The organism is Labrenzia sp. THAF187b (assembly GCF_009363375.1).
GTDB classification, from domain to species: Bacteria; Pseudomonadota; Alphaproteobacteria; order Rhizobiales; family Stappiaceae; genus Roseibium; species Roseibium algicola.
Map to the genome: position 1 here is coordinate 2,370,687 of NZ_CP045344.1, position 115,343 is coordinate 2,486,029.

The window sequence follows — 115,343 nt, forward strand, 5'->3', positions numbered from 1 at the left end:
CCGACGTTGCCTTCGGAAACGACTTCTCCGATCGGCAGGCCGTACCCGCGGTAACCCATGGCAATCTTGGCGACGAGGCGTAGATGGGAATTGACTAGGCGTTCTGCAGCTTCAGGGTCTTCATGCTCTTTGTAGCGCTTGGCGAGCATGTACTCTTCCTGCGGCTGAAGCATCGGAAACTTGCGGATCTCGTCCAGATACCGGCTGAGACCGCCTTCCCCTGCTGTAAGCGTCGGAACGTTCTGGGCCATATCATGCACCCCCTTTCGTCAAGTTTGCGACCCCTTCCTCCCGCTGCCCCGCAGTGATACGCAAGCAAGCCATTTTTGAGGGAAGGCGGACGCACAATAGTGTCCGTACAGGCACACAAGAGCTTCTAATATAGGTCCAAATTGGCCGATTGCATGGTCAGAAAACGAAAACGCATCCTAAAATTTTTGTAATCCGGACAAAAGATTTGCGAAATCATCCGGGTAAGGGCTCTCAAAGCGCAAGGTTTTACCATTTGCCGGGTGTTCGAAAGCCAGCAGGCCGGCATGCAGGGCTTGCCTGTGAAAACCGTTCACGAGGCTTTTGAGCGGCTCATCCAGACGGTTTGCCTTGGTCTTGAAACCCGACCCGTAATCATCGTCTCCGATCAGCGGATGACCAATGTGGGCCATGTGCACGCGGATCTGGTGGGTGCGTCCGGTTTCAAGACGGCATTCCAGCAGCGAGGCGAGCGCAGGCTGTTCGGCATTGCCGAAGCGCTCCTTCACCTGCCAGTGGGTAATGGCGTGACGGCCGGAAGTCTTGACGACGGCAATCTTCTGACGGTTTGCCTGTGAGCGGGCCAGATTGGCGTTGATCGTGCCTTTCAGGCCGGAGGGTGCTCCCCAGACCAGAGCCGAGTAGGCGCGTTCCAGCGGTCCGGTGCGGCCGTGGTCGGCAAACTGGGCTGCAAGGCCCTTGTGGGCCTGGTCGGTCTTGGCAACGACAAGCAGTCCGGAGGTATCCTTGTCGATCCGGTGAACGATGCCGGGGCGCTTCACGCCGCCGATGCCGGAAAGGCTGTCACCGCAATGATGGATGAGTGCATTGACGAGGGTGCCGGTCCAGTTGCCGGCGCCAGGATGGACGACAAGCCCGGCCGGTTTGTCGACCACGATAAGGTGTTCGTCCTCAAAGACGACCGAGACGGGGATGTCCTCGCCCTTGGGCTCCGGGTCTTCTGCCTGCGGCAAAGTGAGGATCAGGGCATCGCCTTCATTGACCCGGTATTTCGGCTCCACTATTTTCGCGCCGCCGACGGTGACGTCCCCGGACTTGATCAGGGACTGGATCCTGTTGCGGCTAAGGGCTTCCAGATGAGCCGCCAGCACCGCATCCAGCCGTTTCCCGGCATCGGCTGCATCAACTGTTAAACTGAAATCCTGGTCCAGACCGGCCGGATACTCGAGGGAATTGTCTGTCATGTCACAACCTGATTATCGGGATGAGGGGCCGGGTGAAAAGCCGCTTGATCCTGCGGCCGAACGCATCCAGGCCAAACTGAAGCGTTTGTTGCTCGGCTCGTCCCTCGTCATGATCGCCGGCTTTATCGCTGTCTTTGCAGCAATTCTCTACAAGATCAACTCCAATAAGTCCGATGTTTCCGCCGATCAATATGCCGCAACAGTGGCAGTTGGCGCCGACGCGGAAATTTTGCAAGCGAACCTTTCGAACGGTCTCTTGCTGGTTCTGGTGCGTGAAGGCAGCAAGACGGCTCTGCTGCGCTTCGATCCCGTCACGGGCAAGCAACTGGGCCGCACGGATTTTGTGGCGCGCTGACGTAGCGTCGCGCGTACGGCGCGCGGTTATGAACAGGCATGTGACAGAAAAATGAAAATTAGGGCTTGCGTCTTTTGTCATGCAGCCGTATACGCACGGTCCTCGGCTTGAGGCACTGAGCTTCTCAAGCCCCGCGCGCCCATCGTCTAGCGGTCTAGGACGCCGCCCTTTCACGGCGGAAACACGGGTTCGAGTCCCGTTGGGCGTGCCATTTTTCCCCAAGGCACAAACAGCATATCCACATCCTGCGCACAGGGTTCTCCACCCGTTTGTGCACCGGTTGCACGTCGTGGTGTGTTCGATCAGCCGGCAGTGCTGTCTTCCTGCTGGCCGGTTTCGATCAGCTCGACTTCCGCGTCTTGCGCAATCTGCGCGAAGTCTGGCGAGGGGCAATAATCCGTCACGAAAGTTGTGACCTGTCGCAGGTGTCCGACACGGACCGGTGCAGTGCGCTCGAACTTGGTGCTGTCGGCGGCCAGAATGACGTGCCTGGCGTTGTCCATGATGGTCTTGGTGACTTTCACTTCCCGGTAGTCGTAATCGAGCAGGGAGCCATCCGGATCGATCGCTGAAGCGCCGATGACCGCGAAATCCACCTTGAACTGGCGCATGAAGTCCACCGCGGCCTCGCCGACAATGCCGCCGTCGGAATGGCGCAACACGCCACCGGCAATCACCACCTCGATCTGGGAATAGCCGCGCATCAGGCTGGCGACGTTGATGTTGTTGGTGATCACCATCAGGCCGCGATGCTGGAGCAGCGCCTGTGCGACGGCTTCCGTGGTGGTGCCGATGTTGATGAAGATGGACGCGTTGTCGGGAATGAGCGAGGCAACCTTCTCGCCGATGTCCGCCTTTTCCCTGCTGGAGATGATCCTGCGGGCCTCGTAGCCGACATTTTCGATGCCGGACGACAGCAGGGCCCCGCCATGGGTCCGCGCCAGCAGGCGCCGGTCGCAAAGCTCGTTGAGGTCCTTGCGGATCGTCTGCGGGCTGACATCAAATCGCCGGGCGAGATCGTCGACGCTGACGCGGCCCATCTGCCGTGCGAGTTCGAGAATGGCGTTGTGGCGTTCGATCAACATGTACGGCAGACTCATCCTGTGCATGACGGGCTGGCTGCGTTCCTGCATCTGCAAACGGAAATGCGGGCGAGGAGCAACAGTGCGTCAGGTTCGTTCAATTTTCGGACGAATGTCCATCGGACTAGATGACCGGAGCGACCTGCTCAGATCAAGCCACATCTTTCTTTTTTTGTTTCGTGGCTTTCGTTTTCCGGTCGCTGTCTTGCGCGGCGCCGGTGCTTGCCGGCTTTGTTTCTGCCTCCGCCTCCGGCTTGGCCTTGTTCCGGCTGGAGGCAACGATCCTGCTTACCAGCGCTTCAGCCGCGTTGGCGATATCGCCGGATCTTGATTGTGCTTGTGCCGTGCCCTGGTCCGCGTCTGCCTGCAGGTTTTCCTTGGAGGATGCCTCAGGCCGGTTGCGGTCTTCCGGAGGGCTGTCCTTGGTCTGAAGAGAAACCGGGACGAAAGGCGGTGCCGGCTTTGCGGGAGCGCCTGCGGTAGAAGAATTGACGGCTGCAGGCGCCTGTCCGGTCAGTTTTTCGGCAAGGGCGCGGAAATCGCGGCGCAGATCCACGAGAGCTGGAACCGAGGACAGGTCCTTCTGCAGCTTTGCCATCTGGGCGGTGATCCGCTGAAGCGCACGGTCTTTTTCAGCAGCGTCGGCCTGGTAGCGGGCGGCTTCGCCGGAAAGCTTTTCCAGCTCGGCATCAAGATGTTTCTGGCGCTCGTTTTCCGGGAGCCTGGCTGCGTCCAGCATCAGCGACAGACGGGTGACTTCAGCCTGTGCGGATACATAGTTGGATTCCGTGTCTACCAATTGGGCTTCCAGTTCGGCGAGCCTTGTCTTGGCGGTTTCGCTGCGCGCAGCATCCATCTGGCCTGCAACTGTCGGCTCATACCGGGCCAGCTTGGCTTTCAAAGTGGCAACTTCCGCTTCAAGTCCGGTGATTGTGGCAAGTGCCATGGTGCCGGACGCCGGCAACCAGCCGCTGTCGTCTTCTGCCGGTTCTTCCGGCTTCGCCTCGGCAGGCGTGTCTTCGGGGCCTTTTGTCCAGCTTTCCGCAAGAGCCCGTTCGGCTTCCGACAGCTTCTTTTTCAGGGAGGTCACTTCGGACGACAGCATGTCGACTGCGTGCTGATCACTCGCCTGGGCGGCGACCTTGGCTTCCAGGCCGGAAATCGTTTCCTTGTGAGATTTCGTCAGCGCTTCAACTTCCGCCCGCATCCGCGTGGTTTCGAGCTGAAACTTCGCAGCCTTCTCACGCTCGTTGTCGAGACGCTTCTCGACACGGCGCAATTCTACCGCATGGCGCGCACGTTCCTGGTCCTGTGCAGCGCGGACTTCGGCGTAACTGGTCGGATTGACGGCGCGCAGGGCTTCTTCGGTCAGGCGGGCGGCCCGGCGATAAAATGCGGGCAGGATTGCCAGTCCGATCAGGCCGGCGGTGCAAAACCCCAGCGCCACATACATCGCTGCTTCAATCAAGTCCGGCTCCCGGTTACGTTCTAAAAAACGCCCACAACTCCATCATTAGACGACAGTAGGCCTGCCGCCAAGTGTCCTGCGTGGAACGAATGCAACCCGTCTTCGTCGCCAGGTTGCAACAGCCGCCTTCCCGGTCCGGTCAGAACGGGTTCCAGGTCGGCTTGTCGGTGAACTTCAGGTATCCCATGTTCAGCCCGAGACGGGCGCCGACACCGGCGCGCACAGGCACGAGCACGATCTCGTTGTTCAAGAGCACGGTCATGCCGACCCCGCCGACCAGGTAAGCCGATCCGTTGACACCGGCAAAGCGGGTGTAGAGGGAGTTCACGGTGGGCAGGTTATAGACCAGCATCATCACCCGGGCACCATCCGCGCCAAAGTCCCAGCCAACGGACGGGCCTTGCCAGAACAGCTTGTGAGTGCCGGCGTTGCGTGTGTAGAGGTTGCCTTCGCCATAGCGGGCACCGGCGATGAGCGCGCCGGAGCCTTCTTCACCGAGCACGTAACCGTTCGGTTCGCCGTAGCTGGAGAAGGCCTTCTCGACGACTGATGCAAGCCCACCCGAAACAGAGCCGAAGAACTGATGGCCTGCCTGCAGGATTTCGTCCTGGTCGTAGGTCTGTCCAGACGGAATGGGCTCGTTGCCGGAATTCTGGGAAAACGCCGGGCTGGAAAACGCAAATGCACACAAGGCCAGGAACGCAGCCGATATCAGGGATACAACTCGCCGGGAACTTTGTGCCATTCGATATTCTCCCAAAATCTGTTGGCCGCGCCGATTGTTGCCGCTCGGTCAGACCGCAATGTTAAACTGATGCAATATCATGCTGATTCGCATGAGATGGTGCACCTTACATAAGCCGAATCAATGGAAAGCTGGCCTCAAAAAAAGACAAGGTTATGTCTTTGTGCTGTATTGATCCTGCTCTCCTGTCTTTTTGCGGGGAAAGTCTTCGCGCGTCCCCAGGTTTTCGTTCCCGATCCGATTACGGGATACGCGCTCGGCGGACATGATCCGGTGAGCTATTTCGTCGATGGTTACCCGCGCAAGGGAAAGCGGAACCATGTGCACAAATGGGGTGGCACGGAATGGATCTTCGTCAATGAAGGCAATCTTGCCGCCTTCAAGCGGGATCCCGAAGCCTATGCACCGCTGTTTGCCGGCTGCGGCGGGTATGCGTTGTCCGAAGGCTTTGGCACGGCGGGCAGTCCGTTCATCTATGCCATTGTCGACAGACGGCTGGTCTTTTTCCATTCGGTGGTCAACCGGTTCCTGTTCGTCGTCAACGGCAGCCAGCTGATGACGGCGGCTCACGACAATGCCGAACGGGTTGGCTGCGTGCCGATGCGGTAGGCGGTTACCCGGTTAAACTGCTCCCGGACGCCGGAAAAGGCGGATTTCGGGGCAAACTTTCATCTGGATGACACAGTTTGCTGCCCGCCGCTGCCTTGGCAGCCGCTGTGCGGATGTGTAACTCTTGCAACCACTATGTCGAATCAGTTTCCGCCGCCTCCTCAAGAAGAGCCTCAAAACGCCATGTCTGCACTAAAAGAGCTTTCCTCTCTTGATCTTGCCGCCCTGGTGGCCAGCCGCGTCTGCCACGACATCATTTCTCCCGTCGGCGCGATAACCAACGGGTTGGAAGTGCTGGACGAGGAGGGGTCGGAGGACATGCGCGAATTCGCCATGGACCTCATCCGCAAGAGCGCGCGGCAGGCATCTGCAAAACTGCAGTTTGCCCGTCTTGCATTTGGCGCTGCAGGCTCGGCAGGTGCGGAGATCGACCTGGGCGATGCTCAGGTCGTTGCCACCGGGTTCATGGAAAACGAAAAATCCGATCTAAATTGGCAATTGACCCGGCACCTGATGCCGAAGAACTACGTAAAACTACTTCTCAACTTGATCCTTATCGCCAACCAGTGCGTTCCGCGCGGTGGAGAAATCAAGGTTGAAATGGAAGGCGACCCACAATCTCCGTCCTTCACGCTTCAGGCCAGCGGTCTCAATCCGCGCATTCCGCTCGGAATGAAGGAAACTCTGAGCGGAGAAGAGCCTGAACGGGTCGATGCGCACTCGGTTCAGCCGATCTACACGTTGCTGCTCGCCCGTGAATGCGGCATGGTATTAACCATAGATAAACAAGAAGAGTTGGTAAAAATAACGGCCCTCTTGGCAGAATAACCAAGGCCTTCAAAAGTCTCCATCCGCTTCAGCGTATCTTAACTGTTTGCCGTCAACCTAGCTCTCATGGACTTCTCGGTCCAGACGTCCCTTTTGGGATGCGGAACCAGTAACAAGTCGGGTGAGAGCAGGCCATGGACGACCTCCTCAGGGAATTCATTACCGAGACCAACGAAAGTCTCGATGTTGTTGACGTTGAGCTCGTAAAATTCGAGCAGGAACCGAACAACGCGACTATCCTAGATAATATTTTCCGCCTGGTGCACACGATCAAGGGCACCTGTGGCTTCCTGGGTCTTCCCCGTCTTGAAGGTATCGCGCATGCGGCTGAAACCCTCATGGGCAAGTTCCGCGATGGCGCTCCAGTCACGCAAGAGGCCGTTTCCCTCATTCTGACCTCGATCGACCAGATCAAGGACATTCTGGGTGAACTGGAAGCTGCCGAAGGCGAAGAGCCGCAAGGCGACGACAGTGAGCTGATCGGCCAGCTGGAAGAGATGTCCGCGAAAGCTGACGCTGCCATGAAGGGTGGCGCAGCCGTCAAGGAAGATCCTGTGGCTGAAGCCGTAGCGGCAGAGCCGGAAGCGCCTGCCGAAGAAGCTGCTGCCGAGCAAGCTCTTGAGCGTCCGCTCCGTCCCGGCGAAGTGTCGCTGGACGAACTGGAGCGCGCGTTCCGCGAAACCGAAGTTGAAGTCGAAGTCGCCGAGCCGGAAGTTCCGGAACTCGAAGAGATCGTCGACGAAGCCGATGAGCCAGAGCCTGCTCCCGTTGCGATCAAGGCCGAAGCCAAGGCGGCTGCGAAAGCTCCGGCGAAAAAGGCTGGCGGCGAAGGCGGCGAGAAGAAATCCTCCGGTGGCGGTGTTTCCAACCAGAGCATCCGCGTTGCGGTCGACACGCTCGAGCACCTGATGACCATGGTGTCCGAACTGGTGCTGACCCGGAACCAGCTTCTGGAAATCGTGCGCCGCCATGAAGACAGCGAATTCAAGGTGCCGCTGCAGCGCCTGTCGAATGTAACTGCCGAACTGCAGGAAGGCGTCATGGCGACGCGCATGCAGCCGATCGGCAATGCCTGGCAGAAACTGCCGCGCATCGTTCGCGATCTCAGCCAGGAACTTGAAAAGCCGATCGAACTGGAAATGATCGGTGCGGATACCGAACTGGACCGCCAGGTTCTCGAGATGATCAAGGACCCGCTCACGCACATGGTCCGCAACTCGGCCGACCATGGTCTTGAGCGCCCGGAAGAGCGCCGCTCCGCAGGCAAGCCTGAAAAGGGTACCATTACCCTGGCGGCCTATCATGAAGGCGGCCACATCATCATCGAAGTTCGCGATGACGGTAAGGGCATCGACGTCGACAAGGTGAAGGCGAAGGTCGTGGAACGCGGCCTGGCGTCGGAAGCCGAAGTCGACAAGATGACGGACGCCCAGATCCACAAGTTCATCTTCGCAGCCGGGTTCTCCACGGCCGCAAAGGTCACGAGCGTGTCCGGCCGCGGCGTCGGCATGGATGTCGTTCGCAACAACATCGAACTGATCGGCGGTACAGTCGACCTGCGCTCTACCCAGGGCAAGGGTTCGAGCTTCATCATCAAGATCCCGCTGACGCTTGCCATTGTTTCGACGCTGATCGTCGAAGCCGGCGGCGACCGGTTCGCCATCCCGCAGCTTTCCGTTGTCGAACTGGTCCGCGTGCAGACCAATTCGGAACACCGTATAGAGCGGATCAAGGACACCCCGGTCCTGCGCTTGCGCAACAAGCTGCTGCCGCTGGTGCACCTGTCCCAGCTCCTCGGTATCTATGAGGGCGAAAACGCGGACGAGGCGATTGATGCGGACAACGGCTTCATCGTTGTCATGCAGGTCGGTAGCCAGACATTCGGCGTGGTTGTCGACGGTGTCTTCCATACGGAGGAAATCGTGGTCAAGCCGATGTCGACGATGCTGCGCAACCTCGGCATGTTCTCCGGCAACACCATCCTGGGCGACGGTTCCGTGATCATGATCATCGACCCGAACGGCATCGCCGGTGCCATGGCAAGCCATGCATCCAGCGCGGTCACCGAGAACCAGGAAGACGAACGGGAAGACCTGCAGAGCCGTGCGGTTTCCGGCCAGAGCTCGATCTCGCTTCTGCTGTTCCGTGCCGGTGCGCCGGAACCGAAAGCCGTGCCGCTGTCGCTGGTCACGCGCCTGGAGGAATTCGAGGTCTCCAAGATCGAACGGTCAAACGGCCGCGATCTGGTCCAGTACCGCGGTGCGCTCATGCCGCTCGTCTATCTGAACGAAGGCGACAGCCACAAGTCGGAAGGCACGCAGCCGATGCTGGTGTTCTCCGATGCGGGTCGCTCCATGGGCCTCGTGGTCGACGAGATCGTCGACATCGTCGAGGACCGCATGAACATCGAAGTCGGTTCGGAACGTCCGGGCATTCTCGGCTCTGCCGTGGTGAAGGAACGTGCGACCGAGATCATCGACCTCGGCTACTACCTGCCGCAGGCCTTTGAAGACTGGTTCATGCGCAAGGAAATGGACATCGAGGCGCTGACGAAGAAGGTTCTCTTCGTGGATGACTCGTCCTTCTTCCGCAACATGCTGACACCGGTTCTGAAGGCGGCCGGCTACGATGTGACCACCTGTACCGGTCCGCATCAGGCGTTCGAACTTCTGGAAAACGGCGACAAGTTCCATGCGATCGTCAGTGATATCGAAATGCCGGAAATCAACGGCTTCGAGTTCTGTGAATCGCTGCGCCGCGATCCCCGGTTCCGCAACATCCCGATCCTGGCCCTGTCGTCCATGGTGACGCCGGCCTCGATCGAACGCGGCCGCCAGGCGGGCTTTGACGACTATGTCGCCAAATTCGACCGTCCAGGTCTGATCGCCGCCCTGAAAGACGTCTTCTCCGGTGAAATGGGAGCTGCAGCATGAGTGTGCTGGAACACAAACTGACCGCGGAGCAAAAAGCCGCAAGTGACATGATCCAGTATGTGACCGTGGTCATCGGCGGCCAGCTGTTCGGCCTGCCCATTTCCCAGGTTCACGACGTGTTCGTGCCGGAAAGCGTAACTCGCGTGCCGATGTCCGCACCCGAGGTTCAGGGCGTCCTGAACCTGCGTGGACGCATCGTCACCGCAATCAACATGCGCCGCCGCCTTCACTTGCCTCCGCTGAAGGAAGGGCAGATGATGGCTGTGGGCATCGAGTACAAGCAGGAAAGCTACGGCCTCGTCATCGACACGGTTGGTGAGGTGCTGACGCTGCCGTCCGCCTCTGCAGAGCCCAACCCGTCTAACCTGGATCGCCGTTGGGCCGAGATCTCCGGAGGCGTCCATCGCCTGGACGGCCGCCTGATGGTCATTCTGGATGTCGACCGTCTGCTTGGTGCGATGTTCACCGAACCCATGGCTGCAGCATAACTGGGCCGCAATGGCCATTGAGTGGAGTTACGCCTGATGAAACAGTGCCTCGTAGTAGATGACTCAAGCGTCATCCGGAAGGTGGCTCGCCGCATTCTCGAGGATATGAATTTCGAGATTACGGAAGCGGAAGACGGCCAGAAGGCGCTTGACGAATGCCGCAAGACCATGCCGGACGCGATCCTGCTGGACTGGAACATGCCCGTCATGGACGGACTTGAGTTCCTGACCAGCCTGCGTGCGGAAGAAGGCGGAGAAAACCCGATCGTCGTATTCTGCACGACCGAAAACGATGTTGCTCACATCGCCCGCGCCATCCGCGCCGGTGCAAACGAGTACATCATGAAACCGTTCGACCGCGAAATCGTGGAAGCCAAGTTTCAGGAAGTCGGTCTTATCTAGTTTCGAGTTGGGCAGTCTAAATGGCGTTTGCGCAAAGAAGCATAACTGCGGGCACGAGTCCGGGCAGCGACCCCATCAAAGTCATGGTCGTAGATGACGCTGTCGTCATCCGCGGACTCCTGACACGCTGGCTCGGTGAAGACAAAAGTCTGAAAGTCGTCAGCTCGCATCGCAACGGCAAGCTTGCTGTAGAAGATATCGAAAAAAGCAATCCGGACGTCGTCGTTCTCGACATCGAGATGCCGGAAATGGACGGCATGACGGCCTTGCCGCTCATGCTGGCGAAGAAGCGCGATCTCGTCGTGATCATGGCTTCGACGCTGACCCGCCGCAACGCGGAAATCAGCTTGAAGGCCCTGTCGCTCGGCGCGGCCGACTATGTGCCGAAGCCGGAATCGACTTCCGAGGTCACGACGTCCATCGATTTTCGCCGCGAGCTGATCGAGAAGGTCAAGGCTCTGGGGGCACGTGCATTGCGCATGCGCGGTCCTGCGCGCACCATGCGTGCAGAAACCAGCGCCGGCCGCACCGCGCAGCCGGTCAGACCGATTTCCGCGCGTCCGGCAACGGATACGCGGGCGACCTTTCGCGGAGCTGCTCAACCGGCGGGAGCTGCTGCCGGTGCAGTGAAGTACCAGACACGTCCGTACTCTTCCGCGCGTCCGCGCATCCTTGCGATCGGTTCCTCGACGGGCGGTCCGCAGGCATTGCAGGAAGTCATGCGCGAAGTCGGTACGGCCATGAACGATGTGCCGGTGGTCATCACCCAGCATATGCCGCCAACCTTCACTGCCATTCTGGCCGAGCACATGGGCAAGGCTGCCCTGCGCCCGTCCAAGGAAGGTGAAGATGGCGAAGTGCTGAAACCCGGCAATATCTATGTCGCGCCTGGTGGCAAGCACATGATCGTGGAAAAGGACGGCGGCGTTGCCAAGATCCGGCTGACCGACGGTCCTCCCGTGAATTTCTGCAAGCCTGCCGTCGATCCCCTGTTCGACAGCGTTGCGAAAGTATTCGGTTCGGCAAGCCTGGGTGTCATCCTGACCGGTATGGGTCATGACGGCGCAGAAGGCGTCAAGACCATTGCAGCAGGCGGCGGCAGCGTGATTACGCAGGACGAAGCCACAAGCGTGGTCTGGGGCATGCCGGGCGCAGCTGCACAAACGGGCGTCTGCAGCGAAATTCTACCCTTGAAGGAGATCGGCCCGAAGATCTCGCGCGTTCTGAAGGGGAACACGAGATGACCCCGAGCGAGTTCGAGTTTCTGAAAAACTTCCTGAAGACCCGCTCCGGCCTGGTTCTGTCCAACGACAAGCAATACCTGGTCGAAAGCCGTCTTCTGCCGATCGCACGCAGCTCCAAGCTGGAAACACTCAGTGCGGTGATCCAGCAGCTTCAGCGCGGTACCAACAGAGCGCTGGAAACGGACGTCGTCGAGGCGATGACGACCAACGAGTCGTTCTTCTTTCGCGACAAGACACCGTTCGAGCACTTCAAGGACACGATGCTGCCGGCGCTGCTGGAAAGCCGCGCGACACGCAAGCAGATCAAGATCTGGTGTGCGGCTGCCTCGACCGGGCAGGAGCCTTATTCCCTGGGCATCTGCCTGAAGGAAGACGCGGCCAAGATGGCTGGCTGGCGAACCCGGATCCTGGGTACGGACCTCTCCAACGAAGTGCTGGAAAAGGCCAAGACGGGCCTCTACAGCCAGTTCGAGGTTCAGCGCGGTCTGCCGATCCAGATGCTGCTGAAATACTTCGAGCAGAAGGGTGACATGTGGCAGATCAATGCCGGCATGCGTGCCATGATCGAATGGAAGAAGCTGAACCTGCTGGAAAGCTTCACCCATCTGGGCGAGTTCGACATCATTTTCTGCCGCAACGTGCTGATCTACTTCGATCAGGCAACCAAGACGGAAATCCTCGGCCGGTTGGCGAAATCCCTGCCGGATGACGGTTATCTCGTTCTCGGTGCCGCGGAAACCGTGGTCGGTCTGACGGATGCCTTCAAGCCGGTACCCGGCAAGCGAGGCCTCTTCCAGAAGAAACAGGCTGCACAGGCCGCGACCGGCACGGCAGCAACGCCGCGCCTGGCCGTGGGCGCTGGAGCAGGTCTGGGTCTGCAGCGTTAAACCTGCGTCCCTTCTTCAGCACGGTTTGGACATTTCGGTTCAAGTTCAAAGGCGGCCTCTGGCCGCCTTTTTCATTCGCTGCACCGTGAAGGAAACCTGTCAGGGCAGCTGTCTGTTGCGAGTGAGCAAGTTTTTGAAATTCATTTCGTTCGGTCGCTCTCGTGAAGTTTATCCGGCTGGCGGCGAACAGCACTTGTCTGCATCTCCATCCATTCCATTTTCTCGATCGTAAGCTTTGCGTCCTGCCGGGCACTCGGGGTGTTCGACTGCGGGACTGTTTTCATGAATCGGAATTGCAGGGAGTGGGAATATGACCGAGATAAAAGTTGAACTCACACGTCGCGCGGCGCTTCTGGGAGCAGGTGGTGCGCTTGCCGGGGCAAGTCTTGCCGGAACCAACGTTGTCCATGCGGCTGCAGAAAAGCAGGCCTCTGTGCCGGCGCCGGTTGCCCGCTATTCCGTAGGCGGGTTCGAGGTGACCACTCTGCACGACGGTGCAGTCTCCCTGACCGAACCGCAGAAGACCTTCGCCATGAATGTGGACGCGGATACATTTTCTGCGACCAATGCCGATAACTTCCTGCCCAACGACAGTTTCCAGATCAGTTTTACGCCAACGCTCGTGAACACGGGCAGCGAACTGATCCTGTTCGACACCGGCAATGGCGAAGGTGCCCGGCCAGGCCGCGGCAAGATGCGCGCCGCGCTGGAAAATGCCGGATACACGCCGGAGCAGGTTGACGTGGTGGTGCTGACGCACATGCATCCCGACCACGTCAGCGGTCTGATGGAAGGCGGCGCGCCGACCTTTGCCAATGCCCGCTATGTGACCGGGCAGAGGGAATATGACTTCTGGGCGGCAATGGATGCCGAAGCCAATGGGGTGACCAAGCTGATGGCGAGCCACGTCAAACCGTTGGCGGAGAAAATGACTTTCCTCGATGACGGCGGCAGCGTAGTGACAGGTGTCACCGCGATGGCTGCTGCAGGTCATACCCCCGGTCACATGATCTACATGCTTGAAAGCGACGGCAAACAGCTTGCCATAACGGCGGATACCGCCAACCACTACGTCTGGTCCCTGGCGCATCCCGAATGGGAAGTGCGCTTCGACATGGACAAGGAAGGTGCCGCGGCCACGCGCAAGACCGTCTTCGGCATGCTGGCCGCCGACAAGATCCCGTTCGTGGGCTATCACATGCCGTTCCCGGCGGTCGGCTACGTGGAGACCAACGACAGCGGCTTCCGTTATGTCCCTGCGTCTTATCAGCTGCAGCTCTGATCCTGCCATCGCAAGTGCGGAAAGGCCGGCGGCAACGCCGGCTTTTTTGTATTCGCCGGACAGTTACGAGTTTTCGTCTGGTAGTGAAAATGTCATAAACGTGTGAAAGCCTACTTCTTGTTACTTCAGGTTGAGGTGCGCATGTCAGACCATATCTACCAGGCCATTTGGAACGAAGATGCCGACCGATTCAGCGTCAGCACGCGCAACGTGGATGGCGACTGGACGGACATGACAGCCGACATTCTGCTGGACGAGCAGGTGAAGGCCAAAGGGTCTCGCCAGATCGACCTGGCGGCGAACCCGCTCTTTGCCCGGGTCGATTTCGACAAGATGGCGGCGAGCGATCTGTACCAGACTTTCATCCGGCTTCTGGACAACTACGCGGTCCACTTTCGCGATCCGGAAACCATTTCGCCTGCCGAGCGAGACGAGATCGAAGGGTTTCTCGATCTGGTGATTGCAAGTCGGCCGATGCAGATCGCCTTCGAGCATATTTCTGCAGAGCTTGTCAGGGACATGACCACTGAAACCTTCCGGCAGGATCTGTTCCGAATGTGGTTCGAGGTCTACACCAACTTCTTCCGGGGCAAGTCGACCCACTTCTGCACCGGCTTCGAGCATGTTTTTGTCGGCGAGGGCAAATACAAGAAAGGGGCGAATTCCGCCTCGGAGAAGGGCGAAATCTCCGGTTATCACTCCTGGGTGAAATTCGCGCTCGATGAGCTCAACAACCGGGTCGACTACCTTGGCTACAAATACGATCTCGGAGGTCCTGGACCGGAAAATCCCCATGTCGTGACGCTTCAGATGGTCTGGAACCACCAGGACATGACCGGCAACCTTGTCGCTGAGCTCTTCAAGAGCAAGGGTGGATTTTTTGTCGGCAGCAGTCCTGCGTGCGAATTCGCGCTCGGCACGCTTGCCTATTACGAAGGCCTGCACGGCTTGCTCACCAACCAGAAGAAGCGCGTTCAGCTCGGTGAGGGCAAGTTCGATCTGGTGATGTATCACGAGACCACGGCTGATGGCTCGCTGGGACAGCACATCCGCTCATTCTACCCTGTGTTCCTTGGCGACGGCAGCACCCGCACAGACGATTCTGGGAATGTGGTCGTGCGTCCAAGAACCGTTGAAATGCAGAATGACGGTCCGCTTCGCATTCTTTCGGCCCTGCCGAACCCGCCGGGGGATGACCAGGGCACGGAATGGGTGGAGATCTGGAATGCCGGTGCAGCGGACATCGACCTCACGGGCTACGAACTGCGGGACAAGATGGGCCGGCCGCAGCCGGTGGAGGCGGTGGTTCTGATTGCAGGAGCCGTTTTGAAGGTGTCGGTGACGCGGGCGACGGTCCATCACATGCAGATGTCGAACCGGAAGGGGTTGATTACCCTGCATGACAGTTCCGGCGAGATGCTGGCGTCAGTCAATTACGGGCAGGCGGCAGAGGGGGCTGTGCTGACCTTTGCCGAGCGTGCGGTTGGCTAGATCAGCTTTGGCACATCCAACCATCAGCAACAAAAAGCCCCGGCAGTGCCGGGGCTTTTAAAACGTCAACGTCTGATGCTGGATCAGGCGGCTGCTTCGACGTCCGGCTCGCGCAGAACGTAACCTCGGCCCCACACCGTTTCGATGTAGTTCTTGCCGGAGGTTGCAGCTGCCAGCTTCTTGCGAAGCTTACAGATAAACACGTCGATGATCTTCAGTTCCGGCTCGTCCATGCCGCCATAGAGATGGTTCAAGAACATCTCCTTGGTGAGCGTCGTTCCCTTGCGCAGGGAGAGAAGCTCCAGCATCTGGTATTCCTTGCCGGTCAGATGGACGCGCTGGCCGCCGACTTCGACGGTTTTGGTGTCCAGGTTGACCTTCAGGTCGCCAGTGACGATGACCGATTGTGCGTGCCCCTTGGAGCGGCGGACGATTGCGTGGATACGCGCGACCAGCTCGTCCTTGTGGAACGGCTTGGTCATGTAATCGTCGGCGCCGAAGCCGAGGCCGCGAACCTTGTCTTCGATACCCGCGTTACCGGAAAGGATCAGGATCGGTGTCTTGACCTTGGAAACGCGTAGTGTCCGGAGAACCTCGTAACCGGACATGTCCGGCAGGTTCAAATCCAACATAATGATGTCGTAATCGTACAGTTTGCCGAGGTCGATGCCTTCCTCGCCAAGATCTGTCGTGTAGACGTTGAAGTTCTCGGACTTCAGCATCAGCTCGATGCTCTGCGCCGTGGCGCTGTCATCCTCAATCAACAATACACGCATGCCAATCCCCTTGTTCTGCCTTTCCTGGGCAAGTCGCAACGGCTCTGTCGGTGCCTGCTACGAAGGACTGATGTTAACCCCGACTCAAAGCTATCGGTTAATGGTTAACAAAATATGATTCGTAACGGCAAGCTCTGGAGAGAGGAAACTGTGAACAACACTCAACTTATTGAATCCCCAGAAAAAATTCGGATTCACAAATCTTAATGTTGAACTTTAAGAACCGGCGCTAACCGATTCCGTTCAGATTCCTTTCAACAAAGCCGTTTTGACTTCGAAATGGCTCTCGCTTGTCAGCCTTCCAAAGGTTAAGATTAACCAGAGTCGTAAACGATCGGTTACCAAAACCGTTAACGAGGGAAGGAATCTTACGTGAAGGCGCTTTTCGCCGAGATTGATTCGCTCATGCCGACCGAAATTTATGGCCGGGTGACTGCGGTTCAGGGACTTCTCGTCGAGATTGCGGGCCCTATTCACGAAATGAGTGTCGGCTCGAGATTGTTGATCGACAACGGTGAGGATAACCCGAAAGTGCCCGCAGAGGTTGTGGGATTTCGTGAAGGACACGCACTTTGCATGCCTTTTTCCGGGCTCGAAGGCGTGCGAATGGGTTGCAAAGCCGTGATTCAATCGCGTGACAGCGTGGTTCATCCGGCAAACGCCTGGCTTGGCCGAGTGATTAACGCACTTGGTGAACCGATTGATGGTAAAGGAAATCTTGTTCATGGCGGAGTGCCTCGCAAATTGCGAAGTTCGCCTCCGCCGGCCTCCGAACGTAAACGAGTTGGACCGCCCCTGGATCTCGGCGTTCGCGCACTTAATACATTCGTAACCTGTTGCGAGGGGCAGCGAATGGGCATTTTTGCCGGCTCCGGCGTCGGCAAGTCCGTGCTGATGTCCATGCTGGCGCGCAATACAAAGTGTGATGTCGCGGTCATCGGCCTTATCGGCGAACGCGGTCGAGAGGTTCAGGAGTTCATCGAGGACGATCTGGGCGATTCGGGACTGGAGCGCTCCGTGGTCGTGGTCGCGACCTCAGATGAAAGCGTTCTGATGCGGCGGCAGGCCGCCTATCTGACCATGACTGTTGCCGAACATTTCCGCGATGAAGGCAAGAACGTGCTGTGCATGATGGACTCGGTAACGCGATTCGCCATGGCACAGCGCGAAATCGGCTTGTCGATCGGCGAGCCGCCGACCTCCAAGGGCTATACGCCGACTGTCTTCACCGAATTACCGCGACTTCTGGAGCGGGCCGGCCCCGGCAAGGAGAACAGCGGATCGATCACCGGCCTTTTCACTGTTCTTGTGGAAGGTGACAATCACAACGAGCCTGTGGCCGACGCGGTGCGCGGTATTCTCGATGGCCACGTGGTGATGGAACGCGGCATTGCCGAGCGTGGCCGTTATCCGGCAATCAATGTGCTGAAATCCGTGTCACGAACCATGCCGCGCTGCGTGCCGCCGGAACAGCTCCCGGTTCTGCGCAGGGCCCGACAGCTTCTGTCGACCTATACGGACATGGAAGAATTGATCCGGCTGGGCGCATACCGGAAGGGGTCCGACCCGACGGTGGACGAAGCCATCTACAGGTTCGACATGATCGACGAATTCCTGAATCAGGGAAAAGACGAAGCGACATCACTTTCTGACGGGTATGAGCAACTTGCCAACCTTTTGGAAATGACTCAGGGGTAGACTGCCCGTGTTAGGGGAGTATTGAGTAATGAAAACCCGAGACAGTTTGATCCGTTTGAAGCGGTTTCAGGTTGACGAGAAACGACGACAGCTTGCTCAGATCGAGAGCATGATCGCCGAGTTCAACCGTATGGCCGATGAACTCGATGACCAGATCCGGTCGGAGCAGGAGCGGGTCGGTATTACGGATGTCACGCATTTTGCCTATCCGACGTTTGCCAAGGCCGCAGCGGACCGTCGCGACAACCTGCGCAATTCCGCGCATGAACTGGACGACCAGCTGCAACGTGCCCAGGACGAGCTCAGCGAGGCGATCGAGGAGCTGAAGAAGTTCGAGCAGCTGGAAGAGCGCGACCAGCAGCGCGAGCGCACAGCCCAGGAACTGGCGGAGCAGGATCAGCTCGACGAAGTTGCTGCGCGGGCTCGAGGCCGATAACGGCTTACTGAACTCCCCTGGAAGCAGCCGGTCTCCGAATGGGGGCTGGCAGGGCTTGATATACGTTCTTATATTCCTGATCGTTGCTCGCGGCGGTCAGGTTTTGTGCTTTCCGATCCGGGTGATATAGGAATTGGTGCTCCTCCCGGTGTTGCCGGGCGCAGGTGCCGCTACAAGTTTACGCGATAGCCAGGGTACGGCAGTTTCAATGCGATTTTTTCTGGCTTTGCTGCTTCCCGTTTCCACTTTCTCGTTCGCTCTTGGACTGACGCAGCCGCTCATGCGGTTCGAGCGCCTCTATTTTCTGGAAGACCGACCGACGCTGATCGAAATGGTGACCAGCCTCTATCACGAGGGCGATGCGGTTCTTGCCGCGATCGTGGCGCTGTTTTCGATCGGGTTCCCTGCGCTGAAGATCCTTCTGATCCATGTGGCCGTGCTCAGTGGCGCCAAGACGCGTTCGCTTGCGCTCCTGTCGATGGTCAGCAAGTGGTCGATGCTGGATGTCATGCTGGTGGCGCTGGTGCTTTTTGCCGCCAAGACAAGCGGACTGGCGGCAGCCGCCATTTTGCCGGGCCTCTGGTTCTACGCGGCCGCGACCCTGTCGACGGCAATCGCCGCGACGCTTTGTTCCAAAAGCTGAATTCTCGGAAAACGCGGACTGGAAAAAGCGCTGACAAGGTTGCGCTTCGAAAAGTCGGTTGGCGCGAAGCAACGCTGCGCGTTGTCGCTACATTGCCGCGACACGTCCGGGACGATCACCCGTGGGTCTTGGTTTCTTTTCCCGCCGGTTCGCCTGGAAATCACCGCATCGGGATTGTTTGGTCTGTGCCGTGCTGTCGAGAAACTTCTTGTAGGTGGCCGTCCATTCGGAGCCCTGCGTTGCCGGGATCTTCAAGTGGTCGCAGCGAACCTTGGCGAAAAGGGCGAAGGTTGGCGTGTCGAGGCCGGCTTTCTCCGCGGTTCTGAGAACCAGATCCTTCTTGCCGTTGAAGACCGCATCCTTGAGTGCCGTCTGGGCCGTGCGGCCGCGCGCGCTGAGCAGCTCGATCGCATGATTGAAGCGGCCATCCTGCAGCAACAGAATCATAAGCTCGTTGACGGTGATTTCCGCACGCTCCGCTTCCCGCCATAGAAGGGTCATGTCCGGATTGTTGAGGGCATCGCCGAACTCCCGGCGCAGCACCTTCAGTCTTGCGATCTGGTCCAGTTGATCCTGCGACAGGGAACCTTCGATGATACTGCGCAGTCGCTTCTTGGTTTCATCGTCCACAAGCGGCAGCAAGGCCCGGCACACTGCAGGGGAAAGATCGGAGCGCAGGCACAGGTCCTCGCGCAGGACCACGTCTTCCGTGGCGTATTTGACGAAACTCAGCATGGTTTCGCGGGACAGTTTGATCTCGCGGTTGCCGGCCAGAATGCGGTGCACCGGGCGGTCGCCTTTTTCGGCAATGGCATCTGAGACTTCGGGCGAGAGGTCGGTGCGGCGGGCAATCACCTGTAGGTGACTGTTGCTCAACCGTTCGACAAAGTCGATCAGGTCTTCCTGGGTTAGCGCGGGGCTTTGCGCAAGCAGGGGCATGGCCACATTGACGTCGTCTTCGGCGATCTTGCGGGCAAGCTCCGGCGGGGTGTTGACTTGCGAAGCGAGCTTGTGGGCCAGCCTGGCACGATCCCTGGGCGAGCCGACACTGTACAGTTTGATGATTACTTCGGAGAAGATTGCCAGTTCCCGGTCGGTCCGCTCATCGAGGTTCGCGATCACAAGTTCGCTCACCTGCGCGAACAGCCGTCGTCGCGCCTCGTCTGTGCCTTCCTGTGCAAGCTTGATCAAGGACCTGGGCATCCTTCCTCCTCGTCGGGCCAGATTGGCGCCCATATTGTTATTATTACGTTACCCGATAAATGGAGGCTGGCATATTACCTTGCGTAAAGGTGAAATCTTTTTGCGATTTCCAGTGAATCCTTGTTTCTGCTGGTTTTGATGCGGTCGTTACTGCACGGGAAACTTGCGTTTTATAATAGTACCTAAAAAATGTCCGAAGACAGCAGTCTGAACCCTTTTCATCCGCGAGCGTTCCTCCATATTGTCCCTGCCATGGCCGGACCCCCGCCGGTCTTCCTGGAATTGACAAGAGTTTGAAATGAAGATTTTGCGCTGCTGCCTCTTTGCCCTGATGACAATGATGCTTGCCGGGTTGGCTCCGGTTCTGGCTCAGGAAAGCGGGGGGCAGGCCCCGGCGCAAGAGCAAGCGCCGCCGGCCGATGTCGAACAGGCGAGCCAGGCCCTGATAAAGGTCCTGAACGACCCTGAAAGCCGGGCAGCGTTGATCGATCTCTTGCAGAAAAGCACAGGGGACGGTCAGCCTGCTGATGGTGACAGGCAGGTTCCCGGGAATGAAGCTGCAATTCCGGTTCAGGGTATCTCTCAACCCCTGCAGCAGGAAAACTTCGCCCTTCGGATCGGTGAATACACACGGGTTCTGGTCGATGACGCGGGCTATCTCTTGGAGCAGGCAATGCGCTCGTTGAACGGCCTGGTTCTGGTTGCGCGCGGCGATATCCCGGTGAAATGGGACCGGGTCGAGGATATCGCGATCCAGGTCGGCATCGTGCTTCTTGCAGCTTATCTCGGCTTTTTTGCCAGCCAGTTGATCGCGAAGGCACTCTATCCACGCATGTCGCTCTATGCGCGTTACGGCGGTGGGCTGACGCGCAGCTTCATTCTTGTTCTGACATCGGTCGTCGATGCAGTGACTGTAGGCGTCGGTTGGGCCGTCGGCAACGCGGCGGCCCTGGCAAGCTTCGGTGGAATAAATGCAGGCGTAACGCTTCAGGAAAGCCTGGCGCTGAACGCGTTTTTCATCCTCGGCATGGCCAACGTCTCGCTGCGCTTCATATTCGCGCCGGGGCGGCCGGAACTGCGGCTGCTGCCGTTCACCGATGAGAGTTCGCTCTACTGGTACGGCCGTTTGCGGTTGTTCATGTACTGGATGGTCTTCGGCCTGTTCCTGGCCGTGCCGATCGCCAATGTTGCGGTTTCCTTCGTGCTCGGCAACGCCTTGCGGTTCCTCGTCGTGCTTCTCGGGATGATCTATCTTCTGGTGCTGGTGCACCAGAACAGGCACCGGGTGAACGTGGGTGCGCGGGATTACGCCGAGCATCTGCAGAGCGCTCTTGCCAAGCGCGCGCTCGTGCTCGTCGGCCAACTCTGGCACCTGGCTGCCTACGGCTATATCGCGGCGGTTTTCATCATCTGGGTGACCCGGCCGTTTGATGCGACAACCATTATTCTGCGGGCAACGGGTCTGTCGATCCTCACCATCATGGCGGGCATGGCCATTTCTCTGGTCGTCACCAAGGCCATCAAGGGCGGGATACGCCTGCCGGACGACCTGAACCGGACCCTTCCGGCGCTTCAAAGCCGGCTGAACGCCTTTGTGCCGCGCCTTCTGAAGTTCATCCGGTTCGCCGTCTTCCTGGTGACGGTGTTGCTGCTTCTGGAGATCTGGGGTCTGTTGACGGTTGCCGAATGGCTGGTCAGCGAAGCCGGGGTGCAGCTTCTGAGCAGCTACGGTTCTGCCTTCCTGGTCCTGCTCGTCGCTTTCATGATCTGGCTTGCCGTCATGTCGTGGGTGGACCTCAGGCTGCAGTCACGTTCCGGATACATCGTTACAGCGCGCGAACGCACGCTGTTCCAGTTGTTCCGCAATGCATCGACGGTCGTCATCGTGGTGATGGCACTGCTCTTGTCGCTGTCGGAAGTCGGTGTCGATATCGGTCCGCTGATCGCCGGTGCCGGTGTCGTCGGTCTGGCGATTTCCTTCGGTGCGCAGACCCTGGTCAAGGACATCATCACCGGTGCCTTCATCCAGGTCGAGAATGCCATCAACGAAGGCGACGTCGTCACCGTTGCCGGGATAACGGGAACGGTCGAGGGGATCACCGTCCGGTCGGTGCGCATGCGCGATATCGATGGAACAACCCACATCATTCCGTTCTCGTCGGTCGACATGGTGTCCAACTTCATGCGCGGCTTCTCCTATCATGTCGCGCTGATCGGTGTTGCCTACGACACGAATATCACCCACGCCAAGGACGCCATGCTGGAAGCCTTCCGCAGACTGAAGGAAACGGATTTCGGACCCAAGATCATCGGTGATTTCGAAATGCACGGCGTTACCAATTTCGGTGCCAGCTCCATTGATATCCGCGGTCGCATCAAGACCGTCCCGGGGGATCAGTGGGGCGTCGGGCGTGCGTATAACGAATTCGTCAAACAGGTCTTTGACGAACGGAATATCGAAATCCCGTTCCCGCAAGTGACCTATCACGCCGCTACGCCTCCTTTCGTGGAAGACGGGAACAAACCGAAACAGCGCAAGAAGGTTGACGTTTCTTCGACCCAGTTGGAGGACGATGCTCCGGCAGAGGACGGAGAAAACTAGACAGATCAATACCTTGTAGTTTCTGAGTGGTCTATTCAACCCCGGCGGAGGCGCAAGCTTCTTGCCGGGGTGTTTCGTCTTGGTGTGCGAAATTGTTGATTGAATTTCGAGAAGTTTCGTTTTATTTTCATTTTCAATCCTGAGACGCAAAAACACAGGCCGGGGACAGTTATGGCTGCGGATTACGATCTTTTGATCATTGGTGGGGGCATCAACGGAACGGGCATCGCTCGCGACGCGGTCGGCCGGGGGGCTTCGGTTCTTCTGGTCGAAATGGGTGACCTTGCCGGCGCCACATCGTCGGCCTCGACCAAGCTCATCCACGGCGGGCTGCGCTATCTGGAATATTACGAGTTCGGTCTGGTGCGCAAAGCGCTGAAAGAGCGTGAAGTGCTGTGGCGCGCAGCGCCGCACATTGCCTGGCCGCTCCGGTTCATCCTGCCGCACCACAAGGACCTGCGTCCGGCATGGCTCCTGCGGCTCGGTCTCTTCATGTATGACCATCTCGGCGGGCGGGAACTGCTGCCGGCCACAAAGACCGTGCGTCTGGATCAGGCTCCGTTCTCGCAAGGGCTCAAGAAGCTCTTCAAGAAGGGTTTCGAATATTCGGACTGCTGGGTGGACGATGCCCGGCTGGTGGTTCTGAATGCGCGCGATGCGGCTGATCGCGGTGCCGAAATCCAGACCCGAACCAAATGCATCAGCGCACGGCGGGACGGCGACGTCTGGCAGGTCGTTCTGAAAGAACTGGCAAGCGGCGAGGAAAAGACCGTCACTGCCAATGTGCTGGTCAATGCCGCCGGGCCGTGGGTTGCGGACATGCTGAGCGGCGTTACCGGGGCGAACAACAGTTCCAGCGTCCGGCTGGTCAAGGGCAGCCACATCATCGTCAAGCGCCAGTTCGAACACGACCGTTGCTTCATCTTCCAGAACGGCGATGGCCGGATCGTGTTCGCCATTCCTTATGAAAACGACTTCACGCTGATTGGCACGACCGATGTCGATTTCCAGGATGACCTGAGCAAGGTCGAGATCTCGAAGGACGAGATCGCGTATCTGTGCAAGGCGGCGAGCGAGTATCTGGCAAATGCGATCACGCCTGAAGACGTGGTCCATACCTATTCCGGCGTCCGCCCGCTCTACGATGACGGCGCAAAGGATGCCAAGGCAGCGACGCGCGACTATGTGCTTGAGCTGGATGCGGGCGATGCAAAGCCGGCGATCCTGTCCGTCTTTGGCGGCAAGATCACGACCTATCGCAAGCTTGCCGAGCATGTCCTGGAAAAGTTGGAGCCGTATCTGCCTTTCAAGCGCGGGGTTTGGACGGCATATGCGCCGCTGCCGGGCGGTGATTTCAAGGTGAGCGAGTTCGACGCGGAAGTGTCACGCCTCGAGGCCGATTATCCGTTCCTGGACAAGGTCTTCGCCACTCGTCTGACCCGTCTTTACGGCACGGATGCGCGCTTCATACTCGGGGAAGCAAAGACGCTCGAAGATCTCGGCCGCTGTTTTGGCTACAATCTTCATGAAGCGGAAGTGAAATGGCTGGTCCGCCGCGAATGGGCCCGCAGTGCGCAGGACATCCTGTGGCGACGGACGAAACTGGGGTTGCGACTCAGCGGGGAGGAAGCCGCCGAGCTGGACACCTATCTGTCGGCTTATCTTGCGGAGCAGGCCGGCGCTGCGGCATAGTTTTATCAAACGGAACCAGATGACCTGCCGGCCTTGCCGGCAGTTTTCATGACAAGAAGAAAACGGGAGGTGCGCCATGGCCGGATGTGTTTTGGCAATAGACCAGGGCACGACGTCGAGCCGGGCAATTGTCTTCGGCGACGATTTCCATCCAATCAGTGTGGGGCAGCAGGAGTTTCCGCAACACTTCCCGAAGTCGGGTTGGGTGGAGCATTCGCCGGCCGATATCTGGACGAGCACGCTGCGCGTGTGCCGGGAGGCGCTGGAAAAGGCACCGTCCGGTGGCGCGGATGTTGCCGCGATCGGGATCACTAACCAGCGGGAAACCACCCTTGTCTGGGACCGCTCAACGGGCGAACCGGTCTACAACGCCATTGTCTGGCAGGACCGGCGTACGGCCGATTTCTGCGCGAAATTGCGCTCGGAAGGCCGCGAAGGAGTTTTTTCCGCCAAGACAGGCCTGTTGCTGGATCCCTATTTTTCCGGAACCAAGATCGCCTGGATCCTCGACAATGTGGACGGTGTGCGCGAGCGTGCGGAACGCGGTGAGCTTGCCTTCGGCACCGTCGACACATGGCTGATCTGGCAACTCACGGGCGGCAAGGTGCACGCAACCGATGCCACCAACGCTTCCCGGACGCTGATCTACAACATTCACGAAAACAAGTGGGATGAAGAGCTTTGCAAGCTCCTCAACATCCCGCAGAACCTGCTGCCCGAGGTCAAGGACAGTGCGGATGATTTCGGCGTCACCGATACGGAATTGTTCGGCCGGGCAATACCGATCCTCGGTGTTGCCGGCGACCAGCAGGCCGCGACGGTCGGGCAGGCATGCTTCAAGCCGGGAATGGTCAAGTCCACCTACGGCACGGGTTGCTTTGCACTGATGAACACCGGGTCCAAACCGGTCCGGTCCAACAACCGCATGCTGACGACCATCGCCTACAGGCTGAACGGCGAAACCACATATGCGCTCGAAGGGTCGATCTTCGTTGCCGGTGCTGCCGTCCAGTGGCTGCGCGACGGTCTGGGTCTCATCGAAAGTGCCGGCGACACGCAGTCGCTTGCCGAACAGGCGGATCCGAACCAGGACGTCTACCTAGTTCCTGCCTTCGTTGGTCTTGGCGCTCCCTATTGGGACGCGGACGCCCGGGGCGCGCTGTTCGGTCTGACGCGAAATACGGGTCCGAAGGAAATTGCCCGGGCGGTCCTGCAAAGCGTTGGTTACCAGACCAGCGACCTGGTTGAAGCCATGCGGGCAGACTGGCCGGAGGCTGAACAACCGGTGCTCCGTGTCGATGGCGGCATGACGGCATCCGACTGGACGATGCAGTTCCTGGCCGACATTCTGGGCGCGCCGGTCGACCGGCCGACTGTCCCGGAAACGACGGCGCTCGGGGCAGCGTGGCTCGCCGGATCGAAGGCAGGTGTCTGGCCTGGCGCCGAGGCATTTTCGGCAGAATGGAAGCTGGAAAAGCGTTTCGAGCCGCGTTTACAGGAAAGTGAGCGGGCCAGATTGCTTGCCGGATGGCAGGACGCTGTCAAACGAACGCGTTCTACGCAGGGTTGAGAAATTCAGAGGCTCCCGTTATTGCGGGAGCCTTTTGTTTTCAGGCGGTTAGATGAAGCTTGAAAAACGCTGCCGTTGCGGTATTTGTTTCTCGTGAGTTAACGTTGCCGCATTAAAAATTTACGGCAGCAACTCTTACCTAGCAAAAAAATTTCAAAAACATCCTCAAATTAGAAATATGTTGGCAGTTGATTTTCTGCCAAAAAAACGCCTTAGTTTGCGCTGGCTTGGGCTTAACTCCTTTGCGCGATTCAACGATGCAAGGCCCTTGCTCTTCATCAAGGGGAGAACAGTTTGATGAATTTCCAAAAAACCTTGAAGGCATCCCTTCTTGGCGTAAGCCTTGCTGTGATTGCAGCAACCGGCGCTTCTGCAAAAAACCTGGTTTATTGCTCTGAAGGTTCGCCTGAAGGCTTTGATGCTGCACTTTACACCGCAGGCACGACGTTCGACGCTTCCTCCAAGCCGATCTACAACCGGCTTGTCGAGTTCAAGCGCGGCACGACCGAAGTGCTGCCGGGCCTGGCTGAAAGCTGGGAAGTTTCCGAAGACGGTCTGGAATACACCTTCAAGCTGCGTCAGGGTGTGAAGTTCCACACCACCAGCTTCTTCACGCCGACCCGTGAATTCAATGCAGACGACGTGATCTTCACCTTCGAGCGTCAGCTGAAGAAGGATCATCCGTGGCACGAATACACCGCCGGTACCGCGTGGGAATATTTCGACGGCATGTCCATGCCGGACCTGATCAAGGAAATCGTCAGGGTTGACGACTACACGGTCAAGTTCGTCCTGAACCGTCCGGAAGCACCGATGATCGCCAACCTGGCGATGGACTTCGCTTCCGTCGTGTCCGCCGAATACGCAGCGCAGCTTGAAGCAGCAGGTTCCAAGGAACAGCTGAACCAGCAGCCGGTCGGCACCGGTCCGTTCTCCTTCGTGGGTTACCAGAAGGACGCCGTGATCCGTTATGCGGCAAACCCGGACTACTGGGGTGGCAAGCAGCCGGTCGACAACCTGATCTTCGCGATCACTCCGGATGCAGCCGTGCGTCTTCAGAAGCTGAAGGCCGGTGAATGTCACGTCATGCCGTACCCGGCACCGGCCGACATCGCCGACATCAAGGCTGACGGCAACCTGACCCTGATGGAACAGCAGGGCCTGAATGTCGGTTACCTCGCTTACAACACCAAGCAGGCACCGTTCGACAAGCCGGAAGTCCGCAAGGCGCTGAACCACGCGATCAACAAGCAGGCGATCCTCGACGCAGTTTTCCAGGGCTCCGGCCAGGCTGCGAAGAACCCGATCCCGCCGACCATGTGGTCCTACAACGACGCCGTTGAAGACGACGACTACAATCCGGAACTGGCCAAGGAAATGCTGGCAGCAGCTGGTGTATCTGATCTTTCCATGAAGATCTGGGCAATGCCGGTACAGCGTCCGTACAACCCGAACGCTCGTCGTATGGCTGAAGTCATGCAGGCCGATTTCGCGAACGTCGGCGTGAACGTCGAGATCGTTTCCTACGAATGGGGTGAATACCTGTCCCGTTCCAAGGACGAGAACCGTGACGGTGCCGTGCTTCTCGGCTGGACCGGTGACAACGGCGACCCGGACAACTTCCTGGCCGTTCTGCTCGGCTGTGACGGTGTCGGCGGCTCCAACCGCGCCCAGTGGTGCAACGAAGAGTTCGACGCGCTGATCAAGAAGGCAAAGACCGTGACCAGCAAGGAAGAGCGCACAAAGCTCTACGAAGAGGCACAGGTCGTGTTCAAGGAGCAGGCTCCGTGGGCAACCATCGCGCACTCCGTGGTCTTCATGCCGATGTCCTCCAAGGTCTCTGGCTACGTCATGGACCCGCTCGGCGGCCACTGGTTTGACGGCGTGGACATTGCGGAGTAAATCCGCCTAACTCGAAGAGGGCGCTGGCAGCAATGCTGGCGCCTTCGGACATTCTGGCCGGCGGATGCTTTCCTGACATCAGGTCGTTTCCGCTGGCTCTTCGTATCTGGAACCTGACATGCTTCGCTTTCTTCTAGGTCGTCTCGGCCTGTTGATACCGACATTCTTCGGCGTCACCCTCGTCGCCTTCTCGTTTATCCGCATGCTGCCCGGCGATCCTGCCGAACTGCTCGCCGGCGAGCGCGGTATATCTGATGAGCGGAGGGCTCAGGTCCTTGGCCAGCTTGGCTTCGACAAACCGCTCTGGCAACAGTACCTCGACTACATCGCAGGTATCTTCCAGGGGGATCTGGGCACGTCCTTCGTGTCGAAGAAGCCGGTGCTGGATGAATTTCTGACACTGTTTCCGGCGACTGCCGAACTCGCGCTCTGCGCCATCATCATTGCCGTCTGCCTTGGCATTCCCGCCGGCATCTTCGCGGCCGTGAAGCGCGGATCGGTTGCCGATCAGGCAATCATGGGCACGGCGCTGGTCGGCTACTCGATGCCGATCTTCTGGTGGGGCCTGCTGCTGATCATCCTGTTTTCGGGAACCCTCGGCTGGACACCGGTCTCCGGGCGCATCTCGCTGATGTTCTTCTTCCCGCAGGTCACCGGCTTCATGCTGATAGACAGTCTGCTGTCCGGCGAGAAGGGCGCTTTCCTCTCCGCCGTCCGGCACCTGATCCTGCCGTCCATCGTTCTGGCGACCATTCCGATGGCAGTGATTGCACGCCAGACACGATCCGCCATGCTGGAAGTTCTGGGCGAGGACTACGTGCGCACGGCCCGTGCGAAAGGTCTGCCGCCCCGCGCGGTGATCGGTCTGCATGCGCTGCGCAATGCCCTTATCCCGGTGGTGACCACCATCGGCCTGCAGGTCGGCGTGCTTCTTGCCGGCGCGATCCTGACAGAGACTATCTTCTCCTGGCCGGGCATCGGCAAATGGCTCGTCGACAGCATCTCGCGCCGCGACTACTTCGTGGTCCAGGGTGGTCTGCTGCTGATTGCCGGGATCATCATGATGGTCAACCTGATCGTGGACGTGCTCTACGGCCTGATCAATCCGCGTATTCGCCACAACTGAGCCGGGGACAAGGAAAATGACAAATACCTCGCCGGCTGCGAAAGCCGATCAGACCAAGCTCCAGGCAGAAAGCCGCAACGCCACCAAGGCGCAGCTTGTCGAGTTCTGGTACTACTTCTCACAGAACAAGGGTGCCGTTGTCGGCCTCGTGGTGTTCGCGTTGCTGGTCCTCATGGCCATCTTCGCGCCGCTGGTCGCACCGCATAGTCCCGACTTCCAGTATCGCGACAGTTTCCTCGTGCCTCCGGTCTGGGAGGAGGGCGGCAAGGCCGCGTTCCTGCTGGGAACGGATGCCGTTGGCCGTGATATTCTTTCGCGCCTCATCTTCGGCGCGCGCTTCTCGCTGTTCATCGGTGTTGTCGTCGTCACCATCGCCCTTGTCGGCGGTGTCGTGATCGGCCTTGTCGCCGGTTACATGCGCGGCATGACCGACACGCTGATCATGCGTGTGATGGACATCATCCTGGCATTCCCTTCGCTTCTGCTGGCCCTCGTGCTGGTGGCTATCCTGGGGCCCGGGCTGATCAACGCCATGATCGCAATTGCCATCGTGCTGCAGCCGCATTTCGTGCGTCTGACCCGCGCGGCCGTCCTGTCCGAACGCACACGGGACTATGTCGTCGCGGCGAAGGTGGCAGGTGCCGGGCATATGCGGCTGATGTTCAAGACGATCCTGCCGAACTGTCTGGCGCCGCTGATCGTTCAGGCGACGCTGTCGTTCTCCAACGCGATCCTGGATGCGGCTGCCCTTGGCTTTCTGGGTATGGGGGCACAGCCGCCAACACCGGAATGGGGCACCATGCTTGCCGAAGCGCGCGAATTCATCCTGCGCGCCTGGTGGGTGGTAACCTTCCCGGGTCTGGCGATCCTGATCACCGTTCTTGCCATCAACCTGGTCGGTGACGGCCTGCGCGATGCGCTCGACCCGAAACTGAAGAGGAGCTAAGCCATGTCTCTTCTTGAAATCAGAAACCTGAAGGTCGAGTTCGACACCGCCAAGGGCCCGTTCAAGGCGCTTGACGGTGTTGATTATGCGGTCGATGCGGGCGAGGTCCTGGCGATCGTCGGCGAATCCGGGTCCGGAAAATCCGTCGCCATGCTGGCGACCATGGGTCTGCTCCCGAACACGGCAACGATCACCGCCGACAAGATGGAATTCGAGGGTCTCGACCTGCGCACCCTGTCGGCCAAGGAACGGCGCCGGGTTATCGGGAAAGACATCTCGATGATCTTCCAGGAGCCGATTGCCAGCCTCAACCCGTGTTTCACGGTCGGCTTCCAGCTCGGTGAAACACTGAAGACCCACATGGGGTTGAAGGGACGTCAGGCCCGGGACCGGGTGGTCGAGATCCTGACTTCCGTCGGTATTCCGAACCCAGCCGAACGCCTGTCCGCATTTCCGCATCAGATGTCCGGCGGCCAGTGCCAGCGTGTGATGATCGCCATGGCAATTGCCTGTGCGCCGAAACTGCTGATCGCCGACGAGCCGACGACTGCCCTTGACGTGACGATCCAGAAACAGATCCTGGATCTCCTGGTCAAGCTGCAGCAGGACAGCGGCATGGGGCTGATCATGATTACCCATGACATGGGTGTGGTGGCCGAAACGGCCGATCGTGTCATCGTGCAGTACAAGGGCCGCAAGATGGAGGAGGCCGACGTGCTGTCCCTCTTCGAAAACCCCAAGAACCCGTATACGAAGGCATTGCTTTCAGCACTGCCGGAAAATGCCACGGGCGACCGCTTGCCGACGGTGAGCGACTTTGCCGAAGCGGGAGGTTTCTGAGATGGCTGACGATGTGATCCTCAAGGTCCGCGATCTGTACCGGACCTATGACATCAAGGGCGGCATGTTCAAGAAGGCGTCGACCCTGACCGCCGTCAAGGGCGTGAACCTGGATGTGGAACGCGGCACCACCCTTGCCGTGGTCGGCGAAAGTGGCTGTGGCAAGTCGACCCTTGCGCGCATGCTCACCATGATCGACGCGCAGTCTTCCGGCCTTATCGAGATCGATGGCCTGCCGATCGATATCTCCAAGACCGGTATTTCCCGCGAAATGCGCCAGAAGGTGCAGATCGTTTTCCAGAACCCCTATGGCTCGCTGAACCCGCGCCAGAAGATCGGCCATGTTCTGGAAGAGCCGCTTCTCCTGAACACCGACATGCCGTCGGCAGAGCGCCGTGACCTGGCGCTGCAGATGCTGGAGAAGGTCGGGTTGCAGCCGGAGCACTACGGCCGTTATCCGCACATGTTCTCCGGTGGCCAGCGTCAGCGCATCGCGATTGCGCGGGCGATCATGATGAAGCCGAAGTTGCTGGTGCTCGACGAGCCGGTCTCCGCGCTTGACCTGTCGGTCCAGGCACAGATTCTGAACCTGCTTGCGGACCTGCAGGAGGAGATGGGCCTCACCTATGTGTTCATCTCTCACGACCTGTCGGTGGTGCGCTACATCGCAGACAAGGTGATGGTGATGTATTTCGGTGAAGTGGTGGAATACGGCACGCGGGACGAGGTTTTCGAGAACCCGCAGCACGATTACACCAAGACACTGTTCGCCGCGACGCCGAATGCGGATGTGGAAAGCATCAGGAAACGACTGGCTGCAAAGGCTGCCTGAACCGGCAGTTCTGTCAGACGCTGAAAACAAGACCCTCGCTCTTTCCGGAGCGGGGGTTTTTTGCTTTCGGTCACGGAAGTACCGGGATCGACCTGCGCTCCAACTCCGGCCCGGTCGCAGCTTCGGTTTGCAACTTGTCGCAACGCAGCAATTTTTGGGTTGCATAATTCCATATTTCGAGTATTCTCGAAATATGGAAAAAGAAGACGCCCTGAATGCATTGGCAGCTCTTGGTCAGGAAACCCGCCTCGACGTCTTTCGCCTGTTGGTGAAGGCCGGAAAAGAAGGCATGACCGCCGGTGCCATCTCAGATGCACTCGATGTGCGTCCGAATACCCTGTCGACCCACCTGGGCGCCTTGTCCCGTTCCGGCCTTGTGCACGCCGAACGGGACGGGCGCTCGATTTGTTATCGGGCGAGCCTGGAAGCGATGCAGGGCCTCGTGACCTACCTGTTGCAGGATTGCTGCGGCGGCAACCCGGAACTCTGCGCACCGATCGCATCGCTTGTGGCCGGTGGCGGCTGTGAACCAGGTGGGAAGTGCTGACATTCAGGAAACAGATACGCCTGGATGCTGGAAGGTTCCTTTCGGCAGCAAGACAAGCTGCGTGACCGGTTCTGAGCGAATTGATGTTGAGACACCTCGGGCAGGTTTTCCACGCTGCTCCCTGGTTTGCTGAAATGCCGATGTGAGAGAGAGTTGGAATGACACAGGAAACGTCACCCATGGGGCTCTTCGAGCGCTTCTTGTCGCTCTGGGTTGCCTTGTGCATTGCCGCCGGGGTCGGGCTCGGCGCCCTCTTTCCCGGGGTCTTCGAGGCGATCGCCTCTCTGGAATATGCCAGCGTCAATCTGGTTGTGGCCGTACTCATCTGGGTGATGATCTACCCGATGATGGTCAACGTCGATTTTGCCTCGTTGAAGGATGTCGGCCGCAAGCCCAAGGGGCTCTGCATCACGATCGTCGTCAACTGGCTGGTCAAGCCCTTCACGATGGCAGCACTCGGCATCCTGTTCTTCGAGCACGTATTCGCGGGGCTCGTGGATCCGCAGACTGCAAAAGAGTACATCGCCGGCATGATCCTGCTCGGTGTCGCACCGTGCACGGCCATGGTCTTCGTCTGGAGCCAGCTGGTGCGCGGCGATGCCAACTACACGCTTGTCCAGGTCTCCATCAACGACATCATCATGGTGTTTGCCTTCGCGCCCATCGCTGCGCTGCTGCTTGGTGTGACCGACATTGTCGTACCGTGGCAGACCTTGCTGCTGTCGGTGATCCTTTATGTGATCATTCCGCTGGTGGCCGGCTATTTTACCCGCAAGGCGCTGGATGGATCGGGGAGCGACGAGCGCATCGCCGAGTTCACGGCAAAGGTCAAACCCTTCTCCGTCATGGGTCTTCTGGCAACCGTTGTCCTGTTGTTCGGATTTCAGGCGCAGACCATTCTGGAAAAGCCGCTGGTGATCGTGTTGATTGCCGTTCCCCTGCTGATCCAGAGCTATGGCATTTTCTTCGTCGCCTACGCCTGGGGGTATCTGTGGCGGGTGCCGTTCAACACCGCCGCGCCGGCAGCGCTGATCGGGACGTCCAACTTCTTCGAGCTTGCCGTTGCCGTTGCCATCAGCCTGTTCGGTCTGAACTCGGGCGCTGCCCTTGCGACGGTTGTCGGTGTTCTTGTGGAAGTGCCGGTAATGCTGTCGCTGGTCGCCTTTGCAAACCGGACACGGTCTCACTTTCCGGCGGCTGCCTAACCGGAGCCGCTGACCAGCGTCGTTGCCTGACGGCGCAGGTAAAGCATCAGGTTTTCCGCGTGATCCATCGCGGCGACCTCGTCTCCGGCAGCAACGGCGCGCATGACCTCCATGTGGCTCCAGGCTGCCGGGGTGAGATCCTCCTCACCAAAATGGCGGTACCAGAACCGGCGGCTCTGCGTCTGCAAAGGGGCCAGGGCCTTTGCTGCAAAAGGGTTGCAGGCAGCGGCCGAAACGACTTCGTCGAAGGCTTTGTCCAGGCGCAGATAGTCCGCCACGTCCGGCTTCGCAGCCGCCTCGCGCATGTCTAGCGCAATCGCTTCCAGGGTTCTGCGGTCGTCCTTGCTGGCAAGCCGCGCTGCCAGCCCTGCAACGAGACGTTCCAGAGCGTGGCGGGCCTCAAGAACCTTCAGAAAATCGGACGGGTTCATTTCCGCAACGACAATGCCAAGCCGCGGCCGGATGTTCAAAAGGCCTTCCCAGGACAGCCGCTGAATGGCTTCGCGTATGGGTGTTCTGCCAAAACCCAGTCTCTGTGTAAGCGCGGCCTCCGTTACGGTTGCCCCTGGTTTCAGTTTCAGGGTCACGATTTCTTCTTCCAGCAGGCGATAGGCCTGAGTGGATCGGCTGAAATCTGCGGACATGAAAGTCTGGGCCTTTATATGTTTCAGATGTGCGAGTGATATATCAGAAGGTCAGCCGCTAGACGAGCCTTGCCGGTTCTGGCAGGACGGTGAACCTGAAAACAGACTGTTGGTCTGGACGGTGGATCCTTGCGACACCCGCATTGTTTCGCCGAACAGGTCGTTGATCGCGAACGAGAAAAGACACGCCGAATGAGCAAGGGACATGTCCATGTGATTGGTGCGGGCATCGTCGGGCTGGCGACTGCTGCCAGCCTGGTGCAACGCGGTTACGGCGTGACGGTGCTGGACCGCGAAGGCCCTGCGGCAGGCGCAAGCCAGGGCAACGCGGCTGCCATCGCCTGGACAGACGTCGCGCCTCTTGCGTCGCCCGGCTTGTGGAAACAGGCCTTCAAATGGATGCTGGATCCGCTGGGTCCCCTGTCGGTCCGTCCGGCCTATGCGCTCAAGATCCTGCCGTGGATGCTGCGTTTCATGGCGGCTTCAAACCCTGCAAAGGTGGCGCAGAGCACGAAGGCGCTGGCAGATCTGAATGGAGGCGCTCTTCCGGCGTGGGAAGCGCTCTGGCGGACAACGGGAACCCACAACCAGGTGCGCCGGGACGGCTGCCTGGAACTGTTCGATACGGTACAGTCGCTTGAAGCCTCGCGCGCGGGCTGGGCCGAGCAGCGCGACTACGGCATCAAGGTTGAGGAGCTGGATGCATCTGCGATCCGGGATCTGGAACCGGACCTTTCTTCCCGTGTCGTCGGCGGGGCACTCGTGCCGGACTGGGTGCAGGTGGATGAGCCCAAGGTCCTTTGCCTTTCGGTTGCCGAGTGGCTGTCATCTCAGGGTGTCAAGTTCGAGATTGGTGAGGTCAGCCGCCTGCAGCCCAAAGACAAAGGCTGTGACGTGATCCTGAAAGATGGCGGCACGATCGCGGCCGAGCGACTGGTGATTGCCTGCGGGGCATGGTCGAAGGCCCTTGCCGCGCAGCTGGGAGATCCGATCCCGCTGGATACGGAACGCGGTTACAACATCACTATCCCGGACCCCGGCGTTAACGTGAACCGCATGATCATGCTGTCCGGTCACGGGTTCGTCCTGTCGCGTCTGTCGAGCGGCTTGCGCGTGGGCGGGGCAGTGGAATTCGGCGGTCTCGACCTGCCGCCGAACTGGCGCCGCGTGGACGCAATGCTGGCCAAGGCAAAGCTGTTTTTTCCGGAGCTCAAGTCGAAAGGCGGCAAACGCTGGATGGGGTTCCGCCCGTCGATTCCGGACAGCCTGCCGGTCATCTCGCCGGCAACACGGCATGGCGGCATCTTTTATGCCTTTGGCCACGCCCACCACGGTCTGACGCAGTCTGCCGTCACGGGGCAGATGATTGCTGACATGATCGAGGGTGTCCGGCCTGATATCGATCCAGCGCCCTTTGCGGCAAGCCGGTTCTGAGCCAATGTCAGTGCGGCGGCCCACAGGCCGCCGCTTTCCTGTCAGGGCTTCATCGTCATTTCAATGCTGATGTGCTGTGCCTGCTCGTGAAAGTATTCTTCGGTCGGCACAAAGCCATAGGCGGTGTAAAAACGCCGGCCGCGAGCATTCTCCTTGAAGACTTCAACGGTGAGCGGCCCCTTCTGTTTGACCGCGTGATCCACAAGGGCCCTTCCGAGGCCACGTCCATGATATTGCGGGTCCAGAAACAGGCCGCCGATGTAGTTGTCCAGCAGCGAGATGAAGCCGACGGCAACACCGTTGATCTCCGTGACGTAGGTTTCCGCTTTCGGCAGATAGATGTCACGGATGGCGGTGGCGGCCATGTCGTGAAAGTCGTCGCTCAGAAACGGGTGGGCGAATTCACTGGCCTTGCGCCAGATATGGATGATCCGTTCAGCGTCCTGGCTGACATAGGGTCTGATCATTTGGATAACATTGTCCTTTGCCGATCATGAGGTCACGACCGGGTGGTGTCTCTCTTCAGGTTTGGCAAACGCAGTCCGGAGCAGCCGGAGGCGATTTGCGGATGGGCACCGATGGGTGCCCGAGAGGTCAGGACATAAAATCTCCGAAGTGGACTGAGAGGCCCATACCACACCCTGTTGCCGGAGGAAAAGACACATGCTTCTCGAAGCTGACATCGGCTGTCTCAGATCGACTGCATTGGCGAGCGGCGTTTTTCCCGGTAGAGCTTGTCGAGATGCAAGGTCACGATGGCAAACACCACCCAGCTGGTATGAAAGACAAGACCTGCAAGCATGACGGTCCATCCGGGGATCGGCCCTATCGCCGCCCGTTGGAACACGTCGGCAAGGCTGGTCAGTGGGACAGGGTGTATCGCCAGCTTGCCGTAGTAGGCGACAGCCTGGATCGCCAGGATCCAGGAGTAGTTGCTGCGCAAGCGCCGTCCTGCCGCCCTGACCAGCGAGATATGATAATGCGGCATTTCATAGTCGTCGGAGAGCATCGTTGCCCAGCTTCCGCGCATGGGTACTTTGCCTCCGGCGAGGATGGGCGCGTAAAAGTCCGTCTCCATCAGCCGAGCCCGCGCCCGAAACATGTTGTAGTAGCGGTAGCGGCGAGCTTCGAAGATCAGGAAAACAGTTACCAGCAGCCCCACCAGCACCATGGGCAAGGGTGATGCTTCCTTGTTGGAGAATGTCGCGGACAGCGCGATGCCGGTGGTGACGACGGCCCAGTTGGTGGTGTTGTCGAGGCGGGTGCGCCAATGGGTGCTGCGAAACACCTCAGCGCGATAAAGGTGGGCAAGCGCGGTGAGCGTGCCGGACTCCATGTCCTGCTTGGGCCAGTCCTGTTCCTGATCCTTCTGAGACATATTCCGTTCCTAAACGGACTTCTTGTTAAAACAGAGTAATGCAGTTTCCCGCTATTGCCAGAGGGGCAAAATTGACCATGGCGAAGCCGGGGAAGGGCGCGCGCTGCCTGTCTGACAAAGTGCCGCGCAAGCAACCGCAAATCGAAGTTCCTTTTCCTGTTCGTATGACCTAAAGTTCGTCGTTGAATACAGTAATTTTCTCCGAAGACGCTGCATTTTCTCTAAAGTAACTTCAATGGAACAGGCATTTTGATGAACAGGTTTTCGCTTTTTGTCGTGCTGGCAGCACTTGTTTTGCCAGCCAGTATCGCTTTCGCCTCACCGGACGTCGATTTCCCGCAAAACGGTGCATCCTACGGCGGCAAGGTTCGCAGTGGTCCTGGTATGCAATACGGGCAAAGCGGCAGTCTCCGTCAGGGGGACGCCATTTTGATCCTGTCCGGTACCGGGGTCATGATGAATGGATACGAGTGGTTCCAGGTCAGGTATCGCAACGGACAGACGGGCTTTCACTGGGGCGGGCTGTTCTGCTCGGAGCGCCCATACCCGGGGATATACGAGGTCTGCGGAGGCCGGCCTCAGGTCCAGAACCCGGTGCCGCAGCAACCTGGCGGCCAACTGTCGGCAGCTCCTGGTGTGAATGGCCAGAATGTTGGTGTCGTCCGGCATTCTGGCGGCAGTTTCACAAACATTGGAAACGGCCAGTGGCAGGAAGCGGACGTCTACGGCACCGTGAATTTCCATTTTCAGGAATTCGGCCGGGACGACTGGTCGGTGTATCTCCACGATGCTTCAAGAAATGTGACGCTGCAGCTGGATCTGCATCGGCGCATGATCCTTTATGAGCAGGGAAATGGTCCGCGGTCGGACCTTTACCAGATCACCGATGCCTTTCCGGCGCGCAACTATCAACCGGCAGCAGCTGGCAATGTGGCGCAGCCGGCCGCGGGAGACTCAATCACGGTGCATTACACGTGCACCGAAGGATTGCCTTTGACGGCCACCTACGTGCAAAGCGGCAACGGCCACCTGATCTACACCATTGACGGTCACACGCCGAGACGGCTCGAGCAGGTCGTCTCAGGGTCGGGCGCGCGTTATACGGACGGTCAGTACACGGCTCACAGCAAGGGGCGTCAGCTCTTGCGCCAATCGCCTTCGGGCATCGATGACTGTTACGAAAACCAGTAGCAGGTTGATCCAGCGGCGCTGATAACGCCGCTGGATCAGGCCCTCATTTCTTCTTGTTCATCGCTGCGGCAAGTGCCGCGGCCAAGGCGTTGTTGCCGCTGTCTCCGCCGGAGGACTTCGGCGCACCGCCACCACGGGGGCCATTTCCGCGCGGACCGTTTCCGCCGCCTGGCCCCTTTCCGCCGGGGCCTCGGCCCCCAGGACCGCTCCGGTTCTGGCCACCCCTTTCCTGACCACCGCGCTCACGCTGGCCCTGATAGTCGGCCTGGGACTTCATGGTCATGGAGATGCGCTTGCGCGGAACATCCACTTCCAGGACCGTCACCTTGACGATATCACCGGCCTTCACGACCTTGTGCGGATCATCGACGAAACGGTCCGCCAACTGGGAGACATGCACCAGTCCGTCCTGGTGGACGCCGACATCGACGAAGGCGCCGAAGTTGGTAACGTTGGTGACCGTGCCTTCCAGCTTCATGCCGGGTTTCAGGTCGGAAATTTCCTCGACGCCGTCCTGAAGGGTGGCGGTCTTGAATTCGGGGCGCGGGTCACGGCCCGGCTTTTCCAGTTCCGACAGGATGTCCTTCACGGTTGGAAGACCGAATTTTTCGTCGGTGAATTCTGACGGCTCGAGGCCTTTCAGCAGTGAGGCGTCGCCCATGATCTGGCGCACGTCGCGGCCGCAGGCCTTCACGATCCGTTTTGCCAATGGATAGGCTTCCGGGTGGACGGACGAGGCGTCGAGCGGTTCCTTGCCTTCGTTGATGCGCAGAAAGCCGGCGCAGAGTTCAAAAGCCTTGGCGCCGAGGCGCGGGACTTCCTTGAGCTGTGTGCGACTGTCGAAGCGGCCGATGGCTTCACGGTGTTCGACCACCGCCTTTGCCAGACTGTCCGACAGGCCGGAAATGCGCGACAGCAGGGCGGGAGAGGCGGTGTTGAGATCAACGCCGACGGCATTCACCGCGTCTTCGACAACCGCATCCAGCGCACGGGCCAGCTTGGTCTGGTTGACGTCGTGCTGGTACTGGCCGACGCCGATAGACTTCGGTTCGATCTTGACCAGTTCGGCAAGCGGGTCCTGCAGGCGGCGGGCGATGGAGGCCGCGCCGCGCAGGGAAACGTCGACATCCGGCATTTCCTTCGCCGCCAGTTCCGAGGCCGAATAGACCGAAGCACCGGCCTCGTTGACGATGACCTTCACCGGGCGCTGGGCGGCGGGGATGTCGGCAAGAACATCGCCCGCCAGCTTGTCTGTTTCACGGCTGGCCGTGCCGTTGCCGATGGCGATCAGGCCGACCTTGTGTTTCGCGATCAAGGCGAGGAGAGCGGCGCGGGAGCCGGAGACATCATTGCGCGGTTGGAACGGATAGATGGTCGCGGTTTCAACCAGCTTGCCCGTTGCATCGACAACGGCAACCTTCACACCTGTCCGGATGCCGGGATCGAGGCCGAGCGTGGTTCTGGAACCGGCGGGGGCTGCCAGCAGCAGATCCTTGAGGTTGCGGGCAAAAACCTGGATGGCTTCTTCTTCCGCCTTGTCACGCAGGACACCCATCAGGTCGAGTTCCAGGTGAAGGGCAAGCTTCACCTTCCAGGCGAAACGCGCAGCTTCCATAAGCCACTTGTCGCCAGGGCGGCCCCGGTCAGCGATGCCATAGGTGTCAGCAACCATCTTTACGGCGGGCAGGACAGGGGAGACGTCGTCAGCATCAACCGTCAGGTCGACAGACAGGATGCCTTCGTTGCGGCCACGGAACAGCGCAAGGGCACGGTGGCTCGGGATCTTCGACCATTGTTCGGAATAGTCGAAATAGTCGGCGAATTTCGCTCCTTTTTCAGCCATGCCGTCGATGAGTTTCGATTGAACGACACCACGTTCCTCGACATGGCGGCGCAGGCGGCCGACCAGCTCGGCGTTTTCGGCAAAGCGTTCCATCAGGATCTGGCGGGCACCGTCAAGCGCCGCCTTGGTGTCGGCAACGCCCTTGCCTTCATCCACGTAAGCGGCCGCTTCGGCCTCGGGGTCCCGGGTGGGATCGTCCAGAAGAGTGTCGGCCAGCGGTTCCAGACCGGCTTCGCGGGCAATCTGCGCCTTGGTGCGACGCTTCTTCTTGAACGGCAGATAGATGTCCTCAAGCTGGGACTTTGTATCGGATGCCTGAATGCTGGCAACAAGATCGTCGGTGAGCTTGCCCTGCTCTTCGATGGATTTGGTTATGGCGACGCGGCGGTCTTCCATTTCGCGCAGATAAATCAGCCGCTCTTTGAGCTTGCGCAGCTGGGTGTCGTCAAGCCCGCCGGTGGCTTCCTTCCGGTAGCGGGCGATGAACGGCACCGTCGAACCTTCGTCCAGCATCTGGACGGCCGAATTCACCTGGCCGGCCTTGCAGCCGATTTCATCCGCGATCCTCTGTGCGATGCGCAGGGCGATCTGGGCGGACAGGTCGGCCTTGGGAGTGGACGTGGTCGGGTCGGTCATCGATACGCTTGCCATTTACGAAAGGTACTTTCCGTCGAGAAAAATCTGAGCCGCAGACGATAAGCCCCCTCAATCGGGCGGAAAAGGGACCGATGAGCTCCGTCCACTGTGAAATACCGAAAGATTGCCGGATCGGGCGCGCCGGATTGAAACAAGCCGAGCCCAATGGCGAACCAATTTCGCGGCAGGCAGTTCAGTGAAATTGTTTTGGTATGCACTTTTAGGTTGAGCTACAGGTAGTTCCTGTACGAATTGCAATAAATTGCGTATTCTGCGTTGAAAACGAGCAGCTATTCTTTCAACAAGATGTCGTGGTCGGTTGGTGGTGCGCATGGGGGCAAGGGCGCACATCCTGCCGAGGTTCAAGGTTCCCGAGCTTTAATAACCGGATCACACGGTTTGTTATGAGGAGTGCAGACCGATGGCGCGCGGACGGCCAAGAAAAATCGATACCAAAGACGCTCTTCATTCCGTGATGATCGCCTTTTGGCAGAACGGCTACACCGGCACATCCATGAGCGATCTTGCCGAGGCGTCAGGCATGGCCAAACCGGGCCTTTATGCCGCGTTCGGCGACAAGGAAGCGCTGTTCGAAAAGGCGCTTCTGCACTATTTCGAAACCTACGGCGGGCCGGTTTTTGCCAGGTTGAAACGGGCAGAAAAACACGTTGTCCAGGACTTCCGGGATTTTCTCGGTGCCGTCGCGGATCTGACGCTGGACAAGGAAACACCGGCTGGATGTTTTCTCGTCAATGCGCTTGTCGACTGCACATACGGCGCTCAGCGGCACCAGGAAGTCGTGCTGGACCTTCGGGCTGCACGGTTCAAGGCCATCAGGGATCGCCTTTTAAAGGCGGTTGCTGCGGGAGAGATGTCTGAAGATACGGACGTGGACCGGACGGCAACCTTCATCGACGGACAGTTTTCGGCAATTGCCCTGCTTGGGCGCAGTGGCAGCAGCGAGAACGACCTCAGAACCTTTATCGAGACCGGTCTCCAGGCACTTCCTGCAAGCAATGATCTGCAGGAGATTTCCGAAGCCGCGTTCAACTCGCCTATCTTACGACAGTGATCTGCTCGGCGGCGCGGGTGACTGCGGTATAAAGCCAGCGGCTCTTGTGCTCGCGGAATGCCCAGCTTTCATCGAACAGGACAACGTTGTCCCATTGCGAGCCCTGGGCCTTGTGGACGGTCAGCGCATAGCCGTAGTCGAATTCGTCCGCCTTGCGCCGGATGGCATAGGGAATGCTTTCCGCGCCATCCTCGAACATGGCCGGCAACACCTTCACCTTGACGGCGTTTCTCGAGAGCTCGTCCTCGGACACGACATCGAAGCGCAACGTGTTGCCACGTGGGGGGCGCAGGCGCTTGACCGTCCAAAGACCGCCGTTCAGAAGCCCCTTGGTCTTGTCGTTCCTGAGGCACACCAGCTTGTCGCCGACCGCTGGCATGGGAGTGGAGAAATCCTTCAACTCGCGAATGCGGGCGTTGTAGAGCCTGCGCGTCTTGTTGGTGCCGACCAGCACCTGATCGGCGGCAAGGATCTGGTCCTTGTCGATGTCGCGCCGGTGGATCACCCGGCTTTCGCCGAATGTGCCGTAGTCGAGCTGGCCACCGTCGCGAATGGTCATCGACATGCGTACGATCGGATTGTCCTGCGCCTGTCGGTGAACCTCGGTCAGCATCACGTCGGGCTCTGCTTCGGTGAAAAAGCCACCGCCCTTGACCGGAGGCAGCTGTGCCGGATCGCCCAGCACCAGAACAGGCGTGCCGAAGGACAGAAGGTCCTTGCCCAGGTCTTCGTCGACCATGGAGCATTCGTCGATGACGATCAGGCTCGCGGTCGAAGCCTGGCTGTCCCGCTTGATGGCAAACTGCGGGCCGCTGTCGTCATCATCGTCGTCAAGGTCGTCTTCTTCCTTGGCCGAACGGGGGCGGTAGATCAGCGAATGGATCGTGCCCGCGTCCTCGCAGCCTTTCTGGCGCAGCACATGCGCAGCCTTGCCGGTGAAAGCGCCAAAACAGACATCGCCGTCGATGCCTTCCGCCAGATGCCGGGCAAGCGTTGTCTTGCCTGTGCCCGCAAAGCCGAACAGGCGGAACACCTGCCTGTCGCCGCGCTTTAGCCAGGCAGCGGCTTCTTTCAGGGCTTCATCTTGTTGCGGGGACCAGGCCACGGAATGCTCCTTCAGGATCAGAACCGGTTGCTTACCCCGAAACGGGCGATTCGACCACGGCGGAATTGGGGGGCTTGAGGCCGTTATGTTCAGGCGCGCGCACCGGGCGTTCGTCCAGCGAAGCCAGACAGCAGCCGTTTCCAATCCAGACGCCAGCCTCAGACCTTGCTGTAGTTCCAACCCCAGCCGCAGCCGTAGACCCAGACTCAGCCCCAGCCTCCCCCTCATCCTGAGGAGGGCCGATGGCCTGTCTCGAAGGATGGGCAGCACACTCAGGAGCAAGTGGCCCATCCTTCGAGACGCGCACTTTCGTTTGCTCCTCAGGATGAGGGGGAGGGCTGGGGATCGCTCCTACGATTTCGGCTCAGAAGAACAGAAGCTTGAGTGAAATTACCCCAGAACCGAGAACGAGCTTTCCTTGGTCAGCTCGCGCTTGCGGGAGAACGTCGCCGTGTTGAGCGTGTGGGGGACATGCTCCAGCTTGAATTGCAATGGCTTGGCGTCATGGTCATTGCCAGCTTCGCAGTAACCGATCAGATCTGTCATCAGGCGCCCGGCAACGGTTGCGTTCTTGAACTGGTTGCCGCTGGTTCCGATGGCCAGGTAGTAGCCATCGACATTGGTGCGGTCGTAAATCGGGAGCCAGTCGTCCGTCGCGTCATAGAGCGCCGCAACCCCCACAGGGTGCTGGGATACGCCCAGTTCGGGTACTCGTTGAGAGTAGCGGTAGGCATAGGTGAGACCGCGGTCGGTGAGGTCCATTGCAAAATCGTCGGGATCTTCCACGAGATGCGGGTCGCAGGCAGGGTTCTGGCTGCCGATCATCAACTGGCCGCCGCCACCCGGCTTGACGTAGACGGAGATGTCGTTGTCGGAAACGACCAGACCTTCGCGGGAATAATTCAGACTTTGTGGCGGGGCGATCTGAACCACTTCCTGGCGCAGCGGGCGGTGGCCAATCTTCATTCCGGTCTCACCTTCCAGGAGCGCGTTCACCTTGCCGGAATGCGGGCCGGCGACATTGATGACGATGGCTGCCGGGATATGTTCGCCGTTCTCAGTGAGAACACCGGTGACACGGTTGTTCTCTACCGGAATCTTGACGATCCTGGTCTTGAAGCGGAACTGCGCCCCAAGCCTGGCTGCCGCATCCTTCAGGTTGCGGGCGGCGATTTGCGGATCGTCGACGTAGCCACCTGCCGGGAAGAAGACACCGCCCTGAAGCGCACCACCGGTCGGCATGCCGAAGTCGTCGTCATCCATGGTTTTCGCCGGGGCGAAACAGTCCAGGTTGTAGCCCGGGAGTTCCTGTGTGATGCGGTCGGCCGACCAGTGTTCATAAGGGATGCCGAGGGCGTCGGCATGTTCCAGAACATGCTTCTGGTAGTTGTCGGATGCGGTCTTCATCACCAGTGTGCCGGTCTCGATGAAATGTGCCAGTTCCCCGGTGTCTTCCGTTTCCAGATAGGCCTGCCAGTTCTTCCAGTCGTGATAGCCTTCAAGGGCCATCGCCGTGCCGTCGCGCGTGGAATAATAGGTGCGGATCACCGCCGCGGAGCTGGAGGTGGAGCCATAGCCGGCTGCCGGCAGGGCGTCGACATTCAGTGTCTTGTAGCCCTTGCGTGTCATGGACAATGCGATGGCGCAACCGATGATGCCGGCACCGATGATAATCACGTCATGGCGGTTCGGCGTTTCGTTTGATGTTGGCATGGCTGTCCTTCCTTCCGGCGTTTCGCCCAGAACAGAGGACAGCCCCTTTTTTGTCTAGCGGCAAAACCGCCACTTGATGTTCCGATCCAGTCATATCGTTTGTCGGAAAGGCTGCAGCTGCAGCTAAAAATCATCATATGTTTATAAATAAAACCATCATGCTGAGTTTGCTAAATATCGTGGAATTTGTTCTCAAGTCTCAAATTGTCCTGAAGATGGCCTGCGCGCATAGTCAAACCAGTTCATGTCGGTTTACGCCGATTTTTCAAACATTTGGAGACTTCCTTGCCGCGCGCGAAATTCTGCGAGTGGCCGACATTGGCCCTGATTCTGGCCACCTCGTCGGCTTGGTTTTTGTTGATAGGGTTCTATTCCGAGCTTGGACCTTTCGTGGTCTGCCCCCTGGCGGCGATCCTGGTGACATTGCAATCCTCACTGCAACACGAGGTACTTCATGGTCACCCCACGCGCAGTCCCGCACTCAACGAAGCCCTGGTCTACTGCTCGTTCGGCCTGTGCGTGCCGTATCGCCGCTTCAAGTCTCTTCACCTGCGCCATCATAACAACGACCGGCTGACGGATCCCTATGACGATCCGGAAAGCTACTATCTGGCCTGGTCAGACTGGCAGAGCCTTCCTCGTCCGATACAAATGATCCTGACGATCAACAACACCCTATTGGGCCGGCTGCTGATCGGGCCGGTGGTATCGATGGTCGGTTTCGTGGGAGCCGAAATCCGGATGATGATTGCGGGCGACAAGGTCGTCATGCGCGCCTGGGCACATCATGTTGCCGGTGTGGTGCCAATTGTCCTGTTTGTCACTCTGGTTGGAGGCATGCCGTTCTGGCTGTATGTTCTCGGCGTCGCCTATCCGGGCATGAGCCTGTTGATGCTGCGCACCTATGCGGAGCACCGTGCGCATGAACAAGCGGAGGCGCGGTCGATCATCGTCGAGTTCTGCCCGGTGTTCTCGCTTCTGTTTCTGAACAATAATCTCCATGTCGTTCATCACGCCAATCCGCGGGCGCCCTGGTATCATCTTCCGAAGATCTACCGCGCTGCCCGTTCGGAATGGCAGGAACGGAACGGCGGCTATGTCTTTGCGAGCTATTTCCAGTTGGCCAGGCACTATTTTTTCAAGGTGAAGGAGCCCGTTGTGCACCCGATCAAATACAATGAGACCAGCGGATTTTCTGCCGCGGAAAAGGCGGTGTCTTGACCGGTGGATCTTTTCTAGCTGTCCGGCTGCCGATGTACGACTGGCCGGAAGTACGCCATGCCACGCGGGATCTTGAAAGCGCGCTCCAGGGCGCGCTTTGCCGCGTTCTGGGACTGAGTGAAGGCGATATTCGGCCATGGCAGGATGGGCAAGATCTGGTGGAGGCCTGGACGGACCCGGATCTCCTCTTGTCGCAAACCTGCGGATACCCCCTGACACATGCGCTCGCAGGCAAGGTCCGGCTCGTGGGGACGCCTCACTACGACGCGGAAGGGTGCGATGGTCCACGATATTGCAGTCAGCTGATCGTCAAGCATGACAGCTCCCACCAAAACCTGGAGGGCCTGCGCGGTCACCGGGCGGTTTTCAACGGGTCGGACAGCCAGTCAGGCATGAATACTTTCCGTCACGCGGTGGCGCAGCTTGATACTGAAGGGGCTTTCTTTTCAGACGTCATTGTGAGCGGGAGCCACCTGGCGTCGTTGAAGGCCGTTGCGGAGGGCAAGGCCGACATCGCTTCCATCGATGCAGTCTGCTGGGCACTGGTCTGCCGGGAAATGCCGGAGCTGGCGGCGCAAGTTCGGCCGCTTGCCCGCACAGCATCTGCGCCCGGGTTGCCGCTGATCACTTCCCGCCGTTTCAGCGATGCGGAACACGCTCTTATAAGCGAGGCCGTTGCCGAAATGCTTTCAGCGCCTGAAACGCAACAAAGCCGTGAACGCCTTGGCATTCACGGCTTTTCGAAACTGTCTTCCGACGATTACGCGGTCATCTTGACGATGGAAGCCGAGGCGGCAGAGCGCGGATATCCCGTGCTGGCCTGACGTTGATTTCGAACCTTCTGGAAAATTGTCAGATTGCCGGCTTCAGGCCGGCAAACGACAGTCCTCCAGGTCGTCAGATCAGCGTTTCTTGGACTTCTGAGCTTCGCGCTGGCGCAGGACCTGGTTCATACGAGCCAGCTCTGCCGTGGTGTGTCCGCTGACGACACCCATGAGGTTGGTGCCGAGGGCTTGTGCAAGATAGGTCATGGCGTTGCCAATCCTGAGCGTATTCGATTGTTACAAGAAAGTGCGGTCCACTGCTTAAACGCGAGGCCGCTTGCCTGCTATATGGGCAGAACTTGCGGTTCAATCAATCGAATAGTATTCATCTATTCGTTCAAAAAAATTGAACTGAACCTCCGGGAAATCTGGACCATGCAAAAGTTGCCCGGCACCGGCATGCCGCTGATCGATCTGGATCTTTACCGGACCTTTTTGGTAATCGCGGAAACCTCAAGTTTTTCAAAAGCTTCCGAGCTTGTTGGGCGAACGCCGTCAGCAGTTTCAATGCAGATCAAAAAACTTGAATCGATCCTCGGGGTTTCGGTGTTCGCCCGGGAAGGGCGTACCGTACGTATGACTACGGAAGGCGAAGCTTTGCTTGGATATGCGCGGCGTATCCTGATGCTGAACGAGGAAGCTGTTTCGCTGTTCCTGTCTCCTGAAGTGGAAGGCGAAGTCCGCTTCGGAGCGCCGTCCGATTTCGGCACCAGGTTCCTGCCCAACATTCTTTCACGCTTTGCACGCTCTCATCCTGGTGTGAACGTGGACGTGCATCTCGATGGCAGTCCGATGCTGGACGAGAAGGTGAAGAAGGGGGAGCTGGACCTTGCGCTCTTTACCGCCCGTCCGGGTACCGCACTGGCGCGGGGAGGCACAATCGTCTTCACCGAACCGCTGGTCTGGGTAGGACTGGAAGGTGGTATCGCCTATGAGCGCGATCCGTTGCCGCTTGCCGTTTCCACTCCCGGGTGCCCCTGGCGCAGAGCTGCGCGGGTTGCGCTGGACGATGCCCAGAAGCCTTACCGCGTTTCCTACACCAGCTTTCACAGTGCCGGCCAGGAAGCCGCGCTGCTGGCGGACCTTGCCGTGGCTCCCTTTCCGGCGAGTGTTGTCGAGGCGCCCCTGATGGCCCTGGACGAACGGCATGGCCTGCCGGAAATCGGCGACTATCACATTCTCATGGCCGAACGGGCCCATGCGGGCAAAGCCACTCATGCGTTCGCCAAGCATGTTGCCGAAAGCTTCAAGGACCTCAGCCACGGCGTCTCGGTCTGAAGTCAGTCTGTCGCGTTAACCATAATTTCCGTTTCACGGGACAAACCCGCAGGACCTCTGGCGCAAAAGTTAACGAGCGGTTACGATTCATGGTAAATGAAGCGTTAACAGCGAGACGTGTCATGAATTCCATCTGCAAAACCCTGCTGGCCGCAGCCGGCATGAGCATCGCCCTTGGAGCCGCAGCGCAGGCCGAAAGCGGCACGACGCGCATTGTCCACGACGAACCTTATGGTGCCATCGTGACCAAGGAAGCCGGTGTGCTGGTGTTCCGCGGCCTGCCGCCGACCCGCAAGGTGATCGTCAATCCGGACGGCAAGACGCCGCTGGAACTGAAGCAGACCGAAGTGACCGAGACCAACGTGATGGTCTTTGCCGATCAAAGCGATTACGTGCGCGCCCTCGGCCCGAAGATCATCCGGTTGAAGTAAACGTCGAGACTCGGTTCGCAGGCGTGTTCTGATAAGCCGACTGGCCTCTGCCATCGGTTTGCTTACGTCGCATGATAATCTGCCAGTCCCCACCAAACTCCTCATCCGGAGGAGGGCTGAAAGCCCGTCTCTAAGGATGGGCCACTTGTATTGGCGTTTGCCGCCCATCCTTCGAGACGGCGCTTCGCACCTCCTCAGGATGAGGGGGGAGAAGTTCGGGATGAGGGGAGCGGGAGGCGGAGTTCAGCAAAGGCGAAGAATCGAGGTGTTCCGGATGGAGTGACTGCGCAGGTCTCTGAATCGATCTGTCGCTCTGCGCTCTTCGGAACTCGGCAGGTATCCTCAGTGCCGGGGCGCTCTTGTCCGCTCAACAGTCCTCGTCTTCCCCGCCTTTTCGTGCCGACCCCACCTCCGGTAAATCCCAATCGTTCCCTACACCAACCCCTCATTCTGAGGAGGTCGGGAGGCCCGTCTCGAAGGATGGGCCGCTTGTTCCCGAGTATGCTGCCCATCCTTCGAGACGGCGCTTTGCGCCTCCTCAGGATGAGGTTGAGGGGAGGGGAGCCCGGGAGGATAGGGGGAGGTGAAGTTCAGGAGGGGGAGGCGGTCGTCGGGGTGTTGGTCCGACGACCGGATGCATTCACATGCGCATGCGTTCGGCTTTCGGGTCGAACAGCGGTTCGCTGATGATGGTGGCCTTGCGGCGCTCGCCGAGGATTTCGATCTCGAAGGCGCCTTCCTGCGTGTTCGCTGCCAGTTCCGAGGGAATATACCCTTGTGCGAGGGATTTCCGCAGGTAGTGGGCGTAGCCGCCGGAAGTCACCCAGCCGATCACCTTGCCATCGTGCCACACGGGCTCATCGCCCATGACGTCGGCGTCCGACGCGTCGACCACGAAGCTGACACGCAGGCGCTTCGGGCCTTCATCGAATTCTTTCTGAGCCGCCTCCTTGCCGATGAAGGTGTCCTTGGACAGCTTCACGAACCGGCCAAGATCGGCTTCGAATGCGCCGTAGATCGGGCGGAACTCGCGGAACCAGGTGCCGAAGTTCTTTTCCAGCCGCAGGCAGAGCAGGGCGCGCATGCCGAAGTTGACGATGTTGAACTCGGCTCCGGCCTTCATCAGCGCATCATAGACCTGACGCTGGTACTCCGGCGCCATCCAGATCTCGTAGCCAAGGTCGCCCGTGTAGGTGATGCGGTTGACCTTGCAGGGGGCATTGGCAACGTCCATTTCGCGGAAGTCCATGAACCGGAAGGCCTCGCCCGAGACATCGTCTCCGGTGATCTTCTCCAGAACCTTGCGCGAACTGGGACCGGCGATGGAGAGGCCAACCCAGCCGAGGTTGATTGCGCGGATCGTCACCGAGCCGTCCTCTGGCAGGTGCTTCTCGAACCAGCGCATGTGATAGATCTCGGCCTGGGACGAGCCCCACATGTAGAACTTCTGGTCGCTGGCCCGGGCGATGGTGAAATCACCGATCAGTTTGCCGTTCTCGTTCAGCATCGGCGTCAGGATGATGCGGCCGACCTTCGGCATTGTGTTGGTCATCAAAAGCGACAGGAAGCTTAACGCGCCGGGCCCTGTGATCTCGTATTTGGCGAAGTTGGCCGTCTCCGTCACGCCCACGCTCTCGCGCACAGCCCGGCACTCGGCGCCGATGTGCTCAAAATCGTTGGAGCGGTGGTAGGAGACGATGTCCCTGGCTTCCACGCCTTCCGGAGCGAACCAGAGCGGTGTTTCCAGGCCCCAGCTGTCGCCCATGACGGCGCCTTGCGCCAGCATGCGGTCGTAAAGCGGGGTTGTCTGCTGCGGGCGGGCGGCCGGAAGTTCCTCGTTGGGGAAACGGATCCGGAACCGGCGGCGGTAATTTTCCTGAACCTTGGCATTGGTATAGGAGAGCGTTGCCCAGGTGCCGTAGCGGGCAACATCCATGCCCCAGATGTCGTAGCCGGGGTCGCCGTTGATCATCCAGTTGGCGAGCGTCAGGCCGACACCGCCGCCCTGGCTGAACCCGGCCATGACGCCGCAGGCAACCCAGTAGTTCCGAAGACCGCGAACCGGGCCGACCAGCGGGTTGCCGTCCGGCGCGAAGGTGAAAGGCCCATTGATGATCTGCTTGATACCGGCATTCTGCAGGGCGGGGAAATGCTCGAAGCCGACTTCCAGCTCCGGCGCGATCCGGTCGAGATCCGGCGCCAGCAGTTCGTGGCCGAAATCCCAGGGGGTCTGGCGCGGGCTCCACGGGCGGCAGTTCTGCTCGTAGGTGCCGAGCAGCACGCCCTTGCCTTCCTGGCGGGTGTAGATCTCACCACCGAAATCCAGAACGCCGATCAGTTCCTTGCCGGTGGCTTCGTTGTGTGAGGTCACTTCCTCCATCTCGTCGGTCAGGAGGTACATGTGCTCCATGGCGAGCACCGGCAGTTCGATGCCGACCATGCGCCCGCATTCGCGTGCCCACAGGCCTCCGGCGTTGACCACGTGTTCGGCGTGGATCGTGCCCTTGTTGGTGATGACATCCCAGGTGCCGTCGCGCGTCTGAACCAGTTCTTCCACCTTGGTGTGGCGCAGGACTGTCGCGCCGTTGACGCGGGCCGCCTTGGCATAGGCATGGGTGGTGCCGGAGGGGTCGAGATGGCCTTCAATCGGGTCCCAGAGCGCGCCGATGAAGTGCTTCTCGTCCAGAAGCGGGAACATCTTCTTGGCTTCGGAGACCGAGATCAGCTCCAGGTCCATGCCGAGATAGCGCCCCTTGGCCTGGGCAAGACGCAGGAAATCCATCCGCTCGGGCGTATCGGCCAGCATGACGCCGCCGGTCAGGTGCAGGCTGCAGGACTGACCGGAAATTTCTTCCAGTTCCTTGTAGAGGTCGACGGTGTAACTTTGCAGCTGGGCTACGTTCGGATCGCCGTTCAGAGTGTGGAAGCCGCCTGCTGCGTGCCAGGAGGAGCCGGACGTCAGTTCGTCGCGCTCGATCAGCGTGACGTCTTTCCAGCCGAGCTTGGTCAGGTGATACAGAACGCTGCAGCCGACAACGCCACCGCCAATGACAACAACCTGAGTGTGGGTATTCATGCAATCTGCTCCGGAAGCGCCTGCTCTTGCGCGGCAGGCCGTGTTCGAACGTTAAACGCGAAATGATCAGAAGTCGGTCGGGGCGCCGCCCTCGGCCTTTCGCCTCTCGACAAAGGCGGTGATTTCCTCGTCGATGGCCGGATCAAGCGGGGGCTGCTCATAGGCTTCCAGAGCCTTCTTATAGAGCATGTTCGCCTTGTCGTAGGCGGTCGGGCTGCCTGCTTCCGACCAGCTTTCGTAATTGCGCCAGTCGGAAACGATGGGCGCGTAGAAAGCGTCCTTGTAACGGTCCTGGGTATGCTGGGTGCCGAAGAAGTGGCCCGCCGGCCCGACCTCGCGGATCGCATCGACGGCAAGGGCTGCTTCTGACACATCAAGCGGCGTCAGATATTCGGCGATCTTCTGGAGCAGGTCGATATCGGTGATGAATTTCTCGAACCCGGCACTCAGGCCGCCTTCCAGCCAGCCCGCGGCATGCTTGATGATATGGGCCCCGCCGTTGATCGCGCCCCATTCCGACAACGTCGTTTCCAGCGCCGCCTGATAGTCGACCGTGTTGGCCGCGCAAACGCCTGACGACCTGTAAGGAAGATGATAGCGCCGGGCGAGCTGGCCGCCGACGATTGCTGCCTTCATGTATTCCGGCGTGCCGAAGGCCGGCGCACCGGATTTCATGTCGACGTTGGACGTGAAGCCGCCATAGACCACCGGCACACCCGGGCGGACAAGCTGGGCGAAGGCGATCCCGGCAAGGGCTTCCGCGTTCTGCAGGGTCAGCGCGCCGGCGACGGTGACCGGAGCCATGGCACCGGCAAGAGTGAAAGGCGTGACGATGGAAACCTGTCCGGCCTTGGCCATTTCGATCAGGCCTTGCAGCATTGGCGTGTCGAGCCTCAGCGGCGAGGACGTGTTGATGACCGTTGCCACGCACGGCGTTTCGACGAATTCTTCCGGGGTAAGGCCGTAGCCGATCCGGGTCAGTTCCAGTCCGTCGAGGTTGCGCTCCTTGCCGAGCGAATAGATGTGATAGACCTTGTCGGTGAGCCGCAGCATGTCTGCAACGCAGTCGAGATGGCGCACGGAAGCGTGGATATCGACCGGTTCGACCGGGTAGCCCATGACGCAGTGAATGATGTTGAAGAACTGCGACAGTTTCAGGAAGTTGCGATAGTCCTCCTGGTTGCCCGGGCGGCGGCCGTGGTCGCGGTCGACGGCATTGGGGGCGCTGGCCACACAGGAAAAGGCAAGGGCATCGCCGCCCACCTGCAGATCATGCGCCCGGTTGCGCGCACGGATCGTGAATTCGGCCGGGGCCTTGGCGACAAGCTCTTCCACCATCGCCCGGTCCATGCGTACACGGTCTTCACCCGGCCTGATGTCGGCCCCGGCATCTTTCAGGATCTGCTTTGCTTCCTCGTGCAGGAAGTCGATGCCGATCTCTTCCAGAACGCGCATGGATGCGTCGTGGATCGCTTCAAGTTCGTCAGCGGAAACGGCTTCCAGCGGCTTGAAGATATGCCGCGGCTGCTTGAAGGGTTTTTGCGGAAAGAGATCCGGACCGGTCTTCTCGCCGCCCCTGCGCCGCCGTCCGCGCCGTGCGGGAGCCGTCTCGGCAAGCGAGGCCGTTTCGATGTCATGGGTCATGTCGTCCGCCACTATTCCTGAAAGCCGGACCTGATGCCCTGGAAAGGCTTGGGCGCGGCCCGGTCTGCGCCATCTCATCAGACGTTACTTGAGAGGGGACTTTCAGCGGGCAGTCTCAGAACGACGGCCAGTGCTTCAACTCCGACATCCGGCACCGTGTCCTCGATCCAGCCGTGGTCTCGCCAATCGGAGGGCTTGACGACAAGGGACTTCAAAGCGATCAGAACAAGGAGACTTTTTGTGGGGACCCTTGGTGCGCGAGTTGCTGTCGGATTCGGAACTGCTGGCTTTTCTGAAAACGCTACTGCCGGTGAAGGACTGGTCAGTTGCACGGCTGCGGCCGTTGCCGGTCGCCTATACCGCCCGGTTCTGGCGCCTGGATACGCCTGGCCGAAGCTATGTCATCAAGGAGTTCTTCCCCGAAAACGAAGACAACCCTCTGTATCCGACCTTGCCGAGGCAGGAGGCGGACGCCCTTGCCGTTCTTGCCCGCCATGGCCTCTCGCCGGAACTAGAAGCTTTCACCTACAGTCCGGCGAAAACACCGCTGTTGATCTATGGCTATCCGACCCCCGTCGACAACGAGATCGATGTCGGAGAAGCCGCCGAGCTGATCGGTCGGTTTGCCGCCTTGAGTGAACCGGTGCCGGGACACCAGACCGTTCCGGCCGGATATCACGAGGTGCTGGCGCGGGGTGATGCCATGCTGGCGCTCATTCCGCATAGCCGCAAGGCGGCGAACCTGAAGCGGTCGCGCCCGGCGGACGGCGCCGTCAAAAAGCGCGAGATCAAGCGTTCGCTGGTTCATCGCAGTTTCTGTCTGGGCACGATCCAGGCAACCGGCGATGGTGCCCGGCTGATCGATTGGCAATTCGCCGGGCTTGGTGACCCGGTCGAGGATATCGCCTGTTTCGTCTCTCCCGGTCTTGCAACGCTCTATGGCCTTCATCCGCTTGTCGCCCATGCGGAGGAAATGTTCCTGACGCGCTATCCTGACCAGGAGACGGTCGAGCATTTTCTGAAGGAGCGCGGCGCCTATCACTGGTGCCTTGCAGCCTATTGCCTGTTCCGCCACGAAACATTGATGCATTCCAACGCCCCGGCGGCCAGGGCCTATGGCCGCGCGCTGGAAGAGGAAGTCGACCTGCTGCTGCGTTTGCGGGGCCGATGAGGGGCGTTTGCAGCAGTTGTAATCAATCTGTCATGGGAGAAGGCTAACGGGAGGCATGTCCATCCAGCTTGCTTCCGTTTCCAAGTCCTTCGATGCCCATAAGGCGCTGAACAGCGTGTCCCTTTCGATTGAGGACGGCACGTTTTTCGTGGTTCTCGGCCCGTCCGGTTGCGGCAAGTCGACCTTGCTGCGTGCCATTGCCGGGTTGGAGGCGGTCGATGCGGGAGAGATCAAACTCAGTGGGCAGGCCGTTGCCGGCAAGGGCCTGCACCTGCCGCCCGAGCAGCGCCAGGTGGGAGTGGTGTTTCAGTCCTATGCGCTTTGGCCGCACATGAATGTTGCCGCCAATGTCGCCTTTCCGCTCGAGACGGCGGGAGAAAGACGGAGCGCGGTGGCGGCCCGTGTGGCGGAGTGCCTGGAAACGGTGGCCCTGACACCGTTCCGGCAGCGCAAGCCGGCCGAACTTTCCGGTGGTCAACGCCAACGGGTGGCTCTGGCGCGGTGCCTGGCGCAGGGCGCGCGCACCGTCCTGATGGACGAGCCTCTCGCCAATCTCGATCCGCATCTGCGCAGCACGATGGAAGAAGAGCTTGCGGCATTCCACAGGGCGAGCGGCGCGACGACGCTTTTCATTACGCACGACCAGCGCGAGGCAATGGCCCTTGCCGACAAGGTGGCAGTGATGTGGGATGGCAGCATCCTGCAGGCGGACGATCCCGACACGCTTTACCGCCGTCCGAATTCGAAGAAGGTCGCCGGTTTCATCGGCCGCAGCACCCTCGTTCCGGTGGATGTGCTGCGAGTTGAAAACGGCGAGGCGCAAGTGCGCTTCGGCAATGTCATCGCGGTCGTCGATTGTCCTGACCAAACAGGTTCGGGCCCAGCAACGTTGTTGCTCAGGCCGGAACATCTGGTGCTCGCAACTGGTACTTCCGGCTTCGAGGCAACGGTCGAACGGACGATCTACCGGGGTGGCTATTGGGAAGTCTTCGTCCGTCTAGAAGGCCTTTCGCAACCGCTTCTCATGATGCTTCACCGAAAGGCGGACCCTGGCGAGCTCCTGCAGCTCGATATCATGCGCGGGTGGGTGTTGCCGGAGTGATTTTGTTCCTTGTTGTCACCCCGGGCAAAGCGCAGCGCAGACCCGGGATGACAAGAGTTTCGACTATCCCTCAATCCTTCCAGGGGATCGTCCCGGCCGGAACCCTGCGGGCCAGTGCATTCATTGTCAGCATGATCAAAATGGTTGCGGCGACGACCACAACCGACATGGCGGCCGCAAGTGTAGTGTAGCCGCCGTCTTCGTAGTTGAAGATCGTGGTGCCGATGGTCTCGTTGCCGGTGGACCAGAGCAGGGCGGAGACCGTGACCTCGTTGTAAGCCGTCAGGAACACCAGAATTGCACCGGAGGCAGCCGCGGGAGCTGCGAGCGGGGTGAAGATCCTTGTCATGCGCCGGTAGAACCCGGCGCCAGCCACCCGAGCGGCATCTTCCAATGAACCATCCATTTGCAGGAAGGCGGCGGCAACCGGTTTCAGGCCCACCGCCAGGAAAACGGAGACATAGGCAATCAGGATGATCCACAGCGTGCCATAGAGCGAGATGTTCAAAAGCGGCAGGGGGCGGATGAACGCCAGGATGAAGGCGATCGACATCACCAGGCCGGGCACGGCAAAGGCGACTTCCGACTGTGTGAGCGCAAGGCTCGCCCAGGTTCTGTGAGCCGGTTTTCGATGGGCGAGGAAATAGGCCAGGAACAGGCTGATGACAGCAATGACAAGTGCGGCAACCCCGGCAACGAGAGTTGAGTTGGCGAAGGCTCTGAGCGTGACGGACTGGCGCCAGAGCACTTCGGTGAAGTTTTCGAGTGTCAGGGTTTCCGCAGAGAGGGACAGGCCGTAAGTGCGGACCAGCGAGGTCGCCAGTAGCGAGGCTGTCGGCAGCAGCAGCACGAAGGCGACGAACAGCCAGAGAGTGGCTTCCACAAAGGGACGCTTGCGGCCAAGGGCGATCGCCAGAGGGTCTTGCGGCAGACCGATGAGGCTGGTGCGCAGGCGCCGCTGCAGCACACCTTGCAGCAGGATCGCGGCAAGGGCGACAACGGCCAGGATAACAGAAATGACCGCCACGTTTGGCAGGACATCCGGACCGAAGCTTGCCAGCCTTCGCCAGACCAGAACGGGCAAGGTGGTGTAGCGCGCCGGTATGCCGATCAGGGCATTGATGCCGAAGTTGCCAAGTGCGGCAACGAATGCGAGTGCAAAACCGGCCAGCAGGGATGGCGCGAGCAACGGCAAGGTGATCCTGCGCAACATCAAGAGGCTTCCGGAGCCGGAAACGCGGGCTGCGTCTGAGAGTTCGCGCGGAAACGACCTCAACGCGGCACGGACCAGCAGGAACACCAGCGGGCTGTGCTGCAGGGTCAGCAGCAGGACGAGGCCTTCGCGGGAGTAGAGAGGGTGGGTGGAGCCGAGTTCCGGAGCCAGCCCAAGCCAGCGCAACACCGGACTGCCCGGGCCGAGCGCCTGTATCCAGGCAATTGCCGTTACATGCGGCGGGATCATCATCGGCAGCAGGATCAGGAAAACCAGCAGGCCCTTGGCGCGAATATCGGTGAGGCCGATCAGGAGTGCGAGCAGGGTGCCGAGCGCGGTTGCTGCCAGTGCCGACAAGAAACTGCTCTCAACGGAATGCCACAGCGCGCTACGGACCGACCGGCTCTGCACGGCTTCCGTCAACGGACCCAGGTCGAGACCGCCATCACCCGTCAGTCCGGTCTTGAACAAAAGCAGCAGCGGTAGGCCGCAGATCAGCGTTGCGCCGAGAACAAGCGCGAGGAGGGTGGTCTTTTCGGAAAGCTTCGATAGCTGCACAGGGATTTGCCGTTGCTTCTCGCAGTCATTCCGGACAAGTGAGGCGTAGCGGAGCGATGATCCGGAATCCAGACATGTTTCGCGCCGGAGGCGCGGCCAAATTCCAAACGGAACAGTATTCGCTTTGCTCATGCTGATGTCTGGATTCCGGATCAGCATGCAGCAACGCTGCATTTGTCCGGAATGACGGGGGAACGGAAAAAAGCAGCGAGGCTTTCGCCACGCTGCCCGTTGTCGAAAGGAGGCGTTGGCCTTACCCGCCGAAGATCTCGGAGAATTTCATCTTGTCGGCCTGGTCCTGTTCCAGGGCCTTGGCCGGATCGAAATCCATGAGCTTGATCTGGTCGCGAGCGGGGAACCCTTCCGGAGCCGGGACACCCGGGTGTGCCGGCAGGTAGCCCTGGGATGCGGCAAGCTTCTGACCGTCTTCGGAAATCAGGAAGTCGACAAATGCCTTGGCGGCGTCCGGGTTCTGGGCGGTGGAGAGGATCGCAACCGGCTCGGTGACGGCGGAAACGCCTTCTTCCGGGAAGACGAACTCAACCGGTGCGCCTTTTACCTTTTCGCGGATCGGCAGGAAGTCGACGACGAAGCCGTAGAGTTTCTCGCCACCGGCAATCGCCTTGTAGACGCCGCCATTGCCGCCCTGCGGGTTAGCGCCCTGGTCTGCGAGGCCTTCGTAATAGGCCCAGCCGAGGTCCGGGTTGGAGGTCAGCGCAGTCATGTGGATGGTCGCGGCGCCGGAGGTCAGCGGCGACGGCATGGCCAGCTTGTCCTTTGCTTCCGGCTTCAGGAGATCCTTGTAGGACGTTGGCTTCATCGGCGCGTTGGTGTTGTACATGATGCCGGTGGTGATCAGCTTGGTGGAGAAGTAGCTCTTGTCCTTGTCCATGATTGCCGGATCGTAGGCAGAAACGTCGGCCGCCTCATGCGCCATCAGACGACCTTCCTGCTTCAGGCTCTCCATGGTTACCATGTCGGCGATCAGCAGCACGTCCGGCTTCGGCGCACCGGCTTCGAATTCGGCCAGCAGCTTCGCCATGATCTTGGTGGTGCCGTCACGGACCCACTCGACCTCAACACCCGGATGCGCCGCGGTGAAGGCATCGACGGTTGCCTGGGCGTCGGCGTTCGGCTGGGAGGTGTAGAGCACGAGCTTGCCGGTAACATCTTCGGCGTAAGCGGAGGTGGATGCCGCGGCCAGGAGGCCGGCTGCGATCAGAAGCTTTTTCATGTGACAGATCCTTTGCACAGAGCAGCAAAAGGGTTGCGGATGAAAATCGCCTATCAGCTCTACATGACAGTTTTATTCAGGCAGCGGGTATTTTTACGGGTAATTTTGCCGGCAAAGTTTAGTTTATCGGAGGCGTTTGCGGCAGCCGGCATCTCCTTTGGAGACGCCGGTGCCCCGTTGTTTTCGTGGTCAGACGTAACTTACGCAGGTGCCTTCCGAAACAAGATCCAGTCCTTGCGTCTTGCCGGCAAGCGCAGTCGGCAGGCCGGTGACAGGTTCAAGATAAAGCGCGTAAGTGGAGTGATGGATCGGCAGTACCTTGCCAGGCCGGAGCTTATCCACGAAATCGGCGACATGATTAGCGCCCATGCTGATCTGCCCGAGAGGTCCTGAAGTGCCGACGCCGCCAAGATGTGGAATGAACACGTCCGGCGATCCGAAGCCCTTGAGCGCGTCGAGGACATTTGGCGTCGGGAAGGTATCGCCGGTCCAATAGACCGACTTTGCCCAGTCGCCCTGGCGGGTCTCCAGCCAGTAGCCGTTGCCTGGGCCAAGCAGCGAGGCAATCTCCGGGTTTTCCGAGTGTTCGGCAGGTAGTGCGGTCAGCGAGAGCGTGACATCGCCCTTGGTGATCACGTGAGGTTTCATCCAGTCGGCTACCTGAACCTGCGTGAACCCTTTTGCGGTCAGTCGCTCCCGGTCATGAGAGGGAACGAGGAACGGCATGTCCGGGGCAATTGCGCTTTCCGCCGTCTGGTCGAAATGATCTTCATGCAGGTGGGACAGCAGGACTTGATCCACCCTGGAAAGATCCACACCGCGAAACGGGGTCAGCCGTTTGTGTGCCACCACGTCGGGTCCCGTGGCGAGATCGAACATCTCGTTGGGATCACCCATGCGGAATGCTTCCTCACCTTCACCGAAAGCCGGGTCGGTGAGGAGGGTGAGGTCCCCGCATTCGATCAGCATGGTCGCACCGCCGAGCCAGGTGATATCGAGCCGGGGAGATCCTGTTGCAGTTCTTGCGGGAGCGGACGGAACACCGGTCAAGATTGCGGGAACAGCCAGCGACATGGTGCCGGCTGACTTCAGAAAACTGCGCCGTTTCATGGGAATACCTCTTGGGACCGTTGATGGTGCGTTGTAGGTAGACTGCAGATATTGTTCGGTGTAGCTGTATAAAAGTGAACAGTCTGGCTGAAAATTTCGCGCAATGACAACGTTGGCACATCTGGAAACCTTTGTTGAAGTGGCCGGTCTTGGCAGTTTCGCTGCTGCCGCCCGGCAGCTCGACCTGCCCAGGTCGACAGTGACCGCTCGCATCAAGGCACTGGAGGAAGAGCTTGGCGTCGCCCTGTTCCAGCGCACGACCAGGCAGGTGCGCCTGACGGTGGAAGGCGAGGCCTACCGGGAAAAGGTTCAGCCGGCCTTGCGGGATCTGGAGGAGGCCGGAGAACAGCTGAAATCGGCACAGGCACCGCAGGGGATGGTGCGTGTGTCCGTCCCGGTCGACCTGCCGCTGGATGTTCTGGCAGAGGCGATGGCGAGCTTCAATTTGCGATATCCGGAGGTCCGGATCGAAGTGCATGTCAGCGATCGACCCGTTGATCTGACCGGCGAGCGGTTCGACTTCGCCCTCCGCGGCAACCGGGTTGCATCGGAAAGTGTCATCGTCCGCAAGATCGCCTCCAGTTACCTTGTTCTTGTCGCCCGGCCGGAGCTCTTGGAAAAGGCGTCTTTCGCCGAGCTGTTGACGTCAGGACGGGTGATCGACCCTGCCGAAGTGCTGATGGAGGCAGGGCAAGGAGGAGGCGCTCCAGTTTACAGGACGCGAAACCTGCAGCTTGCGCTGGCCCTGGTACTGAACGGCGGTATGGCGGGTATCTTGCCGAAATCGATGTGTGCCGAATTCCTGGCGGATGGGCGGTTGGCCGAGGCCGCGTGTCCGGTTGATCTGCCGGAGTTGCCGCTCTTTGCGGTCCTGCCGTCACGACGGTTCATCCCCAAGCGCGTTCGCCTGCTGGTGGATCATCTGGCAAGTGCTTTCGGCTGATCGGATTTTACACGGTCTTGCCCCAACCAGACATTGCCGTTGGGCAGCTTGTCGGCTATCACCGCCCCACCAGACATTAATCGATTTATGAAAGGCATGTTCATGAGCTCAAACGGCGCGGCCGCGGAAATCGGCCTGATCGGTCTCGGTACCATGGGTGGCAACCTTGCGCTCAATATTGCCGAACATGGCTTTCAGATCGCGGTGTTCAACCGGACCACGGAGAAGACCGACCAATTCATGGCGAAGGCCGGGGAACTCGCGCCGAAACTGGTTCCGACCAAGACGCTGGAAGACTTCGTTGCATCCATCAAGACCCCGCGCGCGGTCATCCTGATGGTTCCGGCCGGTGAAGCGGTCGATGCACAGATCGAGGCTCTGCGGCCGCTGCTCGATGCAGGCGATCTCATCATCGATGCGGGCAATGCCAATTACCACGACACGAACCGCCGCGCGGCGGAAGCTGCCGAAAAAGGCCCTCGCTTCATGGGGATCGGTGTTTCCGGTGGGGAGGAAGGCGCACGCTTCGGTCCGTCCATCATGGGCGGCGGTGCGAAGGACGCCTGGGATCAGGTCGGCCATATTCTGGAAGCGATTTCCGCCAAACACGAAGAAACGCCCTGCGCGGCCTTTCTGGGTGAAGCGGGCGCGGGTCATCTGGTCAAGACCGTCCACAACGGCATCGAGTATGCCGACATGCAGATGATTGCCGAGGTCTACGGCGTCATGCGCGACGGTTTCGGCATGTCGGCTTCAGAGATCGGGGATGTCTTCGAGAAGTGGAATGGCGGCATCCTGCAGTCCTACCTGATCGAGATTTCCGGCAAGGTTGCCAAGACGGCGGATCCGGACACCGGCAAACCGATGCTCGACATCATCCTGGACAAGGCCGGCCAGAAAGGCACCGGCCGCTGGACGGCCATCGAGGCGCTGATGCTGGGCACACCGGCGAGCGCCATCGAGGCCGCCGTTGCCGTGCGCAACATGTCCGCGCGGTATGAGGAGCGCAAGGAAGGCGAAGCCGAATTTGGCGCGGCTCCGAGCGGCATGGACCGCGAGGCCGTGACGATCGATGCGCTGGAAGCAGCTCTCGTTGCCGGCAAGATCATCTGTTATGCGCAAGGCTTCGGTCTGATCCTGGAAGCGGCCAAACAATATGGCTGGGCAATGCCCCTGCCGGAAATCGCCAAGATCTGGCGTAACGGCTGCATCATTCGCTCGTCCATGCTGAACGACATGTCGTCCGCACTGTCCGACAATGCTGAACGCAACCTGATGCTGGCGCCTTTCTTCTCGGCAAAGCTGAAGGAAACCGAAGCGATGCTTCGCCAGGTCGTTGCCCAGTCGGCGCTGCATGGTTTGCCGGTGCCGGCCCTTTCGGCAGCGCTGTCCTATTTCGACATCATGCGCACCGGCCGCTCCACTGCCAACATGCTTCAGGGCCAGCGCGATTTCTTCGGCGCGCATGGCTTTGAGCGCACCGACAAGGACGGCGGCGGCTACCACGGCCCCTGGGCGATGGGCTGAGGCCAAGAAAATCAGACGCTCAGGCTTTCGCCTGAGCGTCATTGCGGATCGGCGTGTGCCCTGCGAAGCACTTGTCCGCAATGACGGCGCACGGATATGCGCCGCCTCGCAGTGCCATCCTGGTGGTTACTGCGCCAGTCCAAGTGCCGCCATGTTGGCAATTGACGCCGGCAGGCCGGAATGGTCGCGCAGTTCGATGATCAGGCGCGGATCACTCTCGAGCTTGGAAAGCGCGCCGAACACCGAGTGCCAGTTGATGGTGCCCTGCCCAAGCGTCCAGTGGCGGTCGGCGTATCCATCCGCGTCCTGCAGGTGGATATGGCGCAGACGATTGCCGGCGGCCCTGACGTAGTAATCGACCGGCGGGGCGCCAGTCGTGCCATGGGCATAGTGAGCGTGTCCGGTATCGATAGAGACTTTCACCGCCTGTGAACCGAAGCTCTCGGCAAGCTCTATCCGGGCATAAGGGTCCTTGTCCTCGATGTTCTCGATGACGAGTTCGCAGCCGATATCTTCTGCCCGCTTGACTGCGTCGCTCATGGTCAGGTGACAGAGCTCTATCTTGCGCTGCCGGGCATTTTCATAATTGTCGAGGTTGTTGAAGTCCCAGGTCGTATAGGGGCTGTGCACGACCATGTGGGTGCCGCCCAGAGCCTCGCAGACTTCCAGTCCTTGCAACAGGCGCTTGCGCACGATCTCGCGGACGTCGACATCCATGCTGTCGACGGTGAAGCCGAAGAAGGGGCCGTGAATGCCGACACGGCCCTGATGGCCGTCCAGCAGTTTTCTGGCCTTCTCGACGATCGGTTTCCAGTCGCCGTTCAGCACTTCGGCCGGCCAGAAGTCCTGAAGTTCCAGATCCCGCGGTTTGTCCAGCATCAGTTTGCGATGGGTTTCCAGCGCGTCGACTGTCAGTGCGGCACCAAGAATTGGGAGATCGGTCATGAAACACCTTTGAAGGAGACGAAACGGTTGTCGCCTGATTAGAGGCTGATCCTTGACACTATTGCGACGGAGAGCGGATCAAATTTCAGTATCCACGTTCCCGGTCGACGGCTGGGGGAATCGTACCGTCTTTGTAATATTGGCCGATGTTGTCTGCCACGATCCTGGACGCTGTGCTGATGATGGTCGGGGCGGATATGTGCGGCAGCACCGTGACCTTGTCATGATCCCACAGCGGACTTGACGGTGGCAGGGGCTCTTCATCGAAGACGTCGAGAACGGCATGGCCGAGCGGGCCGTTGTCGAGATTGTTGACGAGAGCGGCAGTGTCGATAATAGGGCCTCGGGCGAAGTTGATGATCGCAGCGCCCTTCTTGCAGGCGCTCAGCTCGTCCTGGCCGAGCAATCCGCGTGTTTCATCCGTCAGCGGCATCAGCAGGACAATGAAATCGGACTGGCCGAGTACCTCCAGAAGGCCATCGCGACCATGCCGGCAGACTATGCCTTCAATTGATTTTTCGGTACGGCTCCAGCCGAGCACGTTGAAGCCGTTGGCTTTCATCCGCAAGGCCGCCGCTGCGCCGAGCTTGCCAAGACCCAGGACGCCAACCGTGCGTTCCTGTGGGCGTTCGAGTGCATGATCCTGCCAGATCTTCTGCCGCTGCTGGGCAATGTACCGGGGCATGCCCCTGTGCAGGTAAAGCGTCCAGGCAAGAACCGCTTCCGACATGGTTTCCGCCATTTGCGGATCCGTCAGGCGGACGATCTTCGGACCGTTTGCGGGAAGCTCACCCATCAGGCGCTCCACCCCGGCCCACAGGCTTTGTACCCAGACCAGATTGGGAAGTGCCGCCACATTGGCGGGGTCGGGATTGGCGACGATGGCAACGCGCGCTTCGGATCGTTGGTCCTCCGTCAGGTCTTCGAACAGCTTGACGTCGGCGATGCCGTCGAGAGCCTTCGGCAGTGCCTCGCGCCAGCTCTTGCGCTCATCAGGGCTTGCGGAGGAAACAAAGGGAACGACGGGCCTCATGCGGCGAAAACCCCGGCTTCATCGGCAAAGCCCTTGATTTCGATTGGGTTGCCGGAAGGGTCCTTGAAAAACATGGTGCTCTGCTCGCCGGGTTGGCCCTCGAACCGGACGGTCGGGGCGATGACGAAGGCGAGGTTAGCGTCTGTCAGTTTTTGCGCAAGCGTCTTCCAGGTCTCCATGTCCAGCACCACACCCAGGTGCGGCATCGGCACCAAGTGATCACCGACCTTGCCTGTGTTGGTCGTCTCGAAAGGCTTGCCGAGATGGAGGGACACCTGATGGCCGAAGAAGTTGAAGTCGACCCAGGTCTGCGTGCTGCGGCCTTCCTTGCAGCCAAGCAGGCCGCCGTAGAACGCGCGGGCTTCGTCCAGATCGGTTACGTGATAGGCAAGGTGAAAACAGGGTTGCATCGCTCGGCTCCTTTGAAAACGGATGTTGAGTAGCAGATCCGATTCAAAACATTTAAGATGTTTTTCTGCTTCTGAGCGAAGGAAAATGTTTTGGATACCCGATTTCTTGAAAGCCTGCTGGCCGTTGCCGAAACCGGATCCATTGCTGCGGCTGCGCGGCAGCAGGGGCTCACGGCCGCCGCCGTCAGCCAGCGTATTCGTGTGCTGGAAGCCGAATTGGGGGCAACGCTTCTCAACCGAACGGCACATGCAGCCCTGCCGACCGAAACCTGTTTCCGGCTGTTGCCCGCAGCACGTCGCCTTGTGCGGGACGCGGAGCAGCTGACAAACCGCATAGATGCTGATGGGTTAAGCGGTCCATTTCGGCTTGGGGCGGTATCGACGGCCCTTTCGGACAACGTGCCCGCGGTCATCCAGCAGTTCCGGCAAAAGGCGCCTCAGGCGGTGCTGACCGTTCGGCCCGGCACGTCGGCCGATCTTTACGAAGGATTGCGCAGCGGGGCGCTGGACGCGGCCATTACGGTTGCCGCCCCATTTGAATTGCCCAAGGACATCATCTGCAGAACACTGGAGGCGCAGGCTATCGTTCATGCCTTGCCGCCCGAACGCGATCTATCCAAAACCGAGGCCGGAAAACTGCCCTGGATTGTCTATGACAGGCAATCGTGGGGCGGCCGCAAACTCTGGGCGGATTTTGGCGTGTTGGTTGGCGAAGAACACATCCTGTGTGAGCTCGATGCTCCGGAAACGATCGCGCAGATGGTGTCTCAGGGAGCAGGACAGGCGATTTTGCCCGTCTGGCAAGGGTTGCGGATGCATGGTCCGGAGATGACCTTGAAAGATCTTCAGGGCGGGGCCGGACGCGAAATGGTTTTCTTGCGAAAGCACACTTGTGCCGCACCGGTACTTGCCGACCTCGTGCACAAGGTGTTGCGCGATCAGGTCATCAGTACACATGGTTAAATTCAGCACTTACTGGTTGATCTTATTGAGTTTAAACACCTTTTAAGGGTGAAAAGAATCACTGTCATAGTAAGAAAATTATGTGTCATGACGAATACCGGCATTAAAATGTCGTTTGCAGGCATGTTCACGAAATTTGACGTATGAATGGTATGAGAATTGCGACTATACTGTTGTGCTAGGAGCCTCTTAATGCAATTGTATTGGTCGTTGGGCCTGAGCTCGGTACAAATACCGAGTATGACCTTCTTCTCAAGTAGAGACGGCGGTCAGGCTTATTTCGAGCAAGAACAACGTATATGCGTCAAATGAAGGCTGAATTAATAAGATTTAATCTAGAAGCCTTCACGGCTCAATTCTGTTCTCAACTCGTTATTCTTTTCCATTGGACGCGCAGGGAGGTGATTGCTTTCACGGAAGCTTTCGCGCGCCGCGCCCAATTCAATCTCAAGCAAACAGACTGCACAGGAGCATCCTCATGAAGAAGTTGTTTGTCTCGGTCGTCGCGACCGCTCTTATCGGCATGGCCTCGTCCGCCATGGCAGAAGAGTGCGGCACGGTCACCGTTGCGGAAATGAACTGGGCGTCGGCAGGCGCTATTTCGCAGATCGACAAGATCATTCTGGAAAACGGCTACGGCTGCACCGTTGAACTGGTGAGTGGCGATACCATGCCGACATTCACCTCCATGAATGAAAAAGGCGAACCGGACATGGCTCCGGAGTTGTGGATCAACGCCGTGCGCGAGCCTCTCGACAAGGCAGTTGCCGAAGGCTCCCTGATCATCGGCGGTGAAATCCTGAACGAAGGCGGCGTCGAAGGCTTCTGGGTCCCGACCTATATCGCCGAAGAGCATGACATCTACACCGTCAAGGATGCCTTGGCACATCCGGAACTGTTCCCCGGCGCTGAAGACGAAAGCAAGGGTGCCTTCTTCACCTGCCCGGCAGGCTGGAACTGCCGCATCACCACCGGCAACCTGTTCCGCGCCTTCGGCTTCGACGAGGGTGGTTTCGAACTGGTCGATCCGGGTTCCGCTGCGGGTCTTGACGGCGCGTTGGCGAAAGCCAACGAGCGCAAGGAAGGCTGGCTCGGTTACTACTGGGCACCGACCGCGATCCTCGGCAAGTACGACATGACCCTGCTCGACTTCGAAGTCCCGCATGACAAGGAAGAGTGGGACACCTGCACCGTGATCGAGGACTGCCCGGAGCCGAAGCCGAACTCCTGGGTGAAGTCTGAAGTCTTTACCGTCGTCACCGACGACTTCGCCAACAAGGCAGGCCCGGCCATGGATTACATCAAGGGCCGCACCTGGGATAACCGGACGGCCGGCAAGGTTCTTGCCTGGATGACCGACAACCAGGCTGCCAACGAAGATGGCGCATACTATTTCCTCGAAAACTTCGAAGATGTCTGGACCCAGTGGGTCAGCCCGGAAGTCGCTGAAAAAGTGAAAGCCGCGCTCTGACAGGCAAAAGAAACAACAGGGGCCGCTCCAATGGTGCGGCCCCAACCATTTGGGGCAAAAACTAAACCATCGGGACAACAAAGATGGATTGGATAGAATTTCCATCGCTGGGTCGAACAGACCTGCTGGCGATCAAGAAGACAATCGACGGTTCGTTCAGAGGTTTCACCAGAACCTACGGCGACTATATCGACAACTTTTTCAACCCCTTGCAAGATTTTCTGGTCTTCCTCGAAAACCTTCTGATCAACTCGCCCTGGCCGATCATTCTCGCGGTTTTCGCGCTGGCGGTTTACTTTTTGAGCCGCAAGATCAGTGTTACGGTCGGAACGGTACTGGCCCTGGTGTTCATCGGGGTGTTCGGGCTCTGGGAAGACACCATGCGCACCGTCGCCATGGTTACCGTATGCACCTTGCTGGCAATTGTTCTGGGTATTCCGATCGGCATCGTGATGGCGCGGTCCGATCGTGTTCAGGGTTTCGTCAATCCGATCCTGGACCTGATGCAGACGATGCCGAGCTTCGTCTACCTCATTCCCGTTGTTATGATTTTCGGTATCGGCAAGGTCCCGGGTCTGATAGCCGTCGTGATTTACGCCATTCCGCCGATGATCCGCCTGACAAATCTGGGTATCCGGCTTGTCGATACGGATGTGCTTGAAGCTGCTGATGCCTTTGGATCCAGCGCCCGTCAGAAGCTGATGAACGTTCAGCTTCCGTTGGCTTTGCCGACCATCATGGCCGGGATCAACCAGTGCATCATGATGTCGCTTTCCATGGTTGTTGTTGCTTCCATGATCGGCGTACGTGGACTTGGGCAGGAAGTGCTTGTTGCCATTAACAACCAGTACCTGACCGCAGGTATGCTCAGCGGCCTGTCCATCGTCGCGATCGCCATCATCTTCGACCGCGCAACCCAGGCTTTCGGCAAGCGCCTTCAGAAACACTCGGAGGTGGTTCATGGCTGAGGCAACGGGTATCGAGATCAAGAATCTCTACAAGATCTTCGGATCGAACGACAAGGAGATGGTCAAGAAGGTCAAGGACGGCATGTCCAAGTCCGAGTTGAACGAGAATTTCAACCATGTGCTTGGCCTCAACGACATCAACATCTCCATGCCGGGTGGCAAGATCCAGGTAGTGATGGGCCTTTCCGGCTCGGGCAAATCCACCTTGATCCGCCATATCAACAGGTTGATCGACCCGACCGATGGCGAAGTGCTTTATGGCAACGATGATGTCTGCAAGATGTCTCAGGCAGAGCTTCGGGAATTCCGCCGCCACAAGACGGCGATGGTGTTCCAGAAGTTCGCGCTGCTGCCACACCGCACGGTGATGAAGAACGCCATCTATGGTCTGGAAATCCAGGGTGTACCGGTCAAGGAGGCCGAAGAGCGTGCGGCCCGCTGGATTGCCCGCGTCGGGCTGGAAGGGTTCGAGAACCACTATCCCAACCAGCTGTCCGGCGGCATGCAGCAGCGTGTGGGGCTTGCGCGCGCGCTCACCAACGATGCCGACATTCTGCTGATGGACGAAGCGTTCTCGGCGCTTGACCCGCTTATCCGCATGGACATGCAGACCGTGCTTCTCGACCTTCAGGAAGAACTGCACAAGACGATCGTCTTCATCACCCACGATCTGGACGAGGCGCTGCGCCTTGGCGACAGGATCGCGATCCTGCGCGACGGGGCAGTTGTGCAGCAGGGGACCGGTCAGGAAATCGTTCTGAAGCCTGCGGACGCCTACATTGCCGACTTCGTCAAGGAAGTGAACCGTGGCCGGGTGATCCTGGTCGACACGGTCATGGATACGTCCCGGACGCTGGAAAATGGACCGACGATTTCCAGCGGCATCCTGCTGGAAGAAGCCGCCCGGACCTTTGCCGACACGGGCGAGGGCGAGGCAAACATCGTCAACAGCGACGGCCGTCCGATCGGCGTGCTCAACGTGCATGACACGATCTATGCGATGGTGACGCCGGCAACCCACTGAGCCAATGAAGTGTGAAAACATCAAAACCCCGGAGTTCGCTCCGGGGTTTTTGTATCCTGGGCGGCAACCTCCACTCTTTCCCGGTAGAAGCCTGAGTGTACCAGCAAGAAGAAAAAGCCCGGGAGAGTTTCCGAGGCTTCAGGATTTCCGGAAACCTCGACTTCAGCGCTCTGTGAAGATCGTTCGCGCTGCACGCGTTACAGGGTGCAGCAGGTAAAGGAGGATCGATTTCGATCCGGTGACCACTTGGGCGTTGACCTGCATGCCGGGGCGGATCGGCCGTTCGTGCGAACCGGCGCCGATGACCTGGCCGGGAAAGGCGAGGGTTGCCTTGAAGTAGTATTCGCCGAATTCGTCCTGGAAACTCGAGGCGGAAATGGTCTCCACTTCCGCGGCCACGGTGCCATAGATATTCGGATCGTAGCTGGTGATCGTGATGTCCGCCCTGTCGCCGATGTTGATATGGCCGACGTCCTTCGGATTGACTTTCACCTCTGCAACCAGGTTTTCAGACAGGGGCACGATCTCGGCAATCAGATCGCCGGGATTGACGACCGCCCCACGACCGGTCGGGCCAAGGCTCTTGACGTAACCTGCCACCGGCGCCTTCACGAACAGGCGGTCCTGCCGGTCTTTCAGATTGGCGATTTCCTGTTTCAGTTCGTCGCGCTCCTGGGCAATCCTGGCGCGCTCGTCGGCGACATCCCGGTTCACTTCGGCGCCGGCCTGACTGAGGCTGGCCTGGGCTTCGGTCAGCATTTCACGGGCCTGTGCGAGATTGCCGAACAGCTGTTCCAGTGTGACCTGCGACCGCTGAAAATCCCCCTTGGCTTCCAGGAAACGGCGACGCGACGTGTAGCCGTCTTTCAGCAAACCTTCCTGGATCTGGAATTTTTCCTTTTCAAGTTCGACCTGTGATTTTTGAAGTTCGACCTGTGCCTCCAGGCTGACCACTTCGGCACGCCTCTGGGCGACACGCGCCGTGTAGGCTTCCTGTTCGTCGGCAACCGCCTTGCGGTTGGCGGTCAAGGCCGCCCGTTGCTGGGTGCTCAGACCATCCACCGACGGGTCCAGGCGCAGGCCAACGGTGTTGGCATCGCTGTATTCCTGTGCAAGCAGGCGGCGTTCCTCAAGTTCCAGATAGCTGAGACGGCTTTGAATGCGGGCGAGTTCCGTGGTCGTATCCTGTTTTTCCAGGTGGGCGAGTGGGTCTCCGGCCTGTACCAGCTGGCCTTCTTCGACAAGGATCTCCGAGACGATGCCGCCTTCCAGGTGCTCCACTTTCAAAATCTGGCCGGCAGGCGCTATCTCCCCGATCGTGTTGGCCACTTCCCGGATCTGGCCGACGGCAGCCCACAGCAACAGGAAGCCGGTCGCAATGGTCAGTCCCATGAGGAGGCGTGAATAAAAGGCTGGGGGCACGCCGTCTTCCAATTCCAGCGGAAGGCCGACGCGGCCGTAGACCGCCTTGCGGAGTGTGTCGGGATCGTCTTTTGCTGCCATTGGAAAGTCCTCGGCGGTTGTCTTGCGGCGGGCCGGCGACGGCCCCTTACGTTATTTCGATTGCTGCTTGAGCACGTCTTCAAGGATGTCCTTCGGGGCTCCGGCCATTGCCACCATGCCGCTCTGCATGTAGACGAGGTTGTCTGCCATGCGCATGTGGCTGGGGCGGTAGGTCGTGATGATGACGGTCGACTTCCCGCGAACCTGGTCGATCTTCTTCATCAGGAACTTGTCGCCTTCGAAATCCAGATTGCCGGCAGGGTTGTCGAGCAGATAAATCGGGGCAGGGCGCATGAAGGCCCTGGCCAGCAGCAGGCGCTGTTTGACGTTGTCCGGCAGCACTTCGATCAGCTGGCCGGTCAAACGGGTCTCCACACCCTGGGGCAGAAGTTCGCCATAGGCGTTGAGGCCGAATTCCTCGAAGGCCTTGCGTACCTGATCATTGTCCGCCTGCGGATTGGCCATGCGGAAGTTCTGCGCAATCGTGCCGTAGAAGAAATCGTGGTGTTCCGGTGCATAGCCGATGGAGTTGCGCCATTCGCCCGGGTCGAGCTGGCGGATGTCGAGATCGTCGACAAGGACAGCACCCATCTGGGGGCGATAAAGCCCAAGCACGGCCCGCACCAGCGAGGTCTTGCCGCAGCCGCTCGGCCCGGTGATCGCGGTTACGGATCCCTGCTCCATCTGAAGCGAAAAATTGCGCAAGGCCGGCTCCTGGCGGGAAGGATAGCGCAGCACGACGTTGGAAAAGCGGATCGTGCCCTGGAACTGGCGGTGCAGGCTCGGCAGCTTTCCGGGCTGGCGTTCCATTTCGATTTTCAGAAGGCTGTTGATCCGCTCGATCGTCTGCTGGGACTGGCCCAGTTGTGATACGCTGAGAAAGGCCTGATGCATTGGGCTGAGCGCACGCCAGGAAAGGGCCATGACGGCAATGAGCGCGCCTTGAGACAGGTCCTGGTTCATGACCAGAACGGCTCCGAAACCGAGGACGCCGATGCCGCACAGGGTCATGAACATCTGCGAGACTACTTGCATGACCTGCGACAGTTGCCTCGTCGTCAGGTTCTTCAGCGCAAAGTCCGCGGAAATCGCACGGTATTTCTCGACCCAGATGTCGTCGGCGGACAGTTCCCGGAGGGCCTTTCGCTTCGACAGGATCTCCACGGTGATGTTCTGCATGCGCGATTTTGCATCGCCTGCCTTGTTTATTGCCTGTTTCATGCGCGGAACGATGAGCATGGCCGACAGGACATAGAGCACCAGCAACCCAGCCGGCAGCAGTGCAAGCGGCCCGCCTATGAAGCCGAGAACCATGACGAAAATCACCGAGAAGGGAAGGTCGATCAACGCATTGGCGAGATTGCCGTGAAAGACGTCGCGCACACCGTCGAACTGCTTCAGACGGGTGATTTGCGCTCCGATGGGGGCAGACGAAATCAGGGGGAGCGGCAGATGCAGGAAATGGCGGAAGGTGGTGTTGGCGACCACCGCGTCGAGCCTGGCGCCCAGGTAGGCCTGGAGGTGCGATTTGGTGCCTCTGACCATCCAGTCCATGATCAGCACAAGCGTAATACCGATCAGCAGCGTGATCAGCACGGACACGGATTTGGCGCCGATAGCCTTGTCGTAAACGCTCATGACAAAGAGCGGCAGGCCGAGAGCCAGGATGTTCGACAGCAGGCCGACGGTCATGATCGACAGCACCGTGCCGCGAAACTGATGGAACAGGCGGGATGACCAGTGCTGGAAACCGGCGCTTTCGGTGCTGTCGTCCGGCTCGATGAGGAAGAGCTCGGCATCCTTGAGTTCGCTGAAGGCAATGGCGACCGTGCGATGAGCCTCGCCGCTGTAGGCCTGGAACCGGCCGTCGCTTGTGCGCCCAAGGCCGACCAGCAGATTGTCTCCGTGTTTCGCCAGGCAGGGAAACTGTTCCGCGGTTAGCTGCTTTGCTGACCGTCCGGTCGGTGTGACCCGAAAATTCAGCCGGGTCAGCACGGCGCGAAGGTCGAAGATGCCTTTTATGCCTTCAAGGTGAGGCAGGGCTTCGAAGAGATGGCGTTCCATGCCATCCCAGCCGAGGGCTTCCAGAAGGGGCAGCAAACAGGCCTCTGCCGGAGACGCGCGATCGATCGTACTGCCTGAATGCTGCTGGACACGGGTTTCCAGGTTCATCCGGCTCTCTGCCGGGTTCAGGTTCTGAAAGATCGAATCCGCGTTTTCAAAAGCCGCCAGGGACATGTTCGGCTCCTAAGCCTGCTTTTTGGTGTCGGCTGGCTCGCGCCGCCGCAATTTGTATCGAGGGGTGTTCGGCGTGTCCGGCAAGGCGCTAACCCGGCCGCGCTCCATCAGAAACTGCTTGTCGGCAATGGCGCGGAAAGAAGGGCGGTGGCTGACGATCAGTGTCGTCAACTGGCCTTTGAGCCGCTTCAACGCTTCAACGAGCTGGGCTTCGCTCTTGTGGTCGAGAGCCCCGTTGGCATCGTTGAGGATGAGGATCTTCGGTTCGCCTGCGAGCGCGCGCGCAATGGCGATGCGCTGTATCATGCTGTCGGTGAGATTTTCTTCAATCGCGTTGCCGAGCATTGTGTCGTAGCCCAGCGGCAGCAGGTGAATGTCCTTTTCAAGGCCGATCAGGTCAGCAGCCATGCGGGCTTTTTGCGGGCTTGCGCGAGATCCGAAAAGAGTCAGGTTCTGCAGGATCGTGCCGGCGAACATCTGGGCGTCGTTGCTGACGTAGGCGATGTGCCGGCACAGATACCGGTGGTCGACACCGTACAGATCCTGACCGTCTATCATGATCTTGCCGGAGGTCGGTTCGATATCCCCGGAAATCAGGCGAGCAAGCGTCGTTCGGCCGCTGCCGTCGCTGCCCTCAAAGGCAACCGTTTCTCCGGCATTGATCGTCAGGCTCAGATTCTGGACTGGCACGATCGCATCGCTGCGCGCTGCAAAGCCGGCATTTTGCAGCTTGATGTTGCCGGCAATTGCCAGGTTCCTGTTTCCTGATCGCTCTTCCTTTGGCAAATCGAACAGGGCGCGTGCTTCGCGGAAATCATGTTTGACCCGCTGCATGTCCGTCCAGTGGTTGATGCCGCGCAGCAGGGGCTGCACGACCTGACCTGCCAGCAGGGTGCAGGCCGCAACCGCCCCGACACTGATGAACCCGGACATGACCATGAGGGCCCCGGCCGACACCACGCAGACGGTTGTGAGGACGGTGAAGAACCCGGAGGAATTCCGTGCCCGGTTGGTGAGATCGATATAGTCGTAGCCAAGACGAGAATTTTGCGTCTGCAGGCGTTCAAACCTTCGCAGGATGACGGGCTCGAAAGCCATGGCCTTGATGGTGTTGAGGCCGGACAGGACCTCGAAGATGAAATCGTATTTGCGCTGATCCTGCTCCGCACGTTTTTCAATGAGGCTGTCGATCCTTGTGTTCAAGGTCGCGGTTCTCAGGGCAAACAAGGCCAGAAGAACAAGCGGCACGAAGCCGATCGGCCCTCCAATAAGAAACAGGACGGCAAGAAAGAGGAGGCTGGCGGGAAGGTCGATAGCCAGGAGGCGGGCCTGACCACCGTAATGGTCGCCCATTGCCTGCAGCGAGCGCAGCGAGTCCAGATGTTTGGTGACCGTCGCCTCAGAGTTGATGTCCGCTCTGGAGTGCAGAAGACGTCTGGCTGCTTCGACGTTGGCCTGATGGGTGAAAGAGGCTGCAAGCCAGCCTGTCAGATAGGACCGTGTCGTTTTCAGAACCGCATCGATCACCAGAACGAAACCCAGTCCTGCGATCAGGATGACGAGAGTGTCGGTCGACTTGTTCGGCAGAATCCGGTCATAGACCTGCAAGATGGTCAGTGGCATCGCCAGACCGAGGATATTGATCAGGATGGAAGCGGTTACCACCGAGCGCGGGAGTTTCGGTGTTGATACTTTTTCTCCGGTTTCGGAGGAAAAAAACTCCAGTTGCGGCAGTTTGATACTGGAAAAAGTATCAGTGATAAAAGATGCCATAGTAAGCGCCTCCTTGAATACATTAAGGCGCGTAATTGTTTCAAAACCGTTTACCAAAAATACCACAAATTCTAAATTTATCTCAAGTTATACATGTAATTCGAAGAATGGAGTTGGTTTTTATTAAGGTAACCCTGCGTGTGATGATGTTAGGTTTTAACGGAGCACGCGCAAGTCATGGCCGATACCGATACTTCAGCGAATGCAGGCAAACCGGGCGTTTCTTCTTCAGCAGAGGCGGCAGCAAAGTCCAGCGGCGGATCAGAACCGTCGCCTGCACGCATGGAGGCTCAAGCAGGCGATCCCTACCGCCCGGCCGGTGGCAACGATTATTCCCTGTCCGTGGAACCGGAAGATACCGGTGAAGCAACCTTGGCGAACCTTTATCAGGCTGTGCCCCTCGAAAATCGAGGATCTGGTGCTTCAACCCAGGATGCCGAGGGACTTGGCGGCGACGGCGGCAGAGACGGCCAGGGTGCGCATGGGGATCTGGGTCAGGGGCTGGGCGGAGCAGGAGCCGGTGACACGCTACTGCCGGACGGCGGTACCGAAGTGGTGGAAACCGCCGATGGTGGTCCAAACGATGACGGCGGCCTTGGCGACGGTGCCGTTCCGGAAGTGCGCGGTCTTGACCCGACGTTGTCTCAATTCGATCTGGGCGGCGATGGCATTCAGTCATCGGGCTCCCAGGTTGGTGACGGAACTGGCGGCGGAGGCGGAGGTGCTGGTGAAGGCGGCGATGGTGGGAACACCGGGGTCGGCCCTGTCGAGGACGTCGACAGCACCGACAATTTTGTAACGGAAAACGCCGCAGGGGGTACCGTTGTCGGCGTAGTCGCCTTTGCGAATGATCCGGATGCGACGGATACGGTATCCTATTCCATCACCGATAGCCGGTTCGAGATCAATCCGGATACGGGCGTTATTACTGTTGCCGATGGCGCAGTGATCGACCGCGAGACGACGCCTTTTATCGATATTGAAGTGACGGCGACGTCCACGGATGGGTCAACCTCGACCGGGACCTTCCGGGTCACTGTGGGCGACGAGAACGAATTCGATATCGGTCCGGTGACGGACGTTGATGGTGCCAACAACTTCGTTGAGGAGAACTCCGCCGTTGGCACGGTTGTCGGCGTTACGGCGTTTGCCGAAGATCCGGATGCGACCGACACGGTCACCTATTCGATCACAGACAGCCGCTTCGATATCGACCCGGATACGGGCGTTATTACCGTTGCCGCTGGCGCGGTGATTGATCGCGAGACGACCCCCTATATCGATATCGAGGTCACAGCCACCTCAACGGACGGCTCGACTTCGACCGGCACCTTCCGGGTCACGGTGGGCGACGCGAACGAATTCGATATCGGGCTGGTGACAGACGTTGATGGTTCCGACAACTTCGTCCAGGAGAACTCCGCCGGTGGCACCGTTGTCGGCGTGACGGCGTTCGCTGAAGATCCTGATGCAACCGACACGGTTTCCTATTCCATCACCGATGGTCGGTTCGAGATCGATCCGGCCACGGGCGTGATTACCGTCGCTGATGGCGCAGTGATCGACCGCGAGACGACACCTTTTATCGTTATTGAAGTGACGGCGACGTCAACGGATGGATCGACTTCGACCGGTATCTTCCGGGTCACGGTGGGCGACGCGAACGAATTCGATATCGGCCCGGTGACGGATGTGGACGGTGCCGACAACTTCGTTGAGGAGAACTCCGTCGGTGGCACGGTTGTCGGCGTGACGGCGTTTGCCGAAGACCCGGATGCGACCGACACGGTCACCTACTCAATCACAGACAGCCGGTTCGAGATCGATCCGGATACGGGTGTGATTACCGTTGCCGATGGCGCGGTGATTGACCGTGAGATGACCCCCTATATCGATATCGAGGTCACTGCCACCTCGACAGATGGGTCAACCTCGACCGGCACCTTCCGGATCACGGTGGGCGACGCGAACGAATTCGATATCGGCCCGGTGACGGACGTTGATGGAGCCGACAACTTCGTCCAGGAGAACTCCGCCGGTGGCACGGTTGTCGGCGTGACGGCGTTTGCCGAGGATCCGGATGCAACGGACACGGTTTCCTATTCCATCACCGATGGTCGGTTCGAAATCGACCCGGATACGGGCGCCATTACCGTTGCCGACGGTGCGGTGATTGACCGCGAGACAACCCCCGATATCGATATCGAGGTCATAGCCACATCAACGGATGGGTCGACTTCGACCGGTATCTTCCGGGTCACGGTGGGAGACGAAGACGAGTTCGATATCGGGCCGGTGAGCGACATCGACCCGGCAGCCAACAGTATTTCAGAGACCGCCAATGGCGGCGAATTTGCCGGGATCACCGCCTTCGCCGAGGATCCTGATCCGGCGGACAGTGTCACCTACCAGCTGACTGGTGACGACAGGTTCGAGATCGATCCGGACACAGGTGTCATCACCGTAAAGGATGGTGCGACGTTCGATGCGGAAACAGAGCCGTCCATCGAGATGACTGTCACAGCAACGTCAACGGATGGCTCTTCCTCAACGAAGACCTTCACCGTGGCCGTGACAGACAACAATGAAGCACCGGATCTGATCGTTCATCTGGAAAACGGCTCAGAACAGTTTGTCGTCAACGGCAGCTTCGAAATCCATGACGGGGTTCACGGCGGACCAGCCGGGTCCGGCTGGTACGAAAACCCGACTTCGATCGAGGGTTGGACCTACGACAACGTCGATGTACATGAGGCTGGGCACAATAGTTACGGCGCGACAGACGGCGGTCATCATCTGGACCTTGCAGCCATGAACAATGGCTGGGCTTCTCAGCAAGTAGAGGGGCAGCTTGATGGTCAGGTCTATCATCTGACATTCGACATGAAGTCGCGCGGCGGCGTGGGAGAAAGTGTCGCCGAGGTGTATTGGAACGGCGAGTTAATCGACACGATCGACCCGGCCACAACGGGAACGGGCTGGCAGTCCTATGCCTATGACATCGTTGGCGGATCCGGCGACGGCTCCAATACGCTGACATTCGTTGAGATCGGTTCCGATAACCTGGGTGGTGCGCTGATCGACAGTGTGTCCATCGTTTCCGACAACCGCACTGCGGTCGTCGAGGAATATTACGGCGCAGAGATTGCTCCCTTGTCGGTATTCGATCCGGATGTGGGCGATACGCATACATTCACGGTTTCGGACGACCGGTTTGAGGTGGTCGTTTCCGGCGACAGATACCTGCTCAAATTGAAAGATGATCAGGCCTTCGATTACGAAACCGAGACTCAGGTGACCCTTGAGGTGACGGCAACTGACCAGGGCGGTCTTTCCGACACGGAGATCGTGGTGATCGACGTGATCGATATCGACGACACCAATTCTCCCATCGGTCCACTCACCGACATTGATGCCAGCGCAAACCAGGTTCTTGAAAACGCCGCTGCAGGTGCCGTCGTGGGTCTGACTGCCTTTGCAAACGATCCGGATGCAGGTGATAGCGTGAGTTATCAGCTCAGCGGTGATGCGCGCTTCGAGATCGACCCGGTGTCGGGGGTGATCACCGTCGCCAGTGGAGCAAGCTTCGACAAGGAAACCGAACCGGAAATCGATGTTCTGGTGACGGCTACCTCAACTGACGGATCAGTCTCGACTGAAACCTTCACGATTGCGATTGCCGATGCCAATGAGGCGCCGGACCTCGACTTCGATCCGGAGCTTGGACCGGGCGTTTCCGTGACGCTGACCTTTGTCGAGGAATACGCTGGCCACAGCAATGTGCTGGGTGTCTTCTACGTGGACGGCAACGGCAATCCGATGGCCGGCGAAATCGTCTGGGTCAACCAGAACCAATTGACGCCGGGCGATACGGCGACCCTCTATCTGGAAGGCGTCGAAGCGAACGAAATCGGCTATTTCCTTATCCCGGATGGTGCAGACACGAACAGTGGTCTTCTTGCCGGAGACAAGGTTGCGTTCCAGAAAGACGGTCAGGGGAACTGGCAGGCCGTCGGACCTGACGGGACGCGGCTGGTCGGGGCCGATGCCAATGTTCTTTTCTCCGGCAACGGGTCACTCAATCCGGATGGCTACGACTACACTGTGGAAAGCGGCATCAGGATCGGCTTTGAGGACATTGCCGGCGGGGGTGACAAGGATTTCGACGACGTCGTCTTCGATCAGACGACCTTCGAAACCACTGCTCGTGCCGCGGTCTATGAAGAAGATCCGGGAGCGGAGATCGGTACCTTGTCGGTATTCGATCCCGATGTCGGCGATACGCACAGCTTCACGGTTTCCGATAGTCGCTTCGAGGTCATATCGATCAACGGTGAGAACATTCTCAAACTGAAGGACGGTGTGGCGCTCGATTATGAGGCCGAGACCCAGGTGACCGTTGAGGTTACCGTTACCGATAGCGGCGGGCTGTCGGACACGGAAACCATCGTGATCGACGTCATCGACGTGGAGCCGGAAAGGCCTGCCGGCGACAATGAGCCGATCGGGCCTGTCAGGGATGTCGATACGGCCCAGAACCTGGTTGCGGCAACAGCTGCTGCCGGAATGGTGATCGGCCTGACGGCATTCGCGGAAGATGCCGACGCCGGAGATACGGTGACCTATTCCATCGATGACAGCCGGTTTGATATCGACGCAGACACCGGTGTGGTGACCCTCGCCAGCGGCGCAACGCTGGGTGCAGGCGAGACCATCGACGTGACGATCACCGCCACATCAAGTGACGGATCCCAGTCGAGCGCGATTTTCCCGGTGACGGTGACCTCCGGTGTGACTGAGAACTCGCCGCCTGATCTGATCGTCGGCAACGCGATCTACCGGCCGGACCAGGGCAACAAGCACTGGGACGATCATCATGATGGCCATTGGGGGCATATCCAGGACGGGGAAACAGGACACTATCATGAAGATGACGGCGTCCACGGTCAGACCTATCACGGCCACGACGACGACTGTACGGGCAATGAATACCACGTTCCCGAAAACCAGACAGGTGTCGAACTTATCGAACTTTCGGTAGTGGACCCCGATATCGGCGACACGCACACCTTCACGGTGTCGGATGACCGGTTTGAAGTCGTGAGCGATGGCAACAGCTATCTGCTGAAGCTGAAGGATGATGCGGCAGTCGACTACGAAACGGAGCAAAGCATCACGATAGACGTTACCGCGACGGACAGCGGAGGCTTGTCGGATACCGAGACAATTACCCTGGATGTGGTCGACTTTGATGATGTGCCCCTGTGCGAGGTCGGCACCAGTGATGCCGATACGATTGTTGGGGGCGATTTCGTGGACAGCATTTCCGGACTTGGCGGAAATGACATCCTGCTGGGTCAGGGAGGCAACGACCTCATCTATGGCGGGGCTGGTGACGATGTGATCCGGGGTGGTGCGGGCGACGACGTTCTTTCCGGTGGTGACGGGTCGGATCTGTTCGCCTACATGCTCGGCGACGGGCATGACAGCATTTACGGCGGTGCCGGCGGGAGCTGGATCGATATCGTCGATCTGAGCAAGTCCGCCGATGGCACCGATATCGGAACCTATGGTGTCGACTGGTCCATCACCATGACGGAAGGTTCCATCGAGAGCATCGATGCAGCGGCGGGCGAGATCACCCTTTCGCAGGATTCGGGAGGCTACATCGAGTTTGCCGATGGCGGACGTATCGACTTCACGGATCTGGAAGGCGTTCAGTACTGATCAGCAGGAATGCGAAAAAAAAGCGGGCCCGTTATGCCCGCTTTTTGTGTTGCCGGTTATTGAATCGGAGGCATTGGCTCTGCCTCGATAAAGACGGTGTCGCTGGTCACGACCTCTACGACGGTTGACTGGAAGACATCGTTTTCCGACGGTCCAAGGCGCAGGTCCCAGGTATTGAACTCAGGCATGAGGCGCGGGACCGGTGCCGGCCGTTCCTCGATGATCCCGAAATGTTGCGGCGCCAGCCGGCCAATGTTGGCCAGCAGGAAGAAGTCGGCAATGCGGCTGTCATAGCGTGCCCGGACATGGTCGACCTTGCTGAGCAATAGTTCGCGCTCGCCGTCCAGAACATCGAGCAGGGACCGCTGACCGCTGTCGAATTCCACCTGCAGTCCCTTGACCGCGCGCTGGTTGGCCTCAATTGCGCGCTTTACCGCCTTGACCTTCAGCCTTGAGGCAGCCCGCTGCTTCATCGCGCGGACAACGTTCTCGCGGATGATCTGCTGGGTGTCGTCCAGCTCGTATTCCTGTTGGGCTGCCGTGAAGTTTGCGCGTTTGACCGCAGCAATGTTGCGGCCGCCGGTGAAGAAAGGGGCCGTGACGCGCACGCCAAAGCGGAAGTCTTCTTCGTCCTGATTGCCGAGGTTGCCTTGGTAGCCGGTTTGCCACTCGCTTTCCAGCGAGACACGCGGCAGCATGTCGCCGACTGCGGCGCGTGCGGCGTAACGTGCTGCCCTTGCATCTGCCGTTGCGGCGCGGATGGAGGGATTGTTCTGCAGCGCGACGTTGATCGCGTCATCCAGGCCGGCGGGCTCGATTGTCTGCGGAATGCCAGGCCAGCCAAGCTTGCCCGGCTTTTGTCCTGTCAGGCGCTCATAAACAGCCTCTGAGGCTTCCAGATCGCCGACCGCCTGGTCGGAATTCCCCTGTGCTTCACCGAGACGGGCAAGCGCCTGTTCGATATCGGTGCGCGTTGCGTCTCCCGACTTGTAACGGGCGCGGGCGGCGTTCACTTCCCGTTGCACCACGTTGGTATAGGCCCGCAGGTGAGCGAGGATCGCCCGATCGCGAACAACGCGCAGATAGGCATCGGCTGTGTTGAACAGCAGCGTCTGTTCGGCGCCAACGAGCTGGTTGCGACCGGAATTCGCTTCCTCATGAGCCTGGTTCAGTCGATTGACACCCGCGAAACCCTGAAACACCGTCTGGGACATGGAGATGCCCAGCTCGTGGAAGAACGATCTGTCGCTGTTGCCGCTGCGCTCGCTGCGGAAGGCGTTCTGTTCCCCCAGATAGGTGCCGGTAACCGTCGGCAGAAACTCGGACCTGGCGGTCCAGACGTCCTGGTTGGTCGCTTCGTAACGCGACCGTTCCGCCTTGAGGCCCGGGTTGATGGCATAGGCCGCCCCCATGGCTTCTTCGAGCGACTGGGCGGATACAGTTGCGCTGGCAAAGGACAGGCTGATCAGTGACGCACCTGCCAGCAGACCGGCAAGGCGGGTTTTCAATCCGTGCATCAGTTTGGCAGGGGCAGGGAAGGTCGTCATTGCAGCACCGTGATCGTTGTCTGCCCTTAAGGTAAAATTTTATAGTTAATCAAAAGTAAGTTGAGATTAGAGAATATGGCCAAGAATTTTCAGTAATTACCTAGGGTAATCTTTGCTTTGTTCTGCTTCTTTTAGGATATTGATATTAATATCAAGGTTTAATTTGATAATAATTTAAGTTGAATTCAGTGATAAGTCAGCTTCCCGTTCGGTCTAAACTCGGGTGAAACTTTTTGATCTGTGAAGGCAGTAGATGTTTCCCGAATAGAAAGCCCTGCACCTGCAGGCATCCGGCTTGTTGCAGGAATTGCAGCTGTCGTTCCGTTTCGACACCTTCGGCGATTACTGGGATCTTGAAGCTATGGCCGAGCAGAACGGCAGAGCGCAGGATCGCTCTGGCATGGGGGTTGGTTTCGAGCGACTGGGTGAAGGCTCTGTCGACCTTGATCTTGTCGAAGGGAAAGGCTTGCAGCGTGTTGAGCGAGGAATAGCCCTTGCCGAAGTCGTCCATGGCAACGCGCACGCCCATCTTGCGCAGTGAGAGGATCGTCTCGTGAACCCGTTCGTGATCCTCGATCGGGGTGGATTCGGTGAGTTCCACTTCCAGGCGTTCCGCCGGCAGGCCTGTCTTCATCAGCACGGTGGAAACGAGACCGGCAAAATCGCAACGGGAGAACTGCAGCGGGGAAGCGTTGACCGACAGAGTTACCGGGTTTTCCCAGCAGGCAGCTTCCTTACAGGCAGCTTCCAGAACCCAGTTGCCGATATCCAGGATAATGCCTGACCGCTCGGCAATCGGAATGAAGTCTTCCGGCGGAATCGGTCCTTTTTCCGCGTGGCGCCATCGGACCAGCGCTTCGTAGCCAATCAACTCGCCGGTCTTTGTCAGGTTCTGTTTCTGGAAAACCAGGTTGAGCTGGTTTTCGAGCGTTGCATTGCGCAAGTCAGCCGCAAGGCCTGCCTCCCAGCGGTTGGTTTCCTCCATCCCCGTGACATAGGGCTGGATCAGGTTGCCGCCGATCGATTTCGCTTGCTTGGCAGCAAGGTTTGCCCTTTGCACCAGCTTGTTCAGGTCCTTGCCGTCGCGCGGGAACACGGCCAAGCCAATACTGGAGCGGATGGACAGGCGGTAGGAATTCCACTGAACCGGCCTTCGGGCAAGGGAGCGAACCAGACGTGCGAAGTCTACGGCGTCATCCATTGTGTCGAGCGACGGATTGATGACCAGAAATTCGTCACCGTAGAAGCGGGAGATGAAGACCCTGTCGCTCAGGTTGTTTTTCAGTGTATTGGCCAGGGTGCACAGGACAGTGTCGCCAACTTCGTAGCCGTGAAGGTCGTTGATCGCCTTGAACTGGTCCAGGCTGATCAGCACGACGGCGCATGTCTTGCCCTCCAGTTCGGCCTTTTCCAGGAGGTCTGCCGCGGCCTTCTGCACAAAATGCCGGTTTGGAAGTCGTGTCAGAGAATCCTGCAGCGACAGGTGTTTATAGGCTCGCCTGGCCGCGTTTTTCCTGTACCTGTCGAGCAGCGCGCCAGTTGCAGCCACAAGGGTGCATAGACCGAAGATGACCAGCGACATCACCATCATGTGCCTTTCGGACATGAGCATGATTTCGCGCGGGAAACTGACTTCGCGAAGGGGCGTGGTCGGGGAATGCACCGGCATGTGTATCGAAACTGCGGACAGGAAAAGGAACAGCGTTGCACTTACAAATGCGCGTCTGGACTGCAGCTGCGGAACGAAACTCATTGCGATTGCCCCGAGGCACGTTCCGAACAGAAATGTCCAAAGTCCGAAGGCTTTGCCTGCATCAGGTAAACCGGCGATCTCCCTTGCTGTCGTCAGCGTCAGACCCATTCCTGCAATGGCAAGGCCAAAGAGGATGCCGCCAAGTTCCGGTGCGAGCCGGATGTTTCGCCGCACAGCAAGCGCATAACCTGAAAGGAGGCCGGCAAAGACGACGAGCAGGGCAAGCAGAGCCGTTTGAAGCCGGTACCCCGATTCCGCGGGAAGCTTTACCGAAGAAAAGGCGATGATCTGGGCCGCCCAGATTGCAGAGGCGCCGACGAGTGCAGACCAGATGAGCCAGATAACCCGCGCAGGGCTTGCATCGCGGTCAACCTTCGCAAGGAGCAGGAAGGAAAAGGCGCATCCGAAGAGACACGTTGCGATCGCAAGTGTCAAAAGAGCATGATCATGCTCAAAAGACAAAACTGTTGCGACGCGTTCCATAAAAGCTCCCACCGACGGTTGATTTCATGAAAGCTTAAAAAGCATAACAAACTGTGTTTTTTCAGAGTATTCCAAGTATTGCTCTTTGTTTAATCTGGTATTGTTGTAATTGCGCATGAAGTATCTGGTCTGCTAGTGGCTTTTATTGTCAGTTTTGACCTGTTTTACGAGCGCTCTGGGGCGCGTGGGTGCCGCTGCCGGTTCGCCTGCATGCAATTGGAGCGGAAGAACTGCTTCTGAAGAATGCTGCGACATCCGCCCTTTGTCCGAGCCAGGCAAAATCGTAAACATCTGCTGCCAAAAGCACGGCATTTTCAGGCAGAGGCGCGTTCAGTAGGGTTGACTTGACGCTTCGGTAACTGGGGCATGTCCTTAAGTCACCGTAATTTTTGACAATATTTTTTCAGCCTCAAGAAAGCCCGAAATTCGTGCAAAATCCAGCAAATGAGCGGTTCCGGAAGGTCGCGACTCTGCCCGGGTGCCCTGAGGGCATGGGGATGGATAAAATTCTATCGATATAATTAGCAATACGGCATTGATTTGCTTCCAAAACAGGGCGGCCGCGCCGGAGGGCAATGCCTTCAGCGATCAGAAATGCCGCTCCGGCCTCGAGCGAGAGGTGCGGGACAATGCAAACTGTTTAAGACACGTCAGGAGAACGGGTGCATCCCGCAATGCCAACGAAAGCCAGATCCACTCGCGTCGACAACGCTTATGAACGCTTGAAAACCGAGATCCTGAACGGGCAATTGCCGCCCGGATTTCAGGCGCCGGAACCGGATATAGCGACACGGCTGGGCATGAGTCGGACGCCGGTTCGCGAAGCGCTTATCCGCCTGGAGGCTGACGGTCTGGTGGACCTCGTGCCCCGCCGTGGAGCAAAGGTTCTGCCGATTTCGCTGCAGGACATCTGCGAGATCTACCAGATCCTTTCGGCGCTTGAAGCCCTCGCCGCAGGCACCGCTTGCCGCAAGGCGGGCGATGAGACGCTCGCGGAAATCGAAGAAGTGCTCAACGACGCCGATGATGCGCTGGAACGCCAGGACATCGAGGCCTGGGCCGTTCACGATGACAGGTTCCACAGGCTGATGGCCAAGGCGAGCGGCAATCTGCGTCTGGAAGCGGAAATCGAGGGGTTTCTCGATCAGGTCTATCGGGCCAATACCGTGTTGCTTCGTCTGAACAAGGCTCCGGCCTCAAACGCTGCCGATCATCGCAAGATTGTGCTGGCGATCCGGGACGGCGATACCGACAGCGCCACGGAGACGGCGCGGTTGCACCGTCTCAACGGAATGCTCAGGATGAAGGATCTGCTGCAGGACTGCGGGCTCAGCCACGTCTGATCATTTTGGCGCGGCGGGGGCCGGGCCGGTGGACTGTCCGATGATCAGCTCCGCGTCCAGATGCAGAGACGCCGGTTTGCTGGCCGGGTTGGAAATCATGTTCAGGAGCAGCTCGGCAGCCTTTTCCCCGGCGTAGCGAACCGAGGAGCGGGTGCAGGTGAAAATCGGTACTTCGCCGCTGTTGGGCAGGAAAGACAGGGCATCGTCATGGGTGATGATGGACACGTCCTTGCCTGTCTTCAATCCGCACTGGCCGACAGCGCGGGCGACACCGATCGCCGATATCATGGACGAAATCAGGAAGGCGGTCGGCGGATTGTCGCTCTTCAGCATCTCCATCGCATTATCGCAGCCGTAGGGTTCGGTCATGTCGGCGCTGCGCATCAAGGCCGGGTCCGGTGTCAGGCCCCGTGCTGCCAGCGCTTCCTCGAAGCCGCGCCGGCGCCGGTTGGCAAAGTCCATATGTTCCAGACCGTTCAGCAATGCGATCCGGGTGTGGCCGAGGTCCAGCAGCAGGTTCGTCGCCCGCTCGAAGGCCCGCCGGTTGTTCATGTCGATCCAGGATGTTTCCTCCTCGGCACCCGGGATGCGTCCGTGAACGACGAAGGGCAGATTGAGTTCTTTCAGAAGCCTGTGCCTGCGTTCGTCATTTGCGGGGCCGTGAATGATCACGCCGTCGGCCTTCTTGCGTGAGGCGATTTGCCGGTAGGCGTCTTCTTCCTTGGCATCGTCGACGACGGAGATGATCATGTCATAGCCGTGGCGCGAATAGGTCTCCCCGGCGCCGGCTATGAACTCCAGAAAGATCGGGTTCATCATCTCGTGAATTGAGCGCGGTATGACATGGCCGATGGCCATTGCGCGGCCGGTTGCAAGCCGCCGCGCCTGGCTGTTGGGCGCGTAGCCGAGCTTGTCGGCCATCTCGGTCACGCGTTTGCGCGTTTCTTCGCTGACTTCCGGATAGCCGTTCAGTGCGCGGCTTACCGTGGTCTGAGACAGGTTCAGCCGTTGCGACAGTTCTTTCAGGTTTACGCCATTGCTCATTCTGGCCCAAAACGCTTTGAAAGCGCCCTCCCAACAGGCTGTTATTGAAATGCAACATTAATTCGCGAGTTGCGCGCTTGACAAGGCCGAAGCCTGAAGACATGGTTAGGGCCAAATCCAAAGCGGTTTGGATAAAGGGTTCTGGTGGAATTGCCGACCCGGAAAAACGGGTAGGTATTGCTGCAAGGTGGCGAGGTATGCCACCTTGGGTGGAGTGTTCCAGCATAGGGACAATCTGGGAGGACAGATATGAAACTACGTTTGAAAGCCTGCACGGCAGGTCTGGCGCTTGCCATTGGGCTTGGCGCGGGCTCTGCATCCGCGGCCGACCTGAAATTCGCTCCGGGCGAAGGCCCGTTCAACTGGGACAGCTACAACGCATGGGCTGAGAGCGCGCCTGACCTGAAGGGGCAGACCGTGACGATCGCCGGCCCGTGGCTGCAGCCGGAAGACGGTTATTTCCGGAACGTGCTTGCCTATTTCACCGAAGCTACCGGCGCTGAAGTCATCTACACCGGTTCGGATTCCTTCGAACAGCAGATCGTGATTGATGCAGAAGCCGGCGCTGCCCCGAATATCGCCGTCTTCCCGCAACCGGGCCTTGCCGCCGACATGGCTGCGCGCGGCCTGTTGAAGCCGCTTCCGGAAGGCATGGCCGACTGGGTCGCCAACAACTACGGCGCCGGTGAAAGCTGGGTGAACCTCGGTACCTACAAGGATGCCGACGGCCAGGATCAGCTGTTCGGCTTCTTCTACAACGTCAACGTCAAGAGCCTTGTCTGGTACGTGCCGGAAAACTTCGAGGACGCCGGCTATGAAGTGCCGACGACCATGGAAGAGCTGAAGGCGCTGACTGAGCAGATCGTTGCCGATGGTGAAACACCCTGGTGTATCGGTCTGGGTTCAGGTGCTGCCACGGGCTGGCCGGCAACCGACTGGGTCGAGGATCTGATGCTGCGCACGCAGCCGGCTGACGTCTACGACCAGTGGACCACCAACGAGATCCCCTTTGACGACGAGCGTGTCGTTGCCGCGATCGAGGAATTCGGCTGGTTCGCACGCGACGATGCCAAGGTCGCGGGCGGTGCGGGAGCCGTTGCTTCCACCGATTTCCGTGACAGCCCGAAGGGTCTCTTCTCCTCGCCGCCGCAGTGCTACCTGCACCGCCAGGCATCCTTCGTGCCGGCCTTCTTCCCGGACGGCGTCGAGTTCGGTACCGATGTCGACTTCTTCTACTTTCCGGCCTACGCGGAAAAGGATCTCGGCAGCCCGGTTCTCGGTGGTGGCACGCTGATGGCGATCACCAATCCGTCCGACGCGACCAACGAACTGATGAAGTTCTTCGAACTGCCGCTCTCGCATGAAGTGATGATGGCCCAGACCGGCTTCCTCACGCCTCACAAGGGTGCCAACCCGGCAGCCTACAAGGACGACACGCTGCGCGGTCAGGGCGAGATCCTGGTCAATGCCAGCACCTTCCGTTTCGATGGCTCCGATCTGATGCCGGGTGCCGTTGGCGCGGGCACGTTCTGGACCGGAATGGTCGACTATACCGGCGGCAAGGACGCAAAAGCCGTCGCCGAGGAAATCCAGAAAAGCTGGGACGCCCTCAAATAATCCTTCAGGCGGCCGGTCTCCCCAGGGAGGCTGGCCGTTCTTCTGACGGATCGGCGAAAACGTCCAAGAAACAAAGTTCCTAAACGCAGGAAGCCCCCGGTCTTCCGGGTGCCTCCCCATAATCAATAATGGGAGGGAACGGCCATGCTATCGGACAATCCGGCACTGTTAGGGCTCTTTACCATCGTCGTCGGCGTTGGAGCCTGCCTTGCCTATTTCTTCTTTTCGAATGTCTTTCTCGACAAGGTCCTGTTTCCGGCGCGCGGCCCCAATGCAGGAAAGAACATCAACCGGGCGAACATGATCCGGCCCTGGCTGTTCCTGTTCCCGGCCTTGTTCGCGTTGACGCTCTATCTTGCCTATCCGGTCTTCGAGACCTTGCGGCTGTCGCTGACAGACCGCTCCCAGGGAGGGGCCTTTGTCGGCCTTGCCAACTATCGCCAGATGATGAACGAGGCGAAGTTCTGGGAAGCGGTGCGCAACAACATGCTGTGGCTGATTGTCGTGCCGGCTGCCTCGACGGCTTTCGGGCTGCTGGTCGCCCAGCTCACGGACCGGATCAGATGGGGCAACTTCGCCAAGTCGCTGATCTTCATGCCGATGGCAATCTCTTTCGTTGGCGCATCGGTCATCTTCAAGCTGATCTACGATACGCGCGCCGCCGATCAGAACCAGATCGGCGTTCTGAACGCGATCTGGCTGAAGTTTGACGGTGGCATCGGCTCCGTTGTCTTTCTGCAGCTTCTGCCGACCCTTCTCCTGCTGGCGTTCGCTGTTGTTGTTGCCTATGTGGCCTGGACCTTCGTGCGCGGCATTGTCGCCCGGGGGGAGGACAAGTCGATCTGGCTTCTGCCCCTGCGTCTTCTGGTCGCCGTTGGCGGGATCTGGCTGATCTGGATTTCGCTGAATTCCGCGCTCGGTGTCTGGATTGCCGAAGTGCCCTACGGCGAACCGCAGACCTGGCTGACCTTGCCGCTGTGGAACAACTTCTTCCTGATGGTGGTGCTGATCTGGATTCAGACCGGCTTTGCCATGGTGATCCTGTCCGCGGCCCTGCGCGGCATTCCGGAGGAAACCGTGGAAGCTGCGATCGTTGACGGTGCCAATCCGTTCCAGATCTTCTTCAAGATCAAGGTGCCGCAGATCATGGGGACCATCGTGGTGGTCTGGACGACGATCACGCTCACCGTGCTCAAGGTGTTCGACATCGTCTTCGCGATGACCAACGGCCAGTGGGAGACCCAGGTTCTGGCCAACTACATGTACGACAAGCTTTTCCGTGCCAACGATTGGGGAGTGGGGTCGGCGAGTGCCATCATCATCATGCTGCTCGTCACGCCGATCCTCGTCTGGAACGTTTACAACGCCCGGAAGGAGATGAAGTGATGGCCAGTATTGCTGGGAAAAAATCCGGCCTGACCTGGGCCGTTCAGATCTCCGTCGCAGCACTCGTTCTGTTGTGGCTGTTCCCGACCGTCGGGCTGTTCGTCTCGTCCTTCCGGACCGCGGACCAGATCTCCAGTTCCGGCTGGTGGGCGGCGCTGTTTCCGGCGAAGCAGAACGAGGTCTACCGGACTTCGGATCCGGACGAGACCCGTGTTGCCGACGGAGACCTTTTCACCGTGTCGGGCAACATCTTCGAAGGCGAGCCGCGCGAGATCCGCTCGTGGGGCGTCTCATCCAGAGACGTGTCTGCTTACCAGTCGGGCGAAACGGCGGATATGGGCGATGGCGAAAGCCTGACGCTCCAGGCCGACGGGTCCTATGTCTGGAAGGGCAATGACAAGCAGATCTCCGGCCGTGGCCAGCGTGTTTTCGTGACCGCGACCGTGCCGCCGGAATTCACGCTGGAAAACTACCAGACCATCCTCTTTTCCGGCACCGGACAGGACAACATGGGCAAGGCGTTCTTCAACACGCTGACGGTCACCATTCCGGCGACGATCATCCCGATCGTCATTGCGGCGTTCGCAGCCTATGCGCTTGCCTGGATGGAATTTCCCGGCCGCGCCCTCTTGATCGCCGCCGTTGTGGCGCTGCTCGTCGTGCCGTTGCAACTGGCGCTCATTCCGCTGCTGCGGCTTCATCTCGCCGTCGGTATCGGCAAGGGATACATGGGGGTCTGGCTGGCCCATACGGCCTTCGGCATGCCGCTCGCGGTCTATCTGCTCAGGAACTACATGGTCGGATTGCCGCGGGACATCATCGAGAATGCCAAGGTGGACGGGGCGACGGATTTCCAGATCTTCACCCGCATCATCCTGCCGCTCAGCTTTCCCGCCCTGGCGTCCTTCGCCATCTTCCAGTTCCTGTGGACCTGGAACGATCTGCTGGTGGCCAAGGTGTTCCTGATCGATGCCACAGGCTCGACCACGGTGATGACCAACCAGATCGTCGAACTCCTGGGAACGCGCGGCGGCAACTGGGAAATTCTCGCGACGGCGGCCTTTGTGTCCATTGCCGTGCCGCTCTTCGTGTTCTTCGCGATGCAGCGCTATCTCGTGCGCGGCCTGTTGGCCGGGTCGGTGAAATAACATGAACAAAATCAACAATCGGGAGCAGCCGGCATGACATCGTTGTCCTTGAAGAATGTCAGCAAGTCCTATGGATCGGTCGAAGTTCTGCGCAACATCAACATGGAGATCAACGCAGGTGAGCTGATCGTTTTCGTCGGTCCGTCCGGGTGCGGAAAGTCGACATTGCTGCGGATGATCGCAGGACTTGAAAAGATCACCGGCGGAACACTGGAGATCGACGGTGTGGTCGTCAACGACGTGCCGCCGGCACAGCGCGGCATTGCCATGGTGTTCCAGTCCTATGCGCTTTATCCGCACATGACGGTCTACGACAACATGGCCTTCGCCCTGAAGCTGGCAGGCAAGTCGCGCGACGAAATCGACAAGGCCGTGCGGGCGGCTGCGGACAGGCTGCAGCTAACTGCCTATCTCGACCGCCTGCCGAAAGCACTCTCCGGCGGTCAACGCCAGCGTGTTGCCATCGGCCGTTCGATCGTGCGGGATCCCAAGGTATTCCTGTTCGACGAACCGCTGTCGAACCTTGATGCCGCCTTGCGTGTTGCCACCCGGATCGAGATCGCACAGCTGAAGGAGAGCATGCCGGAAAGCACCATGATCTACGTCACTCACGACCAGGTGGAAGCGATGACCCTCGCGACCCGGATTGTCGTGCTGCATGGTGGAGACGTGGAACAATTCGGTGCGCCGCTGGACCTTTACGAGCGTCCCGCAAACACGTTCGTTGCCCAGTTCATCGGCTCTCCGGCAATGAACCTCGTCGATGCCAAGGTGACGGCGACCGGCCAGATGACATCTGTCCAGATGTCCGATGGCGGTCACGCGGATGTACCGATTGCCTCGCTCGACAGCGACAAGGGTGCGCGCGTCAAGCTGGGCGTGCGCCCGGAAGATCTCAGCGTTACCGAAGGTGACGATTATCTGGTCGCGGCGAATGTCGAAATCGTGGAAGCCCTCGGCGAGACAACAGTGCTCTATTTTGCGCCGAGAGAAGGCCACGATGCTTTCATTGCCAAGATCCCGGGTATCTACAAGGTCGAAAAGGGCACGGAACTGCGCCTGACGGCCCCGCCGGAAAAGCTGCATCTGTTCGATGGCGAAGGGCGGTCATTCCTTTACAGGTGATATTCCCGGCAGGATTGGGTGTTTTTGGTAACGCTGTTGACCCCCACCCCTAACCCCTCCCCACAAGGGGGAGGGGGACTAATGCTTTACCGCGCCACTATGTAGGTGCGCTGAAACCCGCTATCCCTTTTCAGGTATTCGGGCAGACAAGTGAGATCTTTTCAATCTGCACGGACTGATCCCCCTCCCCCTTGTGGGGAGGGTTAGGGGTGGGGGTATTCTTCGACTGAAGCTTGGGATACCAACCCCACTTAATCCTTGCCTCTAATCCCGGCAAGTCTAGTGCTGATGCCCTGCATGGCTGTGCCGGGTTGCATTGATGGATTCGACCTGGGCCTGCATCTCGATATGGCCGAAATCGAATTCGATCTCGATTTCGAATTCCTCTCCTTCCCGGAAAGGGCGGGTAAGGCCGCCGAGGCGCAGGGCCAGGGCGTTGGGAGCAAGAACGAGGGCCTTGCCCGGCTGGATCGGAACGGGCGGCAGGGGATCGTAGCCGGATTCACCGTCCTTCAGGGCAAAGCCGACCAGTTCGGCCTTCGAGGCGATGTCGGTGTGACCGCCAACCAGCTTTACCTGTCGTCCGGAGGTGTTCTCGATGTTGACGAAAAGCAGCGCGGAGTTGCCCGAAGTCTCGCGGATCCAGGCATGGACAGCACGCACGCCTTCAGACGTGCCTTCGTGGCTGTCTTCATCCTCATCGTGATGAAGTTCGGCTTCGTAATGCGTTTCGTGTGCTTCTGCATCGCCATGCCCTGTTTCGGAGGTAGTATGTGTACCGGACGCCAAGGCAGAGTAGGGCAGGCAGAACAGCAGCGGCAACAGGACGGCAAGGGCGCGCATATCGGGAAGATCCTTCAGGCTTCAGGTCAGGCGCGCAAATCAGTAATGATATTACGTGACATTGCCATGAAGGCCGGCAGAAGCGCGAGCAGCACCGTCAGACTGACGAAACCGGCAATGAGGTGAAACTCCGGCCAGTCGAGCGTTGCCGTCACCAGAATGTCCGTTCGGGAGGTGACAATTGAGGAGATGACATCGACCGCGATCCAGCCGACGCCCAGCCCGGCAGCCGAGCCCAGGACAATCAGGGTGGCGGCATAAGACCAGACCACGGCAAAGACGAAGCGTCCCGGTGCCCCGAGAGCCCGCAGGAGTGCCAGACGCCTGGCGAACAGCCGGGCAAGGGCTATCAGCCCCGTCAGGACGCCAGCGGTCACAAGCACCTGGGTCAGCACCGCCATCACCGACATGATCTGGCGGATGTCCCCCATGAGTGCATGAAGTTGCGCAAGCACCGCGCCTGGGAAGAACGCCATGGTGTCGTCGCGGGTGAACTCGGACCGCAGGGCGTAATTCGCCCAGAGTTCATTGGCATGAACGAGTATCGCCGGTGTTCCCGGGAAATAATCGGCGTCAAACGGCGGGCCGATCTGTGTCTGTCGTTCCGGGCCATGGCCATTGGTCAGCCCGTGCACTTCCCAGACGCTTTCCACCGGAACGAGAATGGCCTTGTCCCACGGGCTGCCGGTGGGCGGCATCCTGCCGACGATGGTGAGCGCGTGGCCGGCGTGGGCATCTTCTTCCGCGCTGTCACCAATCCCGTGCGCGGGTTCGAATGTCTCGCCAAGCTTCAGGTCGACCCGCGAGCCGGCAACCGCTTCCCCGCTGCCGGCAAAGAGCCTGCCTTCGGCGAGGTTCCCTGCCAGATGCGTGACGAACTGCGGCGTAGTGCCGACAACGGGTGACGACAGGTAGCTGTCGCCGAAGGCAATCGGGGCGGCAAGGTCGACGTCGTCATGGGTGGCAATCTCGTTGTAGATCTCGCCTCCCAGAAGCGGCACGTCGCTTGGGTTTAGATAGACGGCGGCAAACATCATGGTGATTTCGCTGCCGGGGGCTGCGACGATCAGATCGAACTTTTCCGCTGCCCGTGCCGTTCCCTTTTTGAGGCCGCGTTCCTGGGCTATCAGGCCAACGCCGATGCCGATGGAAATGGCGATCAGGGCAACAAAGGTCAGATTGGTCCAGCGGAAGCGCCAGAGCAGTGCTCCGACCAGCGCCTGAGGCCGGAAGCCCCAGATCACGATCAGGCCGGTTATCACGGCAGGCAACAGAAGCAGCACGAGCCACAGCGTGTCCTGGGCAAGTGGCGAAAGGTCCTGCCAGCGGTCTGCGACAAAGTCAGGCACCGGCGGCCTCCGTCTGCAGGTGGCCGTCCGTCACTTCAATGACCCTATCCATCCGGTCCAGCAGATGTTGGTCGTGGCTGACGGCGATCAGGGTCTTGTTCTGCGCGCGGGTCAGGCTGATCAGGTCTTCGATCAGGGCATCGGCTGTCTTGCGGTCGAGGCTTGCCGTCGGTTCGTCCGCGAGAATGATCGCGGGGTCGTGGGCCAGCGCGCGGGCGATCGCAGTGCGTTGGCGCTCGCCGCCGGAAAAACTGTCTACGGTCCGCGCTTCTGCCGGCACCTTGAGGCTCTTGAGAAAATCCCGTGCGGTGTCGGTGATCGACCGGCGCTTTTCTGCCGGGTTGAACGCCGTTGCAAGGGAGGCGTTGCCAAGGGCGCTCAGTTCCTCGAACAGCAGGAAGTCCTGGAAAATCAGCCCGACATGGCTGCGGCGGAACGCGGCGCGGGCGGCGTCGTTCAGCTGCACCAGATCGGTTGCACCCCAGCGGATATGACCTGTCATGGCCGGGTGCAGTCCGGCGAGCGCGTAGAGAAAGGTCGATTTCCCGGCTCCTGACGGGCCACGCAGGCCGATGGTTGCGCCTGGTGTTGCTTCAAAGTGATCGCAAGACAGCAACACCCGGCCACCCGGTGCCCTGACGCGGAGATCGTCGACTTGAAGAGCAAGATTCATGAGAAGTTGTCAGCTGCGTTCATAGACAGCATCGACCAGTCTTGCCCGGCTGACGAACCCGGTCTCTGGATCCTTGAAGGTTCCCAGCTCCAGAACGCCGCGTGTCACGATCTTGCTGTTGAAGGCGACCACATCGACAATGCGCTTGGTGTAGATGGCGAGAATGTCCCGCGGCCATTCCGCCTCGGTTTCACAGAACGGGCAAACTGCCATCGGAATCTTGGTGAGCACGAAGAACTGGCTGTCGGCCTTCAGGGGTGGTGCCATGTAGCCACCGACCGACACCCTGGTGCCTTCCAGTGAATGGGCGAGGTCGGAAAAGCTCCGGTCCTTGTTGTAAAGCGTGCGCAACTTGAGGGGGGCGTCCGCCGCACTTGCTGTGCCCTTTAGCAGATGCCCGGCAAACGGAGCGAGACCGAGCCCGACGATGAGCTGTCTGCGGTTCATGACATCGCTGGTTCTGGCCAATTCATGCTCCTAACTTATCCGGCTAATATGACAAACAGGCAAAGGCCTGGCGGGCGGCAGGCCTTCAGGATCCCTGGCCGGTTTTCGACCAGGGATCCCGCTGAGCGCTTGTTGAACGCTGACTGAAGGCTTATTGGGCGTTCACAGCGTGGTTCATGACGTGGAAGATCACGTTCTGCTCGATGGTGCCATCGACCAGGTGCGCCCACGGGCCCTTTGCGTAGACCGCAACATCTTCACCCGAATGGGTTTCGGAGGACTTGGGGATCAGCGCCTGCTGGACGTAGTCCAGATCGGTGGCCGTTTCCTGGTCCAGGTCCGGGCGCGAGCCGGTGTAGTCGTTTTCGCCTTCGCCCTTCTTCAGAACCGAGCCTGTGCCGTTCAGGTAACCGATCACGGTGTACGGCTTGCCGTCATCCGCGGTCAGAACCTTGTCGGAATGCTTGATACCAACCTGGGCAACGTCGTAGCAAAGGCCGAGGATGGCCGAGCCGCGGCCGCAATAGCCGTTGAAGGCGATGGCGTGTTCGTGGTCGGCGGTGACGATGATCAGCGTGTCTTCATCGTTGGTCAGCTCGTCAGCAATGGCAACGGCTTCTGCAAAGGCGACACCGTCGCGCATGGCGCGGGCCGCATTGCCGTCATGGTTGGCGTGGTCGACGCGGCCGGCTTCGATTTCCAGGTAGTAGCCGCCTTCGTTCTTGGACAGATACTCGATGGCTGCCTTGGTCATGTCGGCCAGAGACGGCTCGTCATTGTCGGCGCGGTCGGCCTCATATTCCATGTGGCTGTTGTTGAACAGGGCCAGGACGGGGCTGGAGCCGTCAAGCTTCAGCGACTGGAAACCGGCGGTGTCGGATGCGAACTGTGCGCCCAGCCCGGTTGCACGCTCAACCAGGTCGACATTGTCTTCGCGGCGGCCCTTCAGCCCACCCATTTCCTTGTCCTTCGGCAGGAAGTAACGGCCACCGCCGCCCATTGCGAAATCAACGGTGCCGGCTTCCATGGCGTCGATCAGCTGGGTTGCGATGTCTTTCTGTGCGGTGCAGCCTTCCGGCACGGCGTCTTCCCAGTTGCGGTTGGCGGTCTTGGCGTAGACAGCAGCCGGAGTTGCGTGGGTCAGGCGGGCGGTGGAGATGACGCCGACGGACTTGCCGGCTTCGGTCATCATTTCGGAGAACAGGGCAAGCTGGTTGCCTTCGACGGTGGAGCAATCGTCATGGATGGCTTCTTCGCCGAGGTTGATCAGGTTGAAGCGCTGCTTCACGCCCGTGTTCATCGAGCCGGCGGTCGGAGCGGAGTCCGGCGTCTGGGCGTTGATGTTGTAGGTCTTGACCAGGGCGCTGTAGAACTCCGGAGTTTCGTACGGGAGAACGTTTTCCTCGCCCAGCATGCCTTTCTGCTGACCGTCGAAAAGGCGGGTGGCGTAGTTGGTTCCGACACCGTTGCCGTCTGCGATCAGCAGGATCACGTTCTTGGCGCGGTTGGTGTTCGGCTGACGGTCCAAAATGGCCTGAATGGCGGCTTCGCCATCCTTGTACCACTGGCTGGAGGCTTGCGGCAGGGCGTCCTGAGCAAAGGCGACGGAGCCGGTCAGAGCCAGCGCCAGCGAAGTGCAAACGATCGTTTTCATGATATCTCCCGGAGGTGAGGGTGCATCCCGGGAGCTACTTAAAAACGCTGCATGACATCTGATTGACAGTTGGATGACGAAACAGATTTGTTATTTTATTACATAACTTCGACGATTGAATTCAACTCTTCTACTTTTGCGCCGTCTTGTCTCTTCTTCGGTAGCGTCTTGTCATCGAACCGCAGGGTTATTCCCTGCCGGGTCATCGGCCTGGCAGCCTCGTGAAACGCCCGGGCAATTACAGATAGAAAAATGGCGTCCTGAAATCTGAGGACGCTGTCGCGTCCTGTGTTCCTGGGCTGCCCCCTATCCCCTATTGTCACATCATTTTCATATGAGCGTCGAATAAGGTTCATATGAAAATGTTTTAACGGGCTTCGAAGTCAGGCTTTTTCGAGTCAACATGATGCCTTTGGAGCAACTGGCCTTCTGCATCTGCAGGAGGAGAGGGGACGATGGCGGATCAGAAGAACATGCTTGGGCAAATAGACATTTCAAAGCGTCAGGCCGAAATCGCGGATCTGGTACAAAAGGCAGGATTTGCGTCCGTCGAGGAACTGGCGGACCGGTTCGAGGTGACCACGCAGACAATTCGCAGGGACGTCAACGGTCTTTGCGAACTGGGGATCCTGCGCCGGACCCACGGCGGCGTCGAGCCTCCGGCACCGGCGTCCAACATCCATTATTCCACCCGGCAGATCCTCAATCTTCCGGAAAAGCAGCTGATTGCGAAACTGGTGGCCGGTCATGTCGGCAACAACCAGTCGATCGCGTTTTCTATCGGCACCACTCCGGAGATCGTGATGCAGGCCCTGGTGGGGCACGAGAAACTGGCGGTTTTCACGAACAATCTGAACGTGGCCTTCACGGCTTCGGTCAACCCGTCGTTTCAGGTGACCATCACCGGCGGGCGGTTGCGTCATGGCGACCGCGACGTGCTGGGGTCCGCAGCGCAGGCGTTCTTCTCCAACTACAAGGTCGATATCGGCATTTTTGGTGTCGCAGGTGTCGATGAAGACGGCACGCTGCTGGATTTCCACGAGGACGAAGTGGCGGCCCGCCAGTCGATACTCGCCAATTGCCGCCGGTCCTATCTGGTCCTCGATCACAGCAAGTTCGGCCGGAACGCCCATGTGCGCGGCGGTCAGCTCAGCGATGTCGATGCGATCTTCACCGATTGCCCGGTGCCGGATGTTTTCCTGGCATCGCTGGAAGGCACGAAAACGGAAGTGTTCGTGGCCGACGACGGGGATGAGGCGTGACATCAGATCCGCATATCCCGGGTGCAAAACCCTCTGGCGCCGGCAAGCCGATCGTCCTTGAAACGGTGTCGCGTACCTGGGGTGAGACGGTGGCTGTCGATGGCCTGTCGATCGATATTCCGGCAGGCTCCTTCACGGCACTTCTGGGACCGTCCGGCTGTGGCAAGTCAACGACATTGCGCATGATCGCGGGCCTCGAGAATGTCAGCAGCGGACGCATCCTGATCGGCGGAGAGGATGTCACCGGTCGTCCGTCGGCCAAGCGTGACCTTGCCATGGTGTTCCAGTCCTATGCGCTGTTTCCACATCTGAATGTCGGTGAGAACATCATCTTCGGCCTGAAGGTCCGCCGGGTCGGCAGGGCCGAGCGGGACCGGCGTCTTGCAAGGGTTGCCGATCTTCTGGGCCTTGGCCAGTTACTGGAGCGCAAGCCGGGTCAGCTTTCAGGCGGTCAGCAGCAGCGTGTCGCGCTTGGACGGGCAATCATCGGCGAAAAGCCGATTTGCCTGATGGACGAGCCGCTGTCCAATCTCGACGCCAAGCTGCGCCATGAAATGCGGGTGGAAATCCGCGCGCTGCAGCAGCAGCTCGGCTTCACGATGGTCTATGTCACGCATGATCAGGTCGAGGCCATCACCATGGCCGATCAGGTGGTGCTTTTGAATGGTGGCCGGCTGGAGCAGGTGGCGAGCCCGCGGGATCTTTACGAAAAACCGGCAACGCCCTTTGCCGCCTGTTTTATCGGTACACCGCCAATGAACCTCTTTCCGGCCAATGCCTTCAGGAAGCTGTGCACCGCGCCGGACTTCAAGCTGGGCCTGCGCCCGGAGGCAATGCATCTGGAAGACGGTGGTCCAGTCAACGCGTCTGTTCGTGCCGTCGAGTATCTTGGGGCGGATGTGCTGGCCGATTGCGAAGTTGCCGGCACCGGTTTTCAAGTGCGCCTTCCGGCCAGCCGGGCCTTCACGCCAGGCCAATCCGTGCAGCTCGGCTTTTCGCCGGACGACCTTCATGTTTTCGACGCCGATACCGGCCGCCGCCGGGACGATCTCATTTCCGAGTTCGGAGCCTTGTTGCGCTCCTGACCTGCTGCGCACGCCCGCGTAGACCGACCGCAGACCTGCGGATTTTCGAACCTTAGGAAGTAAGCTGATGTTGAAGTCCACTTTCCTGAAAGCCGTTGCGGCAACGGCGCTTACCTTCAGCACCTGGGCCTCCGCTCAGGCTGTTGATTTGCAATTCTATTTTCCGGTCGCCGTTGGCGGCAAGGCTGCTGACACCATCCAGGAACTGACCGACGCCTATGTTGCGCAGAACCCGGATGTTACCATCGACGCCGTTTATGCCGGCTCCTACCAGGACACCGTCGCCAAGGCGATCACCGCTTCGCGCGGTGGCAACCCGCCCCAGCTTTCGGTGATCCTGTCTGCCGACATGTTCACCCTGATCGATGAAGACCTGATCCAGCCCTTCGACGACTATCTGACCAGCGACGAAGACAAGAAATGGGTCGAAGGCTTTTATCCGGCATTCATGGAGAACAGCCAGACCGGCGGCAAGACCTACGGCATTCCGTTCCAGCGCTCCACGCCGGTGCTCTACTGGAACAAGGAAGCCTTCGAAGCGGCCGGGCTTGATCCGGAGGTCGCTCCGGCAACCTGGGACGAAATGGTCGAATTCGGCAAGAAGCTGACGAAGAAAGACGACAGCGGCAATGTCACCCAGTGGGGCGTGCGTATTCCGTCTTCCGGTTTCCCGTACTGGCTGTTCCAGGGCCTTGCCATCGAAAACGGCGCGATTCTGGCCAATGCCGACGGCAACAAGACCAACTTCGATGATCCCAAGGTGGTAGAGGCGCTGCAGTATCTTGTCGATCTCAGCACAAAGCACGAAGTGATGGCTCCGGGCATCATCGAGTGGGGCGCAACACCGAAAGCCTTTTTCGAAGGCCAGACGGCCATGATGTGGACGTCCACCGGCAACCTCACCAACGTTCGTGACAATGCTCCGTTCAAGTTCGGCGTTGCCATGCTGCCGGAAAAGGCACAGCGCGGCGCACCGACTGGCGGTGGCAACTTCTACCTGTTCAAGGGCGCTTCCGACGAACAGAACAAGGCTGCCGTCAAGTTCGTTCAGTGGATCACGGCTCCGGAACAGTCCGCGAAGTGGACCATCGCAACAGGCTACGTCGCTCCGCGCGCCGAAACCTGGGAAACCGACACGATGAAAGCTTATGCGGCTGATTTTCCGGCTGTCCTGGTTGCCCGCGACCAGCTGGACTTCGCCAAGGCTGAACTGGCGACCTACCAGAACCAGCGCGTGACCGGCATCTTCAACGATGCGCTGGCTGCTGCCATCACGGGCCAGAAGGATGCCGAAACGGCGCTGAAGGAAGCTCAGGCGCAGGCCGACGAGATCCTGAGCGAATACCGCTAACGCCATTCGGGGCGGAGCGCCGGGTCCCACTCCGGTGTTCCGTCCCGTTCCCCAGACCTTTCGCCGTCCTAACCGCAATTTGCTTTAGGTCGCGTTTTTCTCCTTATCGGGGCCTAGACCATGAAGCGGGGCATTGCCTTGAAACGCGACTGGATCCACGGTTGGCTGCTGTTGCTGCCGGCAATGGTATTCCTGTTTGCCTTTACCCACATCCCCGCGGTCACGACGTTCCTGAACAGCTTCTTTTCCACCCCGCGCGGACGTCGCCCGGCCAAGTTCATCGGTCTATCCAATTATGAGCGCATGCTGGATGACCCGGTGTTCTGGAAAGTGCTCTGGAACAACGTCTGGTTCGCCTTTGGCACCATTCCGGTCTCCGTGGGCCTGGCGATCGTCATGGCGCTCTGGGTCAACGACAGGCTGGTTGGCAGAAGCTTCGTGCGCATGGCCTATTTCACGCCGACCGTTCTGCCTCTGATCGCCGTCGCCAACATCTGGATGTTTTTCTACACGCCCGGCTTTGGCCTGGTCGACCAGATCACCGGTGCCCTGTTTGGCTGGCCTGCCAGCAACTATCTCGGCAACCCGGACACCGCGCTCAACGCCATCATCGTGGTCACCGTCTGGAAGGAAGCCGGCTTCTTCATGATCTTTTACCTGGCGGCGCTGCAGGCAATTCCGGTCACGCTGAAGGAGGCCGCGCAGATCGAAGGCGCCGGGCGCTGGACGATTTTCTGGCGGATCACCTTTCCGCTCCTGATGCCGACGACCCTGTTCGTCTGCGTCAACGCGGTCATCAATTCCTTCCGCCTGGTGGACCATATCTTCATTCTGACGGACGGCGGGCCGGACAACGCCTCGGCACTGCTGCTGTTCTACATCTACGAGGTCGCCTTCCGCTTCTGGGAAACCGCCTATGGTGCAACGCTCACTGTCGCTCTTCTGGTGCTTCTGTCGCTGCTTGCCATCGGCCAGTTCTTCTTCTTCGACCGCAAGGTGCATTACAAATGAGCGGCGCCGGCCTTTCCTTCGACAGGGTGCTCAACACCTTCGCTGCCTGGGCATTGGCACTCTTATGGGTGCTGCCGCTGGCCTATGCCATCTGGACCGCGTTTCATCCGGCGGCCTATGAGGCACGGTTCGAGCTTCTTGCACCGCTGACACTCGACAATTTCGCAAAAGCCTGGGATGCGGCGCCCTTCGCCCGCTACTTTCTGAACACCTTTCTGCTGGTGTCGATGATCTTAGCCGGGCAGTTTTTCCTCGGCACGCTGGCTGCCTTTGCCTTCGCAAGGTTCCAGTTTCCCGGGCGCAATATCCTCTTCACGCTTGTCTTGCTGCAGCTTCTGGTGATGCCGGACATCCTGATGGTGGAAAACTATCAGACCATGCGCATGCTCAATCTGGTGGACACCATCCCCGCCATCGCGCTGCCCTACATCGCGTCCGGCTTTGGCATCTTCCTGCTGCGGCAAACCTTCATGACCATCCCGAAGGAACTGGACGAGGCAGCACGCATCGAGGGTGCTTCGGTTCTGGGCGTGTTGTGGCGGGTCTATATTCCGCTCGCAAAGCCGACCTATCTTGCCTACGGCCTCGTTTCCGTCAGTCACCACTGGAACAATTTCCTGTGGCCGCTGATCGTGACCAACTCGGTGGACACCCGCCCGGTTACCGTCGGTCTCAGCATCTTCTCGGCCATCGACAGCGGGGTGGAATGGTCGGTCATCAATGCCGCGACGCTGATGACCTCCGGGCCGCTGCTGATCGCCTTTCTGCTGTTCCAGAGGCAGTTTGTCCAAAGCTTCATGCGCGCCGGCATCAAATAAAATTATTCAGGGAAACAGCAGAAACCGGGGATGAATGACCATCGTCCGGACGGCCAAACCGCTTTGGCAAGGCGCATAGGCCTTTGTGCCACTTTTTAAGGCAAGGGCTTTTATGCTAATGGATTTAAATCCCGGTTTTCTGCGGGGTTTTCGCCTTAAGTTTTTCTGATCCCCGAGCATCGAGGAGCCCCGCCGTGTCACTCAAATTCCTTGCCATTGGCGAATGTATGGTCGAGATGGCACCAACGGGTGAGGGCACCTATGCCATGGGGTTTGCCGGCGATACGCTCAACACCGCCTGGTATGCGCGCAAATGCCTGCCTGCCGACTGGACTGTCGGCTATTACACTGCGGTCGGCCGCGATCAGGTGTCGGAGCAGATGCTTTCTTTCCTGAAAGGATCAGACCTGGAGACGGCTGCCATCCAGAAGCGGGACGACCGGACGGTCGGCCTCTACATGATCCAGCTGAAGGACGGCGAACGCAGCTTCGCATACTGGCGATCGCAATCGGCAGCCCGGTGTCTTGCCGCGGACGGGACACATCTTGCATCTGCGCTTAGTGGTGCGGGGTTGATCTACTTCAGCGGGATTACCCTTGCGATCCTTCCACCGGAAGATCGGGCAAAATTTCTGGACGCACTCAGAACCGCGCGAAAAGCCGGTGCCAAAACGGCGTTCGACCCAAACCTGCGTCCGCGTCTTTGGGAAGACGCGGACACCATGCGGGCAAGTGTTACGGAAGCTGCCGGCTGCTGTGATTTCCTGATGCCGTCCTTCGAGGACGAACTGGCCCATTTCGGTGATGCAACGCCAGACGTCAGCGCCGACCGCTATCTGGCTGCAGGGGCAGGCATGGTTGTGGTCAAGAACGGGCCGGAAGAGGTGATCTGCGCGGATGCCGTTTCCCGGCAGGCTTTCCAGCCAGCGCCGGTTTCCAGCATTGTCGATACGACTGCAGCCGGTGACAGCTTCAATGCCGCGTTTCTTGCGAAATATCTTTCGGGGGGCGACGTCCCGGCAAGCGTTGATGCCGGTGCAAGTCTCGCCGGCAAGGTGATCCAGCACCGTGGTGCCCTCGTTGCCTGTCTCGAAACTGCCTAAGGGTAAGTGCGTATGATTCGACTGGTGATTGATTGCTTCAAGAAGAGGCGTTCAACCCACAAGAGAATATATTGCGATTATTGACAGTATGATTTAGGAGCGGCTCCGAATTCTTTCGCGATTATTTGCCCGTAAATAACTTTATGCGATGAAATTAAGCTTTCATTCGCTCCTTGTCCTTACCCTACGTTCGGTTTTGATCGTTGGCTGAACGGGCCATCTGATGGGGGGTACGAATGTTCTCAGGCATGCGTTTGTCTAAAAAGATTCCGGCGCTGGTTTTGGGCGCCGCTGCGGTGGTTGGCATCGGTGTCGGTGTAGAAAGCTACCTCACGTCTTCTGTGATCGTGAAAGAACTGACGAAGGAACGCCTTCAGACGGCTGCCGAGACTGGCGAAAAGGAAACAGTCGCCTATCTGCAGGCGATCGAACGCGAACTCATTCTGACGGCTGAGCACCCTGGCACAGCAGCCGCTGTCCAGGAGTTCGCCTCCGTCTGGGATTTCTGGAAAATGTACGGCGGCAATCCGCAGGAAGAACTGCAAGCTGCGTATATCACCGGCAACCCGCATCCGACCGGCGAGAAACACAAGCTCGACCGGGCCGAGACCGGGTCGGCTTACGACGAGGTGCACGCCAAGTATCACCCCTGGTTCCGAAAACTGCAGCAGGACCAGGGCTATTACGACGTGTTCCTGTTCGACGCCAAGGGCAACCTCGTCTACACGGTCTTCAAGGAACTGGATTACGCCACGAATTTCGAAAAGGGTGGTGGCCAGTGGGCGGATACCGACCTCGGCGAAGTCTATCGCAAGGCGATGGCGATCACCGCCGAGGACGAAGTCGCCTTTGAGGATTTTGCCGCCTATAAACCGAGCTTCGACGCCCCCGCCAGCTTCATGGCGCACCCCATTCACGTGAATGCAGAAACGGTTGGCGTAGTGGCCTTCCAGATGCCGATCGACAAGATCAATTCCCTCATGAGTAGTGGTCTCGGGCTTGGAGAAACCGGTGAATTGGCTTTGATCGGCGAAGATCGCATGATGCGCAATGACACGCCGCTCACTGCCGACAAGAACGATATTCTGGCTACGGAACTGAGTGGGCCCGTCATCGACAAGGCCTTCGCGGAAGGCAGCGCCTTCGGCATGTCTACCTACTTTGGTGACGAACTGATGGACGTTGAAGCGGAGAAGTTCACCTACCAGGGCAAGAACTTCGCCATCGTCGCCATGCAGCCTTATGCAGAAGCCGTTACCCCGCTGACAGATATGCGCAACCGGATGGTCCTCGCCGGGCTCGCCTTGCTTGCGATTGCCGCTGCCCTTGGCTTCTTTGCAGCTCGCTCCGTAACAAAGCCGATCAACATGGTGGTTTCCGCCATGAACCGGCTTGCCGATGGGGACACGCGCGTAGAGACGGACGGTTCCGAGCGGGGCGACGAGATTGGCGACATGTTCAAGGCTGTGGCGATCTTCAAGGAAAACGCCATTCAGCGCCGTCATCTTGAAGACCAGGCCCGCAACGAACGTGACAGGGAACGCCAGCGCCAGGCTTTCCTGGAAGGGGTGATCACGGACTTCAAGTCGATCATGACTGATCGCCTGGCAACCGTGTCCGACCAGATGGAACGGATGCGGGGGGCAGCTTCAACGCTGGAAGACCTTGCAACCAATGCCAAGTCTGAATCCGATCAGGCAGGCCACGCCTCCATCAGCGCTTCTGAAAACGTCGCCGCCGTTGCCGCCGCAACAGAAGAAATGACGGCCACGGTTCAGGAAATCGCGAATCAGACCGAAGCCACCACCCGCATCGTTCTGGAGACCGTGGAAGCGGCGGAACAGACCAACCGCAACGTTCAGACGCTGTCGGAAGCTGCCGAACATATCGGCAGCGTGGTCAATCTCATTCGCGATATCGCAGAGCAGACAAACCTTCTGGCGCTCAATGCCACCATCGAGGCTGCCCGTGCGGGTGAAGCCGGTCGCGGTTTTGCGGTCGTGGCATCGGAAGTCAAACAGCTTGCAGAGCAGACCTCCAAGGCGACGGACGAGATCTCCGGCCGGATTTCAGGAATCCAGTCCTCGGTTCGCGATGCAGCGGGTGCCATCGAGCACATTGCCGAGAAGGTGTCCGACATCAAGAACCTGACCAGTTCCGTGGCAGGGGCTATCGAGGAACAGCGGGCGGCAAACCAGGAAATCGCGCGCTCGGCTCGTTCTGCCAGCGACAGCACAGGCAATGCAGCCAGCAGCATGTCGTCTGTTTCCGGTGCAGTTGAACAAACGTCGACGGAAGCCGGATCGGTCAACACCGCGTCCGACCTGGTTTCGGAGGCAAGCGACAGCCTTGCCCGCGAGGTCGAGAAGTTCCTGGCGGACGTCACGAAGGACGTCGAGGACCGGAGACGTTCGGTGCGCAAGGCGATATCCGAGGATGTTGCCATTACCTTCGCGGACGGTCGCAAGCGCACCGCGCAGCTGATCGACGTCAGTGTCACCGGTGCGCAGATCCTGGATATGACCGACCTGCCGATTGGCGAGCGCATGACGCTGGAATTCCTGGATGGCACCGTGCTGCAAGGCAAGGTCGTGCGCCAGACAGGAGCAGGCTGCGGCGTCGAATTCGCCGAACAGCTAGCAGAGAGCCACATTCTCATCGCCGCCTAAGACGGCAATCTCAGGAAACGAAAAGGGCGCCTTTTGGCGCCCTTTTTTGTTGACGAAAGCCTTGGTTCACCGATCCGATCCGTTGCGTCTGGGATGAAGGGTGAGGGGAAAATGAAAGGTGCCGTTGGCGGCCTCTTTTCAAGAAAGACCTCTCCGTCGTCATCCCGGCCAAGCGCAGCGCGAGCCGGGACCGGGGAACCTCCGAGCCCGCTGCCATTTCTGTTGGCACCAGATGGAAAGGCCCTGGCGCCCCGATCCCGGATCTTCGCTTCGCTGCGTCCGGGATGACGGATGAGGGGGAAAGGAACGGTGCTGTTGGCGCCTTTCCCTGTCCTCATCATGCACGACCCTCATCCTGAGGAGGGCCAAAGGCCCGTCTTGAAGGATGGGCCACTTGCTCAGTCTCAGCTGCTTGAGCCTATCCAGCGTCCCGTTGGGCGATCCAGTCGTGATCCGGATGGTTCTGGAAGCGCCACTTGCGCATCGGGCCGGCCATGACGTTCAGATAATACATCTCGTAGCCGTAGGGTGCGCCGCAGGGGTGATGGCCCTTGGGAACCAGCACCACGTCGCCATCGGCCACAGCCATCGTCTCGTCCAGCTCGCCGTCCTCGGTGAAAACGCGCTGGAACCCGAAACCCTGTTTCGGGTTCAGGCGGTGGTAGTAGGTCTCTTCCAGATAGGTCATGTCCGGAAAATTGTCTTCGTCGTGCCGATGCGGCGGGTAGGACGACCAGTTGCCCTGGGGTGTGAACACTTCCGTCACCAGCAGGCTGTCGGCGATATCGCTTTCTTCCATCGCAATCGGGTGGATATAGCGGGTGTTTGCACCCTTGCCACGTTCCACCTGGCCGATGTCCGTGATCACACGGGCCTTGTAGTTGCCCTTGCCGGGGGCGGTGCAGACCGCCAGAACGCAGTCGGTTGTTGCCGTTGCGGACCAGCTGCTGCCGTTGGGCACATAGACGCAGTGCGGCTTCTTGCGCTCGAAAACGCTCATCCGGTCGCCCAGCTCACCAAAGCTTTCATCTCCAGCGGAAATCGACGCCTTGCCTTCAACCAGGACAAGGATGACTTCCTTGTCACCGGTTTCTTCCGAGGCCGACTGTCCCGCTTCCAGATGATACAGGCCGAAGCCGACATAGCCCCACCTGGCGCTTTCAGGCGTGATGTCGTGCACCTTGCCGGAGGTGCCGGACGGTTTGACGAGAAGATGGCTCATGTCAAATCCACTTCCTTTGCGAGTTGCTTGAGGGTCTTGAGGCCGAGGCTCTGATACTGGAACGGATTGCGGACTTCCGGGTCCTGCTCTGCCTCGATAACGATCCAGCCTTCGTAGCCGGTGTCCTTCAGGATCTGGAGAAGAGGTTTGAAATCAACGCCGCCTTCCTCGTCACCCGGTACGGTGAAGACGCCGGCACGGACGCCGTCCATGAAGGACTTCTTGTCTTCGCGGATATCCTTCATCACGGCAGGCCGAACGTTCTTGGCATGGAAATGCTTCACGCGGGCAGCGTGTTTTTCCAGAACCGGCGCCGGATCCTGACCATTGCTGCCGAAATAGCAATGACCGGCATCGAACAGCAACTTGGTCGCCGGGCCGGTGGCATCCATGAAAGCGTCGATTTCCGCCGGTGTCTCGACCACAGTGCCCATGTGGTGGTGGTAGACAAGGTCGATGCCCTGGCTTGCGCAGAAGGCGGCAAGTTCCTCGATCTTGGCGCCGAAGGCTTTCATCTCTTCTGCGGTCAGGACCGGGCTGGTGTTGATGTCGACCTGGGAACCCTGAATGGTGTTGGAGGTCTCGCAGGCAATGCAGACCTTGCAGCCATTGTGCTTCAGCTTGTCCAGATGCGGCTGAATGGCCTTCTTTTCGGCCTCGACCGACTGGGCAAGCAGGTTGAGCGAGTACCAGCCGGAAATGAACTTGAGGCCATGGCCGCCCAGAAGCTGTTTCAGCTCTTCCGGATCGTTCGGCCAGCGGTGGCCGTTCTCGATACCGTCGAAGCCGATTTCGGAAGCTTCCGACAGGATTTGCTCGGTCGGAATATGTGCGCCAAGGGTCTGGTCGTCATCATTGGCCCAGGCGATCGGGTTGGTGCCGTAAAGGATCATGGCTGTTGTCCTGTAACGCATCGGAGCGTTGGAGTTGATCGTAACTTTCGAACCTCATCCTGAGGAAGCGCTTCAGCGCTGTCTCGAAGGATGGGCCACTTGTTCGGAATTGCCGCCCATCCTTCGAGACGGACCTGATGGTCCTCCTCAGGATGAGGTCTTGAGAGAGGAAATCGGTGTGCTGCGGTGCCTCTCCCTCAATCGACCAGGTTCTGGTGCTTCAGCGCGTCGACATAGCCCTCACGGGCCTTGTTGACTTCGGTCCGTTCGGAGACCTCCGGCACGGCGACGTCCCACCAGTGACCGCCACCGTTCTCGCCCGGCCCGTGCATCGGGTCCGTGTCGATGACGATCACCGCCGGAATGGCCCGGTCCTTTGCGGCGAGGATCTGCGCTTCCAGATCGGCGATGTCCTTCGCCTTTACCGCGTGGGCGCCCATGGCGGCCGCGTGGGCAACGAAGTCGATGTCCGGCTGCGCCTCGACGTTGCAGTTTTGATAGAGGTTGTTGAACTGGTTGCCACCGGTGCCCATTTGCAGCCGGTTGATGCAGCCGTAGCCGCGGTTGTCGGTGAGCACCACCGTGAACGGCACCCGCCGCATGACGGCGGTCGCCAGTTCCGAGTTGGCCATCATGTAGGATCCGTCACCGACGAAGCAGACGACATCCCGCTCCGGCTGCGCCAGCTTGATGCCCATGGCACCGGCAATCTCGTAGCCCATGCAGGAATAGCCGTATTCCATGTGATAGCCGCCCTGCGGCGCCTGCCACAGAAGCTTCAGGGCGCCCGGCATGGTGCCGGCCGCGCACATGGCGATGGTTTTTTCCGAAGACGCCCGCTGCACCGCGCCGATAACCTCGGCGTCGAGCGGCAGGTAGCCTTCGGGCACATCGGTCCGTGCACTGCAGTGGGCATCGACCTTGGCCAGCCAGTCGACACGGGACTGCGGATTGAAGGCCGATTTTGTCTCCGCGCCGAGTGCAGCTGAGATCTTCTCCAGAGACACCTTCGCATCGCCGATGACACCGACGGCGCCATGCTTCAGGGCGTCGTAGCCCTGAACGTTGATGGAGACGAGCTTGCGGCCGGGTTTCTTGAAGAGCGCCCAGGAGCCGGTGGTGAAGTCCTGGAAGCGGGTGCCGATACCGATCACGAGATCCGCGCTTTCGGCAATCTCGTTGGCGCAGGCCGAGCCGTCGACCCCGGCGGTGCCGAAGTTCATCGGATGAGACTGCGCCAGCGCCGACTTGCCCGCCTGGGTCTCGATCACCGGAATGCCATGCCTGGTCGCAAACGCGCCAAGAGTATCTTCAGCCTGCGAATAGACAACGCCGCCGCCGCAGACCAGAACCGGGTTCTTCGCGGATTTGATGAGGGCGACAACATCGGCGATGTCCCGGCTGTCCGGTTCCGGGCGTCGGATGCGCCAGACCTTCGGCTCGAAGAAGCTTGCCGGATAATCGAAGGCTTCTGCCTGCGTGTCCTGGCAGAAGGCCAGGGTCACCGGGCCGCAGTTGACCGGGTCGGTCATCACGCGGAAGGCGCGCGGCAGGGCCGTCAGCAGGTGTTCCGGGCGGCTGATGCGGTCGAAGTAGCGCGATACCGGGCGGAAGCAGTCATTGGCCGAAACCGTGCCGTCGTCGAAATCCTCGACCTGCTGCAGCACCGGGTCGGGTGCGCGGTTGGCAAAGACATCGCCGGGGATCAGCAGCACCGGCAGGCGGTTGACATGGGCAAGGGCTGCGGCGGTCACCATGTTGGTGGCGCCGGGGCCGATCGACGAGGTGACCGCCATCGCCCGTGTGCGCTTCTTGGCCTTGGCATAGGCGATAGCTGTGTGGGCCATGGTCTGTTCGTTCTGGCCGCGCCAGGTCGGCAGGGCGTTGCCGGCCTGCTCCAGCGCTTCGCCCAGACCGGCAACATTGCCGTGGCCGAAGATCGCCCAGATGCCGTCGATGAAACGCTCACCGTCCTCGGTCATCTGCGCGGAGATATACCGCACCATGGCCTGCGCGGCAGTAAGGCGGATTGTGCCGGTCATGCGGGAATTCCTTGAGGTTCGTTGACGCGTGCCTGCGCGCGGGCATCATCCCAGATGCGACACAGGCTGTCGAAGCGGGTCAGCATGTCGGCGACGGCAGCCTCGTCTGTCAATTCGCCGGCGAGCCATTTGCGCGCTGCGTCCGCGAAAATAGTCCGGCCGACGGCAAAGCCCTTGACCAGCGGGAAACGGGCGGCTTCCGCAAAGCTTGCGGCCAGCTCTTCCACCGGCGCATCGAGGCCGAGCACCACGATGCCGCGGGTATAAGGATCGTTTTCGGTGATAGCGGCACAGGCTTTTGCCCAGGCCTCGGTGGACGTCATCGGTTCCAGCTTCCACCAGTCCGGATAGATGCCGATCTCGTAGCAGCGCCGGATAATGTCGGCGGTGGTGTCGCTATCTACCGGGCCGACCTTGGAGGGGATGACCTCCAGCAGCATTTCCAGCCGGTTGCGGCGGCAGGCGGCAAACAGTCGCTTCAGGACATCTTCCTGCTCGGCCTTCATCGCGTCGGTGTCGTGCGGATGATAGAAGCACAACACCTTGACCACATGCTCTGTCGGCCATTCGGCCAGGCCGCCGAAATCCGGACCGATTTCCGGTTCCAGTGTCAGTGGCCGGGAGGTAGGCCACTCCACCGGATGACCGATCCAAAGCCCGGTTCCGGCGGCCCGATAAAGCGCCTCACGGCCATGTCGGCTGTCGCACAGAATGCCATAGCCCGGCTGGCCGTCCGCGACCGAAAGAGCCGCGTCGAGGCAGAGTTTCTTGAACGATCCGATCCGCTCGTGATCGGCATTGGCCGTATCGGCCATCTGTTCGAGCTGAATACGGTGGTCGAAGGCAAAGACACGCATGGTCGACCAGTCGCCGCCGTGCAGCCGGTGCCGGTTTGTGGACCAGTGGATCTGTTCCAGTTCCGGGTCCTTGCGCAGGGCCTTGTCCTTCACGCCCCGTTTCAGGAAGAACTGCAGCTCTTCCCAGCTCGGATACGCCGGCGTGCAGCCGTGCCGGGAGACGGCAAACGCGCCGCAGGCGTTGGCATAGGTCAGGGCCGTGACCCAGTCTTCTCCGGTGATCCAGCCTTTCAGCAGCCCGGACATGAAGCCGTCGCCGGCCCCCAGCACATTGAACACCTCGATCGGAAATCCGGGACCGGAAATGCCCTCGTCGAGGCTGTCGGGGATCGCGCCTTCGAAGGCGGTTGCCCCCATCGGCCCGCGCTTGCAGACCAGCGTCGCACCCGACACCTTTCGCACGTTGCGCAGTGCCTCGACCGTGTCGGTGGTTCCACCGGCAATGTGGAACTCCTCTTCCGTACCCACGATCAGGTCGAAGAGATGCAGCGTCGACTGCAGCTTGGCCGTCACCTTGTCGGAGGCTATGAAGCGGTTCTCGCCGTCGCCGTGGCCTGACAGGCCCCAGAGGTTGGGGCGGTAGTCGATGTCGAGCGCGGTACGGCTGCCGTTTTCGCGGGCAAGCCTCAATGCCTTCAGAACGGCAGCTTCCGTCTGCGGATGGCTGAGGTGTGTGCCCGTGGCGACCACGGCCTTGGCGGAGGCAATGAATGCAGGATCGATGTCACCTTCGCCAAGAGCCATGTCGGCGCAGTTCTCGCGGTAGAAGATCAGCGGGAACTGTTCCTGGTCGCGGATGCCGAGCAGCACAAGCGCGGTGAGCCGCTCCCTGTCGGTGATCACGCCTTGTGTGTCGACACCGTGCCGTTCCAGTTCCTCGCGGATGAAACGGCCCATGTGTTCGTCACCGACGCGGGTGATCAGCGCGGATTTCAGGCCGAGCCGAGCCGTGCCGCAGGCCATGTTGGTGGGCGAGCCGCCGATATACTTGTTGAAGGACGCCATGTCCTCCAGACGGCCGCCAGCCTGGGCTCCGTAGAGGTCGACCGACGAGCGGCCTATCGTGATGACATCGAGTTTCTTCACGTGCACATTCCGTTTTTGATTCAGCCCGTCAGATGGTGCCGCCGAGGGAACCTTCCAGTTCCGCCAGTTCCTGGCCACCGGCCATCAGGTCCTGAAGTTCTTCCGCTTTTATGTCTCCGCGCTCTGCGGTGCCAAGCGTCTTGCCGCGGTTGAGCACCGTGAACCTGTCGCCCACGGCCATGGCATGGCGCACGTTGTGGGTGATGAAGACAACGCCGATGCCTTTTTGGCGGACCTTGTCGATCGTCGCCAGCACGTTGGAGGTCTGACGCACACCCAGGGCAGATGTGGGCTCGTCGAGGATCAGCACCTTGGCTCCGAAGAAGACGGCGCGCGAGATGGCGACCGTCTGGCGTTCACCGCCCGACAATGTGCCGACCGCCTGGTCGGGCGAGCGCAGGTGAATGCCCATCTTGGACATCTCTGTCATGGTGACTTCGTTGGCTTCGGAAAAATCGAAGAACTTGAACGGGCCGAAGCGCCTTTGCGGTTCGCGGCCCATCCAGAAGTTCCGGGTGACCGACATCAGCGGGATCATCGCCAGGTCCTGGTAGACGGTCGCGATGCCGGCTTCCATGGCGTCCCGCGGGCTGTTGAAGCTGACTTCCTTGCCTTCCATCAGGATCTTGCCCTTGGTCGGCTTGTGGACGCCGGACATGGTCTTGATGAAGGTGGACTTGCCCGCGCCGTTGTCGCCCAGAAGGCAGTGGCATTCACCGGCCTTGACGGAAACGGAGACACCATTGAGGGCGATCACCGGGCCGAAGTGTTTTTCGATATCGACGAGTTCGATGAGGTTGTCGGACATCTTAGCGTTCCCCCGTGATCATGCGGCGGATGTAGGTGTTGAGGATCACGGCGAGCAGCAGGATAACGCCGAGGAAAACCCGGAAGAGCGAGCTTTCGACCCCGGCGAAGAAGAGGCCTTGCTGAACGACGCCGAAGATCAGTGCGCCAAGCGCCGCGCCTACCACCGAACCGTAGCCGCCGGTGAGAAGTGCGCCGCCGATCACCACGGAAATGATGGCTTCGAATTCCTTCAGGAGGCCGCGGTCGGCTGCAGCCGAGCCGAATTCCATCACCTGACAGGTGGCGAAAATTGTGGCGCAGAAGGCGGAGAACATGAACATCAGGATCTTGACCCGGTTCACGGGCACGCCGACGTAGCGGGCAGCCTGGGCGTCGCCGCCGGCGGCGAAGATCCAGTTGCCGAAGCGGGTGCGGGTGAGCAGGACATGGCCGAACACGATCAGGATGATCGCCCAGATCATCAGCATCGGAATGCCTTCGACCACCGGCAGTCCTGCTTTCGGGCCGGCAACGAACTTGCCGACAATGCCGAGATCGGCCAGCCAGACAAAGAGGCCGGAAAAGACCTTGCCGCCGAAAAGCCAGGCGATCGGGTCACCTTCCGCCGCTTCACGCACGCCGCCGATGATGGTCTTGCGGGTGGTGGCGATGGAAATGAAGATCGTCAGACCGCGCAGAATGTAGAGAAAGGCGAGGGTGACGATGAAGGAGGGCAGGCCGGTCTTGATGACCAGGTATCCGTTGAGCCCGCCGATGGCCAGCGCCATGGCAAATGCGACCAGGATACCGAACCACGCGGGGAACCCCCACTGAACAGTGAAGAGCGCGATGATGACGCCGGAGAAGCCGATCATCGAGCCGACGGAGAGGTCGAATTCGCCTGCGATCATCAAAAGGCAGGCGCCGACGGCGATGATGGCGAACTGGGCAGAGACTGTGCCCCAGTTGATGATGCCTTCCGGGGCAAACATGCCGCTGTCGCTGGCGATGCCGAGGAAGAACATGAATACGAGAATGGTGCCGCAGATCGCGCCCAGCTCCGGGCGGATCAGGGCTTTGCGCATGGGCGACATTTCGCGGATGCGCTCGTCTTTCTGAGGGGCGGCTGCCGATTTTGTCTCAGCCATAGGTCTCCTCCTGCGTGCCGGGGTGGCCGGCCGCGTCCAGTATGCGGCCCGGCCGCAGAACAGTGTTCTGGAATTCAGCGCTTACCCTTCGGGGTGCGCGAGCGTGTCAGTTGCAAGGGAGAGGCGGAAGGCCGCCTCTCCACAAGGCCGCGTTTGGCGGCCCTTCAGCTTAGCGGTATTCGCCGGCGTACTTTTCCACCAGGGCAATGTTGCCCTTGGTCACGAAACCCGGGCCGGAGTTGATGGAGTTGCCCGGAACCACGCCGTAACGAGCCAGGTTCGTCAGGATGACGACCGGCAGGTAGCCTTGCAGGTAAGGCTGCTGGTCGATGGCAAAGGCAATCACGTCGCCCTTGATGGCTTCAGCAATTTCGCCGGAAAGGTCGAAGGTGCCGAAGTGGATGGTGCCGGACTTGCCCATGTCTTCCAGCGCAGCCAGCGTCGGATGTGCAGAGGTCGGGCCGAGGGTCAGGACGCCATTGGTGTCCGGGTTGCCCTGCAGGTAGGCCATGACCTTGGACTTGATTTCAGCCGGGTCCTGGCCGCTGTCGATCATCTGGCCACCCAGTTCGACGCCCAGTGCATCAGCATAGCCCTGGCAACGTTCAACCGAAGCCGGGTTGGTGATGTAGTGGTTCACACAAAGGAAGCTGGTGACGCCGGCCGCCTTGGCCTTTTCGCCTGCACCCTTGCCGGCATCGTATTCCGGCTGGCCGACATGCATCAGAGCGCCGATTTTCTTGGACTGCTCTTCAGTGCCGGAGTTGATGGTGATGACCGGAATGCCCTTGGCAACCGCGTTGGACAGCGGGCCGCTCAGAACGTCATAGTCGGCGATCGTCGCGATGATGCCGTTCGGGTTGGACGCAGCAGCCTGTTCGATGATGCGAGCCATGTCGGCAAGATCACCTGTCGGCGGGTTGCGGTATTCCACTTCAACGCCCATCTGGCCACCGGCAACGGTGATGGCGTTCTTGATCGTGTTCCACCAGCTGTCGCTGTCCGGAGCATGGCTGACCAGAACGAAACGTTCGCCTTCAGCGGAGGCCGGAGCGGCAAGGCCGGTAAAGGCAACGGCGGCAGCCGCCATTGCAATAAGTGTCTTCTTCATGGTGTTCCTCCCAGAACGTGGACCGCGGGCCTCGAACAATCCCACCCGCGTCATCAGAAGTCTGTGGCGGCTCGGGTTCACCGTTGCCGCATTTGGAATATAAATTCCATTTTTATCGAAGCGCAACAGATTTTTTCCAGAAAAATCACAGCCTGTTCCGTTGAGCCCCCACGGAAACGGCCAGGGCAATGGCCAGCGAGAGACTTGCGGACAGCGCCCGGAACGCGCCTACGTCCAGTTCCGAGACCAGTAGCTGGATTGCCTTCAGGCGTGCGAGCGGGCTGGTCACGACATCCGTAATCGCGACAATGTCAGCGCCGCTGGCGCGGGCCTTGGTGGCCATGTCGATGGTCATTTCCGTGTACGGGGCGAAGGTCACCGCGATTACCGCGTCGTTCGGCCGGATCAGGTGTTCCATGTTGATGTTGGCGATGCCTGAATGGAGAACCGCCGGCACGTCCATCTTTTCGAAGGCATAGGCAAGATACGACGTGACCGGGAAGGCCCTGCGGAAGCCGATCATGTGAATCGTTTCGGCACGGGCCAGCACATCGACCGCCTGTTGAAGTGCGGTCGGGTCGACGGTTGTCAGCAGGTTTTCCAGTGAAGAACGGCCAACCTCGACGAATTCGGCAAGGAGGGCAGAAGGGGACTCGGTGCCGTGCTCGCGCAGTTTGGCGAGGCGGGTGGCGTAGTCCGGCCATTTCTGGGAATAGTCCGAGCGGAACAGTTTCTGCATTTGCGAAAAACCGGAGAAGCCCATTTCCTGGCAGAAACGCATGACGGCGGATGGCT

Annotated in this window: 92 protein-coding genes and 1 tRNA gene (2 of these 93 cut by a window edge); 52 read left to right on the forward strand and 41 right to left on the reverse strand. The window is 59.5% G+C overall.

Annotated features, from left to right (window positions below):
* On the reverse strand, positions 1–251 hold the start of the coding sequence (gene rpoH, locus FIV03_RS10945; RefSeq protein ID WP_062487082.1) for an RNA polymerase sigma factor RpoH. Its footprint begins 634 nt before the window's first position; 251 of the gene's 885 nt are visible here — the first part of the coding sequence; its start codon is at positions 249–251; the stop codon falls past the left edge of the window.
* Between the two features lie 177 nt (positions 252–428).
* The gene (locus tag FIV03_RS10950; RefSeq protein WP_152509566.1) at positions 429–1,454 is read right to left on the reverse strand and encodes an RluA family pseudouridine synthase; all 1,026 of its coding nucleotides are present in this window, start codon (positions 1,452–1,454) and stop codon (positions 429–431) included.
* Between FIV03_RS10950 and FIV03_RS10955 the strand changes: the two genes are divergently transcribed.
* Both FIV03_RS10955 and FIV03_RS10960 read left to right on the forward strand, forming a co-directional pair.
* Positions 1,453–1,809: a hypothetical protein gene (locus FIV03_RS10955; protein WP_152509567.1), complete on the forward strand. Its 357-nt coding sequence runs from the start codon at positions 1,453–1,455 to the stop codon at positions 1,807–1,809. The two genes, FIV03_RS10950 and FIV03_RS10955, sit on opposite strands and share 2 nt — an antisense overlap.
* 135 nt (positions 1,810–1,944) lie before the next feature.
* Positions 1,945–2,020 (forward strand) — tRNA-Glu (locus FIV03_RS10960).
* Positions 2,021–2,111: 91 nt separating this feature from the next.
* On the opposite strand, the gene FIV03_RS10965 is transcribed toward FIV03_RS10960, so the two are convergent.
* The 3 genes from FIV03_RS10965 to FIV03_RS10975 form a co-directional block, all read right to left on the reverse strand.
* Positions 2,112–2,894 carry a DeoR/GlpR family DNA-binding transcription regulator gene (locus FIV03_RS10965; RefSeq protein WP_055661274.1) on the reverse strand — a complete coding sequence of 261 codons (783 nt, stop codon included), beginning with the start codon at positions 2,892–2,894 and terminating at the stop codon, positions 2,112–2,114.
* A 148-nt stretch (positions 2,895–3,042) separates the two neighbouring features.
* The gene (locus tag FIV03_RS10970; protein ID WP_209009934.1) at positions 3,043–4,359 is read right to left on the reverse strand and encodes a hypothetical protein; all 1,317 of its coding nucleotides are present in this window, start codon (positions 4,357–4,359) and stop codon (positions 3,043–3,045) included.
* Between the two features lie 139 nt (positions 4,360–4,498).
* The gene (locus FIV03_RS10975) at positions 4,499–5,104 is read right to left on the reverse strand and encodes a DUF1134 domain-containing protein (RefSeq protein ID WP_173013824.1); all 606 of its coding nucleotides are present in this window, start codon (positions 5,102–5,104) and stop codon (positions 4,499–4,501) included.
* Positions 5,105–5,377: 273 nt separating this feature from the next.
* On the opposite strand from FIV03_RS10975, the gene FIV03_RS10980 reads away from it, so the two are divergent.
* The 9 genes from FIV03_RS10980 (at position 5,378) to FIV03_RS11020 (ending at position 15,268) form a co-directional block, all read left to right on the forward strand.
* On the forward strand, positions 5,378–5,713 hold the full coding sequence (locus tag FIV03_RS10980) for a hypothetical protein (RefSeq protein WP_209009935.1): 336 nt from the start codon (positions 5,378–5,380) through the stop codon (positions 5,711–5,713).
* Positions 5,714–5,896: 183 nt separating this feature from the next.
* The gene (chpT, locus tag FIV03_RS10985; protein ID WP_023003413.1) at positions 5,897–6,541 is read left to right on the forward strand and encodes a histidine phosphotransferase ChpT; all 645 of its coding nucleotides are present in this window, start codon (positions 5,897–5,899) and stop codon (positions 6,539–6,541) included.
* 134 nt (positions 6,542–6,675) lie between these two features.
* Complete coding sequence (locus FIV03_RS10990; protein ID WP_152509568.1) at positions 6,676–9,474, forward strand: chemotaxis protein CheW; 2,799 nt, start codon at positions 6,676–6,678, stop codon at positions 9,472–9,474.
* Entirely contained in the window at positions 9,471–9,962 is a 492-nt protein-coding gene (locus tag FIV03_RS10995; RefSeq protein ID WP_023003411.1) for a chemotaxis protein CheW, read from the forward strand. The genes FIV03_RS10990 and FIV03_RS10995 overlap by 4 nt, the downstream gene beginning before the upstream one ends.
* Positions 9,963–9,998: 36 nt before the next feature.
* Positions 9,999–10,364, forward strand: a complete 366-nt coding sequence (locus tag FIV03_RS11000; RefSeq protein WP_031270504.1) for a response regulator — start codon at positions 9,999–10,001, stop codon at positions 10,362–10,364.
* A 20-nt stretch (positions 10,365–10,384) separates the two neighbouring features.
* Entirely contained in the window at positions 10,385–11,608 is a 1,224-nt protein-coding gene (locus tag FIV03_RS11005) for a chemotaxis response regulator protein-glutamate methylesterase (RefSeq protein WP_023003409.1), read from the forward strand.
* A complete protein-coding gene (locus tag FIV03_RS11010; RefSeq protein ID WP_023003408.1) occupies positions 11,605–12,495 on the forward strand; it encodes a protein-glutamate O-methyltransferase CheR in 891 nt (296 codons plus the stop codon). Before FIV03_RS11005 ends, FIV03_RS11010 begins: the two co-directional genes overlap by 4 nt.
* 310 nt (positions 12,496–12,805) lie before the next feature.
* Positions 12,806–13,777 (forward strand): MBL fold metallo-hydrolase, encoded by a 972-nt coding sequence (locus FIV03_RS11015; RefSeq protein WP_152509569.1) that lies wholly within the window; start codon positions 12,806–12,808, stop codon positions 13,775–13,777.
* A gap of 141 nt (positions 13,778–13,918) precedes the next feature.
* Positions 13,919–15,268, forward strand: coding sequence for a lamin tail domain-containing protein (locus FIV03_RS11020; protein ID WP_152509570.1), 1,350 nt, complete (start codon positions 13,919–13,921; stop codon positions 15,266–15,268).
* Between the two features lie 83 nt (positions 15,269–15,351).
* Here the strand turns inward: FIV03_RS11020 and ctrA are convergent, their stop codons facing one another.
* Positions 15,352–16,044, reverse strand: coding sequence for a response regulator transcription factor CtrA (gene ctrA, locus FIV03_RS11025; protein WP_031270498.1), 693 nt, complete (start codon positions 16,042–16,044; stop codon positions 15,352–15,354).
* Between the two features lie 405 nt (positions 16,045–16,449).
* Between ctrA and fliI the strand changes: the two genes are divergently transcribed.
* The 3 genes from fliI to FIV03_RS11040 all read left to right on the forward strand — a co-directional run bounded on the left by fliI (position 16,450) and on the right by FIV03_RS11040 (position 18,821).
* Positions 16,450–17,742 carry a flagellar protein export ATPase FliI gene (gene fliI, locus FIV03_RS11030; RefSeq protein ID WP_229005925.1) on the forward strand — a complete coding sequence of 431 codons (1,293 nt, stop codon included), beginning with the start codon at positions 16,450–16,452 and terminating at the stop codon, positions 17,740–17,742.
* A gap of 28 nt (positions 17,743–17,770) precedes the next feature.
* A complete protein-coding gene (gene fliJ / locus FIV03_RS11035) occupies positions 17,771–18,178 on the forward strand; it encodes a flagellar export protein FliJ (RefSeq protein ID WP_023003403.1) in 408 nt (135 codons plus the stop codon).
* Positions 18,179–18,386: 208 nt separating this feature from the next.
* Positions 18,387–18,821, forward strand: a complete 435-nt coding sequence (locus FIV03_RS11040; protein ID WP_055661214.1) for a paraquat-inducible protein A — start codon at positions 18,387–18,389, stop codon at positions 18,819–18,821.
* Positions 18,822–18,908: 87 nt separating this feature from the next.
* Here FIV03_RS11040 and FIV03_RS11045 read toward each other — a convergent pair whose 3' ends face one another.
* Positions 18,909–20,024, reverse strand: a complete 1,116-nt coding sequence (locus FIV03_RS11045; RefSeq protein ID WP_152509572.1) for a DUF2336 domain-containing protein — start codon at positions 20,022–20,024, stop codon at positions 18,909–18,911.
* 298 nt (positions 20,025–20,322) lie between these two features.
* Between FIV03_RS11045 and FIV03_RS11050 the strand changes: the two genes are divergently transcribed.
* The 10 genes from FIV03_RS11050 to arsB all read left to right on the forward strand — a co-directional run bounded on the left by FIV03_RS11050 (position 20,323) and on the right by arsB (position 33,286).
* Positions 20,323–22,626 carry a mechanosensitive ion channel domain-containing protein gene (locus tag FIV03_RS11050; protein WP_209009936.1) on the forward strand — a complete coding sequence of 768 codons (2,304 nt, stop codon included), beginning with the start codon at positions 20,323–20,325 and terminating at the stop codon, positions 22,624–22,626.
* Between the two features lie 171 nt (positions 22,627–22,797).
* The gene (gene glpD, locus FIV03_RS11055; protein WP_152509573.1) at positions 22,798–24,318 is read left to right on the forward strand and encodes a glycerol-3-phosphate dehydrogenase; all 1,521 of its coding nucleotides are present in this window, start codon (positions 22,798–22,800) and stop codon (positions 24,316–24,318) included.
* Positions 24,319–24,394: 76 nt separating this feature from the next.
* Positions 24,395–25,888, forward strand: a complete 1,494-nt coding sequence (gene glpK, locus FIV03_RS11060; RefSeq protein WP_152509574.1) for a glycerol kinase GlpK — start codon at positions 24,395–24,397, stop codon at positions 25,886–25,888.
* A 297-nt stretch (positions 25,889–26,185) separates the two neighbouring features.
* Positions 26,186–27,790 (forward strand): ABC transporter substrate-binding protein, encoded by a 1,605-nt coding sequence (locus tag FIV03_RS11065; RefSeq protein WP_023003397.1) that lies wholly within the window; start codon positions 26,186–26,188, stop codon positions 27,788–27,790.
* A 118-nt stretch (positions 27,791–27,908) separates the two neighbouring features.
* Positions 27,909–28,916: an ABC transporter permease subunit gene (locus FIV03_RS11070; protein ID WP_023003396.1), complete on the forward strand. Its 1,008-nt coding sequence runs from the start codon at positions 27,909–27,911 to the stop codon at positions 28,914–28,916.
* A gap of 16 nt (positions 28,917–28,932) precedes the next feature.
* The gene (locus FIV03_RS11075; protein WP_023003395.1) at positions 28,933–29,862 is read left to right on the forward strand and encodes an ABC transporter permease subunit; all 930 of its coding nucleotides are present in this window, start codon (positions 28,933–28,935) and stop codon (positions 29,860–29,862) included.
* A 3-nt stretch (positions 29,863–29,865) separates the two neighbouring features.
* Positions 29,866–30,702 (forward strand): ABC transporter ATP-binding protein, encoded by an 837-nt coding sequence (locus FIV03_RS11080; RefSeq protein ID WP_152509575.1) that lies wholly within the window; start codon positions 29,866–29,868, stop codon positions 30,700–30,702.
* A 1-nt stretch (position 30,703) separates the two neighbouring features.
* On the forward strand, positions 30,704–31,534 hold the full coding sequence (locus tag FIV03_RS11085; protein ID WP_023003393.1) for a dipeptide ABC transporter ATP-binding protein: 831 nt from the start codon (positions 30,704–30,706) through the stop codon (positions 31,532–31,534).
* Between the two features lie 193 nt (positions 31,535–31,727).
* Positions 31,728–32,081, forward strand: a complete 354-nt coding sequence (locus tag FIV03_RS11090) for a metalloregulator ArsR/SmtB family transcription factor (protein ID WP_055661220.1) — start codon at positions 31,728–31,730, stop codon at positions 32,079–32,081.
* Between the two features lie 158 nt (positions 32,082–32,239).
* Complete coding sequence (gene arsB, locus FIV03_RS11095) at positions 32,240–33,286, forward strand: ACR3 family arsenite efflux transporter (protein WP_152509576.1); 1,047 nt, start codon at positions 32,240–32,242, stop codon at positions 33,284–33,286.
* On the opposite strand, the gene FIV03_RS11100 is transcribed toward arsB, so the two are convergent.
* Entirely contained in the window at positions 33,283–33,930 is a 648-nt protein-coding gene (locus tag FIV03_RS11100) for a GntR family transcriptional regulator (RefSeq protein WP_152509577.1), read from the reverse strand. The two genes, arsB and FIV03_RS11100, sit on opposite strands and share 4 nt — an antisense overlap.
* Before the next feature lie 192 nt (positions 33,931–34,122).
* Between FIV03_RS11100 and FIV03_RS11105 the strand changes: the two genes are divergently transcribed.
* On the forward strand, positions 34,123–35,364 hold the full coding sequence (locus tag FIV03_RS11105; protein WP_152509578.1) for an FAD-dependent oxidoreductase: 1,242 nt from the start codon (positions 34,123–34,125) through the stop codon (positions 35,362–35,364).
* 41 nt (positions 35,365–35,405) lie between these two features.
* Here FIV03_RS11105 and FIV03_RS11110 read toward each other — a convergent pair whose 3' ends face one another.
* Together FIV03_RS11110 and FIV03_RS11115 are read right to left on the reverse strand one after the other, a co-directional pair.
* Positions 35,406–35,831, reverse strand: coding sequence for a GNAT family N-acetyltransferase (locus FIV03_RS11110; protein ID WP_152509579.1), 426 nt, complete (start codon positions 35,829–35,831; stop codon positions 35,406–35,408).
* A 224-nt stretch (positions 35,832–36,055) separates the two neighbouring features.
* The gene (locus FIV03_RS11115; protein WP_152509580.1) at positions 36,056–36,742 is read right to left on the reverse strand and encodes a DUF2270 domain-containing protein; all 687 of its coding nucleotides are present in this window, start codon (positions 36,740–36,742) and stop codon (positions 36,056–36,058) included.
* A 252-nt stretch (positions 36,743–36,994) separates the two neighbouring features.
* Here FIV03_RS11115 and FIV03_RS11120 point away from each other — a divergent pair, with 252 nt between their 5' ends.
* Positions 36,995–37,933: an MliC family protein gene (locus FIV03_RS11120; protein ID WP_152509581.1), complete on the forward strand. Its 939-nt coding sequence runs from the start codon at positions 36,995–36,997 to the stop codon at positions 37,931–37,933.
* A gap of 43 nt (positions 37,934–37,976) precedes the next feature.
* On the opposite strand, the gene FIV03_RS11125 is transcribed toward FIV03_RS11120, so the two are convergent.
* A complete protein-coding gene (locus FIV03_RS11125; protein WP_152509582.1) occupies positions 37,977–40,427 on the reverse strand; it encodes a Tex family protein in 2,451 nt (816 codons plus the stop codon).
* Positions 40,428–40,833: 406 nt separating this feature from the next.
* Between FIV03_RS11125 and FIV03_RS11130 the strand changes: the two genes are divergently transcribed.
* Complete coding sequence (locus FIV03_RS11130; protein ID WP_152505543.1) at positions 40,834–41,484, forward strand: TetR/AcrR family transcriptional regulator; 651 nt, start codon at positions 40,834–40,836, stop codon at positions 41,482–41,484.
* Here the strand turns inward: FIV03_RS11130 and FIV03_RS11135 are convergent.
* On the reverse strand, positions 41,468–42,589 hold the full coding sequence (locus tag FIV03_RS11135) for an ATP-dependent RecD-like DNA helicase (protein WP_023003383.1): 1,122 nt from the start codon (positions 42,587–42,589) through the stop codon (positions 41,468–41,470). The genes FIV03_RS11130 and FIV03_RS11135 overlap by 17 nt on opposite strands.
* A 390-nt stretch (positions 42,590–42,979) precedes the next feature.
* Positions 42,980–44,302, reverse strand: a complete 1,323-nt coding sequence (locus tag FIV03_RS11140) for an FAD-dependent oxidoreductase (protein WP_152509583.1) — start codon at positions 44,300–44,302, stop codon at positions 42,980–42,982.
* 285 nt (positions 44,303–44,587) lie between these two features.
* On the opposite strand from FIV03_RS11140, the gene FIV03_RS11145 reads away from it, so the two are divergent.
* Positions 44,588–45,523, forward strand: a complete 936-nt coding sequence (locus tag FIV03_RS11145; RefSeq protein WP_152509584.1) for a fatty acid desaturase — start codon at positions 44,588–44,590, stop codon at positions 45,521–45,523.
* Positions 45,520–46,347: a PhnD/SsuA/transferrin family substrate-binding protein gene (locus FIV03_RS11150; protein ID WP_209009937.1), complete on the forward strand. Its 828-nt coding sequence runs from the start codon at positions 45,520–45,522 to the stop codon at positions 46,345–46,347. The genes FIV03_RS11145 and FIV03_RS11150 overlap by 4 nt, the downstream gene beginning before the upstream one ends.
* Before the next feature lie 78 nt (positions 46,348–46,425).
* On the opposite strand, the gene FIV03_RS31850 is transcribed toward FIV03_RS11150, so the two are convergent.
* Positions 46,426–46,554 carry a hypothetical protein gene (locus tag FIV03_RS31850; RefSeq protein ID WP_286202286.1) on the reverse strand — a complete coding sequence of 43 codons (129 nt, stop codon included), beginning with the start codon at positions 46,552–46,554 and terminating at the stop codon, positions 46,426–46,428.
* A gap of 168 nt (positions 46,555–46,722) precedes the next feature.
* On the opposite strand from FIV03_RS31850, the gene FIV03_RS11155 reads away from it, so the two are divergent.
* A complete protein-coding gene (locus FIV03_RS11155; protein WP_062487111.1) occupies positions 46,723–47,625 on the forward strand; it encodes a LysR substrate-binding domain-containing protein in 903 nt (300 codons plus the stop codon).
* Between the two features lie 122 nt (positions 47,626–47,747).
* The gene (locus FIV03_RS11160; RefSeq protein ID WP_062487112.1) at positions 47,748–48,056 is read left to right on the forward strand and encodes a hypothetical protein; all 309 of its coding nucleotides are present in this window, start codon (positions 47,748–47,750) and stop codon (positions 48,054–48,056) included.
* Between the two features lie 640 nt (positions 48,057–48,696).
* On the opposite strand, the gene FIV03_RS11165 is transcribed toward FIV03_RS11160, so the two are convergent.
* Both FIV03_RS11165 and FIV03_RS11170 read right to left on the reverse strand, forming a co-directional pair.
* Entirely contained in the window at positions 48,697–51,132 is a 2,436-nt protein-coding gene (locus FIV03_RS11165) for an FAD-dependent oxidoreductase (protein WP_152509585.1), read from the reverse strand.
* A gap of 66 nt (positions 51,133–51,198) precedes the next feature.
* The gene (locus FIV03_RS11170; RefSeq protein ID WP_152509586.1) at positions 51,199–52,776 is read right to left on the reverse strand and encodes a trimethylamine methyltransferase family protein; all 1,578 of its coding nucleotides are present in this window, start codon (positions 52,774–52,776) and stop codon (positions 51,199–51,201) included.
* A gap of 253 nt (positions 52,777–53,029) precedes the next feature.
* Here FIV03_RS11170 and FIV03_RS11175 point away from each other — a divergent pair, with 253 nt between their 5' ends.
* Entirely contained in the window at positions 53,030–53,947 is a 918-nt protein-coding gene (locus FIV03_RS11175; protein WP_152511896.1) for a phosphotransferase, read from the forward strand.
* Positions 53,948–54,002: 55 nt separating this feature from the next.
* On the forward strand, positions 54,003–55,049 hold the full coding sequence (locus tag FIV03_RS11180) for an ABC transporter ATP-binding protein (protein ID WP_152509587.1): 1,047 nt from the start codon (positions 54,003–54,005) through the stop codon (positions 55,047–55,049).
* 70 nt (positions 55,050–55,119) lie between these two features.
* Here FIV03_RS11180 and FIV03_RS11185 read toward each other — a convergent pair whose 3' ends face one another.
* From FIV03_RS11185 to FIV03_RS11195, 3 genes are all read right to left on the reverse strand, one after another.
* Positions 55,120–56,820 carry an iron ABC transporter permease gene (locus tag FIV03_RS11185; protein WP_152509588.1) on the reverse strand — a complete coding sequence of 567 codons (1,701 nt, stop codon included), beginning with the start codon at positions 56,818–56,820 and terminating at the stop codon, positions 55,120–55,122.
* 253 nt (positions 56,821–57,073) lie between these two features.
* Positions 57,074–58,054 (reverse strand): ABC transporter substrate-binding protein, encoded by a 981-nt coding sequence (locus tag FIV03_RS11190; RefSeq protein WP_152509589.1) that lies wholly within the window; start codon positions 58,052–58,054, stop codon positions 57,074–57,076.
* A gap of 189 nt (positions 58,055–58,243) precedes the next feature.
* A complete protein-coding gene (locus tag FIV03_RS11195; protein WP_173013825.1) occupies positions 58,244–59,164 on the reverse strand; it encodes an MBL fold metallo-hydrolase in 921 nt (306 codons plus the stop codon).
* A 103-nt stretch (positions 59,165–59,267) separates the two neighbouring features.
* On the opposite strand from FIV03_RS11195, the gene FIV03_RS11200 reads away from it, so the two are divergent.
* Together FIV03_RS11200 and gndA are read left to right on the forward strand one after the other, a co-directional pair.
* A complete protein-coding gene (locus tag FIV03_RS11200; protein ID WP_152509591.1) occupies positions 59,268–60,107 on the forward strand; it encodes a LysR family transcriptional regulator in 840 nt (279 codons plus the stop codon).
* 102 nt (positions 60,108–60,209) lie between these two features.
* Positions 60,210–61,634: an NADP-dependent phosphogluconate dehydrogenase gene (gene gndA, locus FIV03_RS11205; RefSeq protein WP_209009940.1), complete on the forward strand. Its 1,425-nt coding sequence runs from the start codon at positions 60,210–60,212 to the stop codon at positions 61,632–61,634.
* A gap of 126 nt (positions 61,635–61,760) precedes the next feature.
* Here the strand turns inward: gndA and FIV03_RS11210 are convergent, their stop codons facing one another.
* The 3 genes from FIV03_RS11210 to FIV03_RS11220 all read right to left on the reverse strand — a co-directional run bounded on the left by FIV03_RS11210 (position 61,761) and on the right by FIV03_RS11220 (position 64,022).
* Positions 61,761–62,579: a sugar phosphate isomerase/epimerase family protein gene (locus FIV03_RS11210; RefSeq protein WP_152509593.1), complete on the reverse strand. Its 819-nt coding sequence runs from the start codon at positions 62,577–62,579 to the stop codon at positions 61,761–61,763.
* Between the two features lie 85 nt (positions 62,580–62,664).
* Entirely contained in the window at positions 62,665–63,612 is a 948-nt protein-coding gene (locus FIV03_RS11215) for a glyoxylate/hydroxypyruvate reductase A (protein ID WP_152509594.1), read from the reverse strand.
* Positions 63,609–64,022: a VOC family protein gene (locus FIV03_RS11220; protein WP_152509595.1), complete on the reverse strand. Its 414-nt coding sequence runs from the start codon at positions 64,020–64,022 to the stop codon at positions 63,609–63,611. The genes FIV03_RS11215 and FIV03_RS11220 overlap by 4 nt, the downstream gene beginning before the upstream one ends.
* Before the next feature lie 90 nt (positions 64,023–64,112).
* Between FIV03_RS11220 and FIV03_RS11225 the strand changes: the two genes are divergently transcribed.
* From FIV03_RS11225 to FIV03_RS11240, 4 genes are all read left to right on the forward strand, one after another.
* Positions 64,113–64,985 (forward strand): LysR family transcriptional regulator, encoded by an 873-nt coding sequence (locus FIV03_RS11225; protein WP_152509596.1) that lies wholly within the window; start codon positions 64,113–64,115, stop codon positions 64,983–64,985.
* A 478-nt stretch (positions 64,986–65,463) separates the two neighbouring features.
* Entirely contained in the window at positions 65,464–66,456 is a 993-nt protein-coding gene (locus tag FIV03_RS11230) for an ABC transporter substrate-binding protein (protein WP_152509597.1), read from the forward strand.
* Between the two features lie 83 nt (positions 66,457–66,539).
* Positions 66,540–67,424 (forward strand): proline/glycine betaine ABC transporter permease, encoded by an 885-nt coding sequence (locus tag FIV03_RS11235; RefSeq protein ID WP_023003361.1) that lies wholly within the window; start codon positions 66,540–66,542, stop codon positions 67,422–67,424.
* On the forward strand, positions 67,417–68,448 hold the full coding sequence (locus tag FIV03_RS11240) for a glycine betaine/L-proline ABC transporter ATP-binding protein (RefSeq protein WP_152509598.1): 1,032 nt from the start codon (positions 67,417–67,419) through the stop codon (positions 68,446–68,448). The genes FIV03_RS11235 and FIV03_RS11240 overlap by 8 nt, the downstream gene beginning before the upstream one ends.
* 162 nt (positions 68,449–68,610) lie before the next feature.
* On the opposite strand, the gene FIV03_RS11245 is transcribed toward FIV03_RS11240, so the two are convergent.
* Genes FIV03_RS11245 through FIV03_RS11255 form a run of 3 tightly spaced genes read right to left on the reverse strand, consistent with a single transcriptional unit; the run spans position 68,611 to position 73,962 of the window.
* A complete protein-coding gene (locus tag FIV03_RS11245; protein ID WP_152509599.1) occupies positions 68,611–69,951 on the reverse strand; it encodes an HlyD family type I secretion periplasmic adaptor subunit in 1,341 nt (446 codons plus the stop codon).
* Positions 69,952–70,002: 51 nt separating this feature from the next.
* Positions 70,003–72,189, reverse strand: a complete 2,187-nt coding sequence (locus tag FIV03_RS11250; RefSeq protein WP_152509600.1) for an ATP-binding cassette domain-containing protein — start codon at positions 72,187–72,189, stop codon at positions 70,003–70,005.
* Between the two features lie 9 nt (positions 72,190–72,198).
* The gene (locus FIV03_RS11255; RefSeq protein WP_152509601.1) at positions 72,199–73,962 is read right to left on the reverse strand and encodes an ATP-binding cassette domain-containing protein; all 1,764 of its coding nucleotides are present in this window, start codon (positions 73,960–73,962) and stop codon (positions 72,199–72,201) included.
* A gap of 177 nt (positions 73,963–74,139) precedes the next feature.
* Between FIV03_RS11255 and FIV03_RS11260 the strand changes: the two genes are divergently transcribed.
* Positions 74,140–79,689 carry a cadherin domain-containing protein gene (locus tag FIV03_RS11260; protein ID WP_152509602.1) on the forward strand — a complete coding sequence of 1,850 codons (5,550 nt, stop codon included), beginning with the start codon at positions 74,140–74,142 and terminating at the stop codon, positions 79,687–79,689.
* A gap of 56 nt (positions 79,690–79,745) precedes the next feature.
* Here FIV03_RS11260 and FIV03_RS11265 read toward each other — a convergent pair whose 3' ends face one another.
* Both FIV03_RS11265 and FIV03_RS11270 read right to left on the reverse strand, forming a co-directional pair.
* Positions 79,746–81,236, reverse strand: a complete 1,491-nt coding sequence (locus FIV03_RS11265; RefSeq protein WP_209009941.1) for a TolC family outer membrane protein — start codon at positions 81,234–81,236, stop codon at positions 79,746–79,748.
* Between the two features lie 196 nt (positions 81,237–81,432).
* The gene (locus FIV03_RS11270; protein WP_152509603.1) at positions 81,433–83,472 is read right to left on the reverse strand and encodes an EAL domain-containing protein; all 2,040 of its coding nucleotides are present in this window, start codon (positions 83,470–83,472) and stop codon (positions 81,433–81,435) included.
* Between the two features lie 674 nt (positions 83,473–84,146).
* Here FIV03_RS11270 and FIV03_RS11275 point away from each other — a divergent pair.
* The gene (locus tag FIV03_RS11275; protein ID WP_152509604.1) at positions 84,147–84,815 is read left to right on the forward strand and encodes a GntR family transcriptional regulator; all 669 of its coding nucleotides are present in this window, start codon (positions 84,147–84,149) and stop codon (positions 84,813–84,815) included.
* Here FIV03_RS11275 and FIV03_RS11280 read toward each other — a convergent pair whose 3' ends face one another.
* Positions 84,816–85,859 carry a substrate-binding domain-containing protein gene (locus FIV03_RS11280; RefSeq protein WP_152509605.1) on the reverse strand — a complete coding sequence of 348 codons (1,044 nt, stop codon included), beginning with the start codon at positions 85,857–85,859 and terminating at the stop codon, positions 84,816–84,818.
* A 249-nt stretch (positions 85,860–86,108) separates the two neighbouring features.
* Between FIV03_RS11280 and FIV03_RS11285 the strand changes: the two genes are divergently transcribed.
* From FIV03_RS11285 to ugpC, 4 genes are all read left to right on the forward strand, one after another.
* Positions 86,109–87,476 (forward strand): ABC transporter substrate-binding protein, encoded by a 1,368-nt coding sequence (locus FIV03_RS11285; protein WP_023001179.1) that lies wholly within the window; start codon positions 86,109–86,111, stop codon positions 87,474–87,476.
* Between the two features lie 144 nt (positions 87,477–87,620).
* A complete protein-coding gene (locus FIV03_RS11290; RefSeq protein WP_055656417.1) occupies positions 87,621–88,862 on the forward strand; it encodes a sugar ABC transporter permease in 1,242 nt (413 codons plus the stop codon).
* Positions 88,862–90,010, forward strand: a complete 1,149-nt coding sequence (locus FIV03_RS11295; protein WP_152509606.1) for a carbohydrate ABC transporter permease — start codon at positions 88,862–88,864, stop codon at positions 90,008–90,010. The genes FIV03_RS11290 and FIV03_RS11295 overlap by 1 nt, the downstream gene beginning before the upstream one ends.
* A gap of 33 nt (positions 90,011–90,043) precedes the next feature.
* Positions 90,044–91,135, forward strand: a complete 1,092-nt coding sequence (gene ugpC, locus FIV03_RS11300) for a sn-glycerol-3-phosphate ABC transporter ATP-binding protein UgpC (protein ID WP_023001182.1) — start codon at positions 90,044–90,046, stop codon at positions 91,133–91,135.
* 279 nt (positions 91,136–91,414) lie between these two features.
* Here the strand turns inward: ugpC and FIV03_RS11305 are convergent, their stop codons facing one another.
* From FIV03_RS11305 to FIV03_RS11325, 5 genes are all read right to left on the reverse strand, one after another.
* Positions 91,415–91,978: a copper chaperone PCu(A)C gene (locus tag FIV03_RS11305; RefSeq protein WP_152509607.1), complete on the reverse strand. Its 564-nt coding sequence runs from the start codon at positions 91,976–91,978 to the stop codon at positions 91,415–91,417.
* 26 nt (positions 91,979–92,004) lie between these two features.
* Positions 92,005–93,327, reverse strand: a complete 1,323-nt coding sequence (locus FIV03_RS11310) for an FtsX-like permease family protein (RefSeq protein ID WP_152509608.1) — start codon at positions 93,325–93,327, stop codon at positions 92,005–92,007.
* Positions 93,320–94,000: an ATP-binding cassette domain-containing protein gene (locus tag FIV03_RS11315; protein WP_152509609.1), complete on the reverse strand. Its 681-nt coding sequence runs from the start codon at positions 93,998–94,000 to the stop codon at positions 93,320–93,322. Before FIV03_RS11315 ends, FIV03_RS11310 begins: the two co-directional genes overlap by 8 nt.
* Before the next feature lie 9 nt (positions 94,001–94,009).
* The gene (locus tag FIV03_RS11320; protein ID WP_209009942.1) at positions 94,010–94,468 is read right to left on the reverse strand and encodes a hypothetical protein; all 459 of its coding nucleotides are present in this window, start codon (positions 94,466–94,468) and stop codon (positions 94,010–94,012) included.
* Positions 94,469–94,598: 130 nt separating this feature from the next.
* The gene (locus FIV03_RS11325) at positions 94,599–96,101 is read right to left on the reverse strand and encodes an alkaline phosphatase (RefSeq protein WP_075283666.1); all 1,503 of its coding nucleotides are present in this window, start codon (positions 96,099–96,101) and stop codon (positions 94,599–94,601) included.
* 455 nt (positions 96,102–96,556) lie between these two features.
* Between FIV03_RS11325 and FIV03_RS11330 the strand changes: the two genes are divergently transcribed.
* The 7 genes from FIV03_RS11330 (at position 96,557) to FIV03_RS11360 (ending at position 105,400) form a co-directional block, all read left to right on the forward strand.
* Positions 96,557–97,363, forward strand: coding sequence for a DeoR/GlpR family DNA-binding transcription regulator (locus tag FIV03_RS11330; protein ID WP_023001188.1), 807 nt, complete (start codon positions 96,557–96,559; stop codon positions 97,361–97,363).
* Positions 97,360–98,448, forward strand: a complete 1,089-nt coding sequence (locus FIV03_RS11335) for an ABC transporter ATP-binding protein (protein WP_173013826.1) — start codon at positions 97,360–97,362, stop codon at positions 98,446–98,448. Before FIV03_RS11330 ends, FIV03_RS11335 begins: the two co-directional genes overlap by 4 nt.
* A gap of 67 nt (positions 98,449–98,515) precedes the next feature.
* Positions 98,516–99,799, forward strand: coding sequence for an ABC transporter substrate-binding protein (locus FIV03_RS11340; protein WP_075283663.1), 1,284 nt, complete (start codon positions 98,516–98,518; stop codon positions 99,797–99,799).
* Positions 99,800–99,919: 120 nt separating this feature from the next.
* The gene (locus FIV03_RS11345) at positions 99,920–100,810 is read left to right on the forward strand and encodes a sugar ABC transporter permease (protein WP_077291824.1); all 891 of its coding nucleotides are present in this window, start codon (positions 99,920–99,922) and stop codon (positions 100,808–100,810) included.
* A complete protein-coding gene (locus FIV03_RS11350; RefSeq protein ID WP_152509610.1) occupies positions 100,807–101,628 on the forward strand; it encodes a carbohydrate ABC transporter permease in 822 nt (273 codons plus the stop codon). The genes FIV03_RS11345 and FIV03_RS11350 overlap by 4 nt, the downstream gene beginning before the upstream one ends.
* A gap of 194 nt (positions 101,629–101,822) precedes the next feature.
* On the forward strand, positions 101,823–102,731 hold the full coding sequence (locus FIV03_RS11355) for a sugar kinase (protein WP_152509611.1): 909 nt from the start codon (positions 101,823–101,825) through the stop codon (positions 102,729–102,731).
* A gap of 248 nt (positions 102,732–102,979) precedes the next feature.
* Complete coding sequence (locus tag FIV03_RS11360) at positions 102,980–105,400, forward strand: methyl-accepting chemotaxis protein (protein ID WP_209009943.1); 2,421 nt, start codon at positions 102,980–102,982, stop codon at positions 105,398–105,400.
* A gap of 418 nt (positions 105,401–105,818) precedes the next feature.
* On the opposite strand, the gene iolB is transcribed toward FIV03_RS11360, so the two are convergent.
* From iolB to FIV03_RS11400, 8 genes are all read right to left on the reverse strand, one after another.
* Entirely contained in the window at positions 105,819–106,622 is an 804-nt protein-coding gene (iolB, locus tag FIV03_RS11365) for a 5-deoxy-glucuronate isomerase (protein WP_075284837.1), read from the reverse strand.
* Positions 106,619–107,515 carry a myo-inosose-2 dehydratase gene (gene iolE, locus FIV03_RS11370; RefSeq protein ID WP_152509613.1) on the reverse strand — a complete coding sequence of 299 codons (897 nt, stop codon included), beginning with the start codon at positions 107,513–107,515 and terminating at the stop codon, positions 106,619–106,621. The genes iolB and iolE overlap by 4 nt, the downstream gene beginning before the upstream one ends.
* A gap of 197 nt (positions 107,516–107,712) precedes the next feature.
* The gene (gene iolD, locus FIV03_RS11375; protein ID WP_152509614.1) at positions 107,713–109,557 is read right to left on the reverse strand and encodes a 3D-(3,5/4)-trihydroxycyclohexane-1,2-dione acylhydrolase (decyclizing); all 1,845 of its coding nucleotides are present in this window, start codon (positions 109,555–109,557) and stop codon (positions 107,713–107,715) included.
* Positions 109,554–111,500 carry a 5-dehydro-2-deoxygluconokinase gene (gene iolC, locus FIV03_RS11380; protein WP_152509615.1) on the reverse strand — a complete coding sequence of 649 codons (1,947 nt, stop codon included), beginning with the start codon at positions 111,498–111,500 and terminating at the stop codon, positions 109,554–109,556. The genes iolD and iolC overlap by 4 nt, the downstream gene beginning before the upstream one ends.
* Before the next feature lie 28 nt (positions 111,501–111,528).
* A complete protein-coding gene (locus FIV03_RS11385) occupies positions 111,529–112,308 on the reverse strand; it encodes an ATP-binding cassette domain-containing protein (protein ID WP_152509616.1) in 780 nt (259 codons plus the stop codon).
* A 1-nt stretch (position 112,309) separates the two neighbouring features.
* A complete protein-coding gene (locus FIV03_RS11390) occupies positions 112,310–113,437 on the reverse strand; it encodes an ABC transporter permease (RefSeq protein ID WP_152509617.1) in 1,128 nt (375 codons plus the stop codon).
* Between the two features lie 169 nt (positions 113,438–113,606).
* Positions 113,607–114,548: a sugar ABC transporter substrate-binding protein gene (locus FIV03_RS11395; protein ID WP_152509618.1), complete on the reverse strand. Its 942-nt coding sequence runs from the start codon at positions 114,546–114,548 to the stop codon at positions 113,607–113,609.
* Positions 114,549–114,693: 145 nt separating this feature from the next.
* Positions 114,694–115,343, reverse strand: partial view of a MurR/RpiR family transcriptional regulator gene (locus FIV03_RS11400; RefSeq protein ID WP_152509619.1) — the 3' portion only. It continues 217 nt past the right edge of the window; only the last 650 of its 867 coding nucleotides appear in the window; the start codon falls outside the window, past its right edge — the gene reads right to left on this strand; the stop codon is at positions 114,694–114,696.

Coding starts and splice junctions, on each gene's coding strand:
- FIV03_RS11250 (WP_152509600.1), bottom strand. CDS start 72,189: ATGTCCCTGGCGGCTTTTGAAAACGCGGATTCGATCTTTCAGAACCTG.
- FIV03_RS11115 (WP_152509580.1), bottom strand. CDS start 36,742: ATGTCTCAGAAGGATCAGGAACAGGACTGGCCCAAGCAGGACATGGAG.
- FIV03_RS10990 (WP_152509568.1), top strand. CDS start 6,676: ATGGACGACCTCCTCAGGGAATTCATTACCGAGACCAACGAAAGTCTC.
- FIV03_RS11190 (WP_152509589.1), bottom strand. CDS start 58,054: ATGAAAAAGCTTCTGATCGCAGCCGGCCTCCTGGCCGCGGCATCCACC.
- FIV03_RS11065 (WP_023003397.1), top strand. CDS start 26,186: ATGAATTTCCAAAAAACCTTGAAGGCATCCCTTCTTGGCGTAAGCCTT.
- FIV03_RS11350 (WP_152509610.1), top strand. CDS start 100,807: ATGAGCGGCGCCGGCCTTTCCTTCGACAGGGTGCTCAACACCTTCGCT.
- FIV03_RS11305 (WP_152509607.1), bottom strand. CDS start 91,978: ATGCGCGCCCTTGCCGTCCTGTTGCCGCTGCTGTTCTGCCTGCCCTAC.
- FIV03_RS11260 (WP_152509602.1), top strand. CDS start 74,140: ATGGCCGATACCGATACTTCAGCGAATGCAGGCAAACCGGGCGTTTCT.
- FIV03_RS11265 (WP_209009941.1), bottom strand. CDS start 81,236: ATGACGACCTTCCCTGCCCCTGCCAAACTGATGCACGGATTGAAAACC.
- FIV03_RS10975 (WP_173013824.1), bottom strand. CDS start 5,104: ATGGCACAAAGTTCCCGGCGAGTTGTATCCCTGATATCGGCTGCGTTC.
- FIV03_RS11040 (WP_055661214.1), top strand. CDS start 18,387: ATGCGATTTTTTCTGGCTTTGCTGCTTCCCGTTTCCACTTTCTCGTTC.
- FIV03_RS11285 (WP_023001179.1), top strand. CDS start 86,109: ATGAAACTACGTTTGAAAGCCTGCACGGCAGGTCTGGCGCTTGCCATT.
- gndA (WP_209009940.1), top strand. CDS start 60,210: ATGAGCTCAAACGGCGCGGCCGCGGAAATCGGCCTGATCGGTCTCGGT.
- FIV03_RS11125 (WP_152509582.1), bottom strand. CDS start 40,427: ATGGCAAGCGTATCGATGACCGACCCGACCACGTCCACTCCCAAGGCC.
- FIV03_RS11015 (WP_152509569.1), top strand. CDS start 12,806: ATGACCGAGATAAAAGTTGAACTCACACGTCGCGCGGCGCTTCTGGGA.
- FIV03_RS11235 (WP_023003361.1), top strand. CDS start 66,540: ATGGATTGGATAGAATTTCCATCGCTGGGTCGAACAGACCTGCTGGCG.
- FIV03_RS11330 (WP_023001188.1), top strand. CDS start 96,557: ATGGCGGATCAGAAGAACATGCTTGGGCAAATAGACATTTCAAAGCGT.
- FIV03_RS11385 (WP_152509616.1), bottom strand. CDS start 112,308: ATGTCCGACAACCTCATCGAACTCGTCGATATCGAAAAACACTTCGGC.
- FIV03_RS11075 (WP_023003395.1), top strand. CDS start 28,933: ATGACAAATACCTCGCCGGCTGCGAAAGCCGATCAGACCAAGCTCCAG.
- iolE (WP_152509613.1), bottom strand. CDS start 107,515: ATGATCCTTTACGGCACCAACCCGATCGCCTGGGCCAATGATGACGAC.
- FIV03_RS11245 (WP_152509599.1), bottom strand. CDS start 69,951: ATGGCAGCAAAAGACGATCCCGACACACTCCGCAAGGCGGTCTACGGC.
- FIV03_RS10995 (WP_023003411.1), top strand. CDS start 9,471: ATGAGTGTGCTGGAACACAAACTGACCGCGGAGCAAAAAGCCGCAAGT.
- FIV03_RS11050 (WP_209009936.1), top strand. CDS start 20,323: ATGAAGATTTTGCGCTGCTGCCTCTTTGCCCTGATGACAATGATGCTT.
- FIV03_RS10955 (WP_152509567.1), top strand. CDS start 1,453: ATGTCACAACCTGATTATCGGGATGAGGGGCCGGGTGAAAAGCCGCTT.
- FIV03_RS11010 (WP_023003408.1), top strand. CDS start 11,605: ATGACCCCGAGCGAGTTCGAGTTTCTGAAAAACTTCCTGAAGACCCGC.
- FIV03_RS11105 (WP_152509578.1), top strand. CDS start 34,123: ATGAGCAAGGGACATGTCCATGTGATTGGTGCGGGCATCGTCGGGCTG.
- FIV03_RS11155 (WP_062487111.1), top strand. CDS start 46,723: ATGCAAAAGTTGCCCGGCACCGGCATGCCGCTGATCGATCTGGATCTT.
- FIV03_RS11140 (WP_152509583.1), bottom strand. CDS start 44,302: ATGCCAACATCAAACGAAACGCCGAACCGCCATGACGTGATTATCATC.
- FIV03_RS11215 (WP_152509594.1), bottom strand. CDS start 63,612: ATGAGGCCCGTCGTTCCCTTTGTTTCCTCCGCAAGCCCTGATGAGCGC.
- iolB (WP_075284837.1), bottom strand. CDS start 106,622: ATGAGCCATCTTCTCGTCAAACCGTCCGGCACCTCCGGCAAGGTGCAC.
- iolD (WP_152509614.1), bottom strand. CDS start 109,557: ATGACCGGCACAATCCGCCTTACTGCCGCGCAGGCCATGGTGCGGTAT.
- FIV03_RS11200 (WP_152509591.1), top strand. CDS start 59,268: ATGACAACGTTGGCACATCTGGAAACCTTTGTTGAAGTGGCCGGTCTT.
- FIV03_RS11275 (WP_152509604.1), top strand. CDS start 84,147: ATGCCAACGAAAGCCAGATCCACTCGCGTCGACAACGCTTATGAACGC.
- FIV03_RS11340 (WP_075283663.1), top strand. CDS start 98,516: ATGTTGAAGTCCACTTTCCTGAAAGCCGTTGCGGCAACGGCGCTTACC.
- FIV03_RS11170 (WP_152509586.1), bottom strand. CDS start 52,776: ATGACCCATGACATCGAAACGGCCTCGCTTGCCGAGACGGCTCCCGCA.
- FIV03_RS11210 (WP_152509593.1), bottom strand. CDS start 62,579: ATGACCGATCTCCCAATTCTTGGTGCCGCACTGACAGTCGACGCGCTG.
- FIV03_RS11295 (WP_152509606.1), top strand. CDS start 88,862: ATGGCCAGTATTGCTGGGAAAAAATCCGGCCTGACCTGGGCCGTTCAG.
- FIV03_RS11230 (WP_152509597.1), top strand. CDS start 65,464: ATGAAGAAGTTGTTTGTCTCGGTCGTCGCGACCGCTCTTATCGGCATG.
- FIV03_RS11090 (WP_055661220.1), top strand. CDS start 31,728: ATGGAAAAAGAAGACGCCCTGAATGCATTGGCAGCTCTTGGTCAGGAA.
- FIV03_RS11220 (WP_152509595.1), bottom strand. CDS start 64,022: ATGCAACCCTGTTTTCACCTTGCCTATCACGTAACCGATCTGGACGAA.
- FIV03_RS11130 (WP_152505543.1), top strand. CDS start 40,834: ATGGCGCGCGGACGGCCAAGAAAAATCGATACCAAAGACGCTCTTCAT.
- FIV03_RS10965 (WP_055661274.1), bottom strand. CDS start 2,894: ATGTTGATCGAACGCCACAACGCCATTCTCGAACTCGCACGGCAGATG.
- FIV03_RS11110 (WP_152509579.1), bottom strand. CDS start 35,831: ATGATCAGACCCTATGTCAGCCAGGACGCTGAACGGATCATCCATATC.
- FIV03_RS11100 (WP_152509577.1), bottom strand. CDS start 33,930: ATGTCCGCAGATTTCAGCCGATCCACTCAGGCCTATCGCCTGCTGGAA.
- FIV03_RS11085 (WP_023003393.1), top strand. CDS start 30,704: ATGGCTGACGATGTGATCCTCAAGGTCCGCGATCTGTACCGGACCTAT.
- FIV03_RS11000 (WP_031270504.1), top strand. CDS start 9,999: ATGAAACAGTGCCTCGTAGTAGATGACTCAAGCGTCATCCGGAAGGTG.
- FIV03_RS11180 (WP_152509587.1), top strand. CDS start 54,003: ATGTCCATCCAGCTTGCTTCCGTTTCCAAGTCCTTCGATGCCCATAAG.
- FIV03_RS11120 (WP_152509581.1), top strand. CDS start 36,995: ATGAACAGGTTTTCGCTTTTTGTCGTGCTGGCAGCACTTGTTTTGCCA.
- arsB (WP_152509576.1), top strand. CDS start 32,240: ATGACACAGGAAACGTCACCCATGGGGCTCTTCGAGCGCTTCTTGTCG.
- FIV03_RS11345 (WP_077291824.1), top strand. CDS start 99,920: ATGAAGCGGGGCATTGCCTTGAAACGCGACTGGATCCACGGTTGGCTG.
- FIV03_RS11160 (WP_062487112.1), top strand. CDS start 47,748: ATGAATTCCATCTGCAAAACCCTGCTGGCCGCAGCCGGCATGAGCATC.
- glpK (WP_152509574.1), top strand. CDS start 24,395: ATGGCCGGATGTGTTTTGGCAATAGACCAGGGCACGACGTCGAGCCGG.
- FIV03_RS11005 (WP_023003409.1), top strand. CDS start 10,385: ATGGCGTTTGCGCAAAGAAGCATAACTGCGGGCACGAGTCCGGGCAGC.
- FIV03_RS11270 (WP_152509603.1), bottom strand. CDS start 83,472: ATGGAACGCGTCGCAACAGTTTTGTCTTTTGAGCATGATCATGCTCTT.
- FIV03_RS11195 (WP_173013825.1), bottom strand. CDS start 59,164: ATGAAACGGCGCAGTTTTCTGAAGTCAGCCGGCACCATGTCGCTGGCT.
- FIV03_RS11390 (WP_152509617.1), bottom strand. CDS start 113,437: ATGGCTGAGACAAAATCGGCAGCCGCCCCTCAGAAAGACGAGCGCATC.
- FIV03_RS11315 (WP_152509609.1), bottom strand. CDS start 94,000: ATGAATCTTGCTCTTCAAGTCGACGATCTCCGCGTCAGGGCACCGGGT.
- FIV03_RS11070 (WP_023003396.1), top strand. CDS start 27,909: ATGCTTCGCTTTCTTCTAGGTCGTCTCGGCCTGTTGATACCGACATTC.
- FIV03_RS11360 (WP_209009943.1), top strand. CDS start 102,980: ATGCGTTTGTCTAAAAAGATTCCGGCGCTGGTTTTGGGCGCCGCTGCG.
- FIV03_RS11020 (WP_152509570.1), top strand. CDS start 13,919: ATGTCAGACCATATCTACCAGGCCATTTGGAACGAAGATGCCGACCGA.
- FIV03_RS11045 (WP_152509572.1), bottom strand. CDS start 20,024: ATGCCCAGGTCCTTGATCAAGCTTGCACAGGAAGGCACAGACGAGGCG.
- glpD (WP_152509573.1), top strand. CDS start 22,798: ATGGCTGCGGATTACGATCTTTTGATCATTGGTGGGGGCATCAACGGA.
- FIV03_RS31850 (WP_286202286.1), bottom strand. CDS start 46,554: ATGACCTATCTTGCACAAGCCCTCGGCACCAACCTCATGGGTGTCGTC.
- FIV03_RS11325 (WP_075283666.1), bottom strand. CDS start 96,101: ATGAAAACGATCGTTTGCACTTCGCTGGCGCTGGCTCTGACCGGCTCC.
- FIV03_RS11240 (WP_152509598.1), top strand. CDS start 67,417: ATGGCTGAGGCAACGGGTATCGAGATCAAGAATCTCTACAAGATCTTC.
- ctrA (WP_031270498.1), bottom strand. CDS start 16,044: ATGCGTGTATTGTTGATTGAGGATGACAGCGCCACGGCGCAGAGCATC.
- chpT (WP_023003413.1), top strand. CDS start 5,897: ATGTCTGCACTAAAAGAGCTTTCCTCTCTTGATCTTGCCGCCCTGGTG.
- fliI (WP_229005925.1), top strand. CDS start 16,450: ATGCCGACCGAAATTTATGGCCGGGTGACTGCGGTTCAGGGACTTCTC.
- FIV03_RS11080 (WP_152509575.1), top strand. CDS start 29,866: ATGTCTCTTCTTGAAATCAGAAACCTGAAGGTCGAGTTCGACACCGCC.
- FIV03_RS11395 (WP_152509618.1), bottom strand. CDS start 114,548: ATGAAGAAGACACTTATTGCAATGGCGGCTGCCGCCGTTGCCTTTACC.
- FIV03_RS11255 (WP_152509601.1), bottom strand. CDS start 73,962: ATGGCATCTTTTATCACTGATACTTTTTCCAGTATCAAACTGCCGCAA.
- FIV03_RS10950 (WP_152509566.1), bottom strand. CDS start 1,454: ATGACAGACAATTCCCTCGAGTATCCGGCCGGTCTGGACCAGGATTTC.
- FIV03_RS11280 (WP_152509605.1), bottom strand. CDS start 85,859: ATGAGCAATGGCGTAAACCTGAAAGAACTGTCGCAACGGCTGAACCTG.
- ugpC (WP_023001182.1), top strand. CDS start 90,044: ATGACATCGTTGTCCTTGAAGAATGTCAGCAAGTCCTATGGATCGGTC.
- FIV03_RS11165 (WP_152509585.1), bottom strand. CDS start 51,132: ATGAATACCCACACTCAGGTTGTTGTCATTGGCGGTGGCGTTGTCGGC.
- FIV03_RS11290 (WP_055656417.1), top strand. CDS start 87,621: ATGCTATCGGACAATCCGGCACTGTTAGGGCTCTTTACCATCGTCGTC.
- fliJ (WP_023003403.1), top strand. CDS start 17,771: ATGAAAACCCGAGACAGTTTGATCCGTTTGAAGCGGTTTCAGGTTGAC.